The following is a 115,343-nucleotide window of genomic DNA, read 5'->3' on the forward strand; positions in this document are numbered from 1 at the left end:
GCCTGCCAGCGCCGATGGTACTGCACCCGACAGGCGTGCGGGAGAGTAGGACACCGCCGGCCACCAAACCTAGAAGCCGGGCCCCGTGTGGGGCCCGGCTTTTTACGTGCGGCGGGGCGTGCGCGGAAGCAATTCCGTGGACAGCGATCGTGGCGTGCGGGAACAGTGCCGACCATGGACGTCACGATGCAGCCGGATCCGGTCGAGTTCTGGCGACGTGCCGGTGCCCTGTTCGAAGCCGATCCCGTACGGCACACGGTGGCCCTGACCGCGCTCCGGGATGTGGTGAACGGCCGGCGAAAGATGCCCGAGCGGCCGCTACTGGTGACGATCACCGAAGGCGGTGCCGTCCGTGGTGCGGCGGTTCGCGCGCCACCGCGCCCGCTTGTCGTCAGCGGTGTACCCGCTGGTGGTGCCGGTGCACTCGCGCGGTTCCTGCGTGATCAGGGGGTTGATCCGAACGGGGTCAGCGGCCCCCGCGATGCGGCCGACGCCGTCGCCTCGTCATGGACCGCGGTGAGCGGACGGCCCGCCGAACTCGTCATGAACATGCGGCTGTACAGGTTGACGCGACTGCGTGAGCCCGAGGTGGCTGGCAGGCTGGAGGTTGCTGACGAGCGGAGCGTGCCGCTGCTCGCGCGGTACCGGGCCGCGTTCGCGGCCGAAGCCACGCCACACGCCCCCACTGAGGATGCGCGGACCATTGTCGGGGAGTCGATCAGGTCGGGAAATGTGCATGGCATCTGGCGACGCGACGGCGTACCCCGTGCCTGTGCGGTGGCGAGCCGGCCGGTGAGCGGGATGTCGCGGATCAGCGCCGTGTACACGCCGTGGAGCGAGCGGGGCCACGGGTACGGATCGGCCGTCACGGCGGGGCTCGCCAGGTGGTGCCTGGATCACGGCGTCGACAACGTCGTGCTGTTCACCGACATGTCCAACCCGACATCGAACTCCATCTACCGCCGGATCGGCTTCGTGGCGTACGGCGACGCCGTGGAGTACACCTTCGCGCGGTGTGACGCGGTTACCTGAGCGGCACCACCGTCTCGGCCGTACTACGCTGGCCAGGGTGATTCCGCGCGACAGACATGGCCAGACACCGGTGCGGTTCGGCCTGACCGACGATCGTGCGGAGCAGCGATTGGTCGCGGCCGGCCTGTGGCTCGAGAACGGTCCCGCGCCGGGAAGCGAACCGGTCCTGACAGCGCTGGCCAAGACAGCCGACCCGGATGTCGCGCTGATCGGACTCGACCGGCTGCGAGAAGCCGATGAGCAGGCCTGGGAGACGATCAGGCAGGCGCTGCACGACAACCCGCCGTTGCGGGGCAGGCTGCTTGCGATTCTCGGCGGATCCACGGCGCTGGCCGATCACGTAGTGAGCACCCCGGACGAATGGCGTCGTCTGGCCCATTCGCGCGAGGCGTCGACGGCGGACTACACCGCGGAGCTGCTGGCCGCGGTGCGCTCCGGTGATGCGTACCTGACCGGTAAGGACGCCGTGCGCGCGCTCCGCAGCGCCTACCGCGGCGTGCTGATGGAGATCGCGGCCGACGACCTCGGACACCTGGTGGAGTACGAGCTCGTCGAGCTGCCCTACAGCGAGGTGACGTCGCGCCTGACGGCACTGGCGGAGGCCGCGCTGCGTACCGGGCTCGCCCTGGCATGGCAGGACTGCGACAGCCGGCAGGACGAGGCGGAGGAGCCGACGCGGCTGGCCGTGATCGCCATGGGCAAGTGCGGTGGTCGCGAGCTCAACTACGTCAGCGACGTCGACGTGGTGTTCGTGTGCGAGGGAGACACGTCGCTGGCCGGCCGGGTCGCAAGCGAGATGATGCGCATCGTCGGGGCGTCGTGCTTCCAGGTCGACGCCGCCCTGCGGCCGGAAGGCAAGGCAGGCGCTCTGGTGCGCACGCTGGACGGGCACGCGAACTACTACCGGAAATGGGCCCGCACCTGGGAGTTCCAGGCGTTGCTCAAGGCGCGCCCCGTGGCGGGCGACGAGGAGCTGGGTGCGCGGTACGTGGACGTGGTCGCCCCGATGGTGTGGATGGCGGCCGAACGCGACAACTTCGTCGCCGACGTGCAGAAGATGCGCGCGCGTGTCGAGGAGCACGTGCCGAACGAGATCGCCGAGCGTGAGCTCAAGCTCGGCAGGGGTGGGTTGCGCGACGTCGAGTTCGCCGTGCAGCTGCTGCAGCTCGTGCACGGCAGGGTCGACCCCGAGCTGCGCTCACCATCCACGATGGAGGCTCTCGATGCGCTCGGGCAGGGCGGCTACGTCGCGCGTTCCGACGTAGCCGAGCTGGAGGCGTCCTACGAGTTCCTCCGTATGGTCGAGCACCGGCTCCAGCTGCGTAAGCTGCGGCGCACGCACCTGTTCCCGGAAGCCTCCTCCACAGAGGAGCTGCGGTGGCTCGCCCGAGCGTGCGGTGCCGTGCCGCGGCGAGGCAGGACGGCGGGGGAGGTGCTGCTCGCCGAGTACCGGAGCAAGATCAAGGCGGTACGGCACCTGCACGAGAAGCTGTTCTACCGGCCGTTGCTGGACGCGGTGGCGAAGGTTCCCGCGGACGAGCTGCAGCTGACCACGGAGCAGGCGACGAGCAGGCTGGCCGCGCTCGGCTACGCGGCACCGGACGGGGCTCTGCGGCATATCAAGGCCCTGACCTCCGGGGTGTCGCGCCGCGCTGCCATCCAAAACACCCTGCTTCCGGTGCTGCTGGATCTGCTCGCCGACACACCCGACCCGGATGGGGGGCTGCTCGCCTACCGGAAAGTGTCCGAGGCACTGGCCGAGACGCCCTGGTACTTGCGGGTGCTGCGAGACGAGGGTGCTGTGGTGGAGAACCTCGCCAGGCTGCTCGGCACATCGAAGTTCGTGCCGTCCTTGCTTGTCCGCGCTCCGGAAGTGCTGCAGCAGCTCGGCAACACCACGGCACTCGCGGACAGGGACCCCGCCGATGTGGCCGTGGCACTGCGCCAAGCTGTCGGGCGCTACCGGTCGCTGCGCCCGGCCATCGCGACCGCCCGCGCGCTGCGGCGTCACGAGATGCTCCGCGTCGCGTGCGCCGACCTGCTGGGAGCGCTGGACGTACCCGGGGCGTGCCGGGCGCTGTCGAGTGTGTGGGCGGCGGTGCTCGAAGCCACCCTGGATGTCGCGCAACGGGAGAACGCCGAGCGGCCGCTCGCGCGGATCGCGGTGATCGGCATGGGCCGGTTGGGCGGCGGCGAGCTCGGATACGGCTCGGACGCCGATGTGCTGTTCGTGTGCGAACCGCACGAGGGGGTCAGCGACGCCGAGGCCGTGCGCTATGCCGGCGGGATAGCCAGCACGGTGAGCAGGCTGCTCGGCGCGCCGAGTCAGGACCCCCCGCTCAAGGTCGACGCCGACCTGCGCCCGGAGGGACGCAACGGGCCGCTGGTGCGCACGCTCGAGTCGTACCGCGCGTACTACGCGCGCTGGGGCGAGGTCTGGGAAGCGCAGGCATTGCTGCGGGCATGCCCGGTCGCGGGCGACGCCGAGCTCGGCGAGCGGTTCGTGGAGATGATCGACCCCATCAGGTACCCGGAGGGCGGGATCGGGGCCTCGGCTGTGCGTGAGATCCGGCGCATCAAGGCACGGGTGGACACCGAGCGCATGCCACGGGGATCCGACGCGTGGTCGCATGCCAAGCTCGGCCCCGGGGGCCTCGGCGACGTGGAATGGACGGTGCAGCTGTTGCAGCTGCGCCACGCGCACCGGTACCCGAGCGTGCGCACGGTCGGCACGTTGGAGGCACTGGAGGCGTTCAGGGAGGTGGGGATCGTCGACGACGAGGACGCGGAGACCCTGTCCGAAGCCTGGCTGACCGCGACGAAGGCACGGAACGCGGCGACGCTCGTGCGCGGGAAGCCGGTCGACTCCATCCCCACATCGGGCAAGGAGCTGGCGGCCGTGGCGAGCGTGTTCGGGCACGCGGTCACCGACGACCCGGGCGAGTTCCTTGACCGGTACCGGCGGGTCACCCGGCGTGCCCGCGCGGCCGTCGAGCGGGTGTTCCACGCGGAGTGACCGGCAGGGCGAGTGACGGGGTCGCTTACAGTGAACCGGTGACCGATCAGGACAGCTTCAGCACCAGAATCAAAGTCCGGCACTACGAGCTGGACACCCTTGGCCACCTCAACCATTCCGTGTATCACCTGTACGCGGAGGTCGCGCGCCTGGAGTGGTTCGAACACGCAGGCGGCGGCGGGAACGGCCTGCGCGACGCAGGCGCCGCACCCGTGCTGCTGGAATCGAACATCCGGTTCCGCCGGGAGCTGCGCGCCGGTGACGAGGTCGACGTCAGCTGCGACGTGACCTTCGGTGAGGGTAAGACGTTCCGGATGAACAGTGACATCCGCAAGATCGACGGCACGCTGGCCGCCGAGATCACGTGCACGATCGGCGTGATGGACCTGACGCTGCGCAAGCTGGTCGCCGATCCGCGCGGTGTGCTGGAACAGGCCGGGCTGGCCGTGCCGTAGCAACCCGTCCCCGGGCGTGAGCCGGAGGACCCCTCCGGTACCGCACAGGTACCCGAGGAGTCCTCCGGCTCACCTCAATCCGGGATCACACGTCGTAGTACATCGAGAACTCGTAGGGGTGCGGGCGAACCCGCATCGGGTCGATCTCCTGCTCGCGCTTGAACGCGATCCAGGCCTCGATGACGTCCGGCGTGAACACGTCGCCGTCGAGCAGGAACTCGTGGTCGCGCTCGAGGTTGTCCAGCACGCTGTTCAGGTCGCCCGGCACCTGCGCGACGTCGGCCTGCTCCTCGGGCGGCAGCTCGTAGAGGTCCTTGTCGATCGGCTCCGGCGGCTCGATCTTGTTGCGCACACCGTCGATGCCTGCCATCAGCATCGCGGCGAAGGCCAGGTACGGGTTACCGGAGGAGTCCGGGCAGCGGAACTCGATGCGCTTGGCCTTCGGGCTGTCGCCGGTGATCGGGATGCGCACGCATGCCGAGCGGTTGCGCTGCGAGTACACCAGGCTGACCGGGGCCTCGAAGCCCGGCACCAGGCGGCGGTAGGAGTTGATCGTCGGGTTGGTGAACGCCAGCAGGCTAGGGGCATGCGTGAGGATGCCGCCGATGTAGTGGCGCGCCGTGTCGGACAGGCCCGCGTAGCCGGACTCGTCGTGGAACAGCGGCACGCCGTCCTTCCACAGGGACTGGTGGCAGTGCATGCCGGAGCCGTTGTCACCGAAGAGCGGCTTCGGCATGAAGGTGGCCGACTTGCCGTCCTCCCAGGCCGTGTTCTTCACGATGTACTTGAACAGCTGCAGGTCGTCGCCGGCGTGCAGCAGGGTGTTGAACTTGTAGTTGATCTCGGCCTGGCCCGCGGTACCGACCTCGTGGTGCGCGCGCTCGACCGTCAGCCCGGCCTCCTCGAGCTTGAGGCTGATCTTGTCACGCAGGTCGGCGTAGTGGTCGACCGGCGGGACGGGGAAGTAGCCACCCTTGAAGCGGGTCTTGTAACCGCGGTTGCCGCCTTCCTCGTCGCGGCCGGTGTTCCACCAGCCCTCGATCGAGTCGATCTCGTGGAACGACGCGTTCTCCGAGTGGGAGAAACGCACCGAGTCGAAGACGTAGAACTCGGCTTCCGGGCCGAAGAAGGCGAGGTCGGCGAGGCCGGACTCGGCGATGTAGTCCTCGGCCTTCTTCGCGATGTTGCGCGGGTCACGGCTGTAGGGCTCGCGCGTGAACGGGTCGTGCACGAAGAAGTTCATCATCAGCGTCTTCTCCGTGCGGAACGGGTCGAGACGCGCGGTGTACGGGTCGGGCAGCAGCAGCATGTCCGACTCGTGGATCTCCTGGAACCCGCGCACCGAGGAGCCGTCGAAGGCGAGGCCGTTGGTGAAGGTCTCGTTGTCGAAGGAGGAGGCAGGCACGGTGAAGTGCTGCATGACGCCGGGCAGGTCACAGAACCGGACGTCGATGAACTTCACTCCCTCGTCGGAGATGAAGCTCAGGAGGTCTTCTGGGGACTTGAACACGCTTGTTCGCTCCTTAAGTCTTGCTGTGCATGTGTGGCCGACAGCGGCGGTCCGACCGGCGGGCGCTTGCACCCCGCGTGTGCCAATCCGAGTACCGACGCTAAGCGGGCGGTGTTGCCCCACCGTCACTCGTATGTTTCGCCGGTGTTAACGATTCGCTGCGGGGTGTCCATGCTGGGAAATCCATGCTATGCGCTCCGCCACGTTCCGGCAGCGCCAGCGGCACCGGGGCGGCTGGCGGCACGGGGCGGCCGGGCACCACTTATGCTGGGTATGTGGCTAGATGGACAGGTACGTGGTTGTCCGGGCCGGGGACGCTACCCGGCGCTGCCGGCGGCACCGGCCCACGCTGGCCCGGCGAGCGTCTCGGCCTGCCCGAGCGGGGCGTCGGTGCGGTGGCCGGTGGTGGCAGGCGGGTCGCCGGGCTGCTGCTCGACTGGCTCGCTGCGGGGCTGATCGCCTCGCTGTTCGTGCCGCCGCCGCTCTATGACGTCGCCGCTGCGCAGGCGCAGACCGTCGGGTACGAGTACCAGGTGGCCGCGGTACTGCTCTGGTTCGTGCTCACGGTCCCGTCCGCAGCGTTGTTCGGGTTCACACCCGGTATGGCCGCCGCGGGGATCCGGGTGGGCAGGCTGGACGGTGCGAGCAGGGTCGGTGCCTGGCGAGCCGTCGTGCGGTGGGCGCTGACGTTCCTGTTGATCCCCCCGGCTATCCGCAACGTCGACGGCCGGGGATTGCACGACCGGACCACCGACACCGTGGTCGTACGGATGCGCTGAATGACGCTTTCAGTCCGTCTCGTGGACTGAAAGCGTCATTCAGCGCACCTACTTGCGGCGCATCGTGCGTTGGACGTTGCGCATCTTCGCGCCTGCCGGTTGCGGTCCCTTCGGCATCGCGGCGCGGTTGTTACCCAGGGCAGCCAGCTTCGCCTCCAGGGCATCCACCTGCTTGCCCTTCAGGTTCCGCGGCAGTTTCATCAGCCTGCGCTGCAGCTTGCGCAGCGGCACCTGCCCCTCGTCGTTACCGATGACGAAGTCGTAGATGGGTACGTCGCCGACGAGGCGCGAGATGCGCTTCTTCTCCTGCGCGAGCAGGTTCTTCACCCGGTGCGGCGAGCCTTCGGCGACGAGGATGACCCCCGGCCCGCCGAGCACCCGGTGCACGGCGTCGAGCTGGGTGGTGGCGGCGACCGTGTGGGTGACACGCCACTTGCCGCGCAGGTTGTCCAGGGCCCATGCCGCTGCGCCCGGTTGGCCGTCGGCCTTGGCGTATACGGTGCGTTGCACGCGGCGGCCGAACACGATCATGGCGGCCATTACGCCGGTGAGGATGCCGAGCGGCAACATCAGCCAGGGCGCGCCGGTAAGGAAGCCGAGCCCGGCGACGACACCGCCCACGACCAGGAACGTTCCGAGCATCCACGGGATGAGCGCCTTGTCCTCCTTGCGCTGCATCGTGAACGCCTGGATGATCTGGCTGAACTTCTGCTTGCGCGCCGCTCGCTTCGCGCTCTTGGCTTGCTTCTTCGCTGCTTTGTCCTGACCGGCCGCCATAGAACCCAGGATACGGCGGCCGGTGCGCCTCATCGGCTGTCGGGGTGCTTTGGGAGGATGTGCCGGTGCGCAGGCGCACGCTGGTCGCGGGCGCGGCCCGCCCCCGATTCGATCGTCGGGCCACACCGTGCTCACGGAGCGCGCTGAGGCGACCACGACGCGGCGCCGCGCGAGACGGCAACAGGCACACGAGGGTGGAGCGGCGTGAACGACCGGGACGGTGACGGCGGCCCCCTGAGCGGGCTCGACCCCGAGCAGCGGGCGGCTGCGACCGCTCCCCGGGGTCCGGTGTGCGTGCTGGCGGGTGCCGGCACGGGTAAGACACGCACGATCACGCACCGGATCGCCTATCTCGTCCGGCAGGGCCACGTCAGCGCGGGCCAGGTGCTTGCCGTGACCTTTACCGCGCGTGCGGCGGGGGAGTTGCGCAACCGGCTCCGGCATCTCGGTGTCGAGGGCGCGCAGGCGCGGACCTTCCACGCGGCGGCGCTGAAGCAGCTGCGCTACTTCTGGCCCCGGGTGGTCGGTGAGGAGCCGTGGGAGCTGCTTGACGGCAAGCTGAAGCTGGTCGGGCAGGCTGCGCACCGGGTCGGAGTGTCCACCGAGCGTGACGTGCTTCGCGACGTGGCCTCGGAGATCGAGTGGTCGAAGGCATCGCTGGTCGGTGTGGAGGACTACGCGGCTGTGACGGCTCGCCTGCGCAGGGACCTTCCGGCCCCCGCTGCCAAGATCGGCGAGGTGTACGCGGCCTACGAGGAGTTGAAGAGCAGCAGGCGGTTGCTGGACTTCGACGACCTGTTGCTGCACACCACGGCGGCGATCGAGCAGCACAGGGCGGTGGCCGAGGAGTTCCGGCAGCGATACCGGTGCTTCGTCGTCGACGAGTACCAGGACGTGACGCCCCTTCAGCAGCGCCTGCTCGAGGCGTGGCTCGGTGGTCGTGACGACATCACCGTGGTCGGTGATGCCAACCAGACGATCTACTCCTTCGGTGGTGCCTCGCCCCAGCCGCTGCTCGAGTTCACGCGCAGGTACCCGGATGCCACGGTCGTGCGGCTCGAGCGCGACTACCGCTCGACGCCCCAGGTGGTGTCGCTGGCCAACAGCGTGATCGCCGGTGCGCGAGCGCGCCCGGCCGCTGCACGGTTGCGGTTGGTCGGGCAGCGACCGGCCGGACCGGAACCGGTGTTCAACGAGTTCGACGACGAGCCGGCCGAGGCCGATGCGGTCGCGCGCCGGATCCGCGAGCTGGTCGACAGTGGAGTTCCTGCCAGCGAGATCGCCGTACTGTACCGCGTCAACGCCCAGTCGGAGTCCTACGAGCGGGCGCTGGCCGACGTCGCGGTGCCGTACGTGATCCGTGGGGGTGAGCGGTTCTTCTCGCGGCGTGAGGTGCGTGCGGCGCTGACGGCGCTACGGTCTGCCGCAGGCGAGGACTCCGGCCACGCGGCCGGTGCCGGCTCGCCTGCCGATGTGGCAGGCGCGGTGCGCGCCGTCCTCGAGCCACTCGGCTTGACCGCGGAGCCTCCGCAGGGCACCACGGCCAGGGAACGGTGGGACGCACTTGCCGCGCTCGCGGACCTCGCGAGGGACTTCGCCGCCTCGGCGAGCGAGCCGTCGCTCGGTGGTTTCGTCACCGAGCTGGAGCACCGGGCTTCGGCACAGCACCCACCGACCGTCGAGGGCGTCACGCTCACCTCGTTGCACGCGGCCAAGGGACTGGAATGGGACGCCGTGTTCCTCGTGGGGCTGACCGAGGGCACGATGCCCATCCAGCACGCGGACGGCTCCGACTCGGCGATCGAGGAGGAACGGCGCCTGCTCTATGTAGGGCTCACCCGTGCGCGCGAGCATCTGTGGCTGTCGTGGTCGCTGGCGCGGAACCAGGGAGGGCGGCGCAGCAGGCGGCGCAGCCGGTTCCTGCGCGGTGTCGCACCCGATGACCAGCCCGGTCCCGGGGCCGACGGCCGTACCAAGGGCAGGAACGGGCGCGCGAAGGCGAGCTGCCGGGTCTGTGGTTCGCGACTGGCCGAGCGTGCCGAGGTATCGGCAGGTAGGTGTGCGCAATGTCCATCCGATGTGGATGAAGAGTTGCTCGCACGGTTGAAGGAGTGGCGCGGCAGACGTGCTCGGGAGCTGAGCGTGCCTGCCTATGTGGTATTCACCGACGCCACGTTGATCGCGATAGCCGAGCAGCGCCCGGCCGACGACCGCGGTCTGGTGGCGATCCCCGGCATCGGCGCGACCAAGCTCGAACGGTTCGGGGCCGACGTTCTCGGACTGGTGCGAGGCGACGGTGCCGCCACGACATCTACGACCCCGGCCACGCACGACTGATCGCTGAAGGAAAACATCCTGCGGGCACCGGATCCGGAAAAATAGGTTGCCGTCCCCCACGTGCCGCGGATAACCTGCGGTTGTCGGGTTGAACGCCCGTACGACAAGATCGCTCTGCGGTTGGCACGTGTGCCGGGAACGGCTGTGGTGCCGACCGGCGGGCAGTCGCCACGAGTGAGATGACGAGGAGGTGGTACGCGATGATGTTGCCCTTCGACCCGCGTATCACCGGCCACATGCGTTCCACGATCCGTCGTGGGCCTGTTGGCGCGCCCGTCACTGGGGAGAGCATCGCGCTCGTGCGTGTGCTTGATCGACTCCACGGCCGCGCCGCTGGGGCGCATGTCGCGGTGGCGCCGATCGTCGCCGCGGGTGACGTGTTCAAGCGTAACCAGCGAGGCCGAGTTGGCGTGACGGAAGTTCCGTTGTCCGTGAATGAGCGATGTCCCTGACAGCGACCAGTCAGGGTGCAGGCTCACAAAGGCCGCGGAACCGTCACACGGTCCGCGGCCTTTTTGCTGTTCGCAGGCCGGAGTCAGCAGCAATCGCCAGCAACTTCCTGACAAGGATTAAGGAGAAAGTAGCCATGTCATCGGCACCCGCATTCGCCCCGTCAGAGGCGTTCGCGATACCCGAGGAACTGGCCGACGAGTGCACGTTGCCGTGCCGAACGGGGGATCCGGACCTGTGGTTCGCCGAGTCGCCGTCCATGCTGCAGCAGGCCAAGCAGCTGTGCGCCGGCTGCCCGGTGCGCGAGGCCTGTCTGGCAGGGGCGATCGAACGTCAGGAACCCTGGGGTGTCTGGGGTGGAGAGATCTTCGATCGTGGGGTCGTGGTCTCGCGCAAGCGAGGTCGTGGTCGGCCTCCCAAGAGCAGCTCCCCGGCGCGGCAGGGGACCGCGGCATGAAAATCGGGAGATCACATGAACCAGATGGATGAACAGGCGGCGATGACCCAATGGCGGGAACGCGTCGCCGAAGGGGGCTTGCTGGCGGCGGCGACCGGTACCCGGCGGGCTCGCGGCCGGCGGCGAGCCGTCCGGTTCTGGAGCGCGCTGGCGGCGTTCGCCACTCGGCGTGCCGAGTCCGCACGGCGGGGCGAGGGTGCTCGGGTAGCGGCTCACGCCGCGTCCGGGCACGACATGGCCGTTGCCGGCACGGCGTACACCCGGGGGCGTGGCCGGTGAGCCGCGGCCAGGAACGCCGAGCAGATCTCGCGCAGGATGTGCGTGCGGCCGGCCGCGTCGTGGGACGCGTGGCGTAGCGACGCGGCCGGGGTGCGCACGACCGTCACCCCGGCGGCGCCGAGGGCGAGGTCGTCCCTCGTCCGGCTGCCGTGCTCGCTGTCGGTGATCAACCAGGCAAGGGCTACCTCGCCCCACCACGCGTGTACGTGGGCGAGCTTGCGGGTGCCGTGTCCGTACACGGTCACGTTCCACATCGGAAGCGGCAGCGGCGCGTCGCGCAGCACCGCTCGGGCGGGGCCGCGCGGGTGCGCCTGTTCGCAGGCAGCGAGCTCGCGCAGCGCGGCCCGTACGGCGGACGAGCCGCGCTGGTTACCCGCGTCGAGCTCGCGGCGCAGCTGCTCAGGTGTGCCCAGACCGGCGTCGGTGACCAGGGTGAGCAGCCGGCGCAGCTCGGCGGCCTCCGGTGTGGTCCGTGCCAGGTCGGTCGCGGCACGCCCCGGAGGGGCGAACGCGAGCCCGCCCGCGACCTGTGGGCGTGGTGGTCGTGAGCTGCGCTCGACGGCGACGAACTCGGTTGCCACCGGCCGCTTGTCCGGGGGAACGATCAGGCGGACCGGACCGGCTGCCGGCACGTCGAGGCCGTGAGCGCGCAGCGCGTCGGCGCCGGTGATGACCGCGCGCGGCCCACCGATGGCGATGGCGGCACGCAGCCGTTGGCGCCGGGTCGGCGGGCCGCTACCCAGCAGGATCACGCCGGGTAACAACCGTAGCCAGGGACCGCCGGGGCGGCAGCGATACGCGATGGTGCTCTTCGGTACACCGAGCTCGCGGAGGGCGGCTGTGGTGGCGACCCCGTCGGGGGCGGCCTGCCGGATCGCGCGCAGGCTGGGACACGTGGATCGAACCATGCGCCGATCGTCGCGCCGCTCGGACGCGCGTGGGGTGCGTTCGCCGATTCTGTGGACAACTGCCCCGGCCAACGGTGACTCGGTCCAGGTATCCGCCCTGTTGTGCACAACCGCCCGTCGCTGACCCGGCCCGGCTCGGGCCGGGTCATGCCTCGGGTGGGAGGAAACCGGGAATCCACCGTTCGGCGATCGCTCGGATGGGGAATTCCGCCTCGAGCTGGCAGAGGATACCGGTGTTACCGGCGGCGGCGCGATGGATCATCAGGTACTCGGCCGGCAGGTTCAGCGACCGCGCGGTCTGAAAGTCCGAGCCGCGCGCGTCACCGACCCGCGTCGCCTGCTTCTGCATCCAGCGGCGGGTGAAGCGGAACGTGGTGCCTGCGAGGGGCTGGCTGAACGGTGCGAGGTAGGCCAGCACGTCGTCGGCCGCGACGTCTGCGTCCGGCCGGACGAACCGGTGCTCGCGCAGGGCGGCCATCAGCTCGGCGGGGCGCGCCTCGAGGGCGAGCCTGGTGATCTCGCCGAGCCCGTAGGGGATGCCGTCCGGCAGCCGCAGGCATGCGCCGAAGTCGATGACGCACAGGCGGTTGTCCTCGGTGATCATGAAGTTGCCCGGATGCGGGTCCGAGTGCATGCGACTGGCCCGGGCGGGAGCGGAGTACAGGAACTCGGTCAGCAACCTGCCTGCCTCGTTGCGCCGCGCCTGCTCGCCATCGGCGATGATCGCCGACAGCGGGGTGCCGGTGACCCACTCGGTGACGATGACCTTAGGCGCGCTCGCGACGACCCGCGGCACCACGAATTCGGGGTCGTCGGCGAACGCGGTGGCGAACGCTCGCTGATGCTCGGCCTCGATACGGTAGTCGAGCTCCTCATCCATGCGGTCGGCGAGCTCGTTCAGCAGTGGCTTCACCTCGGTGCCGGGGACGATGGCCTGGATCAGCCTGCTGAACCGCATGAGCTGTCGCAGGTCACTGCGCAGGGCCTCGTCGGCGCCCGGGTACTGGATCTTCACGGCGACCTCGCGACCGTCGTGCCACACGGCGCGATGAACCTGCCCGATGCTCGCCGCGGCCATCGGTTCCTCGCCGAACTCGGCGAACCGGCGTCGCCAGGATGTGCCGAGCTGCTCGGTCAGCACGCGACGGGCCTGGCGTGTCGACATGGGCGGCGCCGCGGTCTGCAACTTGGTGAGGGCCTCACGGTACGGCGCCGCGTAGGCGTCCGGGATCGCCGCCTCGAACACGCTGAGGACCTGCCCGAACTTCATCGCGCCGCCCTTGAGCGTGCCGAGCACGTCGAACAGCTGCTCGGCGGCGCGGGCGGAGAGCTCGGCGTTGACGTCATCGGAGCTCCGCCCGCCGAGTCGCCGTCCCCAGCCGCTGACGGCACGACCGGCGATCCCCAGAGGCAGACTGGCGAGCTTGGCTGTACGCGCCGCGGAGGTGTGCGGAAGCGTGGACTCGCCTTCCTCGGCACTGTCGTCAGGTTCGGTCACAACCTCGATTCTGCCTTCTCGGCGGCGATGCGCCCAGTATCGATACGCACAGCATCGATACACACGGTATCGCTACACCGGGCATCGTGGTGTCGTTGCCGGGTGCGGTCCGCTGGCGTACGGGCGGCGCGGTGGCGCGCTGCTCACCGCCTGGTGCGGCAGCCGCAGCGTGCGTGTGGCTGCCAGCTACGTTGCCGCAGCCGGCCGTCGAAGACGTCCAGCTCCAGGGTGGTGTTCCAGGTAGGGCATGGCTCGTTGTCGGACCACAGGCTGCGAACCGCCTGGCCGACAGCCAGTGCCGCGACGGCGTGGCTGCTGACCGGCCCCGCGGGCCGGGGCCGGCCCGCGAGCCTGCCTGCGACCCATGGCCAGCCGCTGTCCCGTTCGGCGCGGTGCAGGTCGGCGCAGTGCAGGCAACTCGTCCTGCCGGGTACGACGAGGGGACCGACGATGCCGGTGCCGTCCCGCACGCGGACGGGCAGGTGCGGTATCCGCTCGCTCATGAGCCGGTGTACCAGTTCGGGCGACGGCACCACGGCGTCGGTGAGCACGGCCAGGTCGGGATACCGGTCCGACGGCACGGGCGCGGTGTCGGTCGTGGGATTGGCGTCCCGGACGGCGTCGACGACGGCCGCGTGCCGCGGGCGCCCGATATCCCCGGACCGGTCGCCGCGGGTGACGTCGGCCGTGGCCATCGTTCCCGTGGTTTCGACGGCGACGTGCCCGATGCCCGCGGTGGCGAGTCCGGTGGCGACCGCTCGGCAGAGTGGCCCGTCCCCGTGTACGAGCATCATGCTGTGCGCGCAGCGGTCGCCGAGCGCGGCGCCATCGAGCGGCCGTGTCCCGGATGCGCGCGTCCCCCACAGTGCCGTGTCCGACGGGCAGCCGTGTGGGATGTGGTGCGTGGCGGCATCGTCGACAAGGCCACGTTCGGTGAGCTCGGTGAGTACCCGCCGCAGCTGCGCACGGTCCGCTGTGCCCAGGTCCGCCAGCAGCGTGGGCAGGCCGCTGGTGCCGTCGAGGGCACCGAGCACGGTCGCCAACTCTGACGAGACCCCGCTGATCACCACGGCGTGGCGCGGGTCGAGTCCTACCTGCAACTCGGTTCCTCCGCGCCGGAACACCCCGATGCCGGGCACCAGCCGCGGCCTGCTCGGCAGCCGGGTGCGGGCCCGCGCCGGGTGAGATCCGGTGTGCCGTGCGTTCGTCATCACCCCGGATCGTGCACGTTCCTGGCGAACGTCCTGCCCGCCGGCCCGCGGGTTGTCCACACTCCGACGCGCGAGTGTCGCGCCGGTACAGGGCTGATACAGCACAACCGCGCGTCCGGGGGATCTCGTGGTGGTTCTTCGGATGCGTTCCGGTGGAGCTGTCGTGGGTGCGTCGTAGTGTGGGGACGTGCGTGACTCGCCGAACCCCAGAACCAGCCCCAGAAGCAGCCCCGGCGCCGGCCCGAGAACCGGCTCCGGTACGACGAGCGACGCTACGCCGTCGGCCACCCGCGTCGAGGTCCGGCGCAGCAAGCGCCGCCGCCGTACCGTCTCGGCATACATGGACGGCGGCACCATGGTGGTGCTGATCCCGGACCGGATGTCGCGCAGTGAGGAGCAGCACTGGGTCGCCGAGATGGAACGCAAGTTGCTGCGCAGCGCGAAACGGAAGGCCTCGCCCGCGCGCGCGTCGGACGAGGCGCTGATGGCGCGGTGCCGCGAGCTGAGCCTGCGGTACCTGGACGGCACGTGCGAGCCCGCGAGCGTGCGGTGGGTGGCGCCGATGCGCACCAGGTGGGCCTCATGTACGCCCACGCAGGGCACGATCCGCGTCAGCGAGCGGCTCCGCGATGTACCCGCGTGGGTACTGGACTACGTGCTCGTGCACGAGCTCGCTCACCTGCGGGTGTCCGCGCACAACGCCGAGTTCTGGGCGTTGTGCGGCCGCTACCCGAAGACCGAGCGCGCGATCGGCTACCTCGAGGGGCTCTCGGCGGCCGCCGGCTTGGGCATCACCGGTGTCGACGACCCGGCAGCCGAACCCGCAGCCGGAACCGACGGCGAGCACCTGGCATGACCGGTCAGCGCGCCTCGCCGCCCTGGTCGCCGCCCTCGTCGTCGCCCCGGTCGCCCTGGTCGTCGTCACCGCCGTCGCCGGGTGCCGGGCCGCCGGTGTCCTCCACCGGACCGCCCGCGTCCTGCTCGGTACGCAGCAACTCGGCCATGGGGTCCATGTCCGCGTGTTCGCCCTGCCCGAGACGCTCGGCGAACTCCTCGGGATTGTCGAGGTCCTCGGCGGTGGGGATGAGGTCGGGGTGGGCCCACAGCCCGTCCCGCTTGCTCATCCCGTGACGCAGGCCGACCTGGCTCCACAGCGAGGAGGCCGCGCGGAGCTTGCGCGGCCGCAGCTCCAGGCCGACAAGCGTGGCGAAGGTCTGCTCGGCGGGGCCGCCGGTGGCGCGCCTGCGGCGCAGCGTCTCGCGCAGCGCCTCGGCACCGGGCAGCCGGTCACCGATCGCCTCCGCGACCACGACGTCGACCCAGCCCTCGACAAGGGCCAGTAACGTTTCCAGACGGGTCAGCGCGACCTGCTGTTCTGCCGAGGTTTGCGGCTCGAACAAGCCGGAGGACATGGCTTCCTCGATACTCGCCGGGTTCGACGGGTCGATCTTGCTGGCCAGCTGTTCGATGGCCGCGGTGTCGACCGTGATGCCGTGCGCGAACTCCTCGACCGTGTCGAGCAGCCGCTGGCGCAGCCACGGCGCGTGCGCGAACAGGCGCTGGTGCGCGGCCTCGCGCGCGGCGAGGAAGACCAGTACTTCGCTGCTCGGTCGCTCGAGCCCCTCGGTGAACTTCTCGATGTTCGCGGGCAGCAGGGCGGACGTGGCGTCCGGACCGAGCGGCACGCCGACCTCTGTCGAGGTCAGAACGTCCGCGCCGAGCTGGGCGAGCGCGTTACCGAGCTGCGAGCCGAAGGCCATCCCGCCCATCTGGTCGACCATCGACAGCAGCGGCCCCGCCGCCTGCTTCGCCTCCTCCGGTAGCGCGCCCGTCCACGCGCTGGCGATCTGCTTGGCGACGGGGTCGCACAGCCGTTGCCAGGTCGGCAGCGTCTTCTCCACCCAGTCCTTGGCCGACCAGGCCTCGGTGCTCGTCGCCCCCGCGGGCAGCGTGGTGGCCGCGTCGAGCCACAGCTCGGCGAGATGCGCGGAGTCACGGACGGCCTTGGCGGAGTCCGCGGACACCGATGTGCTGGTGAACCCCACCTGCTTGCCACCTTCGCCTGCCAGGCGCTGCATGGCGATCTGTTTGGCCAGGTCGTAGTTGACCGGCCCACTCGACTGCCCCGCCTGGCTGAGCATCTGCCCGAGCTGGCTGAGCATCTGCCCGAGTTGGCTGAACGGATCGGAACCTTGCGACTGCTGCCCGGACTGGTCGGACGGATCGTTCTCGCCGTATCGATCAGGGTCCGGCATGCCGAAACCGAACGGGGGGTTGCTCATACCTCCACGGTACGCGGTACGGCGGGACCGGTGTGCCGGACGTCGGCTCTCCGTGCGGACGTCACGTCACCTGTCGGCGAACACATCGACGCGTCCGAAACGGCGCGCCGTAGGCTGTGCGGTGTGAGCGATTCGGAGGAAGGGCACGAGCACACCCGGGCAGCGGGCCGGCAGCAGGGTCACGCGGACGAGACACTGCCTGACCCGTACGGCGACCCGTACACGCCCGCGCAGCCGCGCAACCGGCGCACCCTGTCCCGGCGCGGATGGACGTTGCTGCTCAGCGCGCTACTCGCCGCGGCGTTCGCCGCGGTTGGGTTCACGGTCAGTGTCCCTTATGTCGCCCTCGGCCCCGGCCCGCTGTACGACACCCTCGGGGAGGTCGAGGGGGAGCCGGTGATCTCCTTTCAGGACGAGGACGGCGAGGACGTGGCCGACGAGCTCGCGTACGAGACGTCCGGCACGCTGAGCCTGACGACCGTGTCGGTAGCAGACGACGTCACCATGTTCAGCGCGCTCGTGAGGTGGGTCAGCGGCGAGTACGCGCTGGCGCCACGGGAGCAGTACTTCCGGCCGGGGGTTCCGGAGGAGGAGATCAGGGAAGAGAACATCGCGCAGTTCGAGAACTCGCAGAGCGCCGCGGAGTCGGCGGCGCTGGGCCTGCTCGGTTACCCGACCGACGTGTTCGTGCAGGAGGTACTGCCGGACCAGCCCGCCGACGGGGTCCTGCCCGCGAACGCCGAGCTGATCAGTATCGAGGGTGCGCCGGTGGAGACCGTGCAGGACGTGCACGACGAGCTCGAGGGCTCCCGGCCGGGACAGACCATCGACGTGACGTTCCGCGAGCACGACGAGGACGGCGACGAGGTCGGCGACGAGCAGTCCGCACCCCTCGAGCTGGGCGAGCGGGACGACCGTGAGCAGGGTTTCATGGGTGTCACGCTGAGCGAGCGCGCCGATGTGGACTTCACCGTCGACTTCACGCTCGCCGACGTGGGTGGCCCGTCGGCAGGGGTGATGTTCGCACTCGCGATCGTCGACCGGATGACGGAGGACGAACTGGTCGGCGACAGGCATGTCGCCGGCTCCGGGGAGATCAACGCGACAGGGGACATCGGCCCGATCGGCGGCATCGGGTTCAAGATCGAGGCTGCCGACGACGCCGGGGTCGACGTCTTCCTGGTTCCCGAGCAGAACTGTGCCGAGGCCGCGGCAGCAGGCCCCGAGGACATGCTGCTGATCGAGGTCGGCTCGCTCTCCGAGGCCGTCGACGCGCTCGAGGCGCACAGTGCGGGCCGGGACGTGCCGACGTGCCGGGAGTGACGTCCGGGCCCCGCGGCTGAGGGGCGGACTGCCGGGGAAGGGGACGTCAGGGCTGCAGCGTCGCCTCGAGGGCCCGGATCAGGTTGGGCGCAAGGTCAGGGTGTTCGATGACCTCGTCGACGGGGAACTGGCCACCACCGGCCTCGCCGGTCCGCGTGGTATCCGGGCCGTTGTCGGCATCCCGGTCCCGCGCGCCGCCGCCCGTCTCCGCCTCTCCGGTCGACGCGCGCAGCCGCATGACGCAGGCGCGCGTCCCGTCGCGCGTAACGGCCGCGACGAGACGGGCCTCCGTCCGGCTGGGGTGGTCGGCTGCCGCGCGGCGCAACCGCTCGTCGTCCTGCCCGCCACCTGCTGAGCCGTCGCTGTCCTCGCCGTTCTCGCTGTCTCCGGCGCCGGGCAGGTCGCCTTCCGCGTCCGGGGGCAGCACGATGATCTCCTGCGCGAGCGCGCACCCGTGCACGGTCTCCGGCCAGACGATGCCCGCGAGGGCCTCGGCCAGATCGCTGTCCGGCAGCGCCTCCTGTGCGACCGGGGTCAACGCGGCATGCGTGTCCAGCTGGTCCTCCAGCTCGGGTTGCTTGGCCAGCAGGCTGGCGGTGTCGACGAGAGCGAACAGCTGCACGGGCTGGTTCCACCCACCGGCTGCGAGGAACTCCTCCACCTCCCGTGCCGCACTGGCCACACTGGTATCGACGCTCGCATCGGGCGCGTCGGAAGCGTCAGGCTCTGCCATGCCCCCATCCTGCCAGTGCGGTGGTCGGCGCGAGCGCGACCCGGTTGGGGGCGGCAACGGATAATCCGTACAGTTGAACGATATAGAGGCGCAGCGGCGTAGCAGCGCGCCGGCCCGCTACGATACTCGGACAAAACAGACACAGGAGCGTGTGCCGTGGCCACCAGGCCCCCTGTCAGCATGCCGCAGCTGAGCAAGCGAAGCCGGTTCCTCCTCATCCTCGGCGGTCTCGTCGTGCTGGCCTTGCTCGCCGGGACGAGACTGATCGACACCTATGTCAACTGGTTGTGGTTCGGTGAGGTCAACGCGCGATCGGTGTTCAGCACGATCCTGTTCACCAGGATCGCGATGTTCTTCTCCGTCGCGATAGTCGTCGGTGGCATCGTCGGGCTGAGCCTGTATCTGGCGTATCGCAGCCGGCCGGTCTTCGTGCCCGTCGCCGCCGAGGACGATCCGATGGCGCGGTACCGCACCACCATCATCGGCAGGGCGAAGCTGTTCGGGATCGGTATCTCCGCGATCATCGGCCTGATCGCCGGGGCGACGGCGCAGGCGGACTGGTCGATGGTGCGGCTGTTCTTCGGCGGTACCGACTTCGGGAGGACCGACCCCGAGTTCGGCCATGACATCGGGTTCTACGCGTTCAGCCTGCCGTTCTGGAACTGGCTGGTGAGCCTGGGACTGGTGGTGAGCGCGATCGCGTTCATCGCGGCGGCCGTCGTGCATTACGTGTTCGGTGGCATCCGGTTCGGGGGTGGCACGGGCAAGCTCGGCTACTTCAGCAACGCGGCGAAGGTCCAGCTCGCGATCACCGCGGGGATCTTCGTGCTGATCAAGGCTGTCGACTACTTCCTCGACCGCTACGACGTGCTCCTGTCGGACCGCAACGACGTGTTCATGGGGGCGACCTACACGGACCTGCACGCGGTGCTGCCCGCCAAGCTGATCCTGACCAGCATCGCGGTGTTCTGCGCGCTCGCCCTGTTCGCCGGGGCCGTGCTGCGCAACCTGCAGTTGCCCGCGATCGCGCTCGTGCTGCTGTTGCTCTCCGGTGTCGTGGTCGGCGCGGCCTGGCCCGCCCTGCTCGAGCGCTTCTCGGTGCAGCCGAACCAGATCGAGAAGGAAGCCGAGTCCATCGAGCGCAATATGGCGGCCACAAGGGACGCCTACGACATCAACGATGTCGAGTACATCGACTACCAGGGCACGACGGAGGCCGACGCGGACGAGGTCGCCGAGGAGATCGGCACGGTGCCCAACATCAGGCTGCTGGACCCGACCGTGCTGCAGCGGACCTACACCCAGCTCGCGGGCCGGGAGAACTTCTACGGCTTCCCCGAGGAGCTCGATATCGACCGGTACCAGCTCGACGGGGAGCTGCAGGACTACATCGTGGCGCTCAAGGAGATCAACACCGATGGCCTGGCGGAGAACCAGCGCACGTGGATCAACCGTCACATGGTCTACACGCACGGCAACGGTTTCGTGGCCGCGCCCGCGAACCGGATCGACCGGGCCGTGGGCGGGGAAGGCAGCGACGGTGGCTTCCCCCTGCTTGGCACGAGCGATACCGAATCGCCGGAGGGCAGCGGTGTCCACGTCGACCAGCCGCGGGTCTACTACGGCGAACTGGTGACCGACTACGCGATCCTGGGCGAGTCCGGGCCCGGTGAGTACGACACGGCCGACGCGCGCGACTACAACTACCAGGGTGACGGTGGCGTCCCGGTCGACAGCCTGTTCCACCGCTCGGTCTTCTCGGCGTTCTACGGCGAGCGGAACATCCTGTTCACCGGGGAGATCGGTGAGGGATCGAAGATCATGTACAAGCGGGACCCGGTCGACCGGGTGCGCGACATCGCGCCGTGGCTGACCGTGGACGGCGATCCCTACCCCGCGGTGATCGACGGGCAGATCAAGTGGATCGTGGACGGCTACACCACCCTGGACAACTACCCGTACTCCCAGCAGCAGCCGCTGGGTGAGGTCATCGAGGACCCCATCACCGGGCTGGAACGTCCCGACCAGAACACGATCAACTACATCCGTAACTCGGTGAAGGCCACCGTGGACGCCTACGACGGCACGGTGAACCTGTACACCAACGACCCGGACGATCCGGTCCTGCAGGCCTGGAAGAACGTCTTCCCCGGCCTGGTCAACCCGGAGGAAGAGATCTCGAGCGAGCTGCGCGAGCACTTCCGCTACCCCTCGGACATGTTCAAGGTGCAGCGGGAACTGCTGACCCGGTACCACGTGGAGAGCCCGCAGCAGTTCTACTCCACGAACATGTTCTGGGACGTGCCGCCGGACCCCACGAACGACGAGGAGGAGGAGCAGCCTCCGTACTACATCCTGGCCGACACACCGGGCTTCGAGGAGCCGACCTTCCAGCTCACCAGCCCGTTGACGCCGCTGCGCAGGCAGTACCTGGCCGCGTGGATGTCGGTGTCGTCCGATCCGGAGACCTACGGGCAGATGAAGGTGCTGCGGCTGCCGCCCACCGACGAGACGAAGCAGACCGAGGGGCCGGTCCAGGTGCAGAACCGGTTCGACAGTGACCCGCGGGTCGCCCAGGACCGCACGCTGTTCCAGAACCCGAACATCAACGTCCTCTACGGCAACCAGCTGACCCTGCCCCTGGCCGGCGGTTTCCTCTACGTCGAGCCCCTCTACATCGAGCAGACAGGGGAGAACGCGTTCCCGCAGCTGGCACGCGTGCTGGTCGCCTTCGGTGACCGGGTGGGCTTCAAGCCGACGCTCGAGGGAGCGATGGAGCAGGTGTTCGGTGAGGGCCTCGGCGATGTGGTGACCAGCCCGGAGGAAGGGCCCAGCGACGTCGAGGTGCAGGAGGGCGAGTCCGGGGAGGAACCGGCCGAGGAGCCGGAGGAGCCCGAGGAAGAGGAACAGGCCGCGGCCACACCGGAGATGCAGCAGGCCGCGGCGGACATGCAAGCCGCGTGGCAGCGGTACCAGGAGGCCCAGCGCAACGACGACTACGCCGCGCAGGGCGAGGCGCTGGCCGAACTGGACGAGGCAGCGCAGCGCTACGAGCAGGCGCGGAGCGACGCCGGTGCCGAGGGTGCCGGCCAGCCGGGCGGCTGAGGACGCTCGTCTCCCGAGCTCTGGCCTGAGACAATCGTGGTGGCCGCATGTGCGGCCACCACGATTGTCGTTCGGGGACCCCCCGTGTGGGGGCGCCGGGGCGCCGGTGTATAGTGAAGATACAACAAAACGACGCGGGGTGGAGCAGTTCGGTAGCTCGCTGGGCTCATAACCCAGAGGTCGCAGGTTCGAATCCTGTCCCCGCTACCACCACATCGGGCCCCTATCCGGTTTGCCGGGTAGGGGCCCGATGCATGTCGCATGCCCGCTGTGCCCGCCGGCTCCCGGGCCGGGCGGCGAGCGGCAGGTCGAGCCCACGTGCGGGCCGGTACGTCCTGCCGCCCGGGTCCTACGTGGCCGCGCGACAGTCCCACCCGAACAGGTAACGGTCCGCTGCGCACCGGTTTCTATTGTGGACCTGATCAGGGCCACAGTGGACACGAGGCCGTATACGTGGCACTGTAGACATCATGGCCGATATCAATGCCACATCAGCAGCTCTGCTTGGCTTGCTTCACGACGGTCCCGCGACGGGCGGGCAACTGGTGGCGAGTGCTGAGGCAGCGTTCGGGACGTTCTTCAGCGTGACGCGTAGCCAGGTCTACCGGGAGCTCCCGGTGCTCGCCGACGCCGGGCTGGTACGCCTCGGCAAGCGCGGGGCGCGTTCGAGCCAGCAGTACGTGCTCACCGCAGCCGGGAAGAAGGCCTTCAGGCAGTGGGTCAACGCGGAGTCGGGTCCCGACCACATCCGCAGTACCTTGATCCTGCGCCTGGTCAACTCCGGGACGGTGACGGACAAGCAACGCGCGGAGCTCATCGAGACCGCTCGTGCGCGCTACAAGGAGGACGCGGCGACGGCGAAGGCGAACGCGCGGGAAGCCGCGGAGGCCGGTGATCCCATCGCCCAGGCGATCGCCGACTTCGGGCACGCGTACGCGCGAGCCGCGCTGAAGCTGGTCGACGCCGTCGAGAACGCGTGACGGGCACCTGAGACAGGCGTGGCACGACCTGCGTGCCACGCCCGGGTGCTACGTGCCCCTTGCCGGTCGCCCGCACGGGTGGCGCGTAACCTGGGGAGTTGTGAGCGTGGATGCCGAAACACAGCTGAAGGATCTTTCCAGCACGCTGAGCCAGGTCGAGGCGGTGATGGACCTGGAAGCGTTGCGTGCTGAGGTGGCCTCGCTGGAGGAGCAGGCCGCCGATCCGGGCCTGTGGGACGATCCCGACACGGCTCAGCAGATCACGAGCAGGCTCTCGTACCGCCAGGCGGACCTGCGCAAGGTCACCGAGTTGCGGCAGCGCCTCGACGACCTGGGCGTGCTCTACCAGCTGGCCGCGGAGGCCGACTCCGCGGAGGAGGCGCGGCAGACCCGCGAGGAGGCCGACGCCGAGCGCGCGCGGCTGGCAGAGGAGATCGACGCGCTCGAGGTGCGCACCCTGCTCTCCGGCGAGTACGACGAGCGCAACGCCGTGGTCAACATCCGTGCGGAGGCAGGCGGGGTCGACGCGGCCGACTGGGCGGAGATGCTGATGCGCATGTACTTGCGGTGGGCCGAGCGGCACGACTACCCGACGGAGGTCTACGACATCTCCTACGCGGAGGAAGCGGGGATCAAGTCGGCGACCTTCAAGGTGAACGCCCCGTACGCCTACGGCACGCTGTCGGTGGAGCAGGGCACGCACCGGCTGGTGCGGATCTCGCCGTTCGACAACCAGAGCAGGCGGCAGACCTCGTTCGCGCACGTCGAGGTGCTTCCCGAGGTGGCGGAGGTCGACCACATCGACGTCCCGGACAAGGACATCAGGGTCGACGTGTACCGCTCGTCGGGGCCAGGGGGCCAGAGCGTGAACACCACCGACTCCGCGGTGCGTATCACCCACCTGCCGACCGGGGTGGTGGTCTCCTGCCAGAACGAGAAGTCCCAGCTGCAGAACAAGGCCGCCGCGCTGCGGGTCCTGCAGGCCAAGCTGTTGCAGCGTAAGAAGCAGGAAGAGCAGGCCGAGCTCGACGCGCTCAAGGACAGCGGCTCGAGCTGGGGCAACCAGATGCGGTCGTACGTGCTGCACCCGTACCAGATGGTCAAGGACCTGCGTACCGACTACGAGGTCGGCAACCCCACTCCCGTGCTGGAGGGTGAGCTCGACGGCTTCCTCGACGCGGGTATCCGGTGGCGCAAGCAGCAGGAGCAGGAGCAGGACTGACCGGCTGGTAACCGGCTACGGGGCGGCGCGAGGACTTGCACCCGACACGGGCCGGTGCTATGGGGACTTAACACGGTCGGCGGGTAGGATCGCACACCGTGATCCGGATCGAAGATGTCACCAAGGTGTACAAGACCTCGACGCGACCCGCGTTGAACAACGTGTCGTTCGAGGTGGACAAGGGCGAGTTCGTGTTCGTCATCGGCCCGTCCGGATCGGGAAAGTCGACGTTCCTGCGCCTGTTGCTGCGGGAGGAGACTCCCACCAAGGGCAAGATCTATATCTCGAACGTCGATGTGGCGAAGATGCCCCGCCGCAAGGTCCCGCGGCTACGGCAGACCATCGGATGCGTTTTCCAGGACTTCCGGCTGCTGAGTAACAAGACCGTGTTCGAGAACGTCGCCTTCGCGCTCGAGGTGATCGGCAAGCCGGCACACACCATCCGCAAGGTGGTACCGGAGGTGCTCGAGCTCGTCGGCCTCGACGGCAAGTCCGATCGCATGCCCAACGAGCTCTCCGGCGGTGAGCAGCAGCGCGTCGCCATCGCACGGGCCTTCGTCAACCGGCCGTTGATGCTGCTCGCCGATGAGCCGACGGGAAATCTCGACCCCGACACGAGCCAGGACATCATGCTGCTGCTCGAGCGCATCAACCGGACGGGTACGACCGTGCTGATGGCCACGCACGACCACTCGATCGTCGACTCGATGCGCAGGAGGGTGGTCGAGCTCGAGTTCGGCAAGGTGATCCGGGACGACGCGCGAGGAGTGTACGGCGTCGGTAACTGACAAGGAGCCTGTCCCGGTCCCCGCCCCCGCAGACCAACCGATCCCCGCCCCCGACTGAAGGACTGTGTCGCCCGATGCGTGCCAGCTTCGTGTTCAGTGAGGTCGTCACCGGTCTCCGCCGGAACGTCACGATGACCATCGCGATGATCCTGACCACCGCGATCTCGCTCGCCATGCTCGGTGGTGGCCTGTTGATCACGCAGACGGTCGATCTCACCAAGGAGCGGTACCTCGACGACATCGAGGTGTCGATCTTCCTGACCGATGACGTCAGCGCCAACGACGAGAGCTGCACCGAGGACCCCTGTGCCGGGCTGCGGAAGTCGCTCGAGGAGAGCGACGAGGTCGAGACCGTCATCTACCAGAGCAGGGACGAGGCCTACGAGAGCTTCCAGCGGATCTTCGAGGAGCAGCCCGAGCTGGTCGAGCTGGCGCGGCCCGAGGCCTTGCCCGCATCGCTGCGTGTCCGGCTGGTCGACCCGGAGCGTGCCGATGTGATCACCGAGGAGTACGAGGGTGAGGCGGGTATCGCGCAGATCCAGGACCAGGGGGTGTTCCTGGAACGGCTCATCGACGGGCTGAACAGCTTCCGGAACATCACCCTTGTGGGGTCGTTGGCCCTGCTGGCCGCGGCCCTGCTGCTGATCGCCAACATGGTGCAGATCTCGGCGTTCACCAGGCGTACCGAGGTCGGGATCATGCGGCTGGTCGGTGCGACCCGGTGGTACACCCAGCTACCGTTCCTGCTCGAGGCCATGGTCGCCGGGGTGATCGGTGCGATCCTCGCCGCAGGCTCCCTTGTCGGCCTGCAGCTGTTCGTGGTGGACGGGGTGCTGGCCGAGCTTCGCGAGGCCGGCATCATCTCGCTGCCGTCCCTGCTGTACACCGTGCTGATCGTGGCGCCGGTGCTGCTGATCAGCGCCATGGTGATCTCGGCGATCACCGGCTACGTCACGCTGCGCATGTACGTGCGCCACTAGCGCGAGGTGTACCGGGGTGCCGTCGCCGGCGCCGCGGTGACGAAAATTGCGTGGAGCGTACCCGTAGAGTGGAAGCATGCCGAAAGAACGTGGTCGCACGATGATCGTGTCGAACAGGCGCGCCAGGCACGACTTCACGATCCTCGACACCTTCGAGGCGGGAATCGTGCTGCGGGGCACCGAGGTCAAGAGCCTCCGTGCGGGCAAGGCGTCACTGGCCGAGGCCTTCGCCACGGTCGACGACGGTGAAGTGTGGCTCCGTGGCATGCACATCCCGGAGTACGAGCAGGGCACGTGGACCAACCACGAGCCGCGGCGGCACCGCAAGCTCTTGCTGCACAGGGATGAGATCGCCAAGCTGATCGGCAAGACCAAGCAGAGCGGGCTCGCTCTCGTGCCGCTGTCGATGTACTTCTCCGACGGCAAGGCGAAGGTCGAGCTGGCGCTCGCACAGGGTAAGCGTAAGCACGACAAGCGGCGCGACCTCGCGAAGAAGGACGCGGAGCGAGAGGTCGCCAGGTCGGTCGGCAGGGCAGTCAAGGGCAAGATCTAGGGCTGTCGAACCGTGGTGGGCGAAGCCGGTCCGGCCACCGACGCAGAAGTGGCCTCCTGGGTGAGCTCGCTCGGTGTGCCCGGGCTGGTCGACATACACACGCATTTCCTGCCCGAGCGGGTCATGCGCAAGGTGTGGGCGTACTTCGACGGTGCCGCCGAGCACTACGGCACAGCGTGGCCGATCCACTATCGCCTGCCCGAGCGGGAGCGGATCGAGGTGCTGCGCGCGCTCGGGGTACGGCACTTCGCCCCGCTCGTCTACCCGCACAAGCCCGGTATGGCGGAGTGGCTCACGAGGTGGGCGCGGGAGTTCGGCACGACCGTCGCCGAGGCCGTGCCGACCGCGACGCTCTACCCGGAGCCGGGCGCCGGTGCGCAGGTGGCCGCGGCGTTACGCGCCGGCGCCCGGTGCTTCAAGGCGCATATCCAGGTGGGCGATTACGACCCGCGCTCGGACCTGCTCGATCGGGCATGGGGGTTGCTGGCAGAGGCCGGTGTCCCTGTGGTCGTGCACTGCGGGCACGGGCCGATCCCCGGTTCGTATACCGGTGTCGAGGTCTTCGGCGAGGTGCTTCGACGGCATCCGCGCCTGGTCGCCGTGCTCGCGCACGCGGGAATGCCCGAGTACGAGGACGCGCTGGCCCTGGTGCGCGCGTACCCTCGCGTGTACCTGGACACGACGATGGTGGGAGTGGACTTCACCGAGAGTATGGCCCCGTTGCCGCGGGACTGGCCCGCCAGGATCGCCGGTTGCGCGGATCGCGTGGTGCTCGGCACGGACTTCCCGAACATTCCCTACCCCTACGCGGCGCAGTTGCGTGCGATCGCGGGCTGGGCGGAGCGGCATCCGGGGCTGGGGCGGCGGTTCCTGCGTGCGGTACTGCACGACACGCCCGCTGCGTTGCTCGGCGTGTGTGAAGGTACCCCGGTCCCGCGCGGCCGGGAACAATGAGTTTGCCGCAGGCGTTATGCTGGACGGGCAAACGCCGAGAACGAAGGGGGTGAACGGTTTCGACTCTGTTCGTCGAATCAGGGGAAGCGTGCCGGTGCAGGCGAGAGACCACCGTTAAGCGTCGTCGCACATCAATAAGCGCCAACAAACAAGAAGCGCGCCAGGATCAGTTCGCGCTCGCTGCGTGAGCTAGTTTGATCCTTGTCGGCCCGGGGATGCCTCCGACCCGGTGGCCGGCATCAGCTAGGAGGACTTACCACTGAGGTTGGTCGCGGACCTGAGTGGGACATTCTACAGCGACTGGGCCCGTCACACCGGCTTGTTCGCGTGACCGGTGGGGCCGAGTAGAGGCACAGCGAACTGCGCACGGAGAAGTCCTGGTGAAGCAACAGAGGACCCGGGTTCGATTCCCGGCACCTCCACAACGAGAACCGTCAGCACAGGTCCGGGCCAGCGGGAAACCGCTGGCCCGGACCTGTGTCGTGCGCCCGGCTGCGGAAAGCCCGTGGACGGCTACCCCGGTGCGCACGGGAGAACGTCGCCGTGCGGTATGTCGCCTCACCTGCGAGGATATACACAGGGTATGATCTTCTGACGGATCCGTAATGTGACGTTCCTCGCTCTTTGGCGCAACGAATCGGTAACGGGTGTAGAAAAGATGAGCGCCGATGGTGACGGATCGGGAGGTGTGTAAGTGGCCCAGCGTGAGTCGGACCTGCCTGTCTCGGTCGCCGAGTTGCTGCGCCGGGAAGGCCGACGGGCCGAGCCGGTCCTGCGGCGCGACCAGACCAGGCGCGGTGGCCCCGCCGCTGTAGCCGCTAGCGTCACCGTGCTGTGCGGCGCGACAGCGATGGGCATGCTCGCCCTCGCACCGGAGACGGGGCTGTCGCCCGCGCCGAGCGCGCCGAGTGACTGGGCGCATCCGAACCCGGGTCAGGGTGATCCCGGCTTGCCGACCACCCTGGGTGCCGCGAGCCACGGCAGCGAGTCGAACGACCCCGGTGCGGGCTCCTCGGTGGCGCTGGGGACCGGCAGTGGCGGTGGTGCCTTCGCTGGGCACGACACCGGCTCACTGTCGGGTGTGTTGCCGACCTGGAGCGGCATCACGGGCGAAACCGGCGAAGGGGAGGGCTCCGGCAGCGCCTCGGCCGGTGAGTCCGCGCCCAGTACGACACCCACCGGGCAGCGGGAGCGGTCCGGAAGCGGGACGTCGCGCACGAGCGCGCCCGCGTCGAGTACCGCGTCCGCGCCGCAGGAGGGTGCGAGTTCGACCGAGCCGTCCGAGTCGTCCGAGCCGTCGGCGGCGCCGTCGAGGTCCCGGACGCGCGGATCCGACGCTCCGCGGTCCTCGCGGCCGCCGGAGCCGAGCGGGCCGCCGGAGAGCTCGCAGCCGCCACGGTCGTCGCAGCCGCCACGGTCGTCGCAGCCGCCGGAGTCCTCGCAGCCACCGGAGTCGAACGGGCCGCCGCGGTCGGACAACCCGCCGTCCGAGTCCGGTGCCGCGGAGTCGAGTACGCGTTCGGGCGAGCGTGGTGGGCAGGACAACGCGTCGGACCGGGGTGAGCGCGGCCGTTCCGGGAGCAACGGCGCGCGTGGCTGATCCCGGGCGAGCTGTGGTGGGCGACACTTTGGTACATCTCTTTGCATGTACCGGCTCATCGATTAGGCTGAATGGTGTCTGCCGGTCCCCCAGCGGCAGACGGTAGCCCCGGGCTCCGGTTTCCCCCCAGGCCGTCGAGCCCGGGGCCTTCACTTTCCGGGCACTTTCCGGGCGTGCTCTCCAGCGGCCGGATGGCGTCCCTGTGCCACTGACGCAGATGCGCCCATCACGGGTTGCCCGACTGTAATGATGGTCACGCGTGCGTGATCCGCACGGCTGCAATTCCAAGCACGGACAGCCGGAACGAGGAGACCACATGATGTTGGCACGGCACGTGAGTACCGACGAGGACCATCGCTGGTCCGCGGAAGGCCGGGAGGTCGAGCGAGCCCGCCAGCAGGATCAGGCGAACAGGGCCGCCATCACGGTGGCCGGGCACTCCGCCGATGCGGTCGAGTGCAGGGAGCTACTCGAGATGCTCGGACTCGAACCGGAGTCGGTGCGTCCCGACTCGGCGTCCCCGGCCAACTAGCGCTCCCGGCCGCCGAGCCGGCTCGTGAGCTCGTGCGCCGCGCCGCGTACCGCGGCGGCCAGGGCGGGCCAGGTTTCCGAGCACGCCCGAGTGCCGTCGCACGGGTGGCGGAACGTCATGCCGATCGCGGCGATCGGGTGCGCGGAATGGTCGAACACCGGGCAGGCCACCGACGCGAAGTCGGTGGTGACGAAGCCGTCCTCGACGGCCCAGCCGGTGCGGCGTTCCGCGGCCAGCCGTTCGCGCAGCTCGCCGAGGGTGCGCGGACCACGGTTGGTGCGCCGGACGAACGCGTCCCCGTCCGGGAACAGGGCCCGTACCTGGGGGCGGGAGAGGTACGCGAGGATGGCGCGTCCGGTCGCGGTCAGGTGCGCCGGAAGCCGCACCCCGACATCGGTGACGACCGTCTCCGGGCGTGTGGGGCGTTCCTTGACCAGGTAGAGGGACTCGTTGCCGTGCAGCACACCGAGATGCGCGGTGTGCTGCATGCGGTCGACGAGGGTACGCAGGATCGGGCCCGCGAGCCGCTCGAGTGGCTCGTGGCGCAGGTACGCCGAGCCGAGCTCGAAGGCGGCGATTCCCAGCCCGTAGCGCCGTTCGGCGGGCAGGTGTGTCACGAATCCGGCGCTTTCCAGCTCGTTCAGCAGGTGATACGTGGTCGAGCGGGGCAGCTGGAGGGTCCTGGCCACGGTCGCCGCCGGGACCGGTCCCGCGTGCGAGGCGAGCAGGCGCAGCACCGCGAGTCCCCTCCGTAACGCCGGTATCTCCGAACTCGTGCCCATGATCGCTCGCTCCCGGCCGGTGTCTGAAATACCAGACACTATTCTGCTCGCCGCGGGTGAGAAGCGGCAACCGGCGAGGTGCAATAGGGGCATGACTGACCCGGTTGCCAGCAGTGAGCCCGCCGTCGTGGTGGGGCCCGAGCCGCTGACCCCGAAGCAGGTGCATGCGGTCGCACGGCACGGTGCTCCCGTCGAGCTCGCCGACGCCGCGAAACGCCGCATCACCACGGCACGCGAACACGTGGACGGGCTCGCCGCCGGGCCGCGCCCGGCCTACGGCATCTCGACCGGGTTCGGCGCCCTCGCGGTGCAGTCGATCCCCCAGGACAGGCGCGCCGACCTGCAACGGTCACTGGTGCGGTCGCACGCGGCCGGAGCAGGGGAACGTGTGGAGGCCGAGGTGGTCCGCGCGATGATGCTGCTGCGGCTGCGGACGATCGCCACCGGGCGGACCGGCGTCACCCTCGGCACTGCCGAGGCGCTGGCCGGCCTGCTCAACGCGGGGGTGACCCCTGTGGTGCACACCTACGGATCGCTCGGGTGTTCCGGTGATCTGGCGCCGCTGTCCGCGGTGGCTCTCGCGCTGATCGGCGAGGGCGAGGTGGTCACATCGACCGGCCGTACGGTCCCGGCCGCCGATGCGCTCGCCTCGGCCGGTATCGCGCCGGTGCGGCTGGCGGAGAAGGAAGGGCTGGCGCTGACCAACGGCACCGAGGGCATGCTCGGCATGCTCGTGCTCGCGCTGGACGATCTCGGGCGACTGCTCGACATGGCCGACCTGACGGCGGCGATGAGCGTGGAGGCGCTACTGGGCACCGACCGGGTATTCGCGGACGACCTGCAGTTCCTTCGGCCGCATCAGGGGCAGGCCGTGTCGGCGGCCCGGATGAGCGCGCTGCTGGCGGGCTCGGCCATCGTCGCGAGCCACCGCGGGGACGACTGCCCGCGCGTGCAGGACGCCTACTCCCTGCGGTGCGCCCCGCAGGTGCACGGTGCGGCGCGCGACACCCTCGAGCACGCACGGATGGTCGCGGGCCGCGAGCTCGCCGCTGCCATCGACAACCCGGTTGTCCTCGACGACGGCAGGGTGGAGTCGAACGGCAACTTCCACGGCGCGCCTCTCGGCTACGTGCTCGACTTCCTTGCCGTGCCCGTCGCCGACCTCGCGAGCATGGCCGAGCGGCGCACCGACCGGATGCTGGATGTCTCCCGGTCCTCCGGGCTGCCGCCGTTCCTCGCGGACGACCCCGGGGTCGACTCGGGCCACATGATCGCGCAGTACACCCAAGCCTCGCTGGTTTCGGAGCTCAAGCGGCTGGCTGTTCCCGCGTCCGTGGACTCCATACCGAGCTCGGCGATGCAGGAGGACCACGTGTCGATGGGGTGGTCGGCGGCGCGCAAGCTGCGTACCGCCATCGACGGGTTGACGACGGTGCTGGCCGTCGAGTTCCTCACCGCGGCACGAGCGTTGGACCTGCGCGCCCCGCTGAGCCCGGCGCCTGCCACCGGGGCGGCGGTCGGTGTGCTGCGCGAGCGGGTTGCCGGTACCGGACCCGACAGGCACCTCGCGCCGGAGATCGCGGCGGCGGCCGAGGCCGTGCGCGGCGGTGAGGTGCACGAGGCCGTAGCGCCGTACCTACCGACCGAGTTGTGAACGCGAGCGCGAACGGAGGCCGCACGTGACCGAGAGCCGTACGGTACGGGCAGCGCGGGGCAGCACGCTGACCGCACGGAACTGGCAGTCCGAGGCCGCCCTGCGGATGCTGCACAACAACCTCGACCCCGAGGTGGCCGAACGTCCCGAGGATCTCGTGGTCTACGGCGGGACAGGGAAGGCGGCACGGGACTGGGCGAGTTTCGACGCGATCAGCGCCTACCTCACCGGGTTGGAGGACGACGAGACGCTGCTTGTGCAGTCCGGCAAGCCGGTCGGCATGCTGCGCACGCACGAGTGGGCACCGCGGGTGCTGATAGCCAACTCGAACCTGGTACCCGACTGGGCCGGTTGGGAGGAGTTCCGGCGGCTGGAGGCCCTCGGCCTGACCATGTACGGGCAGATGACCGCCGGATCCTGGATCTACATCGGTACCCAGGGGATCCTGCAGGGTACTTACGAGACGTTCGCGGCGGTCGCCGAGAAGCGGTTCGGCGGGTCGCTGGCCGGGACCCTGACCCTCACGGCCGGGCTCGGCGGCATGGGTGGTGCCCAGCCGCTCGCGGTCACCATGAACGGGGGAGTGGCGCTGGTCGTGGAGTGCGACGCTGCGCGGGCGCGGCGCAGGCTCGACACGGGCTACCTCGACCGGCTCGCCACCGACCTCGACGACGCCGTGCGCCGCGTCGACCAGGCACGGCGGGCCCGGCAGGCACTGTCGGTCGGTGTGCTCGGCAACGCGGCCGAGGTGGTGCCGGAGCTGCTCAGGAGGGGAGTGGAGGTGGACATCGTCACCGATCAGACCTCGGCACACGATCCACTCGCCTACCTGCCTGCTGGGGTCGACGTGGCCGAGTGGGCGGGCTACGCGCGCGCCAAACCGGAGGAGTTCACCGAGCGGGCCCGCGAGTCGATGGCCGCGCACGTGGCAGGCATGGTCGGCTTCCTGGACGGCGGAGCCGAGGTATTCGACTACGGCAACTCGCTGCGCGGCGAGGCCCAGCTCGGTGGTTTCGATCGCGCGTTCGCCTACCCCGGGTTCGTGCCCGCGTACCTGCGCCCGCTGTTCTGCGAGGGCAAGGGGCCGTTCCGCTGGGTCGCGCTGTCCGGCGACCCAGCCGACATCGCCGCGACGGACCGGGCGGTGCTCGAGCTCTTCGGCGACCAGCCCGCGTTGGCCCGGTGGCTCGCGATGGCCGGTGAGCGCGTCGCGTTCCAGGGACTTCCCGCACGGATCTGCTGGTTGGGCTACGGCGAGCGGCACCGTGCCGGATTGCGGTTCAACGAGATGGTCGCCTCGGGGGAACTGTCGGCCCCGGTCGCCATCGGCCGCGACCACCTCGACTGCGGATCGGTCGCATCGCCGTACCGCGAGACGGAGGGCATGGCGGACGGTTCCGATGCGATCGCGGACTGGCCGTTGCTCAACGCGCTAGTCAACACGGCGTCCGGGGCGAGCTGGGTGTCCCTGCATCACGGCGGTGGCGTCGGGATGGGGCGATCGATCCATGCCGGGCAGGTCTGTGTGGCGGACGGCAGCGAGCTCGCCGCGCGCAAGCTGGAACGCGTGCTGTCGAACGATCCCGGCATGGGCGTGATCCGGCACTGCGACGCCGGATACGAGCTCGCCGACCGCACAGCTGCCGAGCGCGGTGTCCGTATCCCGATGCGAGGCGACCATGCCGCCGGGTAGTGCTGAACGACGCACAGAGTCCGCGCAGTGGACTGAAAGCGTCATTCAGCGCACTCTCGGGGAGATCGAGGGGATCGGCGGGGACCGCCTGCGCGGTGGGTACTCGCGGCACGTGTTCACCAGCAGCGAGCTCGAGCTGCGGGAATGGTTCCGGGCCGAGGCCGCCGCGCGCGACCTCGACGTCGAGCAGGACCGCAACGGCAACCTGTGGGCGTGGTGGACCGGCCCGGCCATGGCGGGGCAGGGCGCCGTGGTCACGGGAAGCCATCTCGACTCGGTGCCGGGCGGAGGCGCGTTCGACGGCCCGCTCGGCGTGGTCTCGGCGCTGTGCGCGGTGGATCGCCTGCGCGCGGGCGGTTTCCGGCCCGCACGGCCGGTGGCGGTCGTGGTCTTCGCCGAGGAGGAAGGCGGCCGGTTCGGCCTGCCGTGTCTCGGCTCGCGGCTGATGACCGGCGCCGTCGACCCGGCCCGCGCCTTGCGGTTGCGGGACGCGGACGGGTACACGTTCGCCGAGGCCGCCGAGCACCGCGGTGTGCCACCGCGGTTCATCGGCCCCGACCCCGAGCGCCTCGCGCGTATCGGCACCTTCGTCGAGCTGCACGTCGAGCAGGGGCGCCGGCTCGTCGACCTGGACGAACCGGTCGCGGTGGCCTCGACCATCGACCCGCACGGTCGCTGGCGGCTGAGCTTCACCGGTGTCGGCGACCACGCGGGTACGGCCGTGCTCGACGACCGGCGGGATCCGATGGTTCCCGCCGCGCGTGCCGTGCTGGCCGCGCGCGCCGCCGCGCGCGCGGCCCGGGCCGACGACGCGCGTGCCACCGTCGGGCGCGTCACCGCCTACCCGGGAGGAACCAACGTCGTCCCGTCCAGGGTCGACGTGTGGCTGGACGCGCGCGCGGCAGCCGAGCCGGCGGCACGCGCCGTGGCGACCGAAGTGGAGGCGGCTGCGCGTTCCGCTGCCGAGGAGGAGGGCTGCGAGGTCGAGGTGCGTGAGGAATCCTGGAGCGAGACCACCCGGTTCGACCCGGCGCTGCGGGCCGGCATGCGTAGCGTCCTCGGGGACGTACCGGTACTGGCCACCGGTGCCGGGCACGACGCCGGCGTGCTCGCTGCGCACGTACCGGCCGGGATGCTGTACGTGCGCAACCCGACCGGCATATCGCATGCTCCGGACGAGCATGCCGAGCCGGCCGACTGCGCGGACGGTGTCGTGGCGCTGGCCCGGGTGATCGCCGAGCAGGCGGCGTGCGGTGAAGGTGGTGGGTGACAGGCGTGAGCCAGACGTACTGGTGCGAGCACGCGTGGCTGCCGGACGGACCGGCGCCCGCTGTCGCGCTCACGGTGGACGACGGCAGGATCAGCGCGGTCACGCGGGACGCGCCGCGGGCAGGGACCGTGCTGACCGGGCTCGTCCTGCCCGGCTTCGCCAATGTTCACTCGCACGCGTTCCACCGCGCGCTGCGAGGCAGGACCCATGGCGGGGGCGGTACCTTCTGGACCTGGCGGGACCGGATGTACCGGCTGGTCGAACGCCTCGACCCGGACAGCTGCTACCGGATCGCCAGGGCCGTGTTCGCCGAGATGCTGCTTGCCGGGTACACCTCCGTCGGCGAGTTCCACTACGTGCATCACGACCGTGCCGGAAGGCGGTACGCCGATCAGCACGCGATGGCGCACGCACTGGTGAGCGCGGCGGGTGAGGTGGGGATCAAGCTGACCGTGCTGGACACCTGCTACCTCACCGGCGGCATCGGCGGTGAGCGGCTCGACCCCGTCCAGTACCGCTTCTCCGACGGAGACGTCGACGCCTGGGCGGCCCGGGCCGCCGCGTTCGATCCCGGTGCAGCGCACGTGCGCGTCGGTGCCGCGGTGCATTCCGTCCGCGCCGTACCGGCGGAGCACATCCCGGTGGTGGTCGCGTGGTCGCGCGAGCGCGCGGTTCCGCTGCACGCGCACGTCTCCGAGCAGCGCGCGGAGAACCAGGCCTGCCAGGCCGCCTACGGGCGCAGCCCCGTGCAGCTGCTCGCCGAGGCCGGTGCGCTCGACGAGCGGTTCGTCGCGGTACACGCCACGCACGCCTCCGCGCTGGATGCCACCTGGCTCGGCTCGTCCGACTCCTGGGTCTGCCTGTGCCCGACCACGGAACAGGACCTCGGCGACGGTACCGGCCCCGCACGGGAGCTGGCGAACGCGGGCGCGCGGTTGAGTGTGGGCAGCGACTCGCAAGCGGTCGTCGATCCGTTCGCCGAGCTGCGCTCGATGGAGATGGCAGAGCGCCTCGGAAGGGAATCCCGCGGCCACTTCACCCCGGCCGAGCTGATCGGGGCAGGCACGGCGCACGCGGCGATCGGGTGGCCGGACACCGGTCGCCTGGAGCAGGGTTCGCGGGCTGACCTGGTGCGCGTGACCCTGGACTCGCCGCGTACGGCAGGCAGTGACCCCGCAGGGGTGCCGCTGTGCGCCTCCGCGAGCGATATCCGCGACGTGCTGGTCGACGGGCAGTGGCTCGTCAGGGAGGGCGAACACCTGCGCGTGGCGGATCCCGCCGCGCGCCTCGCCGCGGCGGTCCAGGAGGTGACGGCGTGACGGCCCGATTGATCACCGGAATCGGCGAGCTGACCACGAACGAGCCGGAGCTGGGCACGCTCCGCTCGGCCGCGATGGTGCTCGACGGCGACCGCGTCGCCTGGGTCGGCCCCGCGCACGTCGCCGGGCCGGCCGACGAGCGGGTGGACGTCGGGGGGCGGGCGGTCCTGCCAGGCTGGGTCGACTCGCACACCCACCTGGTGTTCGCGGGGGACCGCACCGCGGAGTTCGAGGCACGCATGGCGGGTGAGCCGTACTCCGCGGGCGGCATCGCGGTGACCGTGGACGCGACGCGGCGCGCGCCGGACGACGTCCTGGCCGGCAACCTGGCCCGGCTGGCGCACGAGGCGCGGATGCAGGGCACCACGTACCTCGAGACCAAGACGGGGTACGGCCTGACGGTCCCCGACGAGCTGAGGTCCGCACGGGTCGCGGCCCGGGTGGCCGACGAGGTCACCTTCCTCGGCGCGCACATCGTTCCCGGCGAGTGCGCGGCCGAGGAGTACCTGGACACCGTGACCGGCCCGATGCTCGACGCGGTGGCCGAGCACGTGAGCTGGGTCGATGCCTTCTGCGATACCGGTGCCTTCGACGAGGAGCAGTCCGAGCGGGTGCTGCGGGCCGCGGCCGACCGTGGCCTCGGCGTGCGGGTACACGGCAACCAGCTCGGTCCAGGGCCGGGGGTGCGCCTCGCCGTGCGATGCGGTGCCGCCAGCGTGGATCACTGCAGCTACCTGGACGAGGCGGACGTGGCGGCGCTGGCCGACAGCTGGAGCGGGACGGCGACGGGCACGGTGGCCACCGTGCTGCCTGCCTGCGATCTGTCGACACGGGGACCGCTGGCCCCGGCCCGCGCGCTGCTGGATGCCGGAGCCGTCGTGGCACTGGCCACCAACGCCAACCCGGGGAGCTCCTATACGACCTCCATGGCGTACTGCGTGGCGACCGCGGTGCTGCAGATGGGGCTGACGGTGCCCGAGGCGGTGTGGGCGGCTACCCGGGGCGGGGCCAGGGCACTGCGCGCCGACACCGGGGAGGGTGCCGTCGGCGTGCTACGCCAGGGCGCTCGCGCGGACGTGCAGGTGCTCGACGCGCCATCGGTGACGCATCTGGCCTACCGGCCGGGTGTGCCGTTGACATGGGCCGTCTGGCGCGACGGCGCCCGGTTGCGCTGAGGTGTGCGGAGCGGGCGGGTCCCGGCGGCAGGCCATAATGGCTGGATGGCTACGCGACCACAACGCAGCTACGCCGGGCGTTCGGCTGCCGAGCGCAGCGCCGAGCGGCGGGAGCGGCTGATGGCGGCCGGGCTCGAGCTGTTCGGCACGGAGGGGTATGCGGCGACCTCGATCGAGAAGTTGTGTACCACGGCGGGTGTGTCCACCCGGAACTTCTACGAGGAGTTCAGCAGCAGGGAAACGCTGCTGATGCGGCTGCACGACCGGGTGATCGAGCGCGCGATGGATGCGGTGGTGCGGGCGCTCGCCGGGGCGGACGACCTCCCGCTGCGCGAGCGGGTCGAGCGCGGGATGCGCGCCTACATCACCACCACCGCGGAGGACCCGCGCTGGGCCCGGCTGTCCTACGTCGAACTCGTCGGCATCAGCGACGCGGTGGAACGGCACCGGTTGGACTGGCGGGCGCGCTGGGTCGAGTTCCTCGACGCCGAGTCACGGCGTGCTGTCGCGCGAGGCGAGGCGGCCGACCGCGATTTCCAGCTCGGTGCGGTGGCACTGATCGGCGGGGTCAACGAGCTGGTGTATCACTGGTCGACCGGTGCGGTCACGGGGTCTCTCGACGACATCATCGACGAGCTCGTCCGCCTGACGACCGCGCTGGTGACCGCATCCTGATCGGCCGCCCCCTCACTCCCTGCCGCGTACGATCGTCGGTTCGAAGCCGTGGTCGATGTCGCCGTCCGGCGGTTCGCGGCGGGGCCGCGGGATCGCGCTCGTGCGCCCCTCGGCGGTCTCCCCGCCGGCTTCCGGGGTTCGTCGCTGCTCGCGAGGCGCCGCGGATGCGGCGTTGCGACCCGTGACTGCGGTGCTGCCCATCAGACACTCCCTCCTGTCTGTCCCCGGCGCGGGCGCCACGCGCCCCGGGACATCCGTGATACCTCATTTCGGGAGTGTGTGTTACGTCACAGGGTCGACTTTCCCCGATCGGACGATTCGCCGCGGGGTGTGCTGCCGCATTCAGCCGGCAGGCGGCAGCAGCACGACACCGTCGTCATCGGCATAGAGCTGGTCGCCAGGGTGGAAGGTGACCCCTCCGAACCCGACAGGGATGTCCACGGCCCCGGCGCCGTCCTTGCTGCTCTTGCGCGGGTTCGTACCGAGTGCCTTGATGCCGATGGGCAGGCCGGCCAGTACGGGACTGTCCCGCACCGCCCCGTGCAGCACGAGACCGCACCAACCGTTGTCCACGGCCGACTGCGCGATGAGGTCCCCGGTCAGCGCGGTGTGTAGCGAGCCGCCGCCGTCGACGACGAGGACACACCCGTCGCCGGGGATGCGCAGCAGTTCGCGCAGCAGCCCGTTGTCCTGATGGCAGGACACCGTGCGTACGGATCCGGAGAACGCCCGGTACTTGCCGAACTGGTGGAACTGCGTGTCGCACACGCGCAGCGCGGTGCCGTGCTCGTCGACCAGATCGGCGGTGCTGAAGGATTCACTCACATGCCTGAGAGTATCAAGCGGGTCATCGGCGGCCGCGCTCTTGCCGGTGCCTACCCGGACGCGGCCGTATCGCGCTGATCGGCTAGTCGCCGAACGGGTCGCCGGTGTGCCCGAGGAGGTCGGCGATCGAGTCGAGCACCATGTTCGGCCGGTACGGGTAGCACTCCGCCGAGTCCTTGGAGGCGATCCCGGTGAGCACCAGGATCGTGCGCAGCCCCGACTCGATCCCGGCGTGCACGTCGGTGTCCATCCGGTCGCCGATCATCACGGTGTCCTCCGAGTGCGCCCCGAGCACGCTCAACGCCGACCGCATCATCAGCGGGTTCGGCTTGCCGACGAAGTAGGGCTGCTTCCCGGTCGCGCGTTCGATGAGGGCGGCGACCGACCCGGTCGCTGGCAGCGCCCCCTCCAGGCTGGGCGCCGTCGCGTCCGGGTTGGTGGCGATGAAGCGCGCCCCCTCGTTGATCAGCCTGATCGCCTTGGTGATCGCGCTGAAGCTGTACGTGCGGGTCTCCCCGAGCACCACGTAGTCGGGAGAGCGCTCGGTGAGCACGTAGCCTGCCTGGTGCAGCGCGGTCGTCAGCCCGGCCTCGCCGATGACGAAGGCCGTGCCGTTCGGCCGTTGCCAGCTCAGGAACTTCGCGGTCGCCAGCGCGGAGGTCCAGATGGCGCCCTCCGGAACGTCCAGGCCGGACGCCAGTAGCCGCGCCCGCAGGTCACGGGGCGTGTATATCGAGTTGTTCGTCAGTACGAGGAACGGCAGCCCAGCCGCGCGCAGCTCGGCGAGGAACTCGTCGGCCCCGGCGACCATGTGCTCCTCGTGTACGAGCACCCCGTCCATGTCCGTGAGGTAGTTCCACGCCTGAGTGTTCATGCCATGAGCCTAGTGCGCCGCGGCCACCGGGTCAGGTGCGGCCAGCCGGGCGGCGTTGGCTGTCGCGTCGTCGGCGGTCTCCTGGGCGCGGCGCTCGGCGTGTACCCGCTCGGTGTAGAAGGTGATCTCCTGATGTACCCGTTCGGTGTCCCAGCCGAGCAGCCGCCCCATGAGCGTGGCCACCTCGGGCGCGGCCGTCAGTCCCCGGTCGGCGTCCTCGATGGAGATGCGGGTGCGCCTGGTGAGCACATCCTCGAGGTGGAGCGCCCCCTCGTGGGTGACGGCGTAGTGGACCTCCGCCATCCGGTAGCCCTCCGCGCCGGGAACGGGTTCGGCGAGCTCGGCGTGTTCGGCGACGAGCGCGAGCACCTCGCTTGCGTGGGAGCCGTACCGGCCGAGCAGGTGTTCGACGACGCCGACCGGTACCTGGAAGCGCTGCGCCACCGCGTCCCTGTGCTGCCACATCTCGTGATAGCCCACCGCGCCGACGAGCGGCAACTTGTCCGTCAGGGAGGGCGATACGGCACGTCCGAGCCCGGCAGCAGCGTGGTCGACCGCGTCGGCGGCCATGACCCGGTAGGTGGTGTACTTCCCGCCCGCGACCACGGTCAGGCCGGGGACCGGCTCGGCGACGGCGTGCTCGCGGGACAGCCTCGCCGTGTCGTCGTCTGTACCGGCGAGCAGGGGCCGTAGCCCCGCGTAGATGCCCTCGACGTCCGCCCGCGTCAGCGGCTCGCGCAGCACCGCGTTGACACGCTCGAGCAGGTAGTCCAGATCGGCCCCGGACGCGGCGGGATGCGCCTTGTCATGGTCCCATGCGGTGTCGGTCGTGCCGATGATCCAGTGCCGTTCCCACGGGATCACGAACAGCACGCTCTTCTCGGTGCGCAGGATCAACCCGGTGGCAAGGTCGATACGCTCGCGTGGCACGAGGATGTGCACGCCCTTGGAGGAGCGTACCGAGAACGGGCCGTCGGTTCCGGCCGCGCGATGCATCTCGTCGGTCCACACCCCGGTCGCGTTGATCACGCGCTTGGCCCGGGTGACGATCTCCTGGCCGGATTCGAGGTCGCGCAGCACGGCACCGGTGACCGTGCCGGACTCGCGCACGTAGCGTTCGACGCGGGTCCTCGTGAGTGCGACCGCCCCGTGCTGCGCGGCGGTGCGCGCGATCGTCATCGTGTGCCGCGCGTCGTCGACCTGCGCGTCGAAGTACTGGATCGCACCGGTCAGCGCGTCCGGACGCAGCCCGGGCGCGTGCTCGAGGGCCGTCGTGCGGCTGAGGTGCCGGTGCCTGGGCAGGGCGCGGGCACCGCCCATGGTGTCGTACAGCAGCACGCCCGCTCCGATGTAGCCGCGCTCCCACACGCGATGCTGCAGGGGCAGCAGGAACGGAACCGGGCGGACCAGGTGGGGCGCGAGCCGGTTCAGCAGCAGGCCCCGTTCCTTGAGCGCCTCCCGGACGAGGCCGAAGTCCCGCTGCTCGAGGTACCGCAACCCGCCGTGGATGAGCTTGCTCGACCGGCTCGAGGTTCCCGCGGCCCAGTCACGTGCCTCGACGAGGGCAACGGACAGCCCGCGGGAAGCGGCGTCCAGTGCCGCGCCCGCGCCGACGACGCCCCCTCCGACGACGAGAACGTCGAAGTCCTCGTCCCGCAGGGCCTGTAGCGCGCGGGCGCGGTAACCGGCGTTGAGTCGTGCGGTCGTCACGGTGTCTCTCCTTGTGCTCGCTACTGTCGGTGCCGTGCGCACACGGCACACGCGCGCCCTCGGGCGGCTGCCTGTCAGTCGTCCACGTCCACCCAGTCGAGGGTGCGCGAGACGGCCTTCTTCCAGCGGGCGTGCTCGCTCTCCTTGCGGTCCGAGTCCCAGGTGGGCTGCCAGCGCTTGTCCTCCTGCCAGTTCTGCACCAGTTCGTCGGTGCTGCGCCAGAACCCGACGGCGAGCCCGGCCGCGTAGGCCGCGCCGAGCGCGGTCGTCTCCGCGACGACGGGCCGGTACACGGGTACGCCAAGTACATCCGCCTGCATCTGCATGCACAGCTCGTTCGCGGTGACCCCGCCGTCCACCCTCAGCACGTCGAGGGTCACCCCGGAGTCGGCCTGCATCGCGTCGACGACGTCGCGCGTCTGGTAACAGATCGACTCGAGCGTCGCCCGCGCGATGTGCGCGTTCGTGCTGTATCGCGACAGGCCGACGATGGCCCCGCGGGCGTCGGAACGCCAGTACGGCGCGAACAGGCCCGAGAACGCGGGGACGAAGTAGACACCCCCGTTGTCCGAGACCTGTCCTGCCAGTGCCTCGCTCTGCGCCGCTCCGGAGATGATGCCGAGCTGGTCGCGCAGCCACTGCACGGCGGAGCCGGTGACCGCGATCGATCCTTCCAGCGCGTAGACCGGTTTGTTCTCCCCGAACTGGTAGCAGATCGTGGTCAGCAACCCGTGCTGGGAACGTACGATCTCGTTGCCGGTGTTGAGTAACAGGAAGTTGCCGGTGCCGTAGGTGTTCTTCGCCTCCCCCGGTTTGAAGCACACCTGACCGACGGTGGCGGCCTGCTGGTCACCGAGGACTCCGGCGAGCGGCACCGCACCGCCGAACGGCCCGTCGGCGCGCGTGGTCCCGTAGAACTCCGGGTTCGAGGACGGGAGTATGAACGGCAGCATCTGCCGTGGTACGTCGAAAAAGGACAGGAGCTCGTCGTCCCAGTCCCATGTTTCGAGGTCCATGAGCATGGTGCGGCTCGCGTTGGTCGCGTCGGTGACGTGGACGCCGCCGTCCGTGCCCCCGGTCAGGTTCCACAGTAGCCACGTGTCGATCGTTCCGAAGATCGCCTCGCCCTTCTCGGCGTCCGCACGGACCCCCTCGACGTTGTCGAGGATCCACTTCAACTTGCCCCCTGCGAAGTACGTCGCCGGGGGCAGACCGGATCGCTGCCGGATGACCTCCGCTCGACCGTCGCGGTGCAGCGCATTGGCGATCTTGTCGGTTCTGGTGTCCTGCCAGACGATCGCGTTGCAGTACGTACGCCCGGTCCTGCGGTTCCACACCACGGTGGTCTCCCGCTGGTTGGTGATGCCGACCGCGGCGAGGTCGCCGGGACCGAGGTCGGCCTTGTTCATCGCTGTGGTGATGACCGAGCGGGTGCGCTCCCAGATCTCGGTGGGATTGTGTTCCACCCAGCCGGCACGCGGCAGGATCTGTTCGTGTTCCAGCTGGTGGCGGACGATCTCGTTGCCGCCGTGGTCGAACACCATGAAGCGGGTGCTTGTGGTGCCCTGGTCGATCGATCCGATGAACTCGCTCATCATGGTCCTTTCGAAGAACGTGCTGGCTGGGCGGCCGGCTGGGCGGCTGGCTGGGCGACTCGTCGGGTGACTCGCCGGGTCACTGGCCGGCTACGATGGCACCGGAGCCCGGGCTGTGCGTACGACTCCCGAGCGTGTCAGAACAGTACCTGCGACAGCAGCCCGGCGAGGCTTCCTCCGACGAGGGGCCCGAGTACCGGTACCCAGGAGTAGGCCCAGTCCGAGCTCTTGCGGATGGCCGATGGAGCGGGGGTGTCCGCCTCGGGCGCGGAACCGGATCCGGAGCCGACGGGGACCGCGGCGGGTGCTGTGTTGCGTTGTACCGGCAGCACCGCGTGCGCGATCCGCGGACCCAGGTCGCGCGCGGGGTTGATGGCGTAGCCCGTAGGCCCTCCCAGCGAGGCGCCGATGCCCACGACAAGCAGGGCCACCGCGGCAGGCCCGAGTCCGTGCGGCGTGCCCGCGAAGGACAGCACCACGATGACGAGGACGAAGGTTCCGATCACCTCGGTGACGAAGTTCCACCGGTAGTTGCGGATCTGAGGGCCGGTTGCGAACACGGCAAGCTTCGTCGCCTCGTCGCTCTCGGCGTCGAAGTGCTTCTTGTAGGCAAGGTAGGCGGCACACGCGCCGAGGAAGGCTCCGACCATCTCGCCGCCGAGGTAGGCCACGGTCGAGGTCGCGGTGATATCGACTCCGGGTGCGTACTCCTCGGCGCCACTGACCAGGATGCCCACCGTGACGGCCGGATTGATGTGGCCACCCGACTTGTAGGCGACGAACACGCCGGCCATGACGGCGAGCCCCCACCCCATGTTGATCAAGAGCCAGCCACCGTCGAACCCCTTGGACTTGGTGAGTAGCACGTTCGCGACGACTCCCGCGCCAAGCAGGGTCAGCATGCCCGTGCCGAGCACCTCGCTCACGAAGACGGTACCGAGAAGGTCCACGTCTCCTCCTTTCCCTGGTCACTGCTGCGCCGGACGACGCGATGGCGATGACGTTAGGTACGGGCGGGGCCGGCCTCAACGGAGCCGGGTCGACAATGTCGAACGAGGTCTCTGGAAGTTCACCCGGAGTGCGTCTAGCCTTCACCGTTCGTGGAGGTGGTTATGGCGCTGCTCACAACCCTTCCGAGGGACTCTCACCCAGGTGAACCGACCGTTCGACATTGTCGAATCACCGACTTCGGGATAGTTTGCAGATCATGCCGGGACCCGTTCAGTCCATCGAACGCGCAGCCGCGATCCTGCGGCTCCTGGCACGCGGGTCGGGTCCTCTCGGCGTCGGTGAGATCTCCGAGTCACTCGGCCTGGCGAAGGCGACGGCGCACGGCATCCTCCGCACGCTGCTCGACGTCGGTTTCGTCGAGCAGGACAAGGCGACAGGCAAGTACCGGCTCGGCGCGGCCTTCGTGCACCTCGACTCGAGCTACCTGGATGTCAACGAGCTGCGCTCGCGCTCCATCAACTGGGCCGATGCGCTCGCCGCGCGAAGCGGCGAGACGGTGCGGATCGGTGTGCCGCTGGAGTCGAGCGTGCTCGTCGTGCACCATGTCTTCCGGCCGGACGACTCGATGCAGACTCTCGATGTCGACTCGCGGCTCCCGCCACACGCGACCGCCCTCGGCAAGGTTCTGCTGGCCTACGACGCCGATCTCGCGGGGCGCGTGCAGCGGTCCGGGCTCACATCGTTCACCCGGCGTACGATCACCACGCCGGGCAAGCTCGCACAGGCACTCGCGGCCGTGCGGGACGCCGGATGGGCTGCCGAGACCGGTGAGTCCGTGCCGGGGGAGGCGAGCATCGCCGCGCCGATCCGTGCGCACGGCGGGCTGGTCGTCGGTGCCATCGGCATCTCGGGTGCGATGGAGCGCATCTGCGATGCCAGCGGCAGACCGACCAGAAGGCAGGTGGACACCGTCGTGGACGCCGCACGATCGGTCTCCCGCGACATCACATCCTCCAAGTAAATATTGTCCACAATGCACTACGTGTTGACGATCTCCGATCCGAAATGAGCTTCCGCGAACCATGGCACAGCGATACGTGATGTCGATCGACCAGGGGACGACGTCGACACGGTGCATGATCTTCGACCACAGCGGCCGCCTGGTCTCCATCGCGCAACGAGAGCAGCAGCAGCACTTTCCCAAACCCGGTTGGGTGGAGCACGACGCGCTGGAGATCTGGCGCAACGTCGACCGGCTCCTCCCGCAGGCCCTGCGCGAGGCCCGCCTCGACTCCGCGCAGGTCGTCGCGCTCGGCATCGCGAACCAGCGGGAGACGACCGTGCTGTGGAACAAGCACACCGGAACACCGATCGGCAGGGCGATCGTCTGGCAGGACATGCGTACCGACGAGCTCGTCGAGCAACTTCGTGGCGAGCCCGGTGCCGGAGAGGTGATCCGCCGCTGCGGCCTGCCGCTTGCCACATACTTCTCCGCGCCGCGGATCAGCTGGATGCTGGAGAACTCACCGGGCCTGCGTGAGCGTGCCGAGAACGGGGACGTGCTGTTCGGCACCATGGAAAGCTGGTTGATCTGGAACCTCACGGGCGGTTCGGACGGCGGGATCCACGTCACGGACGTGACCAATGCCAGCCGGACCCTGCTGATGAACCTCGACACCCTTGACTGGGACGACGAACTGCTGTCGTTCTTCGGCATCCCGCGCCCGATGTTGCCCGGTATCCGTTCGTCGTCCGAAGTGTACGGAAAGACCACGCGGGTGGTACCGGGAGTCCCGATCGCTGCCGCCCTCGGTGACCAGCAGGCAGCGCTGTTCGGGCAGACGTGCTTCTCGGCAGGGGACGCGAAGTGCACCTACGGCACGGGTAGCTTCCTGCTGATGAACACCGGGAACGAGCCGGTGCGGTCCACACACGGCCTGCTGACCACGGTCGGGTTCAAGATCGGCACGGAGCCGGCCAGGTATGCCCTCGAAGGGCCGATCGCGGTCACCGGCTCACTGGTGCAGTGGTTCCGGGACAGTCTCGGGCTGATCAATACGGCGGCGGAGATCGAGACGCTGGCCCGGACGGTCGAGGACAACGGGGGTTGCTACATCATCCCGGCGTTCTCCGGGCTGTTCGCGCCGCACTGGCACAGCGAGGCGCGCGGCATCATCGTCGGGTTGACCTCCTACATCACCAAGGGGCATCTCGCGCGCGCCGTTCTGGAGGCAACCGGCTGGCAGACAAGGGAAGTCGTGGATGCCATGAATGCCGACTCCGATCTGACGCTGAACACGCTCAAGGTGGACGGGGGGATGACAGCCGACCACCTGCTCATGCAGTTCATCGCGGATGTGCTGGGTGTCCCCGTGACACGCCCGATGGTGGCCGAGACCGTCTCGCTCGGCGCCGCCTACGCGGCGGGGCTGGCCGTCGGTTACTGGCCCGACCTCGAAGCGCTGCGGCGGAACTGGCACCGGGCCGCGCAGTGGACACCACGCATGAGCACCAACCGCCGGTCCACCGAGTACGCCAACTGGCAACGCGCCGTGGAGCTCACGTTCGGCTGGATGCGGCCGCACGAGGGTACACGCTAGCCGGGTGACCGGGCGGTGCTCGCTGCCCGGGTTGTGGAGGGTTCGGGTGGCTGTGTGTGGTCGGCGTGTCGTTGCGGGGTGGTCGAACGTGTGTGCGATATGCTGTGGGTGTGTCGGAGTTCGTGCAGGTGGTTGGTCCGGCCGGGGTGATGTTCGTCCCGGCCGGGCAGGCGCCTGCGGTCGCGTTCACGCCCGAAGAGCAGGCGGAGATCCGGTGCCGCACGTTCACCGGCGAGCAGGTTGGTGAGTTGAGTGCTGAGCAGGTGATCGAGACGCTGGCGGCCGCGCGGCGGATTAGGGCGCATACCGATGCGATCGAGGCGCACGCGCTGGCCCGGCTCGACCAGCTACGCGGTGGTGACCGGTATGTGGCCGACGAGGCGGCCCTCGAACTGCGGGTGTCGCGGCATACGGCGGCGCTGCGGCTGCACCGGGCGCGCCAGCTCACGCAGCGGATGCCGCGGGTGTTGGCGGCGATGGAGGCCGGGCAGATCGAGGCTCACGCCGCGGGGCGGGTGGTCGAGGCGACCGACACGGTGGAGGACCAGCGGGCCCGCCAGGTGGACACACAGCTGGCCGAGAAACTCGACTCCGGCCGGGTGAGTGCGACGAATCCGGCCAACCTGGCCCGGGCCGCCCGCAGGCTCGTGGAGCAGGCCGACCCGGAGGGGCAGGCCACCCGTGCGCGGCAGGCGCGGGCGGGGCGGAAGGTGGAACTCCTGCCTGGGGAGGACGGCCTGTCCACCCTGGCGGCGGAGTTGCCTGCCGAGGTGGCGGCCTCGGCCTACGCGCGGATCGACGCGATGGCCCACCGCGCCCGCCACCGGGGTGATGAGCGCACCCTGGACCAGTTGCGCGCGGATATCCACGCCACCCTGCTGCTGGGGCAGGATCCCGACGTGGCCGTGCCGGAGGCGGCGGCGACGGTGTTCCTGCACATGCCGGTCGATGCGGCGCTGGGCATGACGGATACGGGCTGCGAACTGTCCGGCTACGGGCCGCTGCCCGCACCCATCGCCCGCCAGATCATGGGTAGCGAGGACAGTGTGTGGCGCAAGGTCCTCACCGACCCCGCCAGCGGCGCCGTCTTGGACGTGGGACGCAGGCGTTACCGGCCCACCACCGCTATCCGCGACCTGGTGGCCGTGCGTGACGCCGAATGCACCGCACCCGGCTGCCACCGGCCAGCCCAGCACAGCGACTACGACCACCTCCACGGATGGGGACGCGGCCAGAACGGCAGCACCGCCGAGGCCAACGGCGGCGCCAAATGCCGCTGGCACCACCGGATGAAGGATCACCCCCACTGGACCCTCCACCACAACCCCAGTAGTGGCACCAGCACCATCACCACCCCCACCGGACGCCGCTACACCCACGACCGGACCCCAGGAGCGAGGCCACGACCACCCACCCTGCCGGAGCAGTCCCAGCTCCCGGAGCCGCGCGGCGGCGGGACTACGAGGCCTCCTCCACGTAACCGATCATGATGGACATGGCGTCGTCCTGCGCGTAGTGCGAGTCGTACACACTCTCCAGTTCGAGCACGTCACCCTCGGCGACGTCGCCCAGGTCGCCGTCCGAACACACACTCATCGACTCGATGTGTCCCAGGTAGGCGGGATCGGTGCCGTACCCGGCATGGGAGGGACAGATCTCCTCGCCCGTGCTGCGGTTGTGCAGGGTGAGCGACTCGCCGCCGTCGTGGACGTGACCACCCGCCGCGTGGAACGTCCCCGCGATGGTCGACTCCCATTGCCAGTTGGTGACCGACTCGCCCTCCGGGACGCTGTGGTACGAGTCGAAGGTACAGTTCGCCGCGTCCAGCCAGACCGGGGTCACCGGCGTGATGTCCCGGTTGAACAGGGTGGGCTCGTGTTCGATGGTGAGGTCGAAGTAGACCTCCTGGGACTCCGGTGCGAAGTTCATCAACTCGATCACCGACCAGGTCAGCGGGGCCGGGCCGAGGCGCACCCCGTAACCGTCCGGCAGCATGCCGCCGGTGCGCTCGTTACCCGAGGCGAAGATCCGTTGCCCCGCCAGGCCCAGCGCCTCGTCCCCGCAGGTGACGTCCTGCCGGGACCGGTCGAAGAGCACAGCGTGGTGCAGCATGATGTCCGTGTCGTAGTTCGCGCTGCTGCCGTCGGCGTAGGTGAGGTCGGGCTCCATAGATGTGACGTAGCAGGAGACGACCCAGCAGGGTGTCGGAACCGGTGCGGCGACCGTGGTGTGCGTGCCGTGGTCGCGCTCCTCGGGGCCGTGCGGGCCGTCGTCGCTCGCGCGGGTCGTGCCGTGGCCGTCAGCCGCGCCGTGCTCGCCGTCCTCGTGCGGCTCGGCGGTGATCGGCCCCACCCGGATAGTCGTCTCCGTGCCGCCACCGAACATGCTTCGCTGGCCGGTGACCTCGGCGGAGGTTGCGATCTCCTCCACACCGAACTGGTCGACGAGCTCGTCCGGCGGGGCGGAGTCACCGGGACCGGCTCCGGCGACGGCAGGAGTGGTAACCGAAGCCAGGACGACCACTGAGCCGGTCACGAAGCTCGTGAATATCCGCGATATCTTCGACACGTCGGACTCCTTCCATGATTACGTGCCCGGTGCGCAGGCGGAAATGGAAGAATATCCAATGTTATGTCGTTATTCAATTGTGCGATAATGATAATGGATTGATTGTTGATTATCGCGCCTTGCGGTAATTCTGCAGCCGATCCGGGTGTCCGGTGTGGTCCGGAGACATCTCCGGCGGCCCGGGTGCGAACCGGGCCGCCGGAGGATGCCGCGTCCGTTACACGCGGCTCAGCAGCAACTGGACGCCCTCGATGCCGAAGTAGGTCAGGAACACCAGGCTGAGGCCCCACAGCAGGACGCCGGGTTCACGCCACTTACCGAGGGCGACCTTGATGACGACGTAGGCGACGATGCCCGCGCCGACGCCGGCCGTGACCGAGTAGGTGAATGCGGGCAGGGCGATGATCAGGAACGCGGGTAGCGCGATCTCCATGTCGGTCCAGTCGATGTTGCGGCACTGCATGCACATCAGGCCACCGACAAGGACGAGCGCGGGCGCGGCCGCGGACTGGGGGATGACAGCGGCGATCGGCACCAGGAACAGCAGTGTGAGGAACAGCGAGCCGGTCACCAGACTGGCGATCCCGGTTCGCGCCCCTTCCTTGACGCCTGCCGCGGACTCCACGAAGACGGTGTTGGACGAGCTCGAGGTGAGCCCGCCGAAGGCGGCACCGATCCCGTCGGTGACCATGACCCGCCCCAGCGTCGGCATCCTGCCGTCGGAGTCGATGAGGCCGGCCTCGTCGCCGACGGCGAGGACGGCCCCGATGGCGTCGAAGAAGCCTGCCAGCACGAGGGTGAACACGAACACCGTGAGGGTCAGGGCGGGGATCTCGGTGATCGCGCCGACGACGTCGATCTGCCCGAACAGCGAGAAGTCCGGGGACGCGACGAGCGAGTCCGGCAGTGACGGCGTGACCAGTCCCCACCCTCCCGGGTGCCACACCGACTCCACGATCACCGCGAGGATGGTCGCGCCGAGGATGCTCAGCAGGATGGCGCCCGGTACCTTCCTGCTGTACAGCGCGAACATCAGCACCAGGCCGAAGCAGAACACGACGATCGGCAGCCCCGTCAGGGTGCCGCCCTCGCCGAGCTGCACGGGCACGGCCGTGTCCATGGCATCCGGCCTGCGCGTGACGAACCCGGCGTTGACGAACCCGATGAGGGCGATGAACAGTCCGATCCCGACACCGATCGCGTGCTTCATCCCTCGCGGGATGGCATTGACGATGTGCGTGCGCACGCCCGTGGCGGCGAGCAGGAGGATCAGCAGGCCCTGCAGTACGACCATTCCCATCGCCTGCTCCCAGGTGACCTGTGGAGCCACCTGGAAGGCGACCACGGCATTGACCGACAGGGCCGTGGCCATCGCGAACGGAGCACGGCCGATGATTCCCATGAGGACGGTCATCAGTCCGGCCGACAGCGCGGTCATGGTGGTCACGCCGGTCAGCGACAGCTGGTCACCGTTGACATCGGTCGCGCTGGTCAGGATGAGCGGGTTGAGGATGACGATGTAGGCCATCGCGACGAAGGTGGTGATGCCACCCCGGACCTCTCGCGAGGGCTTCGAGCCGCGTGCGGTGATCAAGAACCATCGGTCCAGCACGCCACCGCGCCATGGCGGCGGCTTCTGGTCGACCGAGGGGATCTCCGTTGTGCTCATACGAGTTCTCTCCAGGTACGGCGGCGGGGTCGATCTGTCGGGCCGGAACTTCCGACCCCGGGCACGGACGTGCCCGCACCCCGGGGCGGGAGGGCAGTGCCCGGGGTGTGGCGCGTCGGGGGGAGTGGTTGTCGAGCTCGGGACGTGGAGGAGCCGGTCAGCCGGTTACGGGGCGGACGATGTCGTGCGGGCGGACGGGTACGCGGTCGATCTGGAGCCCGGTGGCGTCCCTGATCGCGGCGGCGATCGCCGGGGTGGACGACAGCGTCGACGGCTCACCCGCGCCACGCAGGCCGTACGGGGCATTCGGGTCGGCCCGCTCCAGGATGTCCAGCCGCATCGGCGGCATGTCCAGGATGGTGGGAATCAGGTAGTCGGTGAACGAGGGGTTGGTCAGCTTGCCGTCTGCGAGCTGGATCTCCTCCATCACGGCCAGGCCGAGGCCTTGCGCGGTCCCGCCGTGAATCTGCCCTTCCAGCGACACCCGGTTGAGGACCGTGCCGACATCCTGCACCGCTGTCATGTCGACAACCTTGAGCAGGCCCAGCTCGACGTCCACGTCGACAACGGCACGGTGGATGCACAGGGCGAGCTGGGTGTGCGTGTCACCCTGCCCCGTGACGGGGTCCATCCCGGTAGTCGGGCGATGGTGGAACTCGCGTGTCTCCTCGATGGCCGCGTCACCGAGCAGGTCGGCGAGCGCGACAAGCACCCCGGAGTGTTCGGAGACCAGCTTTCCTCCGGACAGGCTGAGCTGCTCGGCAGGTACGTCGAAACGTTCGGCGGCGAGGTGGAACAGCCGTTCCCGAACGGCCTCGCACGCCCGTTTGACCGCACCACCGGTCATGTAGGACTGGCGGGACGCCGAAGACGACCCGGCGTCGCCGACCTGGGTGTCGGCAGGCGCGATGCTGACCCGCTCGACGCCGAGCTCGGTCCGTGCGATCTGCCCTTGCAGGGTCACCAGCCCCTGACCTACCTCGGCAGCGGCGGTATGTATCAGTACAGCCGGCTCGCCGCCGACGACCTCCAGCCGCACGCGCGCGGTCGAGTAGTCGTCGAAGCCTTCGGAGAAGCAGATGTTCTTCAACCCGACCCCGTAGCCGACGCCCCTGCGCACACCCTCGCCGTGCGTGGTGTTGGACACCCCTCCCGGGAGGTTGCGCACGTCGCCGGACTCCACGGCCTCCGGCAGCGGTGCGTCGCGCAGCCTGTCGATCATCTCGGTCATCGGGGCCGGGGTGTCCACGACCTGGCCGGTGGCGATCGCCGCCCCCTGATGGATGGCGTTGATCCGCCGCACCTCGAGGGGGTGCACGTCCAGCTCGCGTGCGAGCTTGTCCATTTGCGACTCGTATGCGTAGCAGGCCTGCACCGCGCCGAACCCGCGCATCGCCCCGCAGGGCGGGTTGTTCGTGTAGACACCGTACGCGTCGATCTCGACGTTCGGCACGATGTACGGCCCGACACCGAGCGAGGCAGCGTTACCGACGACGTTCGTGGTGGAGGAGGCGTACGCGCCGCCGTCGAGCACGATGCGAGCGGTCGCGTAGACGATCCGGCCGTCCGCGGTCGCGCCGTGCTCGTAGCGCATCTTGGCGGGATGCCGGTGTACGTGGCCGTAGAACGACTCCTCGCGGTTGTACACGATCTTGATCGGCCTGCCGGTGTGCATCGCGAGCATCGCCGCGTGCACCTGCATGGACAGGTCCTCACGCGCACCGAACGCGCCACCGACCCCGGACAGCGTCATGCGCACCTTCTCCTCGGGCAGCCCGAGGCACGGGGCGATCTGCCGCAGGTCGGTGTGCATCCACTGGGTCGCGACGTAGAGGTCCACGCCGCCGTCCTCACCGGGTACGGCCAGGCCGGACTCGGGCCCGAGGAACGCCTGGTCCTGCATGCCGATCTCGTACTCGCCGGTGACCACGACATCGGCCCGCGAGCGAGCCGATGGCACGTCGCCGACCCGCACGGGCTGGTGGCGGACGACGTTGCCGTGCTCGTGCAGCTGCGGGGCTTGCGGGTCGAACGCGGAACGGACGGGGTCGGTGAGCGGGTCGAGCACCTCGTAGTCGACGACGATCTCGTGCATCGCGCGCCGGGCGGTCTCCGGGTGGTCGGCGGCTACCAGGGCAACCGCCTCCCCCTGGTAGCGGACGGTGTCCACAGCAAGCACGGGCTGGTCGTTCTCCTCGAGCCCGTAGTACTTGGTTCCGGGGACGTCCTCGTGCGTGAGCACGGCGTACACGCCGCTGGTCGCCAGCGCCGGGCCGATGTCGATGGACCGGATGCGCGCGTGCGGGTGCGGGCTGCGCAGTGTCATGCCCCAGAGCATGTCGTCGTGCCACAGGTCGGACGAGTAGGCGAACTGGCCGGTGACCTTGTGTGTGCCGTCCGGCCTGTGCGGGCTCTGCCCGACCCCGCCCCGCGTGCTCGAGGCCAGGTTGTCCGGTGTCCCGACAGTCATGACGTCCTCCCGTTCTCGCTCGGCGCCCGGCCGGCCGATGCTATGAGCCCGCGGTGCGCGGTACGCGCGGCGCGGGCCAGCCGGTCCTGGTCAGCAGTACGTAGCTCGCCGCCGGAGACGACGGCGTTGCCGTTGACGGTCAGTAGCTCCAGCGGCGCGGGCGGGCCGAGGGCGAGCGCGGCTACCGGATCGGAGATGTCGGCGTGGCCGAGGCCGTCGAGCCGCCACAACGCGATGTCGGCGAGCTTGCCTGCCTCGAGCGAGCCGATCTCGCCGCCGCGGCCGAGGCATCGGGCGCCACCGATGGTGGCTGCCCGCAGCGCCTGCCTGGCCCGCAGGGCCGCGGGACCGCCGCGCAGCCGCGCCAGGTACAGCGCCTGGCGGAGCTCCTCGACCAGCATCCCTGCCTCCTGCGAAGCCGCCCCGTCCACGCCGAGACCCACCGGAACCCCGGCGTCGAGCAGGTCGGGCACCGGCGCGATGCCCGCGCCGAGCCGGGCGTTGGAGCTGGGGCAGTGCGCCACCCCGGTGCGTGTGGCGCCCAGCCGCTTGATCGCGCCGTCCGACAGGTGCACGCAGTGGGCGAGCCACACGTCCTCGCCGAGCCACCCGAGCGAGTCCAGGTACTCCACCGGGGTGCACCCGTGCGTGGCCTGGCAGAAGTCCTCCTCGTCGACGGTCTCGGCGAGGTGGGTGTGCAGCATGACGCCGCGTTCGGTCGCCAGCTCGCGAGCCTGGCTGAGCAGCTCGGTGGACACCGAGAACGGCGAGCACGGCGCGATGCCGATGCGGACCATCGCGTCCGGCGAGGGGTCGTGGAAGGCGGTGATGGCCTCGGAGGTCGCAGCGAGGATGGTGTCGATGTCCTCGACGACCTCATCGGGCGGCAGCCCACCAGCGGACCGGCCCCTGTCCATCGACCCACGGGTCGGGTGGAACCGGATGCCGATCTCGCGGGCAGCGCCGATCTCGGCCGCGAGCAGGTCGCCCGCGTCGTCGGGGAAGACGTAGTGGTGGTCGGTGCTGGTGGTGCACCCGCTCAGCGCGAGCCACCCGAGCCCGGCACGCGCAGCGACGCCAACGGACTCCGCGTCGATGCGTGCCCACACCGGGTAGAGCTCGGTGAGCCACTCGAACAGCGTCGAGTCGGTGGCCAGCCCTCTGGTGATCCACTGGTAGAGGTGGTGGTGGGTGTTGACCAGGCCGGGCGTGGCCAGGCACCCGGACCCGTCGACCCGGGTGACCTCGCCGGACTGCGCGGGCGCGCGCCCCTCGCCGACCGCGACGATCCGGTTGCCCTCCACGAGCACGTGGCCGCGCGAGTACTCGGTGCCCGCGTCGTCGGCGGTCGCGACGGCGCAGTTGTCGATGACGATCACGTGCCTGCCTCCTGCTTGCGTGCGGCGGCCAGCCGGACCGCGTCCAGGATCTTCTCGTAACCCGTGCAGCGGCAGAGGTTGCCTGCGAGCTCCTCGCGGATCTCCTCGTCGCTGGGTTCGTCGGTGCGCTCGACCAGGTTGTGCGCGGCGACGATCAGGCCGGGGGTGCAGAAGCCGCACTGCACGGCGCCCGCGTCGACGAACGCCTCCTGGACGGGGTGCAGCTCCTCGTCGCCCCCGCCGATGCCTTCCACCGTGACGACCTCGTGGCCTGCTGCCTGGCCAGCCGCGACCAGGCAGGAACAGGCGGGCACCCCGTCCAGGTAGACGGTGCACGAGCCGCACTCGCCCTGCTCGCAGGCGTTCTTCGAGCCCGCCAGCCCGAGACGCTCACGAAGCACGTACAGCAGGCTCTCGCCCGGCCAGACGTCGTCCGCGGTGTGCTTGGCTCCGTTGATGGTGAGGTTCAGGCGCATCGGTACTCCTCCCAGGCCCAGCCGAGCGTCCGGCGGGCCATGACGGATAGGGCGTGTGTGCGGTAGGTGGCCGGACCCCGGACGTCGTCGATCGGGGCGGCCGCGGCGGCGACGAGCTCACCGAACCGTTCGGCGACGTTGCCCGGCAACGGCTCGCTCGAGTCCCATGGCAGGGCATCGGCCAGGTACTTCTCGGCGTCGGTTGCGTGCCGCGGGGTGGGCGCGGCGGAGCCGAGCCCGGTTCCGACGGACCGCTCGTGCGGGTCGAGCGCGACCGCGAACGAGCACACCGCGATCACCATGGCGTTGCGGGTGCCGATCTTGGCGAACTGCTGGGGGCCCCTCGCCACGGGTACGGTGATCGCGCGGATCAGCTCATCCGGCTCCAGCGCCGTGCGCTTGACGCCGGTGTAGAACTCGTCGATGGGGACGAACCGGCTGCCGCGGACCGAGGCGACCTCGACGGTCGCGCCGGTGGACAGCAGTGGCGGGTGGCTGTCGCCCGCGGGCGAGCCCGCGCCGAGGTTGCCTGCTGCCGTGCCCCTGTTGCGGATCTGCGGTGAGCCCACCGTGCGCGCGGCAAGCGCGAGGCCCGGCAGGCGGCCGGCCAGCTCCGTGATGATCGTGGTGTAGGAGACGGTCGCGCCGATGCGCACCGAGTCGCCGTCGAGGTCCCAGTGCGCGAGCTCGTCGATCGCGGTGAGATCGATCAGCGCAGGAGGCCGGTGCTGGTCGAAGTTCAGTTCCACCATCACATCGGTGCCACCGGCGATCGGGACCGCACCGGGTACCGACGCACGCGCTTCGAGTGCTTCCTCCCAGGTCGTGGGCTTGACGAAATCCATGATGTCCTCTTCCACGCCGGATTGCCCGGCTGTGCGGTGGTCTGTGTCCATGCCGGCCCGGCCGGTGGTGTGTCGGTCATTCCCATGCCGGCCCGGCCGGTGGTGTGTCGGTCATTCCCATGCCGGCCCGGCCGTCGGAGCGTCTGTCTATTCCCACGCCGGCCCGGCCGTCGGAGCGTCGTCCCGGAGGACGGTGCCTTCGATCAGGCCGTACGGCCGGTCGGCGGCGAAGAAGACCTCGCCGGGGTTGTCCAACCCGAACGGCTCAAGGTCGACGAGGAAGTGGTGCTTGTTCGGCAACGCCATCCGCACCTCGCACAGCTCGGGCTGCTTGTCGAGTACGCGCCAGCCCATCGCGTAGAGGGTCTGCTGCAGCGAGTAGCTGTACGTCTCGGTGAACGCGTCGACCAGGTTGTGCCGGGCCGCGGCGTGGGACTCCGCCCAGTCCACGTCCAGCGTGGCGTGCCGCCAGGTGGCGGTGACGGCCGTGGCCAGGATGCGGTCGGTGGTCTCGGGCAGCGTGGTGTACTCGTCCTTCGGGTATCCCCAGAACTCGGAGTTCGTCGAGTTCAGCAGCACCAGGTCGGTGACCCCGGACAGCACGTGCGTGGCCTGGTCGTCGTGGTGCACCACGCAGGTGCGCACCTCCTGGCTGCCGCGCGCGAACGAGTGCCCGGTCTGCCCGACGCGCTGCCAGGCATAGTCGGTGATCTCCACCCGCGCGTGGGTGATCGCCGGTTGCGTCGCGACGAAGTGCTCGGCCAGCCGCAGCCCGAAGCTCTCCGGCTGGTCGATGCCGTACTTCCTTGCGAAGGCGAACACCGTGTTCTTCTGCGTGTCCGTGGGAAGCACGGCGGCGTTGTCGCCGGTCAGGTGCGTGTCGGCGAGCTCGCCGGACAGCGCGATACTCACGTTGAGGTCGGCGAGCTCGTGACGGTCGGTGCCGCGCCGCAGGGCGACGACGCGCGTCTCCGCCTTGCCGTAACGGTTGGGGCCCAGCGTGATCGGCATCGTCAGCTCCCTCGGTAGGTGGAGTAGGCGAACGGGCTCAGCAGCAGGGGAACGTGGTAGTGGCTTCCCGGGTCGTCCACCCGGAACGAGATCGTCACCTCGGGGTAGAAGGTGGCGACACCGCGCGCCTCGAAGTAACTCCCGACGTCGAACGTCAACCGGTAGGTGCCGGACTCCGCCGTCTCGGCGAGCCTGCCGACACGCCCGTCGGTGTCGGTGACCGCGTCGGCGACGTGCTGCCAGCCGGCAGCCGACGCCAGCTCCAGCCGGGTGGCGACGCCGGACGCGGGAGCCCCTGTCGTGCTGTCGAGGACGTGGGTGGAGATGCTCATGCGAACTCACCCCGCAGCCTGCCCGCCGTGATCTCGGCGAGCTGCCCGCGCACTTCCTCGCGTTCGGCAGCGACATCGTTGCCGAGCCTGCGCTCGAGCTCGGCGAGGATCTGTGCGCTGTCCCTCCCGCTCGCCCTGATCAGGAAGACGTGCCCGAACGTCTCCTCGTAGCGCCGGTTGGCGTCGATCAGCGCGGCCCGTGACTCGTCCGCCACGCCGGACTGCTCCGCGCGGGACCACTGTGCCGAGCTCGTCGAGCCGGACACGCGGTCACCGATGCGGGGATGCGCGGAGAGGGCCTCGGCGATGTCGGCCCAGTCGAGCTCGCCGATGAGGCCGCTCGCCGTGTCCGCGAGCTGCTCGGCGTCCCGGTACGGTCGGCCCGCGACGACCCGGTCGGCCCAGCGGCGGCTGTGGCAGGCGGCGAGCAGGTGCTCGGTCGCCTCGCCAACGGGTGCCTCGTTGAGCTGGGAGAGGGTGGTGATAGTCGTTCCGGTGTGCACTGTCGGTTGGCCTCCACCGTCGTATTCGTCGGATGATGTCAGTGAACACCCGGAACCGCGGGTGTGACCAGGAGCACAGAACACGAACAACACGGCCGGTGGGCAGCACCTTCTTGGAGGATCATCCGAAGCTCGCGGGGCCGCCCGGTCCGCGTTACTGCCCGCGTTACCGCCTATGCTGCCGTCGACCCGAGGAAGTGACGTGAAGCTGCGAGAACTGCTCGAGGACACCGAGCTACGCCTCGAACCGGTCGCCGGTGACGAGCGCTCGTTCGAGCGCGAGTTCCACTCGGTCATGACCACCGACCTGCCCGACCCGCGGAGGTACCTCACCGGCGGTGAGCTGGTGCTGACCGGGATGGTGTGGCGGCGTGCCCCGCAGGACTCGGCGGCGTTCGTCACGGCGGTCGTCGAGGCGGGAGTCGTCGCGATCGCGGCGGGGGACCAGTTCCACGCCATTCCCGACGACCTCATCGAGGCGTGTGTCTCGGCCGACCTGCCGCTGCTGCGGGTGCCCGCGCACATCGCGTTCGCGACGGTGGCTGCGCGGGTCAGTACCGTGCTCGGCCCGCAGCGAGCAGACGAGGTGGCGGCGTTGCTCGGCCAGCACCGGCACCTGGCCGATGCCGAGTCGACGGGCAGCGACTGGCTGGCGGAGATACTCGAGCTGGTGCACAGCCGCCTCGACCTCGGGTGCGCCGTCCTCGGGCCGACCGGTCGCGTGCTCGCCGACTCGGGGGTCGGCCCGAGTGCCGAGCAGCGCGAGGAGCTGGTACGCGAGTTCCTCGGCGGCCGGCACCTTCCTGCCACGGTCGGTGACTACACGCTCTACGGTACCGGGAGCGCGTTCGCGTCGCGGGCGCTCGAGTGCTTCCTGGTGTTCGCCGGAAGCTCGGCCGAGTGGGAGGCAGACCGTTACCGGATGGCAGGCGAGCTGGCGGGCCTGGTGGCCACCGGATGCCGCCGTATCGCGCGCGCCAGGCAGGACCGCAGGCCGCTCGTGGAGGAGGTCGTGCGCCGGGCACGGTCGGCGACGGACCCGGGCACGCTGCAGCCGCACCTGGAGGTGGCGGGGATGCCCGCGGGGACGCCACTGGTGGTCGTCGCCGCGCGGCTGCACGGCGGCAGCGCCGAGATGACCAGGGGCGTGCTCGAGGAGCTGCTGGAACGCGAGTCGGCGCTGTACGACGACCAGGCCGTGGCGCTTGTTCCCGCGCAGGACCGGCACGTCGACGACATCCTGACCGAGCTGCGTTCCGATGCGGCGACGATCGCGGGCGCGTTCGGATCCGAGCGGCTGCTGCTGGGAGCCAGCGGGGAGGTCGCTGGCGCGTCGGGGCTGCGCGGGGCGATCGACGAGGCGCGGCACGCCTGCAGGCTCTCCGAGCTACGCCCCGGCAGGGCGGTCGTGACCGGGCACGAGGACCTGTCCAGCCATATGATGCTGCTGGCTGCCGTACCCGACGAGGTGCGCCAGTCGTTCCGGACCCGTGTGCTGGGTCCGGTACTGGAGTACGACAAGGCACACGGGGGCGACCTCGTGCCGACGCTGCGTGCCTTCCTGGACAGCTCGGGCAGCTGGACGAAGTGCGCGCGGGAGCTGCACGTGCACGTGAACACGCTGCGATACCGCATCCAGCGGATCGAGCAGCTCACCGGCAGGGATTTGAGCCGGATCGACGACCGGGTCGACTTCTACCTTGCGTTCGCGCTCGCCTGAGCCGGGGAAGGCGGCCCGCGTCAGGACCGGGGCGGGTCCTGCTCGGCCAGCCAGTCCGTCCGGACGTGGCCCAGCCGCATCCGCTGGGGGTGATCGCCGACCCGGGTGCTGGCGACCTCCTCGCCGGTGTCGTAGGACAGCGCGGAGACCCGGTCGCTGCCACTCCAGGACACGAAGCAGTGCTCACCGTCGCTGCTCGAGGTGGCCCAGTACGGTTTCTCACCGCCTTCGACCAGCTCCCCATGGCGCAGCCGGTCGCGCGAGACGATCGTGGCGTAGTCGGACATGGTGCCCGCCACGCACAGGTCGGTCCCTTGCGGGTTCATCGCGATTCCGTGGTGCGCGGAGTCGAGCAGGTACTGCTCCCGTTCGGTTTCCTCTGCCTCCTCGGACTGCGGGAGGTTGACCACGCTGACCACGCGATCCTCTGCGAGGTCGTACTCGATGAAGCCGTGGAAGAAGGAGACCTGGAAGTAGACGTATCGCTCGTCGGGGGAGAAGGTCATGGGGCGCACCGCCGAGCTGTAGTCCGGATAGCCTGCCTCGTCGAGCTCGGCGCCCATGTCGATGCGCTCGAGCACCTCGTAGCTGTCGGCGTCGACGATCTGGAAGTGGCGCTCTCCCTTGGTCGTGTCCAGCGCCGGGCGGTCCAGTGGCGTGTACACGTGCCCGATGCTGGCGTGGAAGATCTTCTCTCCGTCCGCGGAGTAGACGTTCTCGTGCGGAGAGTCGCCCGAGGGGAACCGCCCGACCTCCTCGCCGGTCTCGATGTCGAGGATGTGCACGACGTTGCCGGTGGACGCGGACACGGCGACGTGCTCGCCGTCCGGTGATACCGCCATGTGGTCGGAGCGGTGACCGTCGACCTCGAACCGCCACACGAGCTGTCCGCTGGCGAGGTCGATACCGACGACATCGGCGAGGCTCGGACGGGACACGACGAGTGTCCGGCCGTCCTCGGTGGTGTACATGTCATCCACGTACTGGTCGTTGCCTTCCCCGACGAGGGCACGGATGCCGAGGTAGTAGCCGAGCCGCTCGGGGTCGGTGTAGATCTCCCTGAGGCGCTCGTCGAGGTCCGGGACGATGTCGACGCGGGCGAGCGGTTCCAGGTCGCCGTCCGGGGTGAGGACGTCGGCGGTGCCGTCCCAGTTGTTCCCCACGAAGAGCACCTCGGCCACCTCACCCGGCGAGTCGCCCGGCGAACGGTCGCGTTCGTCCCCTACCGGCGCGGCGTGCTGCGGTGACGCCGTGGACGCGGGGGATGCCGCGGTTGCCGCTGCCAGGCCGAGAGCCGCGATCATGCCGGGAAGCTTCCGTCGGACGGTCATGGCCTGCCCTCTCGTCCGTGCCATACGTGCGTATAGATCCTCGTGGTGCACAACGACCGGGGCGCCGCGAGGTCACGGTCATCGGTGGTGGTGGCCGGCGGGTAGGGATAGGTACCACCGGCAGGCGGCACGTTCGGGGGAACGTGCGAACCGGGGTGTGCCTGCCAGGTGGTTTACTGGGGGTGTGAGGTTCATGTACCGGTTGGGCCAGGTCCGTGAGCAGCACATACGTGGCCATGCTCGTGCGTGCTTGCCGGAGGATGACGACGACGAGATCGTCTGCTGGGTGCGCGCGCGGCGGCTGCCGGACGGCAAGCACGGCTTCGCCTACATCACGCGGGAGCGCCTTGTCCTGTGCTGGCTGCACGGCAAGGTGGAGAACCGTGTCGTGCCGTGGCAGGACGTGGCCGCGTGGGGAGTCAAGCTGTCGGAACGGGGTGGTCCGGCGCTGGGCGTGTCCACCGGCGGGGGATCGGTCGTGTTCCAGCTGCCCGTACCGACGCACAAGAAGGTCCGTGCGGTCGGTACGTTCCTCGGCGAGGTATCCGACCGCTCGAAGGACGCCGGGCAGGATCCGGACGGCGCCCTCGCCGGGTTCGAACAGCCCGACTCGCTCGTCGTGCTGCGCGAACGCCGCTCGCTGGCCGGCTACGGCAGGCGAGCCCTCATGACCGTGGCAGGGCTGCTGCTCATCGTCCTCGGTATCGTCTTCGCCTCACCGTTCGTGCCCGGCCCCGGCACGCTCACCGTGCTCGGCGGGCTGGCGCTGCTGGCAGGCGAGTACGACTGGGCCAAGGACGCGCACCACTGGTTCCGCAAGAAGGCCCAGGAGTGGATGGAGCGCGCCAGGCAGTGGTGGCGTGCCCGGCGCAGGACCAAGTCCGAGTCGGGCGTCAGCCGCCGGTGACGGTGACGGTCCCGGTCATCCTGGGGTGGTAGAAGCATTCGTAGGGGTACTCGCCCGGCTCGTCGAAGGTGCGCGAGTAGCTCTCGCCGGTTTCCAGGTCGCCGGAGCTCTCCCCGTCGTCGAAGTCGACCGTGTGCAGGGAGTCGTCCTGCTGTTCCCAGGTGACGGTCGTGCCGGCCGCAACCTCGATGTCTTCCGTCGCGAAGGCGAAGTCGACGATCTCGATGGTCTCGGACTCCCCGTCCGGTGCCGGGCTCGCGGGCTCGCCCGCGTTGCCCTCCCCGGCGTCGGTGTCCGCGCCCGCATCCGGGCTCTGCTGGGTCTGCTGGGTAGGTGCCGGTTGACCGTCGTCGGTGGCGGGTGCGCACGCGGAGAGCGTGAGCACGCCGGTCACGGCGGCCAACAGGAGCGGTCTCGTTCCGGGCATGGCTGGTGTCCTCGCTGGGGAGAGGGGAAGGGGTCAGGACGAGTTCAGGGTGGCGAAGGCGATGACGTTGTCGCGGTAGCTCCCGGCCGACCGGTCGAACTCACCACCGCAGGTGATCAGGTGCAGGCGCGGCTCCGAGCCGGGCAGCCACACGTTCTCGGTGGGGAACTCGTCCTTGTCGTGCTGCTCCACACGGTCGATGACGAACTCGAGCGACTCGCCGTCCGCCGTGTCCACGACGACCGAGTCACCGGGCTCGAGCTCGTGGAGGCGGTAGAACACGTCCGGGCCCTTCCGGGTGTCGACGTGTCCCAGGATGGCGGCCGGGCCGGGATCGCCGGGCGCGGTACCGGACTCGAACCAGCTCATGTCCCCGAAATCGGGAACCTCGAGCTCGCGGTCATCGATCCCGGTCCGGGTGAGCGGGCCGTCCACATCGATCGCCGGGATGGCCACGGCGACCGGGTCGGCGACCGGATCGGCCTCGCGCACCGAGCGGTACTCGCGTGCCGCGTCGAGGCCGGACGGCGCGGGAATCGCGTTCGACTCGTCCGCCGTGGCGGCACCCGCGCCGGCATCGTTACCCGATCCGCAGGACGTGAGCGCGAGTGCCAGCAGGGCAGCGCCGGTCGCGGCGGTGCAGAGCCGCCGGGCGGTACTCGTCATGGGGAGTCCTTCCGACCTGGTGGGTACGGGCCCCGGCCGCCGGGGCGACCGGGGCCCGGGTCATCACAGGCGCGGCGTTGCCGCCGGGGGTGTGTCAGCGGGTGGTGCCGCCCCCTCCGGTCTCGACACCACCTGCGGGCATCTCCCCGCCCATGAAGTCGACGATGCCGCCGGACAGCGCCTCGGCCGTGCCGTACATGTGGTTGTACGCGTCGTAGGCGCTGCCGTACGCGCTGTCGTACTCCCCGCTCTCGAACGCGTCGACCTGGTCGACCAGGTCATCGACGTGCTTCTGCAGGCCCTCGGCGACGACCTCGGCCGGGATACTGCCGTCGGAGGCCCCGTCGAGGAACTGCGAGAAGTCCTCGCGGTACTGCTCGAGCCGCTGGAGCGCCTCCTCCTTGGCCTGCTCGTCGCCCTCGGCGAGGCCCACCGTGTACTGGACGAAGAAGTCGATGTGGTCGGCCCACATCCCCATGAACGCCTGGCCGCCTTCCGCACCGAACACGCCGGAGATGGCGCCGGTCAGGTCGCGGGTGTTCGCGTCGAGCGCCCCCGCGATCGCGTCGAAGTCGTCCTGGCCGGACACCCCGGCGCGCATGGCCTGCATCGCGGTCTGGGCGTGCTCGCCGAGCAGCTTGCCAAGGTCCGAGCGCAACTCGACGTCCGGGCTCTCCGGGTCACCGGAGATGCCGTCCTGGGTGGCCACGATCGCGTTCGTCAGGCCCTGCGCGGTGCCGAACATGTGCGCGTAGGCCTCACGGGTCTGCTCGGCCGCACCGGCGTAGTCCTCGGCGGCGTACGCGTCGACCTGGGAGACGAGCTGGTCCACGTGATCCTGCAGCAGGTCGGCGACGGCGTTCTGCGGTAGCTCGCCCTCGGTCGCCCCGTCCAGGAACCCGCCGAAGTCCTCGCGGTACTGATCGAGCCGCTCGATGGCCTCGTCCTGCGCCTCCTGGTCGTCCTCGGCGACGCCGGTGGTGTACTGGACGAAGAAGTCGATGTGGTTGGACCACAGCTCGTTGAACTTCTCGGCGCCTTCGTCCCCGTAGACCGCGCCGATGGAGTCGGTGAGGTCCTCGGTGTTCTTCTCCAGGGACGCGGCGGCGGCGTCGAAGTGATCCTGCCCGGCGACACCGGCCCGCATCGCCTCCACAGCCAGCATCGCGTGCTGGCCGAGCTGGCGCTCCAGCGTGATCCGCAGGTCTTCCGCGGTGAGGTCACCGGCGGTCTGCGCGGCACCGCCGCCGTCGGTTCCTGCCGCGGGTTCGACCGGCGCCGCGGTGCCTCCTGTGCCGCCGCAGGCCGACAGGAGCATAACGCCGGCAGCGGGCAACGCGACCAGCGACATTCGAGAGAGTCTCGGCATGGCTGTCCCTTCCTTCGTGGTGTGAGCGGGTAGCACGAGGAATTCGGAGCGCGCCGTCATACGGATGGGTGAGTTGCTCAGAAATCTGCGACAGGTTCTTGTTGGGCGCGTTGTGCACGAAAAGGGTGTGGTACGCACCCGCTGGTGCGTACCACACCCTTCCCCGCAGGGGGTCGAGCTCGCGATCGGGACTACGGCATGAGCACCGAGTCGATGATGTACACGGTGGCGTTGGCTGTCTGCACGTTGCCGCACACCACCTGGGCGTCGCCGTCCACGGTCACGTTCTCGCCGTCTGCCGTGGTCTGCACCGAGCTGCCCTGCAGGGTCTCGAACTCGCCGTCGTCGAGGTCCTCGAGGGTCAGGCGCTCGCCGACCACGTGGTAGGTCAGCACGTCGGTCAGCGCATCCTGGTCGGCGAGCAGGGCGTCGAGGTCCTCGGACGGGATGGCCTCGAACGCGTCGTTGGCCGGGGCGAACACCGTGATGTCCTCGGCGCCGTTGAGCGTGTCGACCAGGTCGGCCTCACCGACAGCCGTCACCAGCGTGGACAGCACCGGGTTGTTGGAGGCCGCGGTGGCCACCGGGTCCTGCGCCATGCCGTCGAAACTGCCGTCCCCGTCCTCGGGGACGGCGTCGCAGGCCGCGCCGAAGGGCTGCCCGGACGCGCCTGCGCCCTCGTCGGCGCCCTGTCCCGCGTCACCGTTGTCGGTCTCCGCCGAGGTGTCCTCGGAGGCCGTCTCCTCGTCGCCTGCCGTGTCACACGCGCCGAGCAGCATCGCGGTAGCCGCGACGCCCGCGAGGAGGCCTGCCGTACGTTTCGTTCGCATCAGTGATCTGTCCTTCCTGTGGTTACCCGCGGCCCCGTTCGCGGGGCCGCATGCTTGCTCATTCCGTCACGGTTACCGCGACCGAATGCCATCCGGTTGCTCCGTCCGGGAACGGATCAACACGCTCTTGCGGCTGGAAGTCGCCGGCGCCGTCGGCGGCCCTGACCTCGATCCGGGGCGAGCCGGGCGTCACCCGCACGGTGGTGCGCCACTGGCGCCACGTGTCGTCGCTGACCGGTTCGGACAGCTCGGCTTCCTGCCAATCGCCACCGTCCACACGCACCTGAACGGTGCTGATTCCCCTGTGCTGCGCCCATGCGACTCCGGCGACGGTGACCTCGCCCTGGCCGAGGCTCTCGAGCGGGCGCGGCACGTCGATGCGCGATGCGGTCTTGACCTTGCCGGTCGTATCCCAGTCCCGCTCGGTCCAGTACGCGTCGACCTCGTCGAAACGCGTAACGTCGAGCTCGACGACCCACTTGGTCGCGGAGGTGTAGCCGTACAGGCCCGGCACGATCATCCGTGCGGGGAAGCCGTTCCGTGCCGGTAGTGGCTCGCCGTTGAGCCCGACGGCAAGCAGCGCGTCCCGACCGTCGAGCACCGTCTCCAACGGTGTACCGATCGTCATGCCGTCCTGCGAGCGGCTCAGCAACTGGTCCGCCCCACGGTGCGGGCCGGCTTGGCGGAGCAACCGATCGAGCGGGAAACCCAACCACCGGCCGGTACTCACGTAGGGACCACCGACCTCATTGGACACGCAGGACAGTGTCAGGTCCCGCTCGACGAGCTCGCGCTCGAGCAGCTCGTCGAAGGTGATCTCCAGTGGCCTGTCCACGGAGCCGACGATCCGCAGGGACCACTGCTGAGCCGGGACCTGCGGTATCACCAGCGCGGTGTCCACGCGGTAGAAGTCGCGAGCCGGAGTGAAGAACGGGCTGAGGCCGTCGACCGTGAACCGGTGTTCGGCCGGGAGCGCGGGAGCCGCGCTTGCCGGTTGTGGCAACGAGATCGCTGCCCGCGAGTTGGCGACGTCGTACAGCCGCGCTTGCAGCATCCGGCCGCCGAGCCCGGCAGCAACGGCCGCGCCGGCCGTACCGGCCCCGGCCAGCAGCAGGGTCCTGCGACGCAGGGGATGGTGGTCACCCGCGGCGGAGCTGCCGTCCTGCGGTGCGGTGCTCGGGTCTCCGGCAGACCGGCGCGGGCGCGTCAGCCGGATCAGCCCGGCGAGCGCGGCGACGGAGGTGACCGCCGCCGCGCTCGCGGGCAGTACGGCGGTAGCGCCGCCCTGCGCGGTCGCCGCGGCGGCGACCATGCTGATGCCTGCCAGCGCGACGAGCAGCACGGCGCCCGCGGCGAGCCTGCGCAGCGCCATGTAGCCGGCAGCGGCCGCGGCGATCGCGAGGATGGTGACCACGCCTGCTATCAGGACCGGCCGGTGACCGGAGCCGAAGGTGCTTACCGCGAACTCTTGCAACACGCGCGGTGTCAGCGCGATCACGCCCGATCCCACGGCCACCACCGGCGAGGTGTCCGGTCCGGTGGCGGCTGCGACGAGCTCACCGACACCGAGGCCCGCCGCGGTGGCGACGAGCCCGATACCCGCGCCGACGGCGATGCGGGTGGTTCGCCGCCAGGTAGTCGCTGCGATGGTGTTCATACCCGTCCTTCGGTGCGGTGCGTCGTGCGGATTGGACGTTCCGGGAAATCACTCCACGGTGTGATCAGCGGCGGGTCAGCGAGACCCCGAGCAGCACGGCCGCGCTGGCCAGGTGCAGGACGTTGTCCGCGTGGTTGAGCGCGAGCAGGTTGAGCGCTGAGCTGGTGATGAACAGTCCGAGTACACCGACGAGCAGGTAGATCCCGCCGACGAGCCCGTTGACCCCCGCGGCGTACCTGGCGCCCCGCCACGCGGCGAGCCCGAGCAGTGCCCCGACACCGACGTGCACCAGGTTGTGCAGCGGGTTGACCTCGAAGATCAGCAGGTGTGACCCCTCCGTGGCCGCGAAGCCGGTGCCTGCGGTGACTGCGAATCCCACCAGCCCGACCAACACGTAGACGGCGCCGAACAGCGCTCCGAGTACCCGGTTGGGTGAAGTGCTTGTCGACTGGACACTGGTTCCCATGACGTCCTCCTCATCGTGATGAATGGGTCTTGCGCTCGGTATTCGATGACGGGTGGTTGGCGGATTGGTCCGGATCCGTATCCCGCGGCAATCCGGGCGGGCCGGTGGTTCGAATACACTGCGAGAGCAACCCGGCAACGAGGTGATTCATGCACGGCGGAGCACAGCAGCGAGGGCAGCGACGATGGCGCCCCGCGAACGAGGAGGCGTCACCCACGCCCGACGAGCTGGTGTCGCTGACCGCCCTCGGCGACGAGTACGCGTTCGCGCGCCTCTACGACGCGTTCGCCGACAGGATCTTCGGTCTCGTCAAGCGGGTGATGCGCGACCCGGCCCAGTCCGAGGAGGTCACCCAGGAGGTCTTCCTGGAGATATGGCGGACGGCGTCGCGCTTCGACAGTAGCCGGGGCAGTGTCGCCGCGTGGGTCATGACGCTGGCGCACCGGCGGGCGGTCGACCGCATCCGTTCGGCGCAGGCCTCGACGGAGCGGGACACTCGCGTGGCCTACCAGGAGGACCAGCCGTTCGACAGCGTGTCCGAGGAAGTCACCGGCAGGCTGGAACGCCAGCAGGTACGCCGGTGTTTGGAGACGTTGACGATGCTGCAGCACGAGTCCGTGAAGCTCGCCTACTATCAGGGCTACACCTACAGCGAGGTCGCCGGCCTGCTCGACGCGCCGCTCGGCACCGTCAAGACACGGCTCCGGGACGGGTTGATCCGCCTGCGCGACTGCCTGGGGGTGACAGCATGAACGCCGATATCCACACGTTGACGGGCGCTTACGTCCTCGACGCGCTGTCGGCGGACGAGCGCGAGGCGTTCGAGGAGCACCTCGCGCAGTGCGCCGACTGCTCCCACGAGGTGCGCGAGCTCCGTGAGACGACCGCCTACCTGGGGTCCGCCGTGGCCGCTCCCGCGCCCGAACGGCTGAAGTCGCGGGTGCTGGACCAGGCGCGCACCACACGGCAGCTTCCCCCGGACGAAGGCCCCATCGTTCCGATCAGGGGGCGCAAGTGGCCGTTGCGCGTAACGAGCGCTGTCGCCGCCGCGAGTGTGGTGGCCGCCCTCGTGCTGGGCATTCAGGTGGGGCTGACGAACCAGGAGCTCAGCGAGACCCGGCAGGCGCTCGAGCAGAGCGAGCAGGTCTACGGTGAGCTCGCGGACGTGCTCACCGCGCCGGACGCCCGCGTGGCGACCGGTGAGGACGAAGTGGGGACGGTGACGGTCGTCTTCTCGGACAGCGAGCAGAAGCTCACCGTCATCCCGAACGAGCTGAGCGACCCTCCGGACGATCGCGTCTACCAGGTGTGGTTCCTCGACGGGGGCGCTCCGACGTCCGCGGGCCTGCTGACCAACGCGGACCGGCCGATGGTCACCGACACCGTCTCCGAGGCGGCGCAGCTCGGCATCACGGTCGAGCCGGCAGGCGGCTCGGAGGCACCGACGACCGACCCCGTCATGATGATCTCGCTCGACACGTGAGGCCGTGCCCGGTCCCGGCGGCCCGTGCGATGTCTCGGCCGTGTGGCCAGCGGCGGTTCGCCTGCTTGGCAAGCAGGATACTGTTCGCGGGCCGGCCGGCGTGCTAGCCATATGTGGTCCGGCAGCTCGACACCGAGGAGTGGATACCCATGCGGAGCACGCGCAGGATCACGGCCGCCGCTGCGGGAATGCTGGCGGCGGCCTTCATGGTCGCCGGCGCCGCGCCGGAGGGTGGTCACTGCGAGTAGGGACCGGACAGCGCCGCGTCGCCGACCGGACCCCGTGTGAGCGGCGCCGGTGCGGCGACGCGGCCGTTCCGGTGTGCTCTCAGAAGTCCGCGCAGACCAGCCGCTCGTCGTCGGCATGGACCACGATGGATTCCGCTCCCGCCGCGCGTGCGTCCTGTTCGGACTCGGCTGTCGCGGTGGCGACCCCGTCGTCATCGGCGGTGAAGGTCAGGTGGATCTCGTTCGGCGGCTCCTCCGGCCCGCCGGGGTCGAACGCGAAGTGCGGCCCGCCATCGTTGTCAGTACACGAGTCGGCGTGTACATGGGACATGTACTGCTCGCCGGGCTCCAGCCCGGACAGCTCGGCACTGACCGTGGTTCCCGACTCGTGCGTGGCGAGCCAGGCCGTGCCGCCGACACCGTCCAACCGCGAGGGTGCCGAGTCCAGCAGCTCGAAGGCGGCCTCACTCACCTCGGCCCCCGGAACCTCGGTGGCGTGCGTGCCGCCGGAGCCGTCCTCGTGGCTGTGACTGTGCCCGTCGTCGTGGCTGTGCTCCTCGCTGCCGGGAGCCGGGTCGCCACAGCCCGCGAGCAGCAGCGCGGCCGCCGGTAGCGCCAGCAACGCACTCGCGCGCGAACTCGGTCCCGTTCGCCGTGTCATGAAAGCTATCCGCACTGTCCGCAGCCTCTCCTTCGGAGTCGCCGGGCCGGTATCCGGCCGGGGTGCGACGGTGATACGTACTCGTCCGGAGTACCGTAAGCGTGGGCGGCGGGGCGTCGCAGCGCCTCGTGACGGCCGCAACAGTGATGTCCCGAGTTGTTCCAACGGTGCCGATACAGGGGGAGTGCCAAGCGGTGATGGTGAGGGTGATGACGGAGCGGCTGCTCGCGTTCGTTGTGGCCGGGACGGCCGTGCTGGCGGTTGCGGCGTGCTCGGGAGACGACGACGCCGGTGGTCGGGACGGCGCCGAGGACGCGTCTCCCAGCGCCACCGTGACACGGGGCGGGGACGAGGAGACCACTGCGCAGGAGCCCGGCGGGGACGGCGAGCTGCTCGAGTTCGAGATCTCCGACGGTCAGGTGCGGCCGTCGGTAAGTCGCGTCTCCGTCGAGCACGGCGCGAGCGTGCGGATCGAGGTGACGAGCGACCAGCCGGACAGCGTGCACCTGCACGGCTATGACCTGGAGACCGCCGTCGGGCCGGACGAGGACGGTGTCCTGGAGTTCGATGCCGACCAGGCGGGCCGCTTCGAGCTCGAGACGCACGACACCGGTCTGGTCCTGGCACAGCTGCTCGTTCGATGAGTACGCCCGGCGAGGTGCTGGCGCACGGCGTCGGCGGGCGGGAGGACCTGCCGGTCCCGTTCCCGTTCGCGCTCGCGGGTGCGCTCGTGGCGCTGCTGGCGACGTTCGTGGTGCTCAGCGTCGCCTGGCGCGACTCGCGCTTCGATGGGCGCGCCGGGCGGCGCAGGCTGCCCCGGTGGCTGGCACGGGTGCTCGACGCTCCCTCGTTCCGGTGGGCACTCCGCGTCGCCGGACTGGTGGGCGCGTGCTGGCTCGTGGGTGTGCTGCTGCTCGGACCGCAGGACAGCAGGGACAACCCCGGGCCCCGGGTGCTGTACGTGCTGATGTGGGTGGGGCTGCCGCTGGGATCGGTGCTGCTCGGGCCGCTGTGGCGAGCGTTGAACCCGCTGCGCACCGTGCATCGCGCCGTCGCGCGGCTCACCCGTACACCGGTTGACGGGCTGGTGCGGCTTCCCCGGGCGCTGGGGTACTGGCCTGCGGTCGTCACGCTGGCGGCGTTCGTGTGGTTGGAGCTGGTCCCGCCGGACCGGGCGATGCCACCGGTCGTGCTGCTCGCCCTGAGCATCCATGCCGCCGTGATGCTCATCGGAGCGCTCGTGTTCGGCAGGGAGTGGTTCGCGCACGCCGACCCGTTCGAGGTGTACTCCACGCTGGCCGCCCAGCTGGCGCCGTTCGGCCGCGATCGTGGCGGGCACCTCGTCGTGCGCAACCCCTTCCACGGTCTCGCGGCGATCCCGGCATCGCCGGGGCTGACCGGCGTGGTGCTGGTCCTGCTCGGTTCGACCGCCTTCGACAGCCTCTCCGATTCGCCGCGGTGGCTGCAGCTGGTACAGGGAAACCGGTCGGTCACGCTGCTCGGGACACTCGGGTTGCTCGCGGCGATCCTGCTGCTTGCGGTCGCCTACCTCCTCGTCGCGCGGGTCACCGCCGTGCTCCTCGGGGGCTCGCGCCGGGTGGCGGCCCGGTTCGCGCACTCGTTGTTGCCGATCGCCATCGGGTACGTTCTCGCCCACTACTACTCGCTGGCTGTCGTGGAAGGTCAGCGCACGCTGATCCTCGCGGCCGGCTCCCTGGTTCCGGACGGCAATCCGCTCGGGCTCACCCGGGCCGACGTCGATCTCACGCTCGTGCCGCCGACCGCGGTGGCCACGGTGCAGGTCGGCGCGGTCGTGGCAGGCCACGTCATCGGCGCGATCGCGGCACACGACCGCGCGATGCACCTCTTCCCGCCGCACAGGGCGCGCATCGGCCAGCTGCCGTTGTTGCTGCTGATGGTCGCCTACACCTACCTCGGCCTGACGCTGCTGTTCGCGGCGTGAGCGTGATTCTCACGCCCGGTACATGAATCCTTTTCGCGCGGATGCGAAGGAATGTATTCGGTGAGTGCGTTTCGCGCTGGATAACGTTCGTTGTGTACTGCCATGGGAAGCGGTTTTTCGCGAGTATCTGTGACCTGCGCAACTTTGGTTGTGAATGCCCGTTACACGAGTATCGGTTACGTGACGTCCCGGGTAATCGTGTGGCAATCACCCATCCCGGACGGGACGAGCGAAAGGGCAGGTAGTCGGTTATGCGGATGCGATACGGGCGAATCGGAGCAGCGGGTGCCGCGGCCGCGCTGGCGATGGGAGGAGTGCTGCTGGCGGCACCGGCACAGGCGCAGGACCCGGAAGGCGTGGGTGTGAGCTTCTTCGGCCACTTCTGCGGGGAGAACGACATCGGCCCGGAGCCGTCGTGCACCTACACGCCGTTGCTCGACCACTCTTACAGTGGCGCCGGTCCGTTCACTATCGAGGCCGTCGACGCCCTCGGTGAGACGGTGTTCGCCACGGAGTGCGCGAACGGCGAGCTGTGCACCGACGAGGGCGCCGGGTCGATCCCGGCCGGGTCGACGGTGACCATCGAGGTCACCGGTGAACCCGGCAGCGTGGGCGCGGGCGCCTTCCAGTAACGACACGGTACGTGTCACGGGTGTGACCGGGCTGGCGGCGGATGCCGGCAACCCGGTCACACCCGTGCGGTGACGCCTCGGGAGGACCGGCTGTCACCCCATGACATCCCTGATGAGCGGCTTGTAGCCGTCCCGGTAGCCTGCGGGGCTCGGGTGGTACATATCGGCGACGTTGGGTTCGACCTTGCCGTTGACGTAAGGATCGTCGGCGCACACGTCATGACCGGTGAACTGCTCGATCACGCCGATGTAGGTGATGCCCGCGGCGTCGCTGCGTTCGGCGATCTTGGCGTCGAGGTTGTCGGCGAGGCCGTTGAGGGCCTCACCCTCGGCAGGACTGATGCCGTCGGCGTCGGCGCAGGACACGTCGTCGCTGAAGAACCGCGGGTAGCCGACCGACATCACAGTGGCGTCCGGCGCGTTGTCGGTGATCGCGGCGTAGGCCGCGTCCAGCTTGTCGGGTAGCTCTTCCTCGATCTTGCGGTTGGCGTCGTCGACCGTCTCGAGACACTGCTCCTCGTCCCAGTGGTTGGCGCAGTTCAGGATGATGTCGGCGAAGCCGATGTCGTTGCCGCCGATGCTGACCGTGACGTAATCGGTGTCCTCGGACAGGTGTTTCGACTGGTCCTTGACGATGTCGGGAGTCTCGGCTCCCTGGCATGCCGGGAACACCAGTGACGTGTCGGTGCGTTCCTCCTCGATCAGTGGCCCGTAGGCGTCGCTGCTGCGGTAGCACTCCAGGTCGAGGTCCGGGTTGCGGGTGCCGTTGCCGGAGGCTGCCGAGTCGCCGAGTGCCGCGTACTCGTCGGTCGACGCTGCTGCCGACGCAGTCGCCAGGCCCGGTACGAGGACTGTGACCAGCGCCAGAGCCAGCAGTCCGTGCAGCGTACGCCGGTGCCCGATCGATCTGGGAGCCATGCGATCTCCTTTCCTGCCGGGGACGATGACGCATGCCCCCCGCCGAGTACGCCAACGTCCGTGTCAGCGTGGCGGTTGCTTCACGTGGATTACCGGACAGTAATGAGGTGGATGACGGGGGCGCAAGAGGCCGGGAGGGCGGGCCCGATCGGACCCACGGCACGACAGCAGCGGCTCACGCCGGCCCGATGTCCGGTCCGGCCGCAGTTGCCTGCCCGTCAGCGGGGTTGGGCCGCATCGATGACGCCGTGGACGGCGTCGGCGATGCGCTCGGCCGCACGGTCGGGCTCCGGCCGGCCGGCGTCCAGCCAGGCGATGACGGCCTCGATGGCAACGGTCGGCACCAGCCGGGCCGCCCACTGTGCCCAGTCCTCGTCGGGGATCAGCGCGGTGAGGTGGCGGTGGGCGACCTCGGTCGAGTAAGCGGCAAGGGAGTCGGTGAGGTCACGGAACTCCGGCTCCCGCACAGCGTGGCGGAAGAGTAGCCGGAACCCGGCCGGGTCGGCCGCGGCCGCTTTCACGAACGCGGGAATGCTGTACTCGGTGAAGTTGTCCGCGCCCACCTGTTCGATCAGGTGTGTGCGCGCGCGATCGAGCACCTCCCTGTACAGCTCGGACTTCGACGCGAAGTGCCGGTAGAGGATGACCCTGCTGATCGCTGCCTCGGCCGCGACGTCGTCGAGCCCGGTAGCGGCGAACCCGCCGCGGGCGAACGCTCGCGTGGCGGCGTCCAGGATCTGTGCACGGCGTTCGGCCCGGGGCATACGCCGCGCCTGCCCTGCTGTGCCGCGCGCCGCTCGGCCCTCGGCCTGTTCTGTCGCGTCCATCGCACCTCCACTTGTTAATTCACGAGTATACATGTAACGTTGTTTACGTTATGATAAACATCTTCGAGTAAATAAGGTGTCGCCGTGCTCAGTCAGCTGCCGTTCGAACAGGCCTCGCCCCTCGAGGTGCCGCCCCAGCTGCGCCGGCTCCAGTCCACGGGTCCCGTGCACCGGATCCGCACGCGAGTAGGCGACGAGGCCTGGCTCGTGACCGGCTACGAGCAGGTGCGCCTGCTGCTCGACGACGCTCGCCTCGGCCGGTCGCATCCCGACCCCGACAACGCGGCGCGGTCCGCGGCGTCGGCGATCTTCGGAGGGCCACTGGGGCGTTACGAGACCGAACAGGCCGACCACGCCCGCATGCGCTCGTTGCTGCAACCGTTCTTCTCGCCACGGCGTATGCGGGAGTTCCGTCCTCGGGTGGAGGCGCTGGCAACCGAGCTGCTGGATCACGTGGCGCGACAGGGCCCGCCGGTCGATCTGGTCGCGGAGCTGGCGTACCCGCTGCCGGTCCTGGTGATCTGTGAGCTGCTCGGCGTGCCGTACGAGGACCGTGCACGGTTTCGCATGTGGACGCGGGAGGCCGCCGACGTGCGTGACCACGCCCGGTCCGAGCAGGCCCTCGGCGAGCTGTTCGAGTACGGTCGGCGACTGGTCGACCGCAAGCGCCGCGAGCCAGGCGACGACGTCATCTCCCATCTGTGCGTGCGGGACGGGATCGGCGACGAGGAGGCGGCCATGCTGTCCATGTCGCTGCTGTTCGCCGGGCACGAGACGACAGCCGTACAGCTCGGTCTCGGCGTGCTGCTGCTGGTGACCAACCCCGACCAGCAGCGGGCGCTTGTGGACGATCCCGGCGTGGTCGGCAACGCGGTGGAGGAGATCCTGCGCGCACCGGGCAAGGGCAACGGTGGCATCCCCCGGTATGCCCACGCCGATATCGAGATGGGTGGCGTGACGATCCGTACCGGAGAGCTCGTGATGCTGGACACCTGTGCGGCCAACCACGACGCGGCAGCCTTCGCCGAGCCCGAGCGTTTCGACATCACGCGCCGGGCCGGCGGCCACCTCAGCTTCGGGCAGGGTGCACGGTACTGCATCGGCGCGCCGTTGGCCCGTATCGAGCTGCGGGCTGCGGTCTCGCACCTGCTCGCGCGGTTCCCGGCCGTACGCCTGGCCGTGCCGGTCGGCGAGCTGCGGATCCGGGGCGAGCAGCTGACCGGCGGGCTCGTCGAGCTGCCGGTGACCTGGTGAGCCCGGTGACCTGGTGAACACAGTGGAGGGAGATATGTCGACGAGGCGAGTCAATCACCCGATATTCGCCAGGTTCTACACCCGTGTCAGCCGTGCAATGGAACGGGGCGGCATGACGGAGCATCGCCGGTCGTTACTGACCGGGCTCTCCGGCGAGATCGTCGAGGTGGGCGCGGGAAACGGGCTCAACTTCGCGCACTACCCGCCGAGCGTCACGCGGGTGCTCGCTGTGGAGCCGGAACCGCACCTGCGGGAGGCCGCCACAGGCGCCGCGCGGCTCGCTGCGGTTCCGGTCCGGGTCGTCGACGGGCTCGCGGAGGAGTTACCCGCGGCCGACGGGAGCTTCGACGCCGCCGTGGTGTCGGTCGTGCTGTGCTCGGTTCCGGATCAGGTCGCCGCGCTGGGCGAGATCCACCGGGTGCTCGGGACCGGCGCGCAGCTGCGCTTCCTCGAGCACGTCGGTGCCGACACACCCGGGATGCGGCGGGTGCAGCGACTGATCGACGGCACTGTGGGACCGCGCGTCTTCGGTGGCTGCCACTGTGGACGCGACACCGAGGGAGTGATCGAGAGCGCGGGTTTTCGAATCGACCGGATCGAGCGGTTCCTGTTTCCCGGAGCCCGGACACCGCACTCCTTCCACATCCTGGGCACCGCCGTACGGGACGGGTGACCGCCGATCGGGCCGATGAGGTGCAGGGAGTTCGTGTGCCCGGCGACGCTGTCAACCCGCCTGTCAACCCGCCGGTACCCCCGTCGCTCGTCCTCGTGGTGAGCCTGCCGGGGTCAGTCGACGCACGCGAGCCCCTGGTTCTTGATCCCACCGAGCCGGCCTTCGGCGATACCGCTCACCCTGGTGAGATCATCGACCGAGCTGAACGGTCGCAGGTTCACCACCTGCTCGGCGCGTTCCGGACCGATCTCGTGGATCCGTTGTAGCGCCTGGTGGCTCGCGGTGTTGATGTCGACCTGGTCCGACCGGCAACCGCCGGAGCTGTCCGGCTCGTCCTCGGGAGGCGGGCCGGTGTCCTGTTGCTCGGCGAGTTCCTCCTCGCGTGCGTCGAGTTCACTCTCCCGTTCGGCCAGCTCCTCCGCACGCGTGTCGAGCTCGCTCTCGCGCTCGGCGAGCTCGTCCGCGCGTTGCGCGAGCCGATCCTCGCGACGGGACAGGTCCTCATTCAGGTCCTCGATCCGCGCGGCGAGTTCTTCCGGCGTGGCGGACGTATCCACGCCAAGCGCCTGCGCGACCTCGTCCCACTCACCAGTCAGCTCTGCGATCTCGAGCTCGGTACCGGAGCCGGCCGTACCGTCCGTGGTGGTCGCCCCTCCTGCGAGGACACCGGCGAAGAAGGCCACGACCACGAAAACCACGAGTGTACGTCGCCGCTTGTACCAGGCCACGGCACTGTCTCCTGTCTCCTGCATCGTCATATCGCTCCTCGGTAGCGGGGCGTGGGACGGGTTCGACTCCCCGCGGTCGGTAACCTCAGGTGTGGTCGCGTGGTGTGTGCCGGTCCGTCGCATTTGCGTGGTCGGTTCGCGGCAGTACGTTGTTACACGCGACGGCTGCTCCGTACGAGTGACATCGGTGAGTGACGGCCGTGCTTCAGGGCCACGAGCGGGACATCGCTCCGGGAGTAAGGCGTGTGCCAACCGGCGTTCGTGGTCCGGCCACCGCGCTCGCGGGCGTCACTCCCAGCGGAAGAACGTCGCCGCGATGGCGGTGGCGATGCCGAGAACGCCAAGCAGCACGAGTACGGGTACCAGGTTCTCGGACCACGCTTGCCCCAGCCAGAGGCCCTGGAGAAGCTCCACGAGCTGTGTCAGGGGCGAGAGCTGCGCTCCCTGCCGTATCCCGTCGGGTAGCACCGCCAGCGGGACGGCTGCACCCGACAGGATGATCAGTGGGAAGACCAGCACGTTGCCTACACCCTGCGCGACTCCCTGGGAGGGAAGGACCGCCGCGAGGGCGTAGCCGACAGCGAGGAAGGTGAGCACCCCGAGTGCCGAGGCCAGCAGCACACCGGCGAGGTTGCCATGCGCGTGCGCGCCGAAACCGAGGATTCCCACCGCGAACATCACGGCGATGCCGAGCATGGACAGTGCGAATCGGACCGCGACGTCGGCAGCGATGTAGGCCAGCGGGCGTAGCGGGGTGGCACGGAAGCGGCGCAGGGCGCCGGTCTCGCGCTGGGTGACGATGTCGGTGGGTACCACGACGAGTCCCGAGATCGCGACAACGATCGCGGTGATGCTGGCCAGGTTGGCGTCGATGTAGCCGCGGTCGCCGAACTCCGGAACGGGGTCGTTGCCGAAGATGAGGCCCATGAGGAGAGCGAAAAGGGGAGCGAAGGCGATCACGAAGAACGCCGCGGCAGGCTCGCGCAGGGTCCTCTTCGTCTGGACGCCGACGAGCTTGGTGGCGATGGTCATGCCGGCGCTCCTTCCCGCATCCGGCGGCCTGTGAGTGCGAGGAAGACGTCCTCGAGGCTGGGTTGCTGGGAGCGCAGATCGTGCACTCTCGCGTCGATACCGGCCAGCACGCCCATCACATCTTGTGCGAACCGGGCGCTGGTGCCGTGCACGATCACACGCCCCTCGACGTGTTCGGCGTAGCTGACTCCCGGCAGGGCGTGGAGGCGGTCGAGTGGTGGCGAGCCGTCGACGACGAAGCTCATGGTGCTTTCCGCTCCGGTCGAGGCGATGAGTTCGGGAACGGTGCCGAGGGCGACGATCCTGCCGTGGTCGACGATCGCGACGCGGTCGCAGAGGCGTTCGGCTTCCTCCATGAAGTGCGTGGTGAGCACGACGGTCGTGCCGCCGTCGCGGATATCCCGGATCACGTCCCAAATCGCCAGGCGCGCCTGGGGGTCGAGGCCGGTGGTGAGCTCGTCGAGGAAGACGAGGCCGGGATCGTTGACGAGCGCGAATGCGATGAACACGCGCTGGCGCTGGCCGCCGGAGAGCTTCTCGACGTAGGAGCCGGTCTTGTTCCCGAGACCGAGCCGGGTGAGGAGGTCGCGCCAGTCGGCCGGTCGCTCGTAGCAGGCCGCGAACAGGTCCAGTGCCTCGCCGACCTTGATGCGCTGCGGTAGCGCGGAGGTCTGCAGCTGGACGCCGGTGCGCTCACGCACCAGGCGGGTCCGGCGCTGCGGGTCCAGGCCGAGTACCTCGATGCTGCCGCTGTCGTGGGTGCGCAACCCCTCGACGCACTCCAGGAGCGTGGTCTTCCCGGCGCCGTTGGGGCCGATGATGCCGAAGATCTCGCCGCGGTGGACATCGAAGGACACGCCATCGACGGCCCGGACCTCACCGTAGTGCTTGACGACGTTCTCGCAGCTCACCGCCACCGAGTCAGAGCGCTCCTCGTCTCCAGGGGCGCCGCAAGCCTTGCCCTCACCTGGTCGCATCGAACCGTCTCCCCAGTGCGCACGACGTGAACGATTCACGAACCTATCGTGCACGTCGTGTGCCGCGCAGCCGATTCCTGATGCCCGGTCCGGGCTACCGGTCGGCGACTGCCGGTCCCTGGAACCGATCGGCGTCGGGCAGAATGCCCGCATGAGCAAGTACGCGGTGGTGACGTTCGTGCAGAAGCGTATCGCGAACCCGATCGTGCGAAGCGTGTTGTTGCGCGGCTGGTCGCTGCCCGGGTACGCGCTGCTGGAGACGACCGGGCGCAGGTCCGGTCAGCCACGGTTCACCCCGGTGGGCGACGGGTCGGACGGGGAGACGTTCTGGATCGTCGCCGAGCACGGTCGCCGGTCCGCGTACGTGCGCAATATCGGGACCACACCGCGGGTCAGGGTCAAGATCCGAGGTCAGTGGCGGCACGGCACCGCGCACGTGCTGCCCGACGACGATCCCCGCGAACGCCAGCGGTATCTGGGTAAGCGGCTGAGCGCCCGGCTCAACGCGGTGGCCGTGCGATCCCTGGGCACGGACCTGCTGACCGTGCGCGTCGATCTCGATCCCGTGCGCTGACCACACGGTCCGCATCCCCGCGCGCCGGGACGCGGCGCGGGCCCGGACGATACCGGGGTCGTTGCTCGAGGCCGGGCCGGGCGCGAACCCTGCAATCGCCCGGCCCGGCGATAACCCCGAACTTGCGGCGAAGGAACCGCCGGCACGGAAGGCCTGAGAGCGATCCGGCGGCTCCCTCACTCACGTGGCTACCCGGACGGGCGGAGCGTCAAACCCGTCCACTCGAGTCGGCCCGGAGCGGCCGAGTCCGGCCACGCGCGGCCGGTCGCGGCCACCGGGCGACGTCCCTAGGGCAGGGCGACGACCTGGCCCGCGTAGCTGAGGCCTGCCCCGAATCCCAGGAGCAGCGCGGTGTCACCGGACGCCGACTGGCCGGAGCTCAGCAGCGTGTCCATGGCCAGCGGGATGGACGCGCCGGAGGTGTTGCCCTGGTCGACGAGGTCGCGGGCGACCACGACCCGGTCGGCGAGCCCGAGCGACCCGGCGATGGCGGTCGTGATCCGGTTGTTGGCCTGGTGCGGGATGAAGGCGTCCAGATCGTCGAGCGTCAGCCCGGCCGCCTTGACGGCGTGCCGGCCCACCTCGGCGACGCTGGTCGTCGCCCAGCGGAACACCGCCTGCCCGTTCATCCGCATCGGCGGGTACGGCGTGGCGGGGTCCTCGGCGAGCTCCTCGCGCCAGCGGGTCCAGCTGCGCTCCTGGGCGATCGCGTCACTGCGCGCGCCGTCGCCGCCCCACACCACCGGCCCGATACCCGGCTGTGCCGACGCGCCGACGACCGCTGCGCCCGCCCCGTCGGCGAACAGGAACGCCGTGCCCCGGTCGGTGGGGTCGATCATGTCCATCATCCGTTCGGCCCCGACCACGAGTACGGACCGGGCGCTGCCGCCGCGGACGAAGTCGTTCGCCATGGCCAGGGCGTAGCAGAACCCTGCGCATGCCGCGGAGACGTCGAACGCGCCCGCGGTCGTCGCTCCGATGCGGTGGGCGAGCTCGCTCGCCGCCGCGGGGGTCTGCTTGAAGTACGAGATGGTGGCGACCACGACGCAGTCGATCCCCTCGGCAGCTATCTCGCTGCGTTGTAGCGCGACCCGGGCTGCCGCCTCGGCCATGTCCAGCAGCCCCTCGTCCCGGCCCGCCCAGCGGCGCGTCCGGATACCCGAGCGGGTACGGATCCACTCATCGCTCGACGAGATCGGCCCGGCTACCTCGTCGTTGCCGACCAGCCGTTCCGGACGGTAGGCGCCCAGACCGAGTATCCGGGTAAACCTCGGACCTGACTCGATCCGTATGGACGCACCCACCAAGCTACTCCTGACGCTGCCGACGGCCACCGGGGTGAGGCATGCAGAACGTGCCCCACCCCAACAGAACCGTTACCAGCGGGTAGAGCAACGAGGAGTGACGCAGATCGCCCCCTGGCCCCGCAGGCGGGCAGCCCGGTCACCGTGTCGCGGCGCCACGACCCCCGGATGCGATCGAGTGCGGTCGTGCCGCGTGCGGCGGTCGGCGTCGCGCCCAGCGTGCCACCGCAGGCGCAGCAGCGCCGATGAAGTACCGTTGCCGGACGCGCCGAATGTGACCGGGCAGCGACAGGAGGACAGGTTCACTTGTTGCAATCACACATGACATCGGCTTCCGGTGACGCCGTCGCACCGCTGGCACAGGCGGACTCGGTATCCGACTGGTTCACGTCCAATATCGGCACGTTCGTCTCGGGGCTCGTGAACGTCGTCATCATCGTCGTGGTGGCGATCGTGCTGCGTTTCGTGGCACAACGGTTGATCACCCGTCTGGTCAAACGCGTCATCAGTTCGCATCAACGTCTCAACCAGACGAAGAACAAGGTCAACCGGCAGGTCAGGGAGACATCGGACGAGGCGAAGCTGCGCGAGGAACGGCGTGCGCAGCACGCGCACACCGTCGGCGGCGTGCTCGGCAGCGCAGCCACGCTCGTCATCTTCGGTGCGGCCTTCGTGATGATCCTTGGTGAGTTCGGGATGAACATCGGGCCGATCCTGGCCAGCGCCGGTGTGCTCGGTCTCGCGATCGGTTTCGGCGCGCAGAGCCTCGTGCAGGACTTCCTGGCCGGGCTGTTCATGATGACCGAGGACCAGTTCGGGATCGGTGACGTGATCGACGTCGGCGAGGCCGTCGGCACCGTCGAGGCCATGACCCTGCGCATCACCAAGATCCGCGACCTGGACGGCGGGCTGTGGCACGTACGCAACGGGGAGATCCTGCGTGTGTGCAACATGAACCAGGACTGGGCCAACTCCGTTGTGGAGATTCCGCTCGACTACTCGGTGGACCTGGCGCAGGCGAAGCAGGTGATCGAGGACAGCTTGCGGGAGTTCGCGAACCACCCCGAGTACCAGGCACAGATCCTCGAGCAGCCCGATGTCAGCGGCGTGATCGGTATCGGCAACGGCGCGGTGACCATGCGGATCATCACCAAGACGCAGCCGGGCGCGCAGTGGGCGCTCGGGCGCGCGGTGCGCGCCCATCTCAAGGAGCGGTTCGACAGGGAGGGCATCCAGGTCGCCTACCCCGTGCTGTACCGCAGCGGCGCAGGAGCGGCTCAGCAGGGCTGACCCGGCACCGCCGGTTCACGGGTTGCCACCGGTACGACGGGTCTGTGGGCCTCGTGGCGTCGTGCCGGCCGTGTCGCTCGGCTGCCGCCCGGCTGTCGCCCGGCTGTCGCCCGGCTGCCGCCCGGCTGTCGCCCGGCACCACCGATATTCGCAAGACATCGGACGGCGTGTGGTGCAGACTGCACGCGATGCTGGTGACCATCACTTCGACCGCGCCGCCTGCCACGGATCTCGGCTTCTTGCTGCACAAGCATCCCGACCGGGCGCAGAGCTTCGACGTGGCCGTGGGGCGCGCGCACGTGTTCTACCCGGAAGCCGAGCACGACCGGTGCACGGTGGCCCTGCAGCTGGAGGTCGATCCGGTCGAGCTGGTTCGGGGCAAGCGGTTCGGCGGCAAAGACGCGTTCTCGCTGGCACAGTACGTCAACGACCGGCCTTACGCGGCCTCCTCGATGCTGGCCGTCGCGCTGCGTCGGGTGTTCTCGACGGCGATGGCCGGGCGCTGCGATGCGCGCCCGGAGCTGGTCACGCAGCGGCTGTCGCTGCGGATCCATCTACCGGCTGTGTCGAGCCGCGGTGGTGCGGAAGCGGTGCGGCAGCTGTTCGCCCCGCTGGGGTGGCAGGTCGACGCGCGAGTGGTGCCGCTGGATCCGCACGTGCCGGAGTGGGGCGATTCCGCCTACATCGACCTGCGTTTGCGCGGGGAGCAGCGGCTCGCCGACGCGCTGAATCACCTGTACGTCCTGCTGCCGGTGCTCGATGATGGCAAGCACTACTGGGTGAGCGAGGACGAGGTCGACAAGTTGATGCGGGCGGGCGAGGGGTGGCTGTCGACGCACCCGGCCCGTGAGCTGATCACTCAGCGGTACCTCGCCCACCAGCGCAGCCTGGTCTCCCGCGCGGTGGGCCGCCTGGCCGAGGTGGACGGCAGCGAGCCGGAGAGCCTGGACAACGCGGTCCTCGACGAGGATGCGAAGGCGCCGCGGAGCGAGACGCTTGCGCAGCTGCGGCGGCGGGAGGTCGTGGCGGCGCTGCGGGAGGCAGGGGCTTCGCGTGTGGTGGATTTCGGCTGTGGTGAGGGCGGGTTGCTCCGCGATCTCCTGGACGACCCGTCCTTCACCGAGATCGTCGGAGCCGACGTGTCCGGTCGTGCGTTGCGGCTGGCCGAACGCCGGTTGAACCTGGACCGGCGGCCGGACAGCCAGCGTGCGCGTGTGCGGTTGCTGCTGTCCGCGCTGACCTATCGCGACCAGCGGCTCACCGGGTTCGAAGCCGGCGTGCTTATGGAGGTGATCGAACACATCGACCCGCCCCGGCTGGCCGCGGTGGAGGACACGGTGTTCGGCTTCGCCCGGCCGGTGACGGTCGTGGTGACGACACCGAACGCGGAGTACAACGACCGGTTCCCGGAGCTGGCAGCGGGCCGGTTCCGGCATCCCGATCACCGGTTCGAGTGGTCTCGCGCGGAGTTTCGTGACTGGGCCGAGGCGGTGGCCACGCGGAGCGGGTACCAGGTGCGGTTACTGCCCGTCGGCGAGGACGATCCCGAGGTGGGACCGCCCACGCAGCTGGCGGTTTTCCACCGTGCGGAGGTGGCGGCATGACGGACGACGACGTGGTGGCCCGCGAACTGGCTGTACCCGCCCTTTCCCTGGTCGTGCTGATCGGGGTGACCGGCTCCGGCAAGTCCGGCTTCGCCGCGCGGCACTTCGGGCGGTACGAGGTGATCTCGAGTGATGCCTGCCGCGGCCTGGTCGCCGACGACGAGACGGACCAGTCCGCGACCGCGGCGGCGTTCGAGGTGCTGCACTTCATCGCGAGCAAGCGGCTGGAAGCGGGCAGGTTGACCGTGGTCGACGCGACCAACGTGCAGCGCGAGGCGCGCAAGCAGCTGGTGGACCTGGCGCGCGCGCACGACGTGCTACCCGTGACGATCGTGCTCGATGTCCCGGAGCCGGTGTGCGCCGAGCGCAACGCCGGGCGCCCCGACCGCGACTTCGGTCCCGCCGTGGTGCGCAGGCAGCACGACCAGTTGCGCCGGTCGATGCGTGGCCTGGCCAAGGAGGGCTTCCGAACGGTGCACGTGCTGCGCGGGGTCGGCGAGGTCGACGCCGCGCGGGTTACCCGTGAGCGGCTGTTCAACGACTACCGGCACGAGACCGGGCCGTTCGACGTGCTCGGGGACGTGCACGGCTGCCGCGCCGAGCTGGAGACGCTGCTGGAGCAACTCGGTTACACCATCGACCGCGACGGCGCCGGCCACGCCGTCGACGCCGCCCATCCTGACGGCCGCACGGCGATCTTCGTCGGCGATCTGATCGACCGCGGTCCCGACTCCCCGGGCGTGCTGCGGCTGGTCATGGGCATGGTCGCTGCCGGTCATGCGCTGGCGGTGCCGGGCAACCATGAGGACAAACTGGTCCGGGCGTTGCGCGGCAGGAAGGTGACGACCTCCCACGGGCTGGCCGAAACGCTCGGGCAGCTCGCCGCGGAGGGCGAGGCGTTCCGCGACGAAGTGGAACGGTTCTGCGACGGCCTGGTGTCGCACCTGGTGCTGGACGGCGGCGACCTGGTGGTCGCGCACGCCGGCCTGAAGGAGGCCTACCACGGTCGTGCTTCGGGCCGCGTGCGTAGCTTCGCGCTGTACGGGGACACCACCGGTGAAACCGACCAGTTCGGCCTGCCGGTTCGTTACCCGTGGGCCGACGACTACCGTGGCCGCGCTGTCGTGGCCTACGGCCACACACCCACACCCGAACCGGAGTGGGTGAACAACACGATCTGCCTGGACACCGGCTGCGTCTTCGGCGGCAGGCTCACGGCGCTGCGCTATCCGGAGAAGGAGATCGTGTCGGTGCCGGCGCGACGCGTCTGGTACGAGCCCGCCAGGCCGTTCCCGCCGGCTGCTGCGGAGCCGGTGGCAGGCGAGGAGCATCGCGAGGACGGCCAGGTCCGCCGTCGCGAGCCGGACGTCCTCGACCTCACCGATGTGCTGGGCAAGCGTGGCGTCGAGACGGCGCATCACGGCCGGGTGAGCATCCGGGAGGAAAGCGCCGCGGGCGCGCTTGAGGTGATGAGCCGGTTCGCGCTGCACCCGCGCTGGCTGCTGTACCTCCCGCCGACGATGGCACCGTGCGCCACATCGGAGCGCACGGACCTGCTGGAACATCCCGCAGAGGCGTTCGACGCCTACCGTCGTGACGGTGTCCGGCACGTCATCTGCCAGGAGAAGCACATGGGCTCGAGGGCCGTCGTGCTGGTGTGCCGCGACGGCCGGACAGCCCGGCACCACTTCGGCGCCCCCGACGGGACAACCGGGGCGGTCCATACCCGCACCGGCCGCTCGTTCTTCGAGCACGAGCGCACCGAGCAGATTCTGGGCAGGTTGCGTTCGGCGCTCGAAGACGCCGGAGTATGGGCGGAGCTCGGGGCGGAGTGGCTGCTGTTCGACTGCGAACTGCTGCCCTGGTCGGCCAAGGCCGGTGAGCTGGTGCGCAGCCAGTACGCCACGGTGGGCGCGGCAGCCCGCTCGGCGCTGCCTGCGGCACGAGACGCCCTGGAACGCGCTGCTGAGCGTGGACTCGATGTCGACGGTTTGCTGGCCCGCACGCGAGCACGCGACAGCAACGCGGACGCCTTCGTGCGCGCCTACCGGCGCTACTGCTGGCCGACCGACGGGCTCGCCGGGGTGCGGCTGGCGCCGTTCCAGCTGCTCGCCACCGACACCGCGACCTTCGAGGACCGCGATCACGGTTGGCATCTCGGGGTCGCGGACCGGCTGCTTGCCGCCGACCCGGAACTGGTGCAGCCCACGCGCCGTATGCTGGCCGATACCGGCGACGCCGACTCCGTGGCGGCCGCGACGCGGTGGTGGGAGGAACTGACCGGCGACGGCGGCGAGGGCATGGTCGTCAAGCCCGACGCGAATCTCACCAGGGGCAACCGAGGGTTGGTCCAGCCAGGGCTGAAGGTGCGTGGCCGCGAGTACCTGCGGCTGGTGTACGGGCCGGACTACACCGAACCGGCCCATCTGGAGCGGCTCCGCAAGCGCCGGCTGAACCACAAGCGCTCGCTCGCGCTGCGCGAGTACGCCCTCGGGCTGGAGGCGCTCACCCGTGCCGTGCACCGTGAGCCGCTCTGGCGGGTGCACGAAGCGGTGTTCGCTGTCCTGGCCCTGGAGTCCGAAGCCGTCGACCCGCGGCTTTGACGACCAGGGAACGATCCCGGTGCGCCGAAAAAAAGTCCGACGAATCTCGGCCGCGGTGTCGATCCACCCGGTCGCCGCTCGACGCGTATGTAGCGGCCGGGGAGAGGGCCCGCGGCCACCGAGATGAAGGAGATCACGATGAAGTTCATGATGATCGTCAAGGCCAGCGCCGAGTCGGAGGCGGGCGAGCTGCCCGGCGAGCAGCAGCTGGCCGAGATGGGCGCGTACAACGAGGAGCTCGTCAGGTCCGGCGTGCTGCTCGACGGCAACGGCCTGCAGGCCAGCTCGAGCGGCGCGCGTGTGCAGTTCTCCGGCAAGGGACAGTCGACCGTGGTAGACGGCCCGTTCACCGAGACCAAGGAGTTGATCGCCGGCTACTGGGTCATCGATGTGAAGTCCAGGGACGAGGCCATCGCATGGGCCCGCCGCGCGCCGTTCCGTGGGGGTGAGGTCGAGGTGCGCAAGGTGCACGAGGCCGAGGACTTCGGCGAGAACTTCACACCGGAGCTGCGAGAGGCCGAGGAGCGGCTGCGCGAGCAGATCACCGAGCAGCACAAGCAGTAGTGGTTGAGCCGAGCCTCGGCTGCGTCAGGACGCCTTGCCGTCGCGGCGCGCGACTGCTCTGATTGGCGGTTGTGACGGTAACCGACACCCGGCGCGCGGTCGAGGCGGTGTGGCGGATCGAGTCCGCGCGGCTCATCGCAGCTCTCGCGCGGATGGTGCACGACATCGGCGTCGCGGAGGAGCTCGCCCAGGAGGCGCTCGTGGCGGCGCTGGAACAGTGGCCGGAGTCAGGCGTGCCGGACAGCCCGGGCGCCTGGCTCATGGCCGTCGCGAAGCGCCGCGCGATCGACCGGTTCCGCAGGCAGGAGCGGTTCGAGCGTAAGCTCTCCGAGCTCGGCAGGGAGCTGGAGACGCAGCAGGTGGCGACCGAGCCGGAGCTCGATGACATTGGTGACGACCTGCTGCGGCTGGTGTTCACCGCTTGCCACCCGGTGCTGTCGGCCGAGGCGCGGGTCGCTCTCACACTCCGGTTGCTCGGCGGGCTGACGACCGGGGAGATCGCGCGTGCCTTCCTTGTGCCCGAGCCTACCGTCGCGCAGCGCATCGTGCGGGCGAAGAAGACCCTCGCGAGGAAGAACGTGCCGTTCGAGGTTCCGGAGGGCGCCGAGCTCGCTGACCGGCTGTCGTCGGTGCTGGAGGTCATCTACCTGATCTTCAATGAGGGCTACTCCGCGACCGCGGGCGACGACTGGATGCGGCCCGAGATGTGCGCGGAGGCCCTGCGGCTCGGCCGGATCGTCGCGCAGCTCGCCCCGGCCGAGCCCGAGGCGCACGGGCTCGTTGCCCTCATGGAGATCCAGGCATCGCGGGCACGCGCCCGCACCGCGTCTTCCGGCGAGCCCGTCCTGCTTCTCGAGCAGGACCGGGGCCGCTGGGACCGGTTGCTGATCCGGCGCGGCCTGGCGGCATTGGAGCGCGCCGGGGCGCTTACGGACTCGCCCGGGCCCTATGCGCTGCAGGCCGAGATCGCTGCCTGCCACGCGAGGGCGCCCACCCCGGAGGAGACGGACTGGGGCCGTATCGTCGCGCTCTACGCCGACCTGGGTGGGGCAGCGCCCTCGCCGGTTGTGGAGCTGAACAGGGCCGTCGCGGTGTCGATGGCCTCGGGGCCTGCCGAGGGGCTCGCGCTCGTCGACCAGCTGGCAGGCGAGCCCGCGCTCGCGACGTACCACCTGCTGCCGAGCGTGCGCGGGGACCTCCTGGTCAAGCTCGGCAGGCACGCCGAGGCCCGCGCGGAGTTCGAGCGAGCCGCGTCGCTGACCGGAAACGAGCGCGAGCGCGCCCTGCTGCTCGGCCGCGCCGAAGATGCCCGGAAGCGGTCGTGAGCTCGCAACAGGTGGCGCTGCTGCGGCGGGGGACGGATCGCAGCAACGAGATCATCGGACAGAGTCTTGTGTGGCACCTCACACTCTCGTATGCTGACCGTACGTACGGTCAGTCTCTGGTTCCTGGAGAGGTGAGCTGATTGAGTCGAGGCGACGTGCTGATGCTCGACGCCCTCCGCCCCTGGGTCGAGCAGGATCCGGGTGGAGTGGCGCTCCGGTTCGAGGAAACGACGCTGACCTGGGAGCAGCTGGCCGACAGAGTGCTGCGGAACGCCGACGCACAGCGAGCACTCGGCCTGCGTCCCGGCGACCGCGTCGCGTTCGTCGACAAGAACCACGCCGCGTGTCTCGAGACCACGCTGGCCTGCTCGGCGGCCGGCACGGTGAACGCGGTCGTGAACTTCCGGCTCGCGCCCGCCGAGCTCGTCCATGTGATCAAGGACTCGGCCGCGCGCGTGCTGTTCGTCGGGCACGAGTTCCGCGAGACCGTGGATGAGCTGCTGCCGGAGCTGCCCGATGTGGAGCGCGTCATCACCGTTGGTGGTGCCCATGACGAGTACGAGCCGTTGCTCGCGGCCGCGGCCGCCGTCGATCCCGCGCATTCGGCGAGCGTCGACGACTGCTTCCTGCAGCTGTATACCTCGGGCACGACCGGCCATCCCAAGGGCGCGATGCTGACCCATCGTTCCCTCGTGGCACACGGCAGGGCCGCGGCCAGGGGGTTCGGGTTCGAGCGCGACTCGGTGAACATGGTGGCGATGCCGCTGTTCCACGTCGGCGGGACCAGTTGGGCACTGGCGGGCATGATGCGGGGCTGCACGACCATCATCGTGCGGGAGGTCGTGCCCGACCGGGTCCTGGCGCAGCTCGCGGAAGAGGCGGTCACGCACGCCTTCTTCGTTCCAGCGGTCTTCGGGTTCTTCCTGCAGACGCCCGGTGTCGCCGACTATGACTACTCGAGCCTGCGCTGCCTCGGTTACGGTGGGTCGCCCATGCCCACGTCGCTGCTGCGCAGCGCACTCGACGTCTTCCCGGTGGACTTCTACCAGGTGTACGGGATGACAGAGGCCTCGGGAGTGTTCTGCATCCTCGGGCCCGCCGAGCACCGGGACAGCGCGCATCCGGAGCGGCTCGTGTCGGCCGGGAAGCCCGTCGACGGTGTCGAGCTCAGAGTCGTCGACCCTGTCACAGGTATGGAGGTTCCCGACGGTCACGTCGGCGAGTTCCACGTGCGCGGCGAGCAGGTCATGGCGGGCTACTGGCGGCGCCCCGAGGCCACCGGATCGACCATTGTGGATGGTTGGCTGCGCACGGGCGATGCGGGCAGGCGCGACGAGGACGGCTACGTCTACGTCGAGGACCGGGTGAAGGACATGGTCATCACCGGAGGTGAGAACGTCTACCCCGCCGAGGTCGAGCGGGTCCTGTCCGAGTATCCGGACGTGGGGGAGGTGGCCGTCATCGGTGTGCCGGACGATACCTGGGGCGAGTCCGTGAAGGCCGTCGTGGCACCGGGGCCGGGCGCCGAACTCGACACCGAGAAGCTGCTCGCCTTCGCCGCGGCGAACCTGGCCGGGTACAAGCGACCCAGGAGTGTCGACGTCGTCGAGGCGCTGCCCCGCAACGCCACCGGCAAGATCCTCAAGCGGAGCTTGCGCGAGCCCTACTGGAAGGGCCGGGAGCGGGCGCTGTGACAGTCACGCGAGGGCTCGCCGAGGCACCACATGAGGTCGCATGGCGCGATGGTCACCGCTTCGTGCCAGGCCGCCAGATCTTGCCTTCCAGAGTGTACTCGGGCTCAGCGGGCAGCGCGGCCGGTTCGTCCACGGCGTCCGCCATGGCCAGCGCCGATATGGCGGCGTCGAAGGCGTCCGCGTTTTCTGCGGCGCGCTCGCGAAACTCCGGCAGCACCGGCACCTCGGAGAGGTACCGCTGTCGTGCGCTCGGGCTGCTCTTGGACACGGGGCCGGTCAGCAGGCGCGGGAAGATCTCGACGACGACGGGCATGCCGGCCGGGTCGAAGGGCCAGACGTGAAAGCCGGCTTCGCTGAGCCGGTGCAATGCCTGCATCCCGTACAGCGAGCCGCACCCCACCTGGCCGGCTCCCACGAGCTGGAACACGGACTTGGGGTGAGCTCCGGACGCTCGCGACTCGTCCTCGGTGCGGCGGAACTCCTGTTCCGGTGCCAGCGCGGAGGACTTGGCCTTCGTCCAGAAGGGAGGCTCGGGGTCGGTGACCCACTCCGCCAGCCCCACCTGCCGCATTCGCGGTGTCAACCGCTCACCGGCGAGCGCGGCCCAGAGTCGCCGGGCATCGTAGCCACGTTCCCGGAGGTACCAGGCCGGCAGCGAGAACGCGAAGTCGATACCGACGATCAGGCCGGGGTCGCGCTGCGCTTCGGCGATCAGGAAGTCGACGAGCTGGTCGCGCGTCCGACCGCTCTCGAGCCGGGTGAGCCGCCCGCCCGCGGCCTCGGCCAGCCAGATCGCCCGTCGCTGCTCGGGCCCCTTCCTGCCGGACCAGTCGACGGCGATGACGCGCGGTTGTTCCACCGTGAGCAGGCTACCTGCGTGAACGGAGCCGGTACACCGTAGAACCCCGAGACAGCCGGGGTCCGGAGTACGGGCACCCGGTGTACCCCTGCCTGCGGCCTCGCCTACCGGGCACCGTGGTGGCGGTCACCTGGCCCTGCTGGTGGTGGCGACCACCGCCAGCAGGGCGAGACCGATTCCCGCCGCCGCGGCCAGCGGCACGGGGACGACGAGGGGGAGCAGCATGACCACGGCGAACCCGAGCGGGAAGCGCACAACGGACCACCGGGACAGCTCCTGCCACGCGGGCACGATGCACACGACCCACATCGCGAGGAGGGTCGCCGCGACAGCCAGTGCCAGCGGGAACGCATCCCACCGCTGCAGCCCGGCGAGGTCATCGCCCGGCGAGGCCGAAGCACGGTCGGCGAGGTATCGCGCCGCGCCGCCGAGCACACCGATCGGGCCGACGATCGCGTAGTGCCCGTACTCCCACAGCGGTGCGAAACGACCGGCCGCCAGCCGCGCATGCGGGAGGGAGTAGTACAGCCAGAGTACGCACACAGTGCTCACCGCACCGATGACGGCCACGAGGAGCACGGCGCCCGGTGTGGAACCGGACACGCCCAGCTGGATCGCGTGTACCGTGGCTGCGATGACCTGGGCGGCCACCGTCAGGGTGAACCTGCCGTACCGGCCGGCGAGGTGCGCCGGGTGGGTCCTGATCGGTGCGCCACGCTGTGCCCAGGCAGGCACGGCCAGTTCCAGTACGGCCAGCACCGCGAACGCTCGCAGCGCCCACGGATCGGGCAGTGCCAGGCGTCCGAGCCAGCACGCCTGCAGCACGAGCAAACCGGCGGCGAACTTCAGGCAGGTCGCCCGGCGCGGCGGGTCCGCGCCTGCGGCCCGGCACCACTGCACAGCCAGCGGCAACCGCATCACCGCGTATCCCACGGTGATCACGGTGAAGTCGTGCTCGGCCACAGCGGCAGGCACACCGGCGGCCAGCGTGGCCGCCCCGAGGATCTGGACCGTCGTCAGGGCCCAGGTGAGCCCGTCATCGGTGTCGTAGGCGGAACTGAACCAGCTGAAGTTCAGCCAGCCCCACCAGATCGCGAAGAACACCATCGCGAAACCCAGCACGGCCTGCGCCCACACCCCACTGTGGAGCAGTTCGGTCAGCCGCATGGCGGCGAATCCGGACGCGGTGGCGAATGCGAGGTCGAACAGCAGCTCCAGCGATGTCTGGCCGCCCGGCTCGGCCGGATGCCTGGCCCGTACCGGCCGGTACAGCGAGCGCGGGACCTGGGCGCTATCCACCGTGACGTCCGCTCAACACCGGCCGGTCAGGCCACGCCGACCTGCGTGCGGATCGCGCTGGAGTAGACCGCCATGCCCAGCATGCACAGCGTGGTGGCGCCCGCGAGGGCGATCGGTGTGAATATCCCGGTGGTCAGGGCCAGTATCGCCAGCGCGATGATCAGGCAGGCGACGAGTACGCGGGAGAGGGCGAGGGTCCCGGTGCGCGCCCGGATGTAGATCAGGTTCCCTACCAGGTACAGCACCGGACCACCGGCGATACAACCCACCACAGCCGCGTCGAGATGGTCCAGTGGGTGTGCGGTGACCTGCTCGATCGAGACGGCCAGCACGATCGCTCCTGCGACCATGACCGCGTGGGCGTAGGCGAACGCCGACCGCGCGATCTCGGTCTGCCGGGTTCCCTCGGGATCGGACTCGCGTTCGACCTCGATGCGGTACCCGAAGTAGTTCCACCACAGCAGCACCAGCCCGGCGAAGCCGATGACGGTGGCCGCCACCACCGGGACCGTCAGCTCGATATCGGTCAGGGTGAACCCCATGATCAGGATCGACTCGCCGAGCGCGATCAGGAACACCAGCCGGTTGCGTTCGGCGAGATGCTCGCGGTGCAGCGGCCAGGTCGGCATCGGGGCCGTACCGAAACCGGGGACGGCGAACCGGGCCATCGGAGCCGCGTAGTCGATCACGGCGGCGAGCGCCCAGATCCAGAGCCGGTCGTCGCCGTCTGCGAGCGCGCCCGCGATCCATGCCACCCCGGCCAGCGCGCTCCAGGTCAGCAGTTTCGCGTAGTTCGCCCCGAGCTGCGTTCCCCGGCACGCCCACACCATGAAGCCGCTGCGCACCAGCTGCAGCAGCACGTAGGCGGCCGCGAACAGCAGCGCCTCGTCCGCGAATGCCTCCGGAAGCGCGATCGCCATCCCCAGCGCGAGCAGCATCAGCAGCGCAAGCAGCGCGCGGACCGCGACGTTCTCCGGGTTGAGCCAGTTCATCGCCCACGCCGTGTAGTTCCACCCCCACCACACGGCCAGGAACAGCACCACCGTCTCGGCGACGCCGACCACGGTGAGGTGCTCGAGCAGGAAATGGGACAGCTGAATGACGGCGAACACGTAGACGAGATCGAAGAACAGCTCGATCGCGCCCACTTCCGGTGCGTGGCCGCCACGGCGCTCGCGCAGTACTGGGCATTCCGCAGGCATGTGATCAGGTTAGCAATGCGATGCCGGTGTCGCTGACGGTGGCATCCGGGCAGGTCATGGCCACACGCGGACTCTTATCTGCTCATCGCGCGCACGACGTGGGGGTATCCATCGTGTTTGTGGAGTCACCGGGATTTTCTGTTTCCACCGGAGAAAATTCCTTCCCTAACGTGGCGGTCGAAAGTCGACACATCGTGAACGCGGCCGGGAAAGGAACCAGTAGATGGCAACGAACACACTGCACGACAAGGTGGCCGTTGTGGCCGGAGGCGCCAAGAACCTGGGTGGGCTGCTCAGCAGGGAGCTCGCCGCGGGCGGCGCCGACGTGGTCGTGCACTACCACGGTGAGCACTCCGCGAGCGATGCGGAGGATACGGCCAAAGCGGTACGTGAGGCCGGTCGCCGCGCTGTCATTGTTCAGGGCGACCTCACCCAGGTAAGTGAGGTACGCCGGTTGTTTGACACCGCGATCGACGCCTTCGGCGGCGTGGACATCGCGGTGAACACGGTGGGCATGGTGCTGCGCAAACCCATCCTCGACACGACCGAGGAGGAGTACGACACCATGTTCGCCATCAACTCCAAGGCGGCGTACTTCTTCCTGCAGGAAGCCGGGCGGCGGCTCGATGACAACGGCAAGATCGTCAACCTGGGCACCTCACTGCTCGCGGCGTTCACCGACGGCTACTCCACCTATGCCGGCGGGAAGGCTCCGCTCGAGCACTTCACCCGCGCCGCGGCCAAGGAGTTCGCCGACCGCGGCATCTCGGTGAACACCGTGGCGCCGGGGCCGATGGACACCCCGTTCTTCTACCCGCAGGAGACCCCGGAGCGCGTCGAGTTCCACAAGTCGCAGGCCCTGGGCAACCAGCTCACCCAGATCGAGGACATCGTGCCGATCATCAGGTTCCTGGCCACCGAGGGATGGTGGTTCACCGGCCAGACCGTGTTCCCGAACGGTGGCTACACCACCCGGTGAGTGCCAGGGGCGGGGCGGCCCGCGGGCCACCCCGCCCAGTGACACCATCCCGGCCACCTCCGGGAGGCCGGCCGGTCACGGCGTGTGCGACCTGGCCCGCGCGTTCCGGCAGGCGCGGGCTACCGTCGTCCTGTGACACTCGACCTGGATCGCCTGGAGCAGCTCATCGCTGTGGCCGAGGAAGGCAGCGTCACCAGGGCGGCCGCGCGACTGCACCTGTCACAGCAGGCGTTGAGCACGTCGCTGCGAAACCTCGAACGCGAGGTCGGTGTGGAACTGCTCGACCGCGGCGGCACCGGCATCCGGGTGCTGCCGGCGGGGGAGGCGCTGATCGCGGACGGCCGCGTGCTCCGGGGCCTTGCCCGGTCGGCGCTGGACCGTGCCCGGCGCATCGGACGCGGCGAGCCGGACGTGCTCCGGCTCGGCCACACCCCGGCCGTGACCGGTGAGGAACTCGGCACCCTGCTGCACACCGCCCGTACCCTGCACCCGCACCTGCGCATCGAACCCCACCAGGAGTACCCGGGGACACTTCTGGACCTGCTACTCGACGGGGGTCTCGATCTCGGGTTGTGCCGCGCGATTCGCCCGGTGCAGGGGCTGGCGCGTACCACCCTGGCCTGGCACCGGCTGCGTATCGCCGTCAGTGCCGAACACCCTCTGGCCACACGCGACAGTGTCGCCTTCGCGGACATCGCCGAGTACACGATCGTCGTGTGGGGCCGTCCCGGCACGTCGGGCTACACCGACCTCCTCGTGGACACGTGCCGTCGTGCGGGTTTCGAGCCGAGCGTCCAGCGCACCGAGCTCCAGGGTGTCCCACCGGCGACGGCCGTCGTCGGCACCGGCCACATCGCTTTCGTGACCTCCCGGCCCGGTCCCGCCGCGGGCGGCGCGGCACACGTGATCACCCTGACGCCACCGGCGCACGTTCCGCTCGTCGCGATCTGGCCCGAGCACGCCGGTTCGCGGGCGCGGGAGACCTTCCTGCGGGCCGTCGCCGAGCACGAGGCCGACCGCGGTCCGGCGGCCGGCTGACGCACCCCGCGAGCGGTACCGCAGGCGGTCACGAGGCGCCGTCGCGGATTCGCCCGTCGGGGCCCGCCGCACCCGCCGGGCCGGGGGATCGCTGATCGCCGACGCCGGTCCACGGCGGCCGGATCCCGCTCAGATGCTGCGCAGGACCGAGACGACGATGCCGAGGATGACGGCCGAGTCGCCGTCGATGACCTCGTAGTCCGGGTTGCGCGGCTCGAGCCGGACGTGGCCGTTGCGGCGGCGGTACACCTTGACGGTGGCCTCGTCGTCGATCATCGCGGCGACGGTCTGCCCGGAGTGTGCCTCGGGTTGTTTGCGGACCACGACGATGTCGCCGTCACAGATCGCGGCATCGATCATCGAGTCACCGCGCACGCGCAGGCCGAAGATGTCGCCACGGCCGGTGATGCCGCGTGGCAACGTCAGCAGGTCATCGACGTGCTCCTCGGCGGCGATGGGAACGCCCGCGGCGATGTCGCCGACCACGGGCACGCTGACGGAGTCGTCGGCAGGCTCGCGCGTCGCGTGCGGTTGCAGGAACGCCCGCACGTCGATCGGGCGCGACATCGTCGTACTGCGCCGCAGGAACCCCTTCTCCTCCAGGCTCGCCAGGTGCCGCGACACCGACGACGAGGAGCGCAGGCCGACAGCGTCCCCGATCTGTCGCGTACTCGGCGAGTACCCGTACCGCACCACCCAGTCCCGGATCGTGATCAGGATGCGCTGCTGGCGCGGCGGCAGGGTGGAGGTGTCCAGGTACTCGAAGGCATCAAGATCGTCGTAGGCAGTCACCCGCCGGATGGTAGAGGCAAGCACGCGCGGTCGAACCACCGGCACGCACGGTCAACGGTGCGCGGCTCGGCTACAGGACCTGCCCGGCCCTCGGCAGGCAGGGCCGGGGGTAGCCCCACCCGACGTGCCCCTCCGGATCCGGAACCCGCCATCGCCCGGCGGCGCCCACCGGTGTGGTCAGCGGTGTGGTCACCGGCGGGACCGGTGGCACCATCGGAGACGTGGTCGGCCCGCGTATCGCAGTCCCGGCGGCTGCCCTCCTGGCGCTCGCCGCCTTGCTGGCCGGGTGCACGTCCGGCGGAGAGGGTTCCGAACGGACGTCGCGGCCCGACGCGCAGTCGCGCGGGCCGGCCGGACCGGTGCCGCAGGGGCTCGAGCGGTTCTACCGGCAGTCGCTGTCCTGGGGCGACTGCGCGGACTTCGCCACAACCGAACGGGCCACGCTCGCGTTCAACGGACCGGATATCGAGTGCGGCCGGCTGACCGTGCCACTGGACTACGACGAGCCCGATGGTACGGAGATCACGCTCGGCGTGGTGCGCCGCCGGGCCGGCAACCAGGACGAGCGCATCGGTTCGTTGATCATGAATCCGGGCGGGCCGGGAGTGGCCGGGATGCCCGCGGCGGCGTCACTGTCCCAGAAGATCGCCGGGACCGCGCTCGGTGAGCGGTTCGACTTCGTCGGATTCGATCCGCGCGGCATCGGGGCCAGCGAGCCACAGATCCGGTGCTTGACCGACAGCGAGCGGGATGCCGAACGAGCCGATGACGACGAGACCGACAACTCACCGGACGGAATCGCCGGCCAGGAGGCCGACGCGAGGGCCTTCGCGCGCAAGTGTCAGCAGCGCACGGAGCACGGCGAGGCCATGCTGGCCAACCTGGGCACGCGCATGGTCGCCAGGGACATGGACGTGCTGCGCTCCGTGCTGGGAGACGAGAAGCTGACCTATCTCGGCTACTCCTATGGCACGCGGCTGGGCAGCGTCTACGCCGAAACCTACCCGGGCAACGTGCGGGCGATGGTCCTCGACGGGGCCATCGCCCCGAGCAAGAACCAGGAGGAGCAGCTGATCGCGCAAGCCGCCGGGTTCCAGCGGGCGTTCGAGCAGTTCGTCGACTGGTGCGTGCAACGCGAGGACTGCGCGCTCGGCGCGGACCCGAGTACCGCGACGCAACGGTTCCAGGAGCTTGTGCGGCCGCTGATCGAGCAGCCGGTCCCGGCCGGTGACGGGCGCGAGCTCTCGTACGACGACGCGACCACGGCCACGGCGCAAGCGCTGTACTCCCGGGACCTGTGGACGGCACTGAACTCGGGACTCGACGAACTCACCCAGGGGCAGGGCACGTCCCTGATGCGGCTGGCCGACTACTACAACGAACGCGGCCCGGACGGGAACTACTCCACCACGCAGGACGCACACACCGCGATCCGGTGCGTCGACGCGCCCGCCGTTACCGACAGGCAGGAGATCCTGCGGGCGGAGCGCCGCTACGAGGAAGTGGCCCCGTTCCTCGACGACGGCAAGCCGGACGGGGCGGCGCTCGGACCGTGCGCGTACTGGCCCGTGCCGCACACCCTGGAGCCGCACCTTCCGGATGCGCGGGGCCTGCCCCCGGTGCTGGTGGTCTCCACCACGAACGATCCGGCGACGCCGTATCAGGCAGGGGTGCGGCTCGCGGACGCGCTCGGCGGCGGCCTGCTGACCTTCGACGGCACCCGGCACACCGCCTTCCTGCAGGGCAACGAGTGCGTGAACGGCGCGGCCACGGACTACCTCGTCAACCTCGAACTGCCCCCAGAGGGTAAGCGCTGCACGTGACCCGGTGACGCCCGTTATCCTGCCCGATGTGCCGTGCAGCGGGTCCGTGGCCGCACCGGGAACCCGGTGCACCGGGCGGACCGGGCGAGTTCACGGCACGAACACAGCTCTGACTTAGCTGACTTTCAGGACTGTGTCGCATGGTGGGTACATGAGCGAGAACGATCGGGACGCACATCAGAGTCAACCCGGTCACGAGCCCCCGTGGCCGGGCGGCGCCGGGTCCTACGGTGCCGACCACACCCAGCCGGAGCCCGCCGACCCGTGGTCGTGGCAGGCGCGGGAGCCGGGCGGGGCGGGCCAGGCAGGCGCGATGTACGGCTCCGGCTACCCCGCCTACGGCGGGATGCCTCCGATGCCACCCGCGCAGGCAGGCCAGGGCGCCACCGGCCCGCAGCCCGCGGGTGGCGGTGCCGGTGGTCGTCCGCGGCGGTTCAGCACCGCTCTGCTCGTGATCGTCACCGCGATCGCGCTCGTCGCCGGGGGTGCGGCCGGCGCCCTCGGCGGGTATCTGGTCGCCGACGGGACCGGGATCGTGTCCGGTAGCAGCGGGCTGAACCAGCCGCCGAGCGAGCAGACCGAGGACGCGCCGGAGGGGTCGGTCGAAGCCGTCGCGAAGAAGGTCAACCCGAGCGTGGTGCAGCTGCAGGTCGCCGCCGAAGGCCGGGCAGGGCGGGGGTCGGGTGTCATCATCAGCGAGGACGGCCACATCATGACCAACAGCCACGTCGTCGCGCCCGGCGGCACGCAGGGCCGGATCCAGGTGCAGTTCCACGATGGTCAGCGGGCCGAGGCCGAGCTGGTGGGCCACGATCCGACCACGGATGTCGCCGTGATCCAGGCCGAGGGGGTCGACGATCTCACACCGGCTCAGCTGGGGCGTTCCGACAATCTGGACACGGGCGAGCGGGTCGTGGCGATCGGGTCCCCGTTCGCGCTGTCCGGCACGGTGACCTCCGGCATCATCAGCGCGCTGGACCGGCCGGTGCGCGCGGGCGGTACCGAGGGTGACCAGGCGACCGTGCTGAACGCGATCCAGACGGACGCGGCCATCAACCCCGGAAACTCCGGTGGTCCGTTGACGGACATGAGCGGCCGCGTTATCGGCATCAACTCGGCCATCTACAGCCCGGGCCAAGCGCTCGGCGGGGGCTCGCAGGGCAACGTCGGGATCGGTTTCGCCATCCCCATCGACCAGGCACGCCGCACGGCAGAGGAGATCATCGACACGGGTCAGGCCACCCAGACCTACATCGGTGCGCTGGTCAGCGACGCCCGCGGCGGCGGGGTCCAGATCCGGGAGGTCCAGTCGGGGAGCCCGGCCGAGGAGGCCGGACTCGAGCAGGGCGATGTGATCACCGAGATCGGCGATCGGCGCACCGAAGGCGCGGACACGCTCATCGCCGAGATCCGCACACGCACGCCCGGTGACACGGTCACGCTGACCCTCGAGGACGACTCCACGCTCGAGATCACCCTGGGCGGCAAGCCGGTCGAGACCGGGTAGCGGATGCCGTCGCCGATCGGCCACTTCCGGTGAGCGACACGGTGAGCGTGTGTGCCGACGGTTCGGCCGGGTGAAAGGTGACGTGGGCGCCGGTCCCGTCGATGACGAGGCAAGCGAGCTGGTTGCGAAACAGCGGCCCCGCGGTCTTCGTCCATCGCAGTGGCACAGGGGCGGTGCCGCGCAGCCGAGCGAGTCGCCGCGTGACAGCGGTGGCGACGGAACTCCAGGCGATCCGGAAGGCGAGGCGCACGACGGCAGGCACGGAATTGTGCACCGGTGAGCACGTCAGTTGCCACACCCTGCCGGAACCGCGGTCCGGGAAGTGTGCTTCGGCGGCGTAGCTGTGGTGCACGTCGCCGGAGAGCACGCTCACGGTGGCCGGTGGCCGCCCGGTGTGCTCACCCCGCGCGATCGCCCCGATCAGCTCAGCCAGCCGGTCGAAGGATTGCCGGAACGCGGGCCAGTGTTCGAGATCGAAGGCCTGCCGGACGCGTTCGGCGAGGAGCCCGCGATAACCACGGCGATCACAGGCACGCTCGTTGGCGGATTCGATGTGGTGGATAGCGTGCGGCATCAGCCATGGCAGTGCGGATCCGACAACTAGATGCTGGTAGTCCCCGCGCGTGGTGTCGCCGAGCCAGTCGAAATCGGAATCCGAGATCATCTGCCTGCGCCCGTCGAGGATCCTCCCGCAGCGCGTGTCGACCACCACGAGACGTACGGAGCCGAAGTCGCGACAGTAGCTGAACCGGACGGGCTTGACACCGTCTACCTCGGTCTCGGCGTGCTCGGCGAACCGCCGGAGCACCTCGATGGCGTCGCCGGTACGGCCGACGCTGCGCACCTGGCCGTAGACGCTGTCGGCGGCCAGCTCGTCCGGGGCGAGGTTGCCGAGATGCTGGTACACCCAGTAGGAGACCAGGGCGTCGCACTCCCGCCGGGCCCACCACGGATGCCGCGCCATCCGCTGACGCCACGCGCGCGAGGTGTTCCAATCGTCGTGCACGTCGTGATCGTCGAAGATCATCGCTGTGGGGACCGTCGACAGCAGCCAGCGGATGTCCGGATCGGTCCACGTTTCCTGATAGAGCCAGGTGTATTCCTCGAATTCGGCGACCTCGACTCCGGGTGGCCGAGCGGTGTCGCGACGGGCCCTGATCAGCTGACGGATCCGGGCCGAGGTCTCGTCGGCATAGACCTGGTCACCGAGCAGGAGAAGCGCATCGGGCCAGTCGGGTTCCGGCATGCCGCCCATCCGGACGGCGTAGGCATCGAGGGCGTCCGCACCGAGCGTGCGACGCCCCCGAGCATCGCGGTCGGCGGCGTAGCGGCAGGAGCCGAACAGCAGCCGCATCGCCGAGCCCTGATCGCGGCTGTGGGTCCGGATCCGGCTGTGCGGGTACCGGGAGTCGTGCTCCGGCCAGACGCGGGTCCCGTCCAAGCGCACGTCGTACGGGATGCTCGTGCCCGGAGCCAGCCCCGTCACGACGACGAGCGCGTAGTGGTGCCCGCCGATACAGAACGTCGGGGCGCTCGCGCCCGCGACCTCCACCGTGCAGGAACGATCGGTTTCGAGCCACACGGTCGCCGAGGTGGTGTCGGCATACCGCAGGATCGGTCCCAACACCAGGTGTGCCTGAGCCATCGCACGGTCCTCTCGCCTGCGTGCCACCGGTCCGCGTGCGCGCTCGCCGCCGCGGCGGGAATCGTCTGTCGTGCCGGTAGGTCCACGGGTATTGTGGCAGCGAAATGCCGCCCATCCGCCAGCGAAGTATCTGCGCATGACCGAGCTTTCCAGTGCCCTGGACGTCAGCGATCCGGCTCTGCGCCGTCGACGCATCGTCGGAACGCTCGTGGAAGCCTTCGCGGACCTGATGGAGGCGGCCCCGGTCGCGTTCCGCACGAAGTTCCGCAAGATGGCCGCGTCGCCGTTCGCCTTCTACCGTGGCAGCGCGTGCCTGTTCTATGCGGATGTGACGCGCTTGCACGATCCCTGGGTCGATGAGCAGACCGATCGCGTGTGGATCCAAGGCGATCTGCACGCGGAGAACTTCGGTACGTACATGGACGACGAGGGCGTGCTCGTCTTCGACGTCAACGACTTCGACGAGGCCTATCTCGGGCATTTCACCTGGGATCTGCAACGGTTCGCCGCGAGTATCGCCCTGCTTGGCTGGAGCAAGGCCATGCCTGACGCGGTCATCGAGCAGTTCGTGCGGACCGCCACGCACGCCTACCTGGACCAGGTACGCCGGTTCGCCGAGGGCGAGCGGGACTCGGCGTTCTCGCTGAACCTGGCCACGACCGACGGGCCGATTCGCGGAGTGTTGCAGAGGGCGCGCCTGCACAGCAGGAAGACACTTCTCGATGCGGAGACGGAGGTCGAAGGGTACGACCGCAGGTTCCGCGATGGTCCCGGAATCCGTCGCCTCGACGAGCGCGAGTACGCGCGCGTGCTGGAGGCGTTCCACCGGTACCTCGAGACCATCCCGCAAAGCAAGCGAATGCATGAGCTCGCGTACACGGTCAAGGACGTGGTCGGACGCAGCGGTTTCGGTATCGGCAGTGCGGGACTACCGGCGTACAGCGTGCTGATCGAGGGTGCGAACGAGGCGTTGGAGAACGACATCCTGCTGTCGGTGAAGCAGGGCAACGTGGCGGCACTGTCGCAGGTCGTCCCGGACGAGCATATCCGCCGCTACTTCCTGCACCATGGCCAGCGTACGGCGGTGTCCCAGCGTGCGTTGCAGGCGCATGCCGATGCGATGCTCGGCTATACCGAGATCGGTGGCGTCGGCTACGTCGTCTCCGAAGTCTCGCCGTACGAATGCGACCTTTCCTGGAGTGAGCTCACCGATCCGGAGGAGATCCGGCACGTGCTGGACTACCTCGGCCGGGCTGTCGCCAAGGCACACTGTGTATCCGACTTCGATTCCGACCACTCGCCGGTGTCGACCAACGTCGAAAGTGCCATCCGCGACGTCGTCAATGGCCGTGATGAGGACTTCTCGCAATGGTTGTGGGAGTTCGCGCGGGACTACTCGGACGTGGTGCGGGATGATCACCGGCTGTTCGTCGACGCGTTCCGCCACGACGAGATTCCCGGCGTCACCGCCACTCGCCCGCGCTGACACGGCGGCTGGAGGAGCCGTCCGCCGCGCCTGCCGGGGCTGCCCCGGCAGGCGTGATGGGCACGGCCTCACCGATGCCGGGCGAGGCCGCCTCGCTCCGACCGCCGGCCGCTAGCTAGCTCTCGCCGCGCCTGCCATCCGGGCGGTCCTGCTCGTCGTCTCGGTCCGGCTGCCCGCCGGCCTGCTGGTCACGTGGCTCATCGACCAGCATCCCCTTGGCCTTCCTTGCCAGGCCGTCGATCCTGTCCGAGTGCTGGCCGAACCGCGACTTCGCGGAGTTCGTGGCCTGGTCGATGCCCTTGTCGATCTTGTCGCTGTTCTTGCGGAGTGTGGATTTCGCGGCGTGTGTGAGTTTTCGAAGGTCCATCTTGTCCGGTTCTCCTCGCGTACGGCACTCGGTCACAGGAGCCGAGTGGGTCGTGGTTCCTGCTGAGCAGGCCCGCCCTTCATTCAACTCCTTCTCGTCAAGTTCGCAAGCCGATGCACGCTCGCGGTCATGGCACGAGTCCGGGCGGTGGCTCGCGGACGCCGGGGCGACTGGCCGCGTACCCCGGTACCGTCGCCGATAGGATTGCCGGTGACATCGGGTCGGCTCGCCGGTGCGATGCCGGACCCGATCGACCATGATCGACATGCTATGCCGGGGGTAGTGGCGACAGTCGGCCCGGCTCGGCAGCGAAACGGAGCAACCTGTGCTGGATATCAGCCCGCTCACCTGGGGCCTCACCATCGGCGTGATCATCGCCCTGCTCGCGGTCGACCTGGTCTCGGCAGCCGTGCGCCCGCACCGGGTGGGGTTGCGCGAGGCCACGATCTGGTCGGTCTTCTACATTCTCGTCGCGGTCGCCTTCGGTGTCTGGTTCACGATCCAGCACGGCGGCACGTTCGGCACCGAGTACTTCGCAGGTTACATCGTCGAGAAGAGCCTCTCGGTCGACAACCTGTTCGTCTTCGTCATCATCATGACGACATTCGCCGTCCCGGACCGGCACCAGCACAAGGTGCTGACCTTCGGTATCGTGCTCGCGCTGGCCATGCGCGCGTTCTTCATCGCGGTGGGTGCCACGCTGCTCACACTGCTGTCGTTCATGTTCCTGCTGTTCGGTCTGTTGCTGATCTACACGGCCGTGCAGCTGTTCCGGCATCGCGACGAGGATCCTGAGATCGATGACAACGTCCTGGTCAAGGCTGCCCGTCGCGTGCTACCCGTCACCGACGACTACGTCGGCGGGAAGCTGTTCGCCCGCGTCGACGGCCGCCGGATGGTCACCCCGCTGTTGATCGTGCTGATCGCGATCGGCAGTATCGATGTGCTGTTCGCGGTCGACTCCATCCCCGCCGTCTTCGGTGTCACCGAGGAGCCCTACATCGTCTTCGTCGCGAACGCGTTCGCGCTACTGGGGCTGCGTGCGTTGTACTTCCTGGTCAAGGGCCTGCTCGACCGGCTGGTGTACCTCTCGACCGGGCTCGCGCTGATCCTGGCGTTCATCGGAGTCAAGCTCATCCTGCACTGGGGCCACGTCGACATCGACGAGCGCGTTCCCGAGATCCCCACACCGCTCAGCCTCGCCGTGATCGTCGCCGTTCTGGCGGTCGTGGTCGTCGCGAGCCTGGTCAAGACCCGGCGGGAACCCACGGCCAAGGCCCACGCCGGCTCGCTGCGGGCGCACGCCGCCCGGACCGACACGTCCCCTCCGGGCCGCGGCGGCGGGCGGTAGGTGCCCGATGACGTGACCCTCGTGCCCCGCGGTGGTCCGGCTTCATCCCGCGTGCTCTCCGTACTCCTGCTGTCCGGCGGCGCTGTGCACGCTGAACCCGTGCCCAACGGGACGGGTCACGTCGACCGGCGCCAATCCCGCGGTCTCAGCGCTGTCCGGCCAGTGCGGCCAGTACGCGGCCGAACAGGTCCTCGGGGACGGAGTGCTCGTCGATACTGGACTCCACCGCGAGCCCGTTGGAAAGTGCGAGCACGACGACGGCTGCCTCTTCCCCGTCGAACGGTAGGTCCAGGCCGTGCTGCTCGGCGAAGCGTTCGATCAACCCGGCAACCGACGACCGTAGCTCGCGGCGCTTGTCGCGCAGCGCGGCGCGGACCGCGGGGTCGCGGGTGCCGTGCACGGCGTAGGAGATCAGTAGCCGCTGCCACCTTGCTCCGGTGTGGATGGCCGTCATCAGCTGGGCACCCGCGTCGTGGAGCGCCTGCCTGCTTCCGGTGACCGTGTCGAGAACTGCGGCGGCTTCGCGCTGCCGGTCGGCGAGGTAGTCCTCCATCAGCGCCAGCACGAGATCGCTCTTGCTGCGGAAGTTGGAGTAGACGGCGCCCTTGGTGAGCCCGGCGGCCGCCGCGACCTCGTCGACCGACGCGGCCTCGATGCCCCGCTCGGAGAACACCGCAAGCGCCGCGTCCAGAACCTTGCGCTTCGTCTCCTCGCGGGCCGGGCGACCACGCTGGACCGGAGGGTCGGTACCGGTAGTCGAGACGGCCGTGCCGGTCATCGCACCGTGCCCCCGTGCGGGCGGTTCGAACGGAGCCGTCACGACGCGCCCAGGCACGTGCTCGTCGCCTGCTGTCCCGCGAACCGCCCGGCCAGGTACTCGACGGCGAGCGGGGCCCCGGCCACGGCGGCAGCGACGTGGTCGCCGGCTACGGTCTGGAAGGACACGGTCGAGCCGGCCGCGCACCAGTCGTTGTGCAGCCGCAGGCCGTGGTCGTAGGGCACCACCTCGTCGGCGGGCGAGTGGTAGATCAGGGCAGGGGCCTCCGGGGCGGCCGTGCCGAGCCGGATATCGGCGAAGACATCCTGCCATTCCGGGAGCGACATCGGGTCGTCCACCGTGGTGAACTCCTCGAGCTCGCGGAACGCGTACTCCTGGGACAGCTCCTCGGTGCACATGGTGCTGATATCCGCGGCCATCTCCTCGCCGTCGGCGTTGAGGATCTCCTCGAACGGGGCGTCGGGGTAGGCCCGTGCCAGGCCGACCGCGCCTGCCAGCACCAGCCCGCTGGCCGGGCCGCCGTCGTGCAGCCGCGCCACGTCCCCGACATCGGCCGGTGCTGCGCCGACCGCTGCGCCCGCGGTGCTCAGCTCCGGCGCGTATCCTGCAGCCAGCTCGGCGGACCATCCGGTGGCGAAGCCGCCTTCCGAGTAGCCCCAGAGTCCGACGGGTGCATCGGAGTCCACGTTCGCATCCCCGAGGTTCTGCGCGGCACGCGCCGCATCGAGCTGCGCGTGGCCCAGCGACCGCCCCGCGACGTAGGTGTGCGGACCCGGCGTGCCGAGACCCTCGTAGTCGGTGACCACCACGGCCCAGCCACGTGCCAGCGCCTGCTCGAACAAGCTGTACTCGGACTCCTCGCCCTTGGCCATCAGGTACGACGGCGCGCACTCCGGGCCGAGCCCGTGCGTCCCCACGGCATAGGACACCAGCGGCCGGGCACCGTCACCCGTCCACTCCTCCTGCGGCACGATCACGGTTCCCGACACCGCATTGGCCTCGTGCTGCGCCGAGGTGGAACGGTAGAGGACCTGCCATGCGTCCACCTCCGTCCCGAGACCGCCGGTGTTGCCGGCCACCTCGGCCGACCGTGACCGCAGGACGGCTCCCGGCGGCTCGTCGTCGAGATCATCCGGCGGCGTGTAGAAGGGGTCGTCCTGTGGGGGTGGCATCTCCTGCGACGAGGCCGGGCTCGGGGCGGCGGCCGCTGCCGACGGTGCCGCCTGGGCCAGCGGTGCCGCAAGTACGGCTGCCGTGAGGATCGTGAGTGTGCGCTGGACCTGCGAGGACATCGTCGGCCTCCCGATACCGGTCGGTATTGAATACCGCGCAGTATCGAATATGACGCGCGTCACGTCAACGATGGATCCGCGAGCGCGGGCGGGGTGAACGTCCGGGCTACGGCGGAATCGGTACAGCGAAAGGTGACAGTGCTGTATCCCCCGGATGTGATCAGGGCAACTGCTTCACCCACTTCTCGTAGTTAGGTTTGGTTTACCTAATGCGGTAGGGTCACTTTCCGGTGACCACGGGAGGCGTTCTGTGACTGTTGGTGATGTGCGGGTGGCGACCGACAAGCTCGCTGCCGGGTACGGCAAGAGCCGTGTCGTGGACGACGTGGATCTCACGTTGCCTGCCGGCGAGGTCACGGTGCTGGTGGGGCCGAACGGCTGTGGCAAGTCGACGCTGCTGCGGACCGTGGCGGGCTTGCTGCCTGCGCTCGGCGGCGCGGTGCACGTCGACGGCGCCCCGCTGCGCTCACTGTCGCGCCGCGCGCTGTCGCAACGGCTGGCCTTCCTGCCACAGGCCTCGCACGTCCCGGCGGGTGTGACCGTCCGGGAGCTCGTCAGGCACGGCCGCTACGCCCATCGCGGTGCGTTCGCCAGGCACACGGACGAGGACCGCGAGTCGATCCGGTGGGCGTTGTCCGTCACCGACGCCGAGCCGCTCGCCGACAAGTGCCTCGACGAGCTGTCCGGTGGCGAGCGGCAACGCGCCTGGCTGGCCACCGTGCTTGCGCAGCGGACGAGCATACTGCTGCTCGACGAACCGACCACCTACCTCGATCTGCGGCACCAGTTCGACGTGCTCGACGTGGTGCGCAGGCTGGCACGTGAGTACCACATCGCGTGTGGCGTCGTGCTGCACGACCTGATGCATGCGGCCGCGTACGGCGACCGGCTCGTGGTCGTCGCCGAGGGCGCGGTGCTGCGGTCGGGGCCGCCGGAGGAGGTGTTGGCCTCCGATGCCATCGAGCGCGCGTTCGGCCTCAGCGTCAGCGTGGTTCGTGACCCCGGCACGGGGTACCTGACCTGTTTCCCCCAGCGGCCGCCGGCCGCGCTGTAACCGGTCGTCCGAGCGCAGGGCGACGGACAATGAAGGAGGAACGTAGATGAACATGCTCGTACGTGCGGTGACGGCTGGTGGAGCAGCCGTCGCGCTGGCACTGTCGGCGGGATGCGGCAGCGGCTCGGTCGCCGATCCCGGCGCCGAGGAGACCACGGCCGAGTCGGGGTCGATCAGTGTGGCGACCGCCAAGGGCGACGTGGAGCTGAGCGAGCCCGCGACGGATGTGGTATCCCTCGAATGGTCCTACACCGAGGAGCTGCTCGCGCTCGGCGTGACACCGGTGGGTGTGGCCGACAGCGAGGCGTACGGCGACTGGGTTTCCGCTCCCGGCGCCGAGCTACCGGACGATGTGACCGACGTCGGTTCCCGGCAGGAGCCGAGCATCGAAAAGATCAAGCAACTCGACCCGGACGTGATCGTCTCCGACGTCGACCGGCTGGAGGCCAACTTCGACCAGCTCAACGACATCGCGCCGGTGCTCGCTTTCCAGCCGACCGACGGGCCCGCGCTCGAGACGATGCGGCAGAACTTCGGTGAACTGGCGAAGGCGGTCGGCAAGCAGGACGAGGCCGACGAGGTACTCGCCGACCTGGACGACAAGGTCGACGAGGTCGAGGGCAGGCTCGACGACGCGGGCGAGGCAGGCAGTACCTTCGCGCTCGCCCAAGGGTTCACCGCGGAAGGTTCGCCCGGTATCCGCATGTTCACCGGCGAGTCCCTCGCAGGCACGTTGATCGAATCGGTGGGTCTGGAGAACGGCTGGTCCGGCGAACCGGACGACTGGGGTATGACGACCGTCGGTGTCGAGAGCCTGACCCAGGTGGACTCGGACGCGACCTTCCTCTACATCGCGCTGGAGGACGATGACCCGTTCACCGGCGCGCTCGCCGACAACGAGGTGTGGACGGAGCTGCCGTTCGTCGCCGAGGATCGGGTGCGGGCGCTCGACCCCGGCACCTGGGTCTTCGGTGGGCCGCTTTCGGCGATGCAGTTGCTCGACGAGACCGCGGCCGCCTTCGAGGCGTGACGGAGGGGATCCGAACGCCGTGCTGAAGGCCAAGCGCGCCCCGCTGCGCCGCCCACCTGTCCTGTTGGTGGGCGGCGCAGCCGCGTGCGCGCTGATCGCCGTCACCGTGGTGCATCTCGGGATCGGCGCGTCCGGCGTGGGCATCGCCGAGATCGCAGGCGTGCTGGCAGGCAACCCCGACCCGCACACCGAGGCGATGCTGTGGGGGTCGCGGCTACCGCGCACCCTTGCCGGCCTTGTCGCGGGCGCCGCGCTGGGCACCTCCGGCAGCCTGATCCAGGGCGTGACACGGAACCCGCTCGCCGCGCCGGACACGCTCGGCATCAACGCGGGGGCGTACCTCGCCGTGGTCGCCGTGGCGTTCACCGGGCTGGACGTCGGGTTGCTCACCGGGGGAGGGGTGGCCTTCGTCGGCGGGCTGGCCGCCATGGTCGTGGTCTACCTGCTGACCGTGGGTGGCGTGCTCACCCCTGGACGGGTGCTGCTCGCGGGTGCCGCGGTGACGCTCGCCGGCCTCGCGACCGCCGACTTCCTGCAGATCCTGGACGAGAACTCGACGCGTGGCCTGTACTTCTGGGGCCAGGGGTCCCTGCTGCAGACGGGGATCGAGCGGCCGCTCGCGTTCGGTGCTGTCGTGCTCTGCGCACTGCTGCTCGCCCCGTTGCTCGCCCGCCCGATCGACCTGATCTCGCTCGGCGACGAGACAGCGGAGTCACTCGGGGTGCGGGTCGGCCGCGTCCGGCCCGCCACGCTGCTGCTGGCCGTCGTGCTGACGGCCGCGGCGGTCAGCGTCGCGGGCCCCGTGGCGTTCGTCGGGCTGGTCGCCGCCGTCGGCGTGCGGATGCTCGGTGTCGGCGGGCACGCCGCGCGGTTGCCGATCGCCGGGTTGTTCGGCGCCGCGCTCGTGCTCGCCGCCGACGCCGGAGCGCAGCTGGTCCTGCCTCCGTCCGCCGGGTACGGGGAGTTGCCCGTCGGTGTGGTGACCGCGCTGATCGGCGGGCCGGTGTTCGTGCTGCTCGCGCGCCGGATCGTCACCGGGGACGCCGATGTGGGTGCCGCCGTGACCGCGATCAGGCCACTGGCGACACGCAACTACGCCGTCGTGCTCGGGCTGTGCCTTGCCGTGCTGGCCGCGGTGATCGTCGTGGGGCTGCGCATCGGCGATGTGGAGGTCGGCTGGGGCGAGCTGGCAGCCGTCCTGAGTGGAGCGGGCGACTCGCTGGCACGGGACGTGATCGGCTACCGGCTGCCCAGGATCCTGGTCGCCGCGCTCGCGGGCGCATGCCTCGCCGCGGCGGGCGCCGCCGTGCAGGCTGTGGTGCGTAACCCGCTGGCGGAGCCCAACCTGCTCGGTGTGACCCAGGGTTCGGCCGTCGGCGCCGTCCTGATGATCGTGGTGGTACCCGGTGCTCCGGCCGCCGCGCTGCCGCTGGCTGCCGTCGTCGGTGGCGTGCTCGCCATCTCCCTCGTCACGCTGATCGCCCGTGCCGGTGGCGGCCTGGATCCCACCCGGGTCGTGCTCGTCGGCCTCGGGTGTTCCTATACCGGTTCCGCCCTGGTGCAGATGATGGTGGTCGGGGCTCACATGAACCTCTCCGCGGCGCTGACCTGGCTGTCCGGCAGCACGTATGCCCGCGACCTGTCGGTGCTGGGGTGGCTGATCGCGCCGATCCTGGTCGGGCTGTTACTCGTGGTGAGCGCGCGGCCGGTCGACATGCTCGCCCTCGGCACGGACCTTCCGCGTGCCTTCGGGCTCGCACTCGGGCGTGCGCGGGTACTGATCCTCGGTAGTGCGGCCGTGCTGGCTTCCGGTGCGGCAGCGGTCGTCGGCACGGTCGGCTTCGTCGGCCTCGTCGCCCCGCACCTCGCACGCAGGATCGTGGGTAGCTCGACCGCGCGGCTGGTACCGACGGCAGCCATGCTCGGGGCCATTCTCGTCGTCACCGCCGACGGGCTCGGGCGTGCGCTGCTCGCCCCGCTGGAGATTCCGGTCGGTGTGGTGACCGCGCTGGTCGGTGCTCCCTACCTGATCTGGCTGCTGCGCCGGAGGTCGTCTGGCTGATCGGATGCGTGCTCGCCGGGCAGTTCCGCCGGGAGCAGCCGGTGTGCGAGGACGGCACCCGCCAGGCAGATCACGGTCGCGGCGAGGCAGACACCGGTGAGCGCGGGGCCGGCCCCGTTCCCGTTCAGCGCGGTGAACAGCGCGCCGAACGCCGCCACCCCGGTCGCGGTACCCAGCGGTGAGCACGCGTTGGTCAGCCCGGATGCCATGCCGGTGCGCTCGGGAGGCACGACCGTGACCGTGACCGTCAGCAGCGGCGGGAAGATCAGCGCGGTGCCCGCACCGAGGAGCGCCATTCCGGCACAGGACAACGGCAGGCTTCCCGCGCTCGCCGCTATGGCCATAGTGGACAGACCGCTGCCCTGAAGCGCGAAGCCGGCCGCGACGACCCTGGACGGTCCCAGGCGCGCCTGGGCGGCCGGGACCGTCGTGCCCGCGACAGCGAGGCTCCCGGTCAGCGGCAGCAGCAGGATCCCGGTGTGCAGGGGAGAGGTCGCGGCGGTTTCCTGCAGCCACAGCGTGAGATACACGAGGGTGCCCAGGCTGGCCATCCTTCCGGTGAACATGAGGGCCGCCGCGCCGGCGAACGCGGCGCGGTCGCCTGCGCCGATGTCGAGCATGGCGTCCGGCCTGCGCTGGGTGCGGGCGAACGCGGGCAGCAGCACGCACAGCAAGCCGCCGGACGCGAGGGCGGGAAGCGACGTCCAGCCGAGTGAGCTACCGGTCGTCAGTGCTGCGTGCAGGGCGAGCAACGCGGCGACGCCCAGAACCGTGCCGGACACGTCCGTGCGCCGCGGGCCGGAGTGCCGCACGCCCGGTGGGAGCGTGATCACGGTGGCCAGGACGACGAACGTACCGACAGGCACGTTGAGCAGGAAGATCCACTGCCAGTCGAGTGCCGCGACCACACCACCGCCGACCACGGGACCGAGCGCGCCCGCCAGCGAGGACAGCGCGGCGAATGCGGCCATGGCCGAGCTCCTGGACCGTCCGTTGTGGGTGGTCGCGAGCAACGCGATGGCCGGAGCGAAGGCCAACGCGCCGCCTGCTCCCTGCACGGCCCGCGCTCCGATGAGCACCCCGATCGTCGGCGCGGTCGCGCACCCGAGCGAGGCAACGGTGAACACCGACATGCCCGCAGTGAACACCGTGCGATGACCGACGGCGTCCGACCACGTCCCCGCGGTGAGCAGCAGCGTGCCGAACGCGAGCGAGTAGGCCGATACCGTCCACGGCAGCACATCGGGACCCGCCCGCAGCTGTGCCCCGATGGCGGGCAACGCCACGTTGATGACGGTCACATCGAGCGTCAGCATCACTCCCGACACGCTGACCAGCGCGAACGCCCATCGCCGGGTGGCTTCGCTGCGCGGCACACTTCCTCCGATCGGTGCCCGGGTTGCGTGTCTTAGTTGGGTAAGGCTAACCTAATTCCAGTACCGTAAGCACTGTGATGCTCGCCATGGCGATCAGCTGGCTCAGCTGGTTGCGAATTAGGCAAGCCTTGCCTAATCTCTGGGTGTCGTTGGACCGCTGAGAACCCGGAGAGGCCGATGCCTGATCGCACCACACCAAGCGAGAACGACACCGACGCGGAACAGTCGCCCGTGGACCATCCGGTGCCGGAGCTGCCCGATGTCGGCGCGGGTGCCTGGCGGGAGGCGAACCGTCGCCTGCTCGCCAAGGCGTTGGGGGAGTGGACCTTCGAGGCGATGCTCAAGGCGGTCGAGACGGGGGACGGCGAGTACCGCGTGGATCTCGACAGCGGTGTCTGTTATCGCTTCAGGGCACGGCCACGGGCCTTCGGATGGCTGCTTGTCGAGCCGGATTCGGTGACCAGGGTGGCCGCGGGCATGCTCGGCGACGAGATCGGCCAGCCCGCTTGGGACGCGCTGCAGTTCCTCGTCGACGCCGCAGGCACGATCGGCACCGACTCGTCCACTGTGGCGACCTACCTCACCGAGCTCGAGGCCACGCTCAGCGTGGACGCGGCGCGTATCGCGCGCGGCGGTGAGACGGCACGGCAGCTGCGCGAGCTGGGTCATGCCGAGCTGGACTGCCGGATGACCGGGCACAACCTGCTTGTCGCCAACAAGGGCAGGATCGGCTTCTCGGCTGCGGATATCCGCCGCTACGCGCCGGAATCCCGCCGGCCGGTGCGGCTGCAGTGGATCGCGGTACACCGTGGCCTTGCCGAGTTCCGCGGAACCTCCGAACTGTCCGAACGGGAGACCCTGGCAAGGGAGCTGCCCGAGGACGTCCGTGCGGACTGGGAAGCCGCGCTGCGCGCGGAGGGTCTCGACCCGGGTGCGTTCGTCTGGATGCCGACACACCCGTGGCAGTGGAACCACGTCGTGCAGGTGCTGCACGCTGCCGACATCGCCCAACGGCGGATCGTGCCGCTCGGACCGAGTCCCGACGAGTACCTGCCAGGGCAGTCGATCCGGACCATGGCCAACATCACGACCCCGGGCCGGTTCGATGTCAAGCTGCCCTTGAAGATCCTCAACACCCTGGTGTGGCGGGGAATCCCGCCACACTGCACGATGGGCGCCCCCGTCGTCACCCAGTGGCTCGAGGGAATGCTCGCCGATGACCCGGTGCTGGCTGAGCAGACGCGTACCGTTCTCCTCGGAGAGGTCGCATCCGTCACCGTGCGGCACCCCTACCTGTCCCAGGTCGGCGAGGTTCCGTACCAGCACCTGGAGACGCTGGGCTGTATCTGGCGCGAGTCGGCGGTATCCTATGTCGAGCAGGACGAGCGCGTCCGTACGTTCGCCGCGCTGCTGCATGTCGACGACGACGGGGTCGCCTTCGCCGCGGAGCTGGTTCGTGCGTCCGGGCTGCGGGCCGAGGACTGGCTGCGGCGGATGTTCGACACCGTACTGACCCCGATCATGCAGGTGCTGTACCGCTACGGCGTGACGTTCAACCCGCACGGCCAGAACACCCTGCTCGGCTTCGACGAGCGTGAGGTGCCCCGGCGGCTCTACCTCAAGGATTTCGTCGACGACGTCTGCGTGTCGTTCACCGACGTGCCGGAACGGGGCCCGGAGCCGGACGGCCACGATCACGTTCTCCCGCGCAAGCACCCTTCCGTGATCCGCCAGCACGTGATGGATCAGGTGTTCGTCGGCCACTTCCGCTACCTGGCCCCGCTGTGCGCCGACCAGCTCGGCGTTCCGGAGAGCCGGTTCTGGTCGCTCGCCCGGCAGGCGATCCTCGACTTCCAGGCCGACCACCCCGAGCTGTCCCACCGGTTCGGCGAGTACGACCTGCTCTCGCCGGAGATCCCGCGGTACGCCCTCAACCGGGACCGCATCGTGGTCACCCGCTACGACGACCGTGCGCTGCGGCACGCGCTGCACCCGAACGGGACGTTGCCCAACCCGCTGGCGAACCACTGATCCCGTCGGCGCGACGCCGACGACCGAGGGAGTTTCTGTTGACCCAGATTGCTGAGGCAGCGCACAGCGCTCCGGGAGTCACCGGTGAGCATCCGAGCGCGTTCCCCGCGTCCGTACTGGCCGGGTCCCGAGCCGGCATGGCCGAGGTCGTCACGACGCTGGCCGGTGCGATCGCGTCGGCACGTTCGGCGCGACGCGAGGACGGTCCCGTTCCCCGGGGGATGCCGGAGGACGTGCTGGCAGCGGCCGCCGAGTCACTCGGACCACCGGACGTGCCCGCCGACGGGATCGGCGCGGACGCGGCGTTGCGCCGCCTCGCCACCATGCTCGCGGAGTACGGGCTCGATCTCGCGCATCCGCGTGCGGCCGCGCACCTGCAGCCGCCGCCGCTGACCGTCGCCGTCGCCGCCGACACCCTGGCCAGCGCGGGTAACGCCTCGCTGGACACCTACGACTCCGGACCGTCGGCCATCGCGGTCGAGCGGTGGGTCGTACGCAGCCTGACACGGCTGGCGGGTCTCGGCGAGCGAGCCGATGGCGTGCTCACCCCCGGCGGCTCGATGTCCAACCTGCTCGGCCTGTTGCTCGCGCGCGACACCGCCGGACTGGCCAGGGGGATCGACGTGCGCCGCAGCGGCGTCGGCGCGCTGCGGCGCCCCGTGGTGTTCTGCTCCGAGCTGGCGCACTTCTCGGTGCACCGTGCCTGCGCGGCCCTCGGCCTCGGGGAGCAAGCGGTGCAGCCGGTCGCGGTGGACGAGCACCACCGCATGCGCCCGGAGGCGCTGGCGGCTGCGCTGCGCGGGCTCGGCGACGACCGGACCCCCGTTGCGATCATCGCTACCGCGGGCAGCACCGACTTCGGCTCGGTCGACCCCCTCCCGGAGCTCGCGGAGATCGCCGCCGAGCACGCGGTGTGGCTGCACGTCGATGCCGCGTACGGTTTCGGGGCGCTGTTCTCCGAACGGCTTTCCGAACGGCTCGCCGGTCTCGAGCTGGCCGACTCGGTCACCGTTGACCTGCACAAGCTCGGCTGGCAACCCGCAGCGACCAGCGCGCTGCTCGTGGCAGACGCGAACGCGTTCAGCGCTCTGGAGAGGACCGTGTCGTACCTGAACCCCGCCGACGACAGCGAGGCGGGCTACGACGGCCTGCTCGGACGCAGCCTGCAGACCACGCGCAGGCCGGACGCGATCAAGGTCGCGGCGAGCCTGCTCGCGCACGGCCGTGCCGGGCTCGGCCGCATGGTCGACGTCTGCCACGAGCTCGCGGTACACGCCCAGCGGCGGATCGCGGCCGAACCCGAGCTCGAGCTGATCTCCCCGGCCGAGCTGACCACGGTGGTGTTCCGGTACGGGGGCGGGGCGCACGCCGACCCGGACCATCTCGACCGGATCAACAGTGACCTGCGGCGCAGGCTGCTCGAATCGGGTGTGGCGCTGATCGGCAGGACGACGGTGCGGGGCACGCGCCCCGATGACGCCGAACGCGTCTGCGTGAAGTTCACGCTGCTCAACCAGACGGCCACGGCA

At 69.8% G+C, this 115,343-nt stretch carries 99 protein-coding genes, 1 tRNA gene and 1 other RNA gene (1 of these 101 running past the window's edge); 54 read left to right on the forward strand and 47 right to left on the reverse strand.

Going from position 1 to position 115,343, the window contains the following annotated elements; genetic code table 11:
- The first annotated feature begins 174 nt into the window (after positions 1-174).
- From H0B56_RS16045 to H0B56_RS16055, 3 genes are read left to right on the forward strand one after another with little or no spacing between them, the layout of a single operon-like run.
- The gene (locus H0B56_RS16045; protein ID WP_180893904.1) at positions 175-1,032 is read left to right on the forward strand and encodes a GNAT family N-acetyltransferase; all 858 of its coding nucleotides are present in this window, start codon (positions 175-177) and stop codon (positions 1,030-1,032) included.
- 37 nt (positions 1,033-1,069) lie between these two features.
- Positions 1,070-4,048: a bifunctional [glutamine synthetase] adenylyltransferase/[glutamine synthetase]-adenylyl-L-tyrosine phosphorylase gene (locus H0B56_RS16050; RefSeq protein WP_180893905.1), complete on the forward strand. Its 2,979-nt coding sequence runs from the start codon at positions 1,070-1,072 to the stop codon at positions 4,046-4,048.
- Positions 4,049-4,086: 38 nt separating this feature from the next.
- Positions 4,087-4,503, forward strand: coding sequence for a thioesterase family protein (locus H0B56_RS16055; RefSeq protein WP_180893906.1), 417 nt, complete (start codon positions 4,087-4,089; stop codon positions 4,501-4,503).
- 85 nt (positions 4,504-4,588) lie between these two features.
- On the opposite strand, the gene glnA is transcribed toward H0B56_RS16055, so the two are convergent.
- Positions 4,589-6,013, reverse strand: coding sequence for a type I glutamate--ammonia ligase (glnA, locus tag H0B56_RS16060; protein WP_180893907.1), 1,425 nt, complete (start codon positions 6,011-6,013; stop codon positions 4,589-4,591).
- A gap of 275 nt (positions 6,014-6,288) precedes the next feature.
- On the opposite strand from glnA, the gene H0B56_RS16065 reads away from it, so the two are divergent.
- On the forward strand, positions 6,289-6,792 hold the full coding sequence (locus H0B56_RS16065) for an RDD family protein (protein ID WP_180893908.1): 504 nt from the start codon (positions 6,289-6,291) through the stop codon (positions 6,790-6,792).
- 48 nt (positions 6,793-6,840) lie between these two features.
- Here the strand turns inward: H0B56_RS16065 and H0B56_RS16070 are convergent, their stop codons facing one another.
- Positions 6,841-7,569, reverse strand: coding sequence for a DUF4191 domain-containing protein (locus H0B56_RS16070; RefSeq protein ID WP_180893909.1), 729 nt, complete (start codon positions 7,567-7,569; stop codon positions 6,841-6,843).
- Positions 7,570-7,773: 204 nt separating this feature from the next.
- On the opposite strand from H0B56_RS16070, the gene H0B56_RS16075 reads away from it, so the two are divergent.
- Complete coding sequence (locus tag H0B56_RS16075; RefSeq protein WP_180893910.1) at positions 7,774-9,906, forward strand: UvrD-helicase domain-containing protein; 2,133 nt, start codon at positions 7,774-7,776, stop codon at positions 9,904-9,906.
- Between the two features lie 586 nt (positions 9,907-10,492).
- Positions 10,493-10,813 (forward strand): WhiB family transcriptional regulator, encoded by a 321-nt coding sequence (locus H0B56_RS16080; RefSeq protein ID WP_180893911.1) that lies wholly within the window; start codon positions 10,493-10,495, stop codon positions 10,811-10,813.
- Positions 10,814-11,025: 212 nt separating this feature from the next.
- Here H0B56_RS16080 and H0B56_RS16085 read toward each other — a convergent pair whose 3' ends face one another.
- The 3 genes from H0B56_RS16085 to H0B56_RS16095 form a co-directional block, all read right to left on the reverse strand.
- Positions 11,026-12,000, reverse strand: a complete 975-nt coding sequence (locus tag H0B56_RS16085) for a hypothetical protein (RefSeq protein ID WP_180893912.1) — start codon at positions 11,998-12,000, stop codon at positions 11,026-11,028.
- A gap of 145 nt (positions 12,001-12,145) precedes the next feature.
- Positions 12,146-13,498, reverse strand: coding sequence for an AarF/UbiB family protein (locus tag H0B56_RS16090; RefSeq protein ID WP_180893913.1), 1,353 nt, complete (start codon positions 13,496-13,498; stop codon positions 12,146-12,148).
- Positions 13,499-13,641: 143 nt separating this feature from the next.
- Complete coding sequence (locus H0B56_RS16095; protein WP_180893914.1) at positions 13,642-14,709, reverse strand: hypothetical protein; 1,068 nt, start codon at positions 14,707-14,709, stop codon at positions 13,642-13,644.
- A 187-nt stretch (positions 14,710-14,896) separates the two neighbouring features.
- Here H0B56_RS16095 and H0B56_RS16100 point away from each other — a divergent pair, with 187 nt between their 5' ends.
- Positions 14,897-15,565 (forward strand): M48 metallopeptidase family protein, encoded by a 669-nt coding sequence (locus H0B56_RS16100; RefSeq protein WP_343063920.1) that lies wholly within the window; start codon positions 14,897-14,899, stop codon positions 15,563-15,565.
- A gap of 4 nt (positions 15,566-15,569) precedes the next feature.
- On the opposite strand, the gene H0B56_RS16105 is transcribed toward H0B56_RS16100, so the two are convergent.
- Positions 15,570-16,991, reverse strand: coding sequence for a zinc-dependent metalloprotease (locus H0B56_RS16105; protein WP_180893915.1), 1,422 nt, complete (start codon positions 16,989-16,991; stop codon positions 15,570-15,572).
- A 123-nt stretch (positions 16,992-17,114) separates the two neighbouring features.
- Here H0B56_RS16105 and H0B56_RS16110 point away from each other — a divergent pair, with 123 nt between their 5' ends.
- Positions 17,115-18,314, forward strand: coding sequence for a YlbL family protein (locus tag H0B56_RS16110; protein WP_343063921.1), 1,200 nt, complete (start codon positions 17,115-17,117; stop codon positions 18,312-18,314).
- Positions 18,315-18,360: 46 nt separating this feature from the next.
- On the opposite strand, the gene H0B56_RS16115 is transcribed toward H0B56_RS16110, so the two are convergent.
- Positions 18,361-19,047 carry a PPA1309 family protein gene (locus H0B56_RS16115; protein ID WP_180893916.1) on the reverse strand — a complete coding sequence of 229 codons (687 nt, stop codon included), beginning with the start codon at positions 19,045-19,047 and terminating at the stop codon, positions 18,361-18,363.
- Between the two features lie 156 nt (positions 19,048-19,203).
- Here H0B56_RS16115 and H0B56_RS16120 point away from each other — a divergent pair, with 156 nt between their 5' ends.
- From H0B56_RS16120 to ssrA, 9 genes are all read left to right on the forward strand, one after another.
- Positions 19,204-22,152 (forward strand): UPF0182 family protein, encoded by a 2,949-nt coding sequence (locus H0B56_RS16120; protein WP_180893917.1) that lies wholly within the window; start codon positions 19,204-19,206, stop codon positions 22,150-22,152.
- 133 nt (positions 22,153-22,285) lie between these two features.
- Positions 22,286-22,362: transfer RNA gene (locus H0B56_RS16125), tRNA-Met, on the forward strand.
- 260 nt (positions 22,363-22,622) lie between these two features.
- The gene (locus H0B56_RS16130; RefSeq protein WP_176440047.1) at positions 22,623-23,132 is read left to right on the forward strand and encodes a PadR family transcriptional regulator; all 510 of its coding nucleotides are present in this window, start codon (positions 22,623-22,625) and stop codon (positions 23,130-23,132) included.
- Positions 23,133-23,232: 100 nt separating this feature from the next.
- On the forward strand, positions 23,233-24,354 hold the full coding sequence (gene prfB, locus H0B56_RS16135; RefSeq protein ID WP_180893918.1) for a peptide chain release factor 2: 1,122 nt from the start codon (positions 23,233-23,235) through the stop codon (positions 24,352-24,354).
- Positions 24,355-24,452: 98 nt separating this feature from the next.
- Positions 24,453-25,142, forward strand: coding sequence for a cell division ATP-binding protein FtsE (ftsE, locus tag H0B56_RS16140; protein ID WP_089303146.1), 690 nt, complete (start codon positions 24,453-24,455; stop codon positions 25,140-25,142).
- Positions 25,143-25,216: 74 nt separating this feature from the next.
- On the forward strand, positions 25,217-26,122 hold the full coding sequence (gene ftsX / locus H0B56_RS16145) for a permease-like cell division protein FtsX (protein ID WP_180893919.1): 906 nt from the start codon (positions 25,217-25,219) through the stop codon (positions 26,120-26,122).
- A 76-nt stretch (positions 26,123-26,198) separates the two neighbouring features.
- Complete coding sequence (gene smpB / locus H0B56_RS16150; RefSeq protein ID WP_180893920.1) at positions 26,199-26,675, forward strand: SsrA-binding protein SmpB; 477 nt, start codon at positions 26,199-26,201, stop codon at positions 26,673-26,675.
- Positions 26,676-26,687: 12 nt separating this feature from the next.
- On the forward strand, positions 26,688-27,629 hold the full coding sequence (locus H0B56_RS16155) for an amidohydrolase family protein (RefSeq protein ID WP_180893921.1): 942 nt from the start codon (positions 26,688-26,690) through the stop codon (positions 27,627-27,629).
- A gap of 45 nt (positions 27,630-27,674) precedes the next feature.
- Positions 27,675-28,054: a transfer-messenger RNA gene (gene ssrA, locus H0B56_RS16160) on the forward strand.
- A gap of 508 nt (positions 28,055-28,562) precedes the next feature.
- On the opposite strand, the gene H0B56_RS16165 is transcribed toward ssrA, so the two are convergent.
- Complete coding sequence (locus H0B56_RS16165; RefSeq protein ID WP_180893922.1) at positions 28,563-29,174, reverse strand: hypothetical protein; 612 nt, start codon at positions 29,172-29,174, stop codon at positions 28,563-28,565.
- A 371-nt stretch (positions 29,175-29,545) separates the two neighbouring features.
- Here H0B56_RS16165 and H0B56_RS16170 point away from each other — a divergent pair, with 371 nt between their 5' ends.
- A complete protein-coding gene (locus H0B56_RS16170; RefSeq protein WP_180894200.1) occupies positions 29,546-29,761 on the forward strand; it encodes a hypothetical protein in 216 nt (71 codons plus the stop codon).
- Here the strand turns inward: H0B56_RS16170 and H0B56_RS16175 are convergent.
- On the reverse strand, positions 29,758-30,543 hold the full coding sequence (locus H0B56_RS16175) for an IclR family transcriptional regulator (RefSeq protein ID WP_180893923.1): 786 nt from the start codon (positions 30,541-30,543) through the stop codon (positions 29,758-29,760). The two genes, H0B56_RS16170 and H0B56_RS16175, sit on opposite strands and share 4 nt — an antisense overlap.
- Before the next feature lie 91 nt (positions 30,544-30,634).
- Here H0B56_RS16175 and hutH point away from each other — a divergent pair, with 91 nt between their 5' ends.
- From hutH to H0B56_RS16205, 6 genes are read left to right on the forward strand one after another with little or no spacing between them, the layout of a single operon-like run.
- Complete coding sequence (gene hutH, locus H0B56_RS16180) at positions 30,635-32,197, forward strand: histidine ammonia-lyase (RefSeq protein WP_180893924.1); 1,563 nt, start codon at positions 30,635-30,637, stop codon at positions 32,195-32,197.
- Between the two features lie 25 nt (positions 32,198-32,222).
- Positions 32,223-33,890: a urocanate hydratase gene (hutU, locus tag H0B56_RS16185; RefSeq protein ID WP_180893925.1), complete on the forward strand. Its 1,668-nt coding sequence runs from the start codon at positions 32,223-32,225 to the stop codon at positions 33,888-33,890.
- A 43-nt stretch (positions 33,891-33,933) separates the two neighbouring features.
- Entirely contained in the window at positions 33,934-35,160 is a 1,227-nt protein-coding gene (locus H0B56_RS16190) for an allantoate amidohydrolase (protein WP_343063938.1), read from the forward strand.
- Between the two features lie 5 nt (positions 35,161-35,165).
- Positions 35,166-36,479, forward strand: a complete 1,314-nt coding sequence (locus H0B56_RS16195) for a formimidoylglutamate deiminase (protein ID WP_343063922.1) — start codon at positions 35,166-35,168, stop codon at positions 36,477-36,479.
- The gene (gene hutI, locus H0B56_RS16200; protein WP_180893928.1) at positions 36,476-37,654 is read left to right on the forward strand and encodes an imidazolonepropionase; all 1,179 of its coding nucleotides are present in this window, start codon (positions 36,476-36,478) and stop codon (positions 37,652-37,654) included. Before H0B56_RS16195 ends, hutI begins: the two co-directional genes overlap by 4 nt.
- 45 nt (positions 37,655-37,699) lie before the next feature.
- Positions 37,700-38,329: a TetR/AcrR family transcriptional regulator gene (locus H0B56_RS16205; RefSeq protein ID WP_180893929.1), complete on the forward strand. Its 630-nt coding sequence runs from the start codon at positions 37,700-37,702 to the stop codon at positions 38,327-38,329.
- A 12-nt stretch (positions 38,330-38,341) separates the two neighbouring features.
- Here H0B56_RS16205 and H0B56_RS16210 read toward each other — a convergent pair whose 3' ends face one another.
- From H0B56_RS16210 to H0B56_RS16235, 6 genes are all read right to left on the reverse strand, one after another.
- Positions 38,342-38,530, reverse strand: coding sequence for a hypothetical protein (locus H0B56_RS16210; RefSeq protein ID WP_180893930.1), 189 nt, complete (start codon positions 38,528-38,530; stop codon positions 38,342-38,344).
- Positions 38,531-38,671: 141 nt separating this feature from the next.
- Positions 38,672-39,154 carry a ribonuclease E activity regulator RraA gene (gene rraA, locus H0B56_RS16215; protein ID WP_180893931.1) on the reverse strand — a complete coding sequence of 161 codons (483 nt, stop codon included), beginning with the start codon at positions 39,152-39,154 and terminating at the stop codon, positions 38,672-38,674.
- 82 nt (positions 39,155-39,236) lie between these two features.
- Positions 39,237-40,028: an HAD-IIA family hydrolase gene (locus H0B56_RS16220; RefSeq protein WP_180893932.1), complete on the reverse strand. Its 792-nt coding sequence runs from the start codon at positions 40,026-40,028 to the stop codon at positions 39,237-39,239.
- A gap of 9 nt (positions 40,029-40,037) precedes the next feature.
- The gene (locus H0B56_RS16225; protein ID WP_180893933.1) at positions 40,038-41,738 is read right to left on the reverse strand and encodes an FAD-dependent oxidoreductase; all 1,701 of its coding nucleotides are present in this window, start codon (positions 41,736-41,738) and stop codon (positions 40,038-40,040) included.
- 74 nt (positions 41,739-41,812) lie between these two features.
- Positions 41,813-43,333: a glycerol kinase GlpK gene (gene glpK, locus H0B56_RS16230; protein WP_180893934.1), complete on the reverse strand. Its 1,521-nt coding sequence runs from the start codon at positions 43,331-43,333 to the stop codon at positions 41,813-41,815.
- Positions 43,334-43,470: 137 nt separating this feature from the next.
- On the reverse strand, positions 43,471-44,283 hold the full coding sequence (locus H0B56_RS16235; protein WP_180893935.1) for an aquaporin: 813 nt from the start codon (positions 44,281-44,283) through the stop codon (positions 43,471-43,473).
- 257 nt (positions 44,284-44,540) lie between these two features.
- Between H0B56_RS16235 and H0B56_RS16240 the strand changes: the two genes are divergently transcribed.
- The 3 genes from H0B56_RS16240 (at position 44,541) to H0B56_RS16250 (ending at position 48,374) form a co-directional block, all read left to right on the forward strand.
- A complete protein-coding gene (locus tag H0B56_RS16240) occupies positions 44,541-45,305 on the forward strand; it encodes an IclR family transcriptional regulator (RefSeq protein WP_180893936.1) in 765 nt (254 codons plus the stop codon).
- A 61-nt stretch (positions 45,306-45,366) separates the two neighbouring features.
- A complete protein-coding gene (gene glpK / locus H0B56_RS16245; RefSeq protein WP_180893937.1) occupies positions 45,367-46,884 on the forward strand; it encodes a glycerol kinase GlpK in 1,518 nt (505 codons plus the stop codon).
- Between the two features lie 110 nt (positions 46,885-46,994).
- A complete protein-coding gene (locus H0B56_RS16250; RefSeq protein WP_180893938.1) occupies positions 46,995-48,374 on the forward strand; it encodes a DUF222 domain-containing protein in 1,380 nt (459 codons plus the stop codon).
- On the opposite strand, the gene H0B56_RS16255 is transcribed toward H0B56_RS16250, so the two are convergent.
- From H0B56_RS16255 to uraD, 9 genes are all read right to left on the reverse strand, one after another.
- Positions 48,343-49,452 (reverse strand): hypothetical protein, encoded by a 1,110-nt coding sequence (locus H0B56_RS16255; RefSeq protein ID WP_180893939.1) that lies wholly within the window; start codon positions 49,450-49,452, stop codon positions 48,343-48,345. The genes H0B56_RS16250 and H0B56_RS16255 overlap by 32 nt on opposite strands.
- A 217-nt stretch (positions 49,453-49,669) precedes the next feature.
- The gene (locus H0B56_RS16260) at positions 49,670-51,121 is read right to left on the reverse strand and encodes an NCS2 family permease (RefSeq protein ID WP_180893940.1); all 1,452 of its coding nucleotides are present in this window, start codon (positions 51,119-51,121) and stop codon (positions 49,670-49,672) included.
- A gap of 157 nt (positions 51,122-51,278) precedes the next feature.
- Positions 51,279-53,591 carry a xanthine dehydrogenase subunit D gene (gene pucD / locus H0B56_RS16265; RefSeq protein WP_180893941.1) on the reverse strand — a complete coding sequence of 771 codons (2,313 nt, stop codon included), beginning with the start codon at positions 53,589-53,591 and terminating at the stop codon, positions 51,279-51,281.
- Entirely contained in the window at positions 53,588-54,970 is a 1,383-nt protein-coding gene (locus H0B56_RS16270) for an 8-oxoguanine deaminase (protein ID WP_180893942.1), read from the reverse strand. Before H0B56_RS16270 ends, pucD begins: the two co-directional genes overlap by 4 nt.
- Complete coding sequence (locus tag H0B56_RS16275) at positions 54,967-55,446, reverse strand: (2Fe-2S)-binding protein (protein WP_180893943.1); 480 nt, start codon at positions 55,444-55,446, stop codon at positions 54,967-54,969. Before H0B56_RS16275 ends, H0B56_RS16270 begins: the two co-directional genes overlap by 4 nt.
- On the reverse strand, positions 55,437-56,291 hold the full coding sequence (locus tag H0B56_RS16280; protein WP_180893944.1) for an FAD binding domain-containing protein: 855 nt from the start codon (positions 56,289-56,291) through the stop codon (positions 55,437-55,439). The genes H0B56_RS16275 and H0B56_RS16280 overlap by 10 nt, the downstream gene beginning before the upstream one ends.
- A gap of 147 nt (positions 56,292-56,438) precedes the next feature.
- Positions 56,439-57,302: a factor-independent urate hydroxylase gene (gene pucL / locus H0B56_RS16285; RefSeq protein ID WP_180893945.1), complete on the reverse strand. Its 864-nt coding sequence runs from the start codon at positions 57,300-57,302 to the stop codon at positions 56,439-56,441.
- Positions 57,303-57,304: 2 nt separating this feature from the next.
- Positions 57,305-57,634: a hydroxyisourate hydrolase gene (gene uraH / locus H0B56_RS16290; RefSeq protein ID WP_180893946.1), complete on the reverse strand. Its 330-nt coding sequence runs from the start codon at positions 57,632-57,634 to the stop codon at positions 57,305-57,307.
- Positions 57,631-58,137, reverse strand: coding sequence for a 2-oxo-4-hydroxy-4-carboxy-5-ureidoimidazoline decarboxylase (gene uraD / locus H0B56_RS23520; protein WP_219632830.1), 507 nt, complete (start codon positions 58,135-58,137; stop codon positions 57,631-57,633). Before uraD ends, uraH begins: the two co-directional genes overlap by 4 nt.
- A gap of 202 nt (positions 58,138-58,339) precedes the next feature.
- Here uraD and H0B56_RS16300 point away from each other — a divergent pair, with 202 nt between their 5' ends.
- Complete coding sequence (locus tag H0B56_RS16300) at positions 58,340-59,857, forward strand: helix-turn-helix domain-containing protein (protein ID WP_180893948.1); 1,518 nt, start codon at positions 58,340-58,342, stop codon at positions 59,855-59,857.
- Between the two features lie 20 nt (positions 59,858-59,877).
- On the opposite strand, the gene H0B56_RS16305 is transcribed toward H0B56_RS16300, so the two are convergent.
- Entirely contained in the window at positions 59,878-61,188 is a 1,311-nt protein-coding gene (locus H0B56_RS16305) for a YncE family protein (protein ID WP_180893949.1), read from the reverse strand.
- 250 nt (positions 61,189-61,438) lie between these two features.
- On the opposite strand from H0B56_RS16305, the gene H0B56_RS16310 reads away from it, so the two are divergent.
- Entirely contained in the window at positions 61,439-62,095 is a 657-nt protein-coding gene (locus H0B56_RS16310; RefSeq protein ID WP_180893950.1) for a PGPGW domain-containing protein, read from the forward strand.
- Here H0B56_RS16310 and H0B56_RS16315 read toward each other — a convergent pair.
- From H0B56_RS16315 to H0B56_RS16340, 6 genes are all read right to left on the reverse strand, one after another.
- On the reverse strand, positions 62,082-62,522 hold the full coding sequence (locus H0B56_RS16315; protein WP_180893951.1) for a cupredoxin domain-containing protein: 441 nt from the start codon (positions 62,520-62,522) through the stop codon (positions 62,082-62,084). The genes H0B56_RS16310 and H0B56_RS16315 overlap by 14 nt on opposite strands.
- A gap of 33 nt (positions 62,523-62,555) precedes the next feature.
- Positions 62,556-63,188, reverse strand: a complete 633-nt coding sequence (locus H0B56_RS16320) for a class F sortase (protein ID WP_180893952.1) — start codon at positions 63,186-63,188, stop codon at positions 62,556-62,558.
- A gap of 94 nt (positions 63,189-63,282) precedes the next feature.
- Entirely contained in the window at positions 63,283-64,539 is a 1,257-nt protein-coding gene (locus H0B56_RS16325) for a copper amine oxidase (RefSeq protein ID WP_180893953.1), read from the reverse strand.
- 209 nt (positions 64,540-64,748) lie between these two features.
- On the reverse strand, positions 64,749-65,387 hold the full coding sequence (locus H0B56_RS16330) for a fasciclin domain-containing protein (RefSeq protein ID WP_180893954.1): 639 nt from the start codon (positions 65,385-65,387) through the stop codon (positions 64,749-64,751).
- 58 nt (positions 65,388-65,445) lie between these two features.
- On the reverse strand, positions 65,446-67,044 hold the full coding sequence (locus H0B56_RS16335; protein ID WP_180893955.1) for a molybdopterin-dependent oxidoreductase: 1,599 nt from the start codon (positions 67,042-67,044) through the stop codon (positions 65,446-65,448).
- A 64-nt stretch (positions 67,045-67,108) separates the two neighbouring features.
- A complete protein-coding gene (locus H0B56_RS16340; RefSeq protein ID WP_180893956.1) occupies positions 67,109-67,510 on the reverse strand; it encodes a DUF4383 domain-containing protein in 402 nt (133 codons plus the stop codon).
- Between the two features lie 149 nt (positions 67,511-67,659).
- Between H0B56_RS16340 and sigK the strand changes: the two genes are divergently transcribed.
- The gene (sigK, locus tag H0B56_RS16345; RefSeq protein ID WP_180893957.1) at positions 67,660-68,262 is read left to right on the forward strand and encodes an ECF RNA polymerase sigma factor SigK; all 603 of its coding nucleotides are present in this window, start codon (positions 67,660-67,662) and stop codon (positions 68,260-68,262) included.
- Entirely contained in the window at positions 68,259-68,993 is a 735-nt protein-coding gene (locus tag H0B56_RS16350; RefSeq protein ID WP_180893958.1) for an anti-sigma factor, read from the forward strand. Before sigK ends, H0B56_RS16350 begins: the two co-directional genes overlap by 4 nt.
- Positions 68,994-69,320: 327 nt before the next feature.
- Here the strand turns inward: H0B56_RS16350 and H0B56_RS16355 are convergent, their stop codons facing one another.
- On the reverse strand, positions 69,321-69,881 hold the full coding sequence (locus tag H0B56_RS16355) for a superoxide dismutase family protein (protein WP_180893959.1): 561 nt from the start codon (positions 69,879-69,881) through the stop codon (positions 69,321-69,323).
- Between the two features lie 209 nt (positions 69,882-70,090).
- Between H0B56_RS16355 and H0B56_RS16360 the strand changes: the two genes are divergently transcribed.
- The 3 genes from H0B56_RS16360 (at position 70,091) to H0B56_RS16370 (ending at position 72,476) form a co-directional block, all read left to right on the forward strand.
- Entirely contained in the window at positions 70,091-70,525 is a 435-nt protein-coding gene (locus tag H0B56_RS16360; protein WP_180893960.1) for a cupredoxin domain-containing protein, read from the forward strand.
- Complete coding sequence (locus H0B56_RS16365; protein ID WP_180893961.1) at positions 70,522-71,844, forward strand: hypothetical protein; 1,323 nt, start codon at positions 70,522-70,524, stop codon at positions 71,842-71,844. The genes H0B56_RS16360 and H0B56_RS16365 overlap by 4 nt, the downstream gene beginning before the upstream one ends.
- A 251-nt stretch (positions 71,845-72,095) precedes the next feature.
- Positions 72,096-72,476 carry a hypothetical protein gene (locus H0B56_RS16370; RefSeq protein ID WP_180893962.1) on the forward strand — a complete coding sequence of 127 codons (381 nt, stop codon included), beginning with the start codon at positions 72,096-72,098 and terminating at the stop codon, positions 72,474-72,476.
- A gap of 93 nt (positions 72,477-72,569) precedes the next feature.
- On the opposite strand, the gene H0B56_RS16375 is transcribed toward H0B56_RS16370, so the two are convergent.
- Positions 72,570-73,394: an SGNH/GDSL hydrolase family protein gene (locus H0B56_RS16375; RefSeq protein ID WP_180893963.1), complete on the reverse strand. Its 825-nt coding sequence runs from the start codon at positions 73,392-73,394 to the stop codon at positions 72,570-72,572.
- A gap of 218 nt (positions 73,395-73,612) precedes the next feature.
- Positions 73,613-74,221 carry a TetR/AcrR family transcriptional regulator gene (locus tag H0B56_RS16380; RefSeq protein WP_180893964.1) on the reverse strand — a complete coding sequence of 203 codons (609 nt, stop codon included), beginning with the start codon at positions 74,219-74,221 and terminating at the stop codon, positions 73,613-73,615.
- An 84-nt stretch (positions 74,222-74,305) separates the two neighbouring features.
- Between H0B56_RS16380 and H0B56_RS16385 the strand changes: the two genes are divergently transcribed.
- Positions 74,306-75,475 carry a cytochrome P450 gene (locus H0B56_RS16385; protein ID WP_343063923.1) on the forward strand — a complete coding sequence of 390 codons (1,170 nt, stop codon included), beginning with the start codon at positions 74,306-74,308 and terminating at the stop codon, positions 75,473-75,475.
- Positions 75,476-75,587: 112 nt separating this feature from the next.
- Positions 75,588-76,148: a class I SAM-dependent methyltransferase gene (locus tag H0B56_RS16390; RefSeq protein ID WP_246361252.1), complete on the forward strand. Its 561-nt coding sequence runs from the start codon at positions 75,588-75,590 to the stop codon at positions 76,146-76,148.
- 113 nt (positions 76,149-76,261) lie between these two features.
- Here H0B56_RS16390 and H0B56_RS16395 read toward each other — a convergent pair whose 3' ends face one another.
- The 3 genes from H0B56_RS16395 to H0B56_RS16405 form a co-directional block, all read right to left on the reverse strand.
- The gene (locus H0B56_RS16395; RefSeq protein WP_180893966.1) at positions 76,262-76,906 is read right to left on the reverse strand and encodes a helix-hairpin-helix domain-containing protein; all 645 of its coding nucleotides are present in this window, start codon (positions 76,904-76,906) and stop codon (positions 76,262-76,264) included.
- A gap of 258 nt (positions 76,907-77,164) precedes the next feature.
- On the reverse strand, positions 77,165-77,908 hold the full coding sequence (locus tag H0B56_RS16400; RefSeq protein WP_180893967.1) for an ABC transporter permease: 744 nt from the start codon (positions 77,906-77,908) through the stop codon (positions 77,165-77,167).
- A complete protein-coding gene (locus tag H0B56_RS16405; protein ID WP_180893968.1) occupies positions 77,905-78,885 on the reverse strand; it encodes an ABC transporter ATP-binding protein in 981 nt (326 codons plus the stop codon). The genes H0B56_RS16400 and H0B56_RS16405 overlap by 4 nt, the downstream gene beginning before the upstream one ends.
- A gap of 151 nt (positions 78,886-79,036) precedes the next feature.
- Between H0B56_RS16405 and H0B56_RS16410 the strand changes: the two genes are divergently transcribed.
- Positions 79,037-79,459 carry a nitroreductase/quinone reductase family protein gene (locus tag H0B56_RS16410; protein WP_180893969.1) on the forward strand — a complete coding sequence of 141 codons (423 nt, stop codon included), beginning with the start codon at positions 79,037-79,039 and terminating at the stop codon, positions 79,457-79,459.
- Positions 79,460-79,746: 287 nt separating this feature from the next.
- On the opposite strand, the gene H0B56_RS16415 is transcribed toward H0B56_RS16410, so the two are convergent.
- Positions 79,747-80,763 (reverse strand): beta-ketoacyl-ACP synthase 3, encoded by a 1,017-nt coding sequence (locus H0B56_RS16415; RefSeq protein ID WP_180893970.1) that lies wholly within the window; start codon positions 80,761-80,763, stop codon positions 79,747-79,749.
- Between the two features lie 321 nt (positions 80,764-81,084).
- Between H0B56_RS16415 and H0B56_RS16420 the strand changes: the two genes are divergently transcribed.
- The 6 genes from H0B56_RS16420 to H0B56_RS16445 all read left to right on the forward strand — a co-directional run bounded on the left by H0B56_RS16420 (position 81,085) and on the right by H0B56_RS16445 (position 89,843).
- Positions 81,085-82,053, forward strand: coding sequence for a mechanosensitive ion channel family protein (locus H0B56_RS16420; protein WP_180893971.1), 969 nt, complete (start codon positions 81,085-81,087; stop codon positions 82,051-82,053).
- Positions 82,054-82,241: 188 nt separating this feature from the next.
- A complete protein-coding gene (locus H0B56_RS16425) occupies positions 82,242-83,657 on the forward strand; it encodes a 3' terminal RNA ribose 2'-O-methyltransferase Hen1 (RefSeq protein WP_180893972.1) in 1,416 nt (471 codons plus the stop codon).
- Complete coding sequence (locus tag H0B56_RS16430) at positions 83,654-86,260, forward strand: polynucleotide kinase-phosphatase (RefSeq protein WP_180893973.1); 2,607 nt, start codon at positions 83,654-83,656, stop codon at positions 86,258-86,260. Before H0B56_RS16425 ends, H0B56_RS16430 begins: the two co-directional genes overlap by 4 nt.
- 138 nt (positions 86,261-86,398) lie before the next feature.
- Positions 86,399-86,824, forward strand: coding sequence for a YciI family protein (locus H0B56_RS16435; protein WP_180893974.1), 426 nt, complete (start codon positions 86,399-86,401; stop codon positions 86,822-86,824).
- Positions 86,825-86,886: 62 nt separating this feature from the next.
- Complete coding sequence (locus H0B56_RS16440; RefSeq protein ID WP_180893975.1) at positions 86,887-88,149, forward strand: RNA polymerase sigma factor; 1,263 nt, start codon at positions 86,887-86,889, stop codon at positions 88,147-88,149.
- A 140-nt stretch (positions 88,150-88,289) separates the two neighbouring features.
- Entirely contained in the window at positions 88,290-89,843 is a 1,554-nt protein-coding gene (locus H0B56_RS16445; protein ID WP_246361253.1) for a long-chain-fatty-acid--CoA ligase, read from the forward strand.
- A 52-nt stretch (positions 89,844-89,895) separates the two neighbouring features.
- Here the strand turns inward: H0B56_RS16445 and H0B56_RS16450 are convergent, their stop codons facing one another.
- The 3 genes from H0B56_RS16450 to H0B56_RS16460 all read right to left on the reverse strand — a co-directional run bounded on the left by H0B56_RS16450 (position 89,896) and on the right by H0B56_RS16460 (position 93,203).
- Entirely contained in the window at positions 89,896-90,702 is an 807-nt protein-coding gene (locus tag H0B56_RS16450; protein WP_180893976.1) for a hypothetical protein, read from the reverse strand.
- Positions 90,703-90,828: 126 nt separating this feature from the next.
- The gene (locus H0B56_RS16455) at positions 90,829-92,001 is read right to left on the reverse strand and encodes a low temperature requirement protein A (protein WP_180893977.1); all 1,173 of its coding nucleotides are present in this window, start codon (positions 91,999-92,001) and stop codon (positions 90,829-90,831) included.
- Positions 92,002-92,027: 26 nt separating this feature from the next.
- The gene (locus H0B56_RS16460) at positions 92,028-93,203 is read right to left on the reverse strand and encodes a low temperature requirement protein A (protein WP_180893978.1); all 1,176 of its coding nucleotides are present in this window, start codon (positions 93,201-93,203) and stop codon (positions 92,028-92,030) included.
- 223 nt (positions 93,204-93,426) lie between these two features.
- Between H0B56_RS16460 and H0B56_RS16465 the strand changes: the two genes are divergently transcribed.
- On the forward strand, positions 93,427-94,182 hold the full coding sequence (locus H0B56_RS16465; protein WP_180893979.1) for an SDR family oxidoreductase: 756 nt from the start codon (positions 93,427-93,429) through the stop codon (positions 94,180-94,182).
- A 132-nt stretch (positions 94,183-94,314) separates the two neighbouring features.
- Positions 94,315-95,220, forward strand: coding sequence for a LysR substrate-binding domain-containing protein (locus H0B56_RS23280; protein WP_180893980.1), 906 nt, complete (start codon positions 94,315-94,317; stop codon positions 95,218-95,220).
- Between the two features lie 129 nt (positions 95,221-95,349).
- Here H0B56_RS23280 and lexA read toward each other — a convergent pair whose 3' ends face one another.
- Entirely contained in the window at positions 95,350-96,012 is a 663-nt protein-coding gene (gene lexA / locus H0B56_RS16475) for a transcriptional repressor LexA (RefSeq protein ID WP_180893981.1), read from the reverse strand.
- Positions 96,013-96,233: 221 nt separating this feature from the next.
- On the opposite strand from lexA, the gene H0B56_RS16480 reads away from it, so the two are divergent.
- Positions 96,234-97,835 carry an alpha/beta hydrolase gene (locus tag H0B56_RS16480; RefSeq protein WP_343063925.1) on the forward strand — a complete coding sequence of 534 codons (1,602 nt, stop codon included), beginning with the start codon at positions 96,234-96,236 and terminating at the stop codon, positions 97,833-97,835.
- 151 nt (positions 97,836-97,986) lie between these two features.
- The gene (locus H0B56_RS16485) at positions 97,987-99,342 is read left to right on the forward strand and encodes a S1C family serine protease (protein WP_180893982.1); all 1,356 of its coding nucleotides are present in this window, start codon (positions 97,987-97,989) and stop codon (positions 99,340-99,342) included.
- On the opposite strand, the gene H0B56_RS16490 is transcribed toward H0B56_RS16485, so the two are convergent.
- Positions 99,308-100,987, reverse strand: coding sequence for an alkaline phosphatase D family protein (locus H0B56_RS16490; RefSeq protein WP_180893983.1), 1,680 nt, complete (start codon positions 100,985-100,987; stop codon positions 99,308-99,310). The two genes, H0B56_RS16485 and H0B56_RS16490, sit on opposite strands and share 35 nt — an antisense overlap.
- A gap of 136 nt (positions 100,988-101,123) precedes the next feature.
- Here H0B56_RS16490 and H0B56_RS16495 point away from each other — a divergent pair, with 136 nt between their 5' ends.
- A complete protein-coding gene (locus H0B56_RS16495) occupies positions 101,124-102,473 on the forward strand; it encodes a DUF2252 domain-containing protein (RefSeq protein WP_180893984.1) in 1,350 nt (449 codons plus the stop codon).
- A gap of 115 nt (positions 102,474-102,588) precedes the next feature.
- On the opposite strand, the gene H0B56_RS16500 is transcribed toward H0B56_RS16495, so the two are convergent.
- The gene (locus H0B56_RS16500) at positions 102,589-102,840 is read right to left on the reverse strand and encodes an antitoxin (protein ID WP_180893985.1); all 252 of its coding nucleotides are present in this window, start codon (positions 102,838-102,840) and stop codon (positions 102,589-102,591) included.
- A gap of 325 nt (positions 102,841-103,165) precedes the next feature.
- Here H0B56_RS16500 and H0B56_RS16505 point away from each other — a divergent pair, with 325 nt between their 5' ends.
- A complete protein-coding gene (locus H0B56_RS16505; RefSeq protein ID WP_180893986.1) occupies positions 103,166-104,191 on the forward strand; it encodes a TerC/Alx family metal homeostasis membrane protein in 1,026 nt (341 codons plus the stop codon).
- A 145-nt stretch (positions 104,192-104,336) separates the two neighbouring features.
- Here H0B56_RS16505 and H0B56_RS16510 read toward each other — a convergent pair whose 3' ends face one another.
- Together H0B56_RS16510 and H0B56_RS16515 are read right to left on the reverse strand one after the other, a co-directional pair.
- A complete protein-coding gene (locus H0B56_RS16510) occupies positions 104,337-104,969 on the reverse strand; it encodes a TetR/AcrR family transcriptional regulator (protein WP_180893987.1) in 633 nt (210 codons plus the stop codon).
- Between the two features lie 38 nt (positions 104,970-105,007).
- Positions 105,008-106,261 carry a lipase family protein gene (locus tag H0B56_RS16515; RefSeq protein ID WP_180893988.1) on the reverse strand — a complete coding sequence of 418 codons (1,254 nt, stop codon included), beginning with the start codon at positions 106,259-106,261 and terminating at the stop codon, positions 105,008-105,010.
- A gap of 250 nt (positions 106,262-106,511) precedes the next feature.
- Here H0B56_RS16515 and H0B56_RS16520 point away from each other — a divergent pair, with 250 nt between their 5' ends.
- From H0B56_RS16520 to H0B56_RS16530, 3 genes are read left to right on the forward strand one after another with little or no spacing between them, the layout of a single operon-like run.
- Positions 106,512-107,315: an ABC transporter ATP-binding protein gene (locus tag H0B56_RS16520; protein WP_343063926.1), complete on the forward strand. Its 804-nt coding sequence runs from the start codon at positions 106,512-106,514 to the stop codon at positions 107,313-107,315.
- A gap of 46 nt (positions 107,316-107,361) precedes the next feature.
- On the forward strand, positions 107,362-108,345 hold the full coding sequence (locus H0B56_RS16525) for an ABC transporter substrate-binding protein (RefSeq protein ID WP_180893989.1): 984 nt from the start codon (positions 107,362-107,364) through the stop codon (positions 108,343-108,345).
- A gap of 19 nt (positions 108,346-108,364) precedes the next feature.
- Positions 108,365-110,407 (forward strand): iron chelate uptake ABC transporter family permease subunit, encoded by a 2,043-nt coding sequence (locus H0B56_RS16530; protein ID WP_180893990.1) that lies wholly within the window; start codon positions 108,365-108,367, stop codon positions 110,405-110,407.
- Here the strand turns inward: H0B56_RS16530 and H0B56_RS16535 are convergent.
- On the reverse strand, positions 110,368-111,783 hold the full coding sequence (locus tag H0B56_RS16535) for an MFS transporter (protein WP_180893991.1): 1,416 nt from the start codon (positions 111,781-111,783) through the stop codon (positions 110,368-110,370). The genes H0B56_RS16530 and H0B56_RS16535 overlap by 40 nt on opposite strands.
- 177 nt (positions 111,784-111,960) lie before the next feature.
- Here H0B56_RS16535 and H0B56_RS16540 point away from each other — a divergent pair, with 177 nt between their 5' ends.
- Both H0B56_RS16540 and H0B56_RS16545 read left to right on the forward strand, forming a co-directional pair.
- On the forward strand, positions 111,961-113,814 hold the full coding sequence (locus tag H0B56_RS16540; RefSeq protein ID WP_180893992.1) for an IucA/IucC family protein: 1,854 nt from the start codon (positions 111,961-111,963) through the stop codon (positions 113,812-113,814).
- Between the two features lie 38 nt (positions 113,815-113,852).
- Positions 113,853-115,343, forward strand: the 5' portion of a protein-coding gene (locus tag H0B56_RS16545; RefSeq protein ID WP_246361254.1) for a pyridoxal phosphate-dependent decarboxylase family protein. It continues 81 nt past the right edge of the window; 1,491 of the gene's 1,572 nt are visible here — the first part of the coding sequence; the start codon lies at positions 113,853-113,855; its stop codon lies beyond the right edge, outside the window.

The sequence above is a fragment of the Haloechinothrix aidingensis genome, from assembly GCF_013450155.1.
GTDB classification, from domain to species: domain Bacteria; phylum Actinomycetota; class Actinomycetes; order Mycobacteriales; family Pseudonocardiaceae; genus Haloechinothrix; species Haloechinothrix aidingensis.

Excerpts from the sequence above, each read along its gene's own strand:
- glpK (WP_180893937.1), top strand. The coding sequence starts at position 45,367 with ATGGCACAGCGATACGTGATGTCGATCGACCAGGGGACGACGTCGACA.
- H0B56_RS16350 (WP_180893958.1), top strand. The coding sequence starts at position 68,259 with ATGAACGCCGATATCCACACGTTGACGGGCGCTTACGTCCTCGACGCG.
- H0B56_RS16400 (WP_180893967.1), bottom strand. The coding sequence starts at position 77,908 with ATGACCATCGCCACCAAGCTCGTCGGCGTCCAGACGAAGAGGACCCTG.
- H0B56_RS16130 (WP_176440047.1), top strand. The coding sequence starts at position 22,623 with ATGGCCGATATCAATGCCACATCAGCAGCTCTGCTTGGCTTGCTTCAC.
- H0B56_RS16210 (WP_180893930.1), bottom strand. The coding sequence starts at position 38,530 with ATGGGCAGCACCGCAGTCACGGGTCGCAACGCCGCATCCGCGGCGCCT.
- H0B56_RS16355 (WP_180893959.1), bottom strand. The coding sequence starts at position 69,881 with ATGACACGGCGAACGGGACCGAGTTCGCGCGCGAGTGCGTTGCTGGCG.
- H0B56_RS16430 (WP_180893973.1), top strand. The coding sequence starts at position 83,654 with ATGACGGACGACGACGTGGTGGCCCGCGAACTGGCTGTACCCGCCCTT.
- H0B56_RS16175 (WP_180893923.1), bottom strand. The coding sequence starts at position 30,543 with ATGGGCACGAGTTCGGAGATACCGGCGTTACGGAGGGGACTCGCGGTG.
- H0B56_RS16435 (WP_180893974.1), top strand. The coding sequence starts at position 86,399 with ATGAAGTTCATGATGATCGTCAAGGCCAGCGCCGAGTCGGAGGCGGGC.
- H0B56_RS16095 (WP_180893914.1), bottom strand. The coding sequence starts at position 14,709 with ATGACGAACGCACGGCACACCGGATCTCACCCGGCGCGGGCCCGCACC.
- H0B56_RS16510 (WP_180893987.1), bottom strand. The coding sequence starts at position 104,969 with ATGACCGGCACGGCCGTCTCGACTACCGGTACCGACCCTCCGGTCCAG.
- sigK (WP_180893957.1), top strand. The coding sequence starts at position 67,660 with ATGCACGGCGGAGCACAGCAGCGAGGGCAGCGACGATGGCGCCCCGCG.
- H0B56_RS16395 (WP_180893966.1), bottom strand. The coding sequence starts at position 76,906 with ATGACGATGCAGGAGACAGGAGACAGTGCCGTGGCCTGGTACAAGCGG.
- H0B56_RS16320 (WP_180893952.1), bottom strand. The coding sequence starts at position 63,188 with ATGACGAGTACCGCCCGGCGGCTCTGCACCGCCGCGACCGGCGCTGCC.
- uraH (WP_180893946.1), bottom strand. The coding sequence starts at position 57,634 with ATGAGCATCTCCACCCACGTCCTCGACAGCACGACAGGGGCTCCCGCG.
- H0B56_RS16495 (WP_180893984.1), top strand. The coding sequence starts at position 101,124 with ATGACCGAGCTTTCCAGTGCCCTGGACGTCAGCGATCCGGCTCTGCGC.
- H0B56_RS16335 (WP_180893955.1), bottom strand. The coding sequence starts at position 67,044 with ATGAACACCATCGCAGCGACTACCTGGCGGCGAACCACCCGCATCGCC.
- glpK (WP_180893934.1), bottom strand. The coding sequence starts at position 43,333 with ATGAGCGAGTTCATCGGATCGATCGACCAGGGCACCACAAGCACCCGC.
- H0B56_RS16410 (WP_180893969.1), top strand. The coding sequence starts at position 79,037 with ATGAGCAAGTACGCGGTGGTGACGTTCGTGCAGAAGCGTATCGCGAAC.
- H0B56_RS16085 (WP_180893912.1), bottom strand. The coding sequence starts at position 12,000 with ATGGTTCGATCCACGTGTCCCAGCCTGCGCGCGATCCGGCAGGCCGCC.
- H0B56_RS16540 (WP_180893992.1), top strand. The coding sequence starts at position 111,961 with ATGCCTGATCGCACCACACCAAGCGAGAACGACACCGACGCGGAACAG.
- H0B56_RS16315 (WP_180893951.1), bottom strand. The coding sequence starts at position 62,522 with ATGCCCGGAACGAGACCGCTCCTGTTGGCCGCCGTGACCGGCGTGCTC.
- pucL (WP_180893945.1), bottom strand. The coding sequence starts at position 57,302 with ATGCCGATCACGCTGGGCCCCAACCGTTACGGCAAGGCGGAGACGCGC.
- H0B56_RS16240 (WP_180893936.1), top strand. The coding sequence starts at position 44,541 with ATGCCGGGACCCGTTCAGTCCATCGAACGCGCAGCCGCGATCCTGCGG.
- H0B56_RS16515 (WP_180893988.1), bottom strand. The coding sequence starts at position 106,261 with ATGTCCTCGCAGGTCCAGCGCACACTCACGATCCTCACGGCAGCCGTA.
- H0B56_RS16260 (WP_180893940.1), bottom strand. The coding sequence starts at position 51,121 with ATGAGCACAACGGAGATCCCCTCGGTCGACCAGAAGCCGCCGCCATGG.
- H0B56_RS16305 (WP_180893949.1), bottom strand. The coding sequence starts at position 61,188 with ATGACCGTCCGACGGAAGCTTCCCGGCATGATCGCGGCTCTCGGCCTG.
- H0B56_RS16420 (WP_180893971.1), top strand. The coding sequence starts at position 81,085 with ATGACATCGGCTTCCGGTGACGCCGTCGCACCGCTGGCACAGGCGGAC.
- H0B56_RS16490 (WP_180893983.1), bottom strand. The coding sequence starts at position 100,987 with ATGGCTCAGGCACACCTGGTGTTGGGACCGATCCTGCGGTATGCCGAC.
- H0B56_RS16220 (WP_180893932.1), bottom strand. The coding sequence starts at position 40,028 with ATGAACACTCAGGCGTGGAACTACCTCACGGACATGGACGGGGTGCTC.
- H0B56_RS16115 (WP_180893916.1), bottom strand. The coding sequence starts at position 19,047 with ATGGCAGAGCCTGACGCTTCCGACGCGCCCGATGCGAGCGTCGATACC.
- H0B56_RS16370 (WP_180893962.1), top strand. The coding sequence starts at position 72,096 with ATGCGGATGCGATACGGGCGAATCGGAGCAGCGGGTGCCGCGGCCGCG.
- H0B56_RS16375 (WP_180893963.1), bottom strand. The coding sequence starts at position 73,394 with ATGGCTCCCAGATCGATCGGGCACCGGCGTACGCTGCACGGACTGCTG.
- hutH (WP_180893924.1), top strand. The coding sequence starts at position 30,635 with ATGACTGACCCGGTTGCCAGCAGTGAGCCCGCCGTCGTGGTGGGGCCC.
- H0B56_RS16425 (WP_180893972.1), top strand. The coding sequence starts at position 82,242 with ATGCTGGTGACCATCACTTCGACCGCGCCGCCTGCCACGGATCTCGGC.
- ftsX (WP_180893919.1), top strand. The coding sequence starts at position 25,217 with ATGCGTGCCAGCTTCGTGTTCAGTGAGGTCGTCACCGGTCTCCGCCGG.
- smpB (WP_180893920.1), top strand. The coding sequence starts at position 26,199 with ATGCCGAAAGAACGTGGTCGCACGATGATCGTGTCGAACAGGCGCGCC.
- H0B56_RS16330 (WP_180893954.1), bottom strand. The coding sequence starts at position 65,387 with ATGCGAACGAAACGTACGGCAGGCCTCCTCGCGGGCGTCGCGGCTACC.
- H0B56_RS16170 (WP_180894200.1), top strand. The coding sequence starts at position 29,546 with ATGATGTTGGCACGGCACGTGAGTACCGACGAGGACCATCGCTGGTCC.
- H0B56_RS16460 (WP_180893978.1), bottom strand. The coding sequence starts at position 93,203 with ATGCCTGCGGAATGCCCAGTACTGCGCGAGCGCCGTGGCGGCCACGCA.
- H0B56_RS16205 (WP_180893929.1), top strand. The coding sequence starts at position 37,700 with ATGGCTACGCGACCACAACGCAGCTACGCCGGGCGTTCGGCTGCCGAG.
- H0B56_RS16500 (WP_180893985.1), bottom strand. The coding sequence starts at position 102,840 with ATGGACCTTCGAAAACTCACACACGCCGCGAAATCCACACTCCGCAAG.
- H0B56_RS16080 (WP_180893911.1), top strand. The coding sequence starts at position 10,493 with ATGTCATCGGCACCCGCATTCGCCCCGTCAGAGGCGTTCGCGATACCC.
- H0B56_RS16360 (WP_180893960.1), top strand. The coding sequence starts at position 70,091 with ATGACGGAGCGGCTGCTCGCGTTCGTTGTGGCCGGGACGGCCGTGCTG.
- H0B56_RS16045 (WP_180893904.1), top strand. The coding sequence starts at position 175 with ATGGACGTCACGATGCAGCCGGATCCGGTCGAGTTCTGGCGACGTGCC.
- H0B56_RS16280 (WP_180893944.1), bottom strand. The coding sequence starts at position 56,291 with ATGGATTTCGTCAAGCCCACGACCTGGGAGGAAGCACTCGAAGCGCGT.
- pucD (WP_180893941.1), bottom strand. The coding sequence starts at position 53,591 with ATGACTGTCGGGACACCGGACAACCTGGCCTCGAGCACGCGGGGCGGG.
- H0B56_RS16465 (WP_180893979.1), top strand. The coding sequence starts at position 93,427 with ATGGCAACGAACACACTGCACGACAAGGTGGCCGTTGTGGCCGGAGGC.
- H0B56_RS16405 (WP_180893968.1), bottom strand. The coding sequence starts at position 78,885 with ATGCGACCAGGTGAGGGCAAGGCTTGCGGCGCCCCTGGAGACGAGGAG.
- H0B56_RS16390 (WP_246361252.1), top strand. The coding sequence starts at position 75,588 with ATGACGGAGCATCGCCGGTCGTTACTGACCGGGCTCTCCGGCGAGATC.
- H0B56_RS16325 (WP_180893953.1), bottom strand. The coding sequence starts at position 64,539 with ATGTCGCTGGTCGCGTTGCCCGCTGCCGGCGTTATGCTCCTGTCGGCC.
- H0B56_RS16525 (WP_180893989.1), top strand. The coding sequence starts at position 107,362 with ATGAACATGCTCGTACGTGCGGTGACGGCTGGTGGAGCAGCCGTCGCG.
- H0B56_RS16365 (WP_180893961.1), top strand. The coding sequence starts at position 70,522 with ATGAGTACGCCCGGCGAGGTGCTGGCGCACGGCGTCGGCGGGCGGGAG.
- H0B56_RS16105 (WP_180893915.1), bottom strand. The coding sequence starts at position 16,991 with ATGAGCAACCCCCCGTTCGGTTTCGGCATGCCGGACCCTGATCGATAC.
- H0B56_RS16485 (WP_180893982.1), top strand. The coding sequence starts at position 97,987 with ATGAGCGAGAACGATCGGGACGCACATCAGAGTCAACCCGGTCACGAG.
- H0B56_RS16380 (WP_180893964.1), bottom strand. The coding sequence starts at position 74,221 with ATGGACGCGACAGAACAGGCCGAGGGCCGAGCGGCGCGCGGCACAGCA.
- H0B56_RS16340 (WP_180893956.1), bottom strand. The coding sequence starts at position 67,510 with ATGGGAACCAGTGTCCAGTCGACAAGCACTTCACCCAACCGGGTACTC.
- H0B56_RS16070 (WP_180893909.1), bottom strand. The coding sequence starts at position 7,569 with ATGGCGGCCGGTCAGGACAAAGCAGCGAAGAAGCAAGCCAAGAGCGCG.
- H0B56_RS16275 (WP_180893943.1), bottom strand. The coding sequence starts at position 55,446 with ATGCGCCTGAACCTCACCATCAACGGAGCCAAGCACACCGCGGACGAC.